This is a genomic window from uncultured Arthrobacter sp. (assembly GCF_964021775.1).
In the GTDB taxonomy this organism is placed as follows: Bacteria; Actinomycetota; Actinomycetes; order Actinomycetales; family Micrococcaceae; genus Arthrobacter.
On record NZ_CAXHZI010000004.1, the window covers coordinates 113887 to 226337 of the forward strand.

At 68.7% G+C, this 112451-nt stretch carries 109 protein-coding genes and 1 pseudogene; 69 read left to right on the top strand and 41 right to left on the bottom strand.

Features of this window, described 5'->3' with window-relative positions; translation table 11 throughout:
• Positions 1 to 125 precede the first annotated feature (125 nt).
• The 3 genes from ABIN76_RS05725 to ABIN76_RS05735 all read right to left on the bottom strand — a co-directional run bounded on the left by ABIN76_RS05725 (position 126) and on the right by ABIN76_RS05735 (position 4603).
• Positions 126 to 1694: an ABC transporter substrate-binding protein gene (locus ABIN76_RS05725; RefSeq protein WP_346958756.1), complete on the bottom strand. Its 1569-nt coding sequence runs from the start codon at positions 1692 to 1694 to the stop codon at positions 126 to 128.
• Positions 1695 to 1866: 172 nt separating this feature from the next.
• Complete coding sequence (gene murJ, locus ABIN76_RS05730; RefSeq protein WP_346958924.1) at positions 1867 to 3957, bottom strand: murein biosynthesis integral membrane protein MurJ; 2091 nt, start codon at positions 3955 to 3957, stop codon at positions 1867 to 1869.
• Between the two features lie 97 nt (positions 3958 to 4054).
• Positions 4055 to 4603 (bottom strand): NUDIX hydrolase, encoded by a 549-nt coding sequence (locus ABIN76_RS05735; protein ID WP_346958757.1) that lies wholly within the window; start codon positions 4601 to 4603, stop codon positions 4055 to 4057.
• Between the two features lie 170 nt (positions 4604 to 4773).
• Between ABIN76_RS05735 and ABIN76_RS05740 the strand changes: the two genes are divergently transcribed.
• From ABIN76_RS05740 to ABIN76_RS05760, 5 genes are all read left to right on the top strand, one after another.
• On the top strand, positions 4774 to 6246 hold the full coding sequence (locus tag ABIN76_RS05740) for a CCA tRNA nucleotidyltransferase (protein ID WP_346958758.1): 1473 nt from the start codon (positions 4774 to 4776) through the stop codon (positions 6244 to 6246).
• On the top strand, positions 6247 to 6831 hold the full coding sequence (locus ABIN76_RS05745; protein WP_346958759.1) for a histidine phosphatase family protein: 585 nt from the start codon (positions 6247 to 6249) through the stop codon (positions 6829 to 6831).
• Positions 6832 to 7503: 672 nt separating this feature from the next.
• A complete protein-coding gene (locus ABIN76_RS05750; RefSeq protein ID WP_346958760.1) occupies positions 7504 to 7644 on the top strand; it encodes a hypothetical protein in 141 nt (46 codons plus the stop codon).
• A 234-nt stretch (positions 7645 to 7878) separates the two neighbouring features.
• Entirely contained in the window at positions 7879 to 9360 is a 1482-nt protein-coding gene (locus ABIN76_RS05755) for a glycosyltransferase 87 family protein (RefSeq protein WP_346958761.1), read from the top strand.
• The gene (locus tag ABIN76_RS05760) at positions 9353 to 10792 is read left to right on the top strand and encodes an NAD(P)/FAD-dependent oxidoreductase (protein ID WP_346958762.1); all 1440 of its coding nucleotides are present in this window, start codon (positions 9353 to 9355) and stop codon (positions 10790 to 10792) included. The genes ABIN76_RS05755 and ABIN76_RS05760 overlap by 8 nt, the downstream gene beginning before the upstream one ends.
• Here ABIN76_RS05760 and ABIN76_RS05765 read toward each other — a convergent pair.
• Both ABIN76_RS05765 and ABIN76_RS05770 read right to left on the bottom strand, forming a co-directional pair.
• Positions 10789 to 11487 carry an ABC transporter ATP-binding protein gene (locus ABIN76_RS05765; protein WP_346958763.1) on the bottom strand — a complete coding sequence of 233 codons (699 nt, stop codon included), beginning with the start codon at positions 11485 to 11487 and terminating at the stop codon, positions 10789 to 10791. The genes ABIN76_RS05760 and ABIN76_RS05765 overlap by 4 nt on opposite strands.
• 49 nt (positions 11488 to 11536) lie before the next feature.
• On the bottom strand, positions 11537 to 12634 hold the full coding sequence (locus ABIN76_RS05770; protein ID WP_346958764.1) for an ABC transporter permease: 1098 nt from the start codon (positions 12632 to 12634) through the stop codon (positions 11537 to 11539).
• Positions 12635 to 12832: 198 nt separating this feature from the next.
• Here ABIN76_RS05770 and ABIN76_RS05775 point away from each other — a divergent pair, with 198 nt between their 5' ends.
• The 10 genes from ABIN76_RS05775 (at position 12833) to ABIN76_RS05820 (ending at position 26539) form a co-directional block, all read left to right on the top strand.
• Positions 12833 to 14107, top strand: a complete 1275-nt coding sequence (locus ABIN76_RS05775; RefSeq protein ID WP_346958765.1) for a sensor histidine kinase — start codon at positions 12833 to 12835, stop codon at positions 14105 to 14107.
• Complete coding sequence (locus ABIN76_RS05780) at positions 14104 to 14760, top strand: response regulator transcription factor (protein WP_346958766.1); 657 nt, start codon at positions 14104 to 14106, stop codon at positions 14758 to 14760. Before ABIN76_RS05775 ends, ABIN76_RS05780 begins: the two co-directional genes overlap by 4 nt.
• 56 nt (positions 14761 to 14816) lie before the next feature.
• Entirely contained in the window at positions 14817 to 16793 is a 1977-nt protein-coding gene (locus ABIN76_RS05785) for a penicillin-binding transpeptidase domain-containing protein (RefSeq protein ID WP_346958767.1), read from the top strand.
• Positions 16794 to 16813: 20 nt separating this feature from the next.
• Positions 16814 to 18496 carry an ATP-binding cassette domain-containing protein gene (locus ABIN76_RS05790; RefSeq protein WP_346958768.1) on the top strand — a complete coding sequence of 561 codons (1683 nt, stop codon included), beginning with the start codon at positions 16814 to 16816 and terminating at the stop codon, positions 18494 to 18496.
• A gap of 56 nt (positions 18497 to 18552) precedes the next feature.
• Positions 18553 to 19740 (top strand): MFS transporter, encoded by a 1188-nt coding sequence (locus ABIN76_RS05795; RefSeq protein WP_346958769.1) that lies wholly within the window; start codon positions 18553 to 18555, stop codon positions 19738 to 19740.
• Positions 19741 to 19756: 16 nt separating this feature from the next.
• Positions 19757 to 21259: a phosphatase PAP2 family protein gene (locus tag ABIN76_RS05800; RefSeq protein WP_346958770.1), complete on the top strand. Its 1503-nt coding sequence runs from the start codon at positions 19757 to 19759 to the stop codon at positions 21257 to 21259.
• A gap of 124 nt (positions 21260 to 21383) precedes the next feature.
• Entirely contained in the window at positions 21384 to 22328 is a 945-nt protein-coding gene (locus ABIN76_RS05805; protein ID WP_346958771.1) for an ABC transporter ATP-binding protein, read from the top strand.
• Positions 22329 to 22331: 3 nt separating this feature from the next.
• Positions 22332 to 23228: an ABC transporter permease gene (locus ABIN76_RS05810; RefSeq protein WP_346958772.1), complete on the top strand. Its 897-nt coding sequence runs from the start codon at positions 22332 to 22334 to the stop codon at positions 23226 to 23228.
• Positions 23229 to 23580: 352 nt separating this feature from the next.
• Complete coding sequence (locus ABIN76_RS05815) at positions 23581 to 25023, top strand: amino acid permease (protein ID WP_346958773.1); 1443 nt, start codon at positions 23581 to 23583, stop codon at positions 25021 to 25023.
• Between the two features lie 181 nt (positions 25024 to 25204).
• A complete protein-coding gene (locus tag ABIN76_RS05820; RefSeq protein ID WP_346958774.1) occupies positions 25205 to 26539 on the top strand; it encodes a M18 family aminopeptidase in 1335 nt (444 codons plus the stop codon).
• Between the two features lie 28 nt (positions 26540 to 26567).
• Here ABIN76_RS05820 and ABIN76_RS05825 read toward each other — a convergent pair whose 3' ends face one another.
• Positions 26568 to 27254 (bottom strand): DUF1345 domain-containing protein, encoded by a 687-nt coding sequence (locus tag ABIN76_RS05825; protein WP_346958775.1) that lies wholly within the window; start codon positions 27252 to 27254, stop codon positions 26568 to 26570.
• A gap of 248 nt (positions 27255 to 27502) precedes the next feature.
• On the opposite strand from ABIN76_RS05825, the gene rpsF reads away from it, so the two are divergent.
• From rpsF to rplI, 4 genes are all read left to right on the top strand, one after another.
• Positions 27503 to 27808: a 30S ribosomal protein S6 gene (gene rpsF / locus ABIN76_RS05830; protein WP_056428835.1), complete on the top strand. Its 306-nt coding sequence runs from the start codon at positions 27503 to 27505 to the stop codon at positions 27806 to 27808.
• Positions 27809 to 27862: 54 nt separating this feature from the next.
• Entirely contained in the window at positions 27863 to 28426 is a 564-nt protein-coding gene (locus tag ABIN76_RS05835) for a single-stranded DNA-binding protein (RefSeq protein ID WP_346958776.1), read from the top strand.
• Between the two features lie 126 nt (positions 28427 to 28552).
• The gene (rpsR, locus tag ABIN76_RS05840) at positions 28553 to 28792 is read left to right on the top strand and encodes a 30S ribosomal protein S18 (RefSeq protein WP_003800144.1); all 240 of its coding nucleotides are present in this window, start codon (positions 28553 to 28555) and stop codon (positions 28790 to 28792) included.
• 17 nt (positions 28793 to 28809) lie between these two features.
• Positions 28810 to 29262, top strand: coding sequence for a 50S ribosomal protein L9 (gene rplI, locus ABIN76_RS05845; protein ID WP_175323062.1), 453 nt, complete (start codon positions 28810 to 28812; stop codon positions 29260 to 29262).
• Between the two features lie 117 nt (positions 29263 to 29379).
• Here rplI and ABIN76_RS05850 read toward each other — a convergent pair whose 3' ends face one another.
• Positions 29380 to 29802 (bottom strand): DUF1801 domain-containing protein, encoded by a 423-nt coding sequence (locus ABIN76_RS05850; RefSeq protein WP_346958777.1) that lies wholly within the window; start codon positions 29800 to 29802, stop codon positions 29380 to 29382.
• A 92-nt stretch (positions 29803 to 29894) separates the two neighbouring features.
• Here ABIN76_RS05850 and ABIN76_RS05855 point away from each other — a divergent pair, with 92 nt between their 5' ends.
• The 3 genes from ABIN76_RS05855 (at position 29895) to ABIN76_RS05865 (ending at position 31952) form a co-directional block, all read left to right on the top strand.
• Positions 29895 to 30740 (top strand): PhzF family phenazine biosynthesis protein, encoded by an 846-nt coding sequence (locus ABIN76_RS05855; RefSeq protein ID WP_346958925.1) that lies wholly within the window; start codon positions 29895 to 29897, stop codon positions 30738 to 30740.
• Between the two features lie 120 nt (positions 30741 to 30860).
• Complete coding sequence (locus tag ABIN76_RS05860) at positions 30861 to 31487, top strand: FMN reductase (RefSeq protein WP_346958926.1); 627 nt, start codon at positions 30861 to 30863, stop codon at positions 31485 to 31487.
• Between the two features lie 75 nt (positions 31488 to 31562).
• On the top strand, positions 31563 to 31952 hold the full coding sequence (locus ABIN76_RS05865) for a zf-TFIIB domain-containing protein (RefSeq protein ID WP_346958778.1): 390 nt from the start codon (positions 31563 to 31565) through the stop codon (positions 31950 to 31952).
• Between the two features lie 25 nt (positions 31953 to 31977).
• Here the strand turns inward: ABIN76_RS05865 and ABIN76_RS05870 are convergent, their stop codons facing one another.
• On the bottom strand, positions 31978 to 32553 hold the full coding sequence (locus ABIN76_RS05870; protein WP_346958779.1) for a hypothetical protein: 576 nt from the start codon (positions 32551 to 32553) through the stop codon (positions 31978 to 31980).
• Positions 32554 to 33745: 1192 nt separating this feature from the next.
• On the opposite strand from ABIN76_RS05870, the gene dnaB reads away from it, so the two are divergent.
• Positions 33746 to 35128: a replicative DNA helicase gene (gene dnaB, locus ABIN76_RS05875; RefSeq protein WP_346958780.1), complete on the top strand. Its 1383-nt coding sequence runs from the start codon at positions 33746 to 33748 to the stop codon at positions 35126 to 35128.
• A 14-nt stretch (positions 35129 to 35142) separates the two neighbouring features.
• On the opposite strand, the gene ABIN76_RS05880 is transcribed toward dnaB, so the two are convergent.
• Complete coding sequence (locus tag ABIN76_RS05880; RefSeq protein ID WP_346958781.1) at positions 35143 to 36102, bottom strand: hotdog domain-containing protein; 960 nt, start codon at positions 36100 to 36102, stop codon at positions 35143 to 35145.
• Positions 36103 to 36319: 217 nt separating this feature from the next.
• On the opposite strand from ABIN76_RS05880, the gene ABIN76_RS05885 reads away from it, so the two are divergent.
• From ABIN76_RS05885 to ABIN76_RS05895, 3 genes are all read left to right on the top strand, one after another.
• Positions 36320 to 37675: an MATE family efflux transporter gene (locus tag ABIN76_RS05885; RefSeq protein WP_346958782.1), complete on the top strand. Its 1356-nt coding sequence runs from the start codon at positions 36320 to 36322 to the stop codon at positions 37673 to 37675.
• 35 nt (positions 37676 to 37710) lie between these two features.
• Positions 37711 to 38304 carry a hypothetical protein gene (locus ABIN76_RS05890; protein ID WP_346958783.1) on the top strand — a complete coding sequence of 198 codons (594 nt, stop codon included), beginning with the start codon at positions 37711 to 37713 and terminating at the stop codon, positions 38302 to 38304.
• An 85-nt stretch (positions 38305 to 38389) separates the two neighbouring features.
• Entirely contained in the window at positions 38390 to 38755 is a 366-nt protein-coding gene (locus tag ABIN76_RS05895) for a hypothetical protein (protein WP_346958784.1), read from the top strand.
• 8 nt (positions 38756 to 38763) lie between these two features.
• Here the strand turns inward: ABIN76_RS05895 and ABIN76_RS05900 are convergent, their stop codons facing one another.
• Positions 38764 to 39306, bottom strand: coding sequence for a CGNR zinc finger domain-containing protein (locus ABIN76_RS05900; RefSeq protein ID WP_346958785.1), 543 nt, complete (start codon positions 39304 to 39306; stop codon positions 38764 to 38766).
• Between the two features lie 177 nt (positions 39307 to 39483).
• On the opposite strand from ABIN76_RS05900, the gene ABIN76_RS05905 reads away from it, so the two are divergent.
• A complete protein-coding gene (locus ABIN76_RS05905; protein ID WP_346958927.1) occupies positions 39484 to 40416 on the top strand; it encodes an EamA family transporter in 933 nt (310 codons plus the stop codon).
• 85 nt (positions 40417 to 40501) lie between these two features.
• Here the strand turns inward: ABIN76_RS05905 and ABIN76_RS05910 are convergent, their stop codons facing one another.
• The 5 genes from ABIN76_RS05910 to ABIN76_RS05930 form a co-directional block, all read right to left on the bottom strand.
• Positions 40502 to 40768 (bottom strand): hypothetical protein, encoded by a 267-nt coding sequence (locus ABIN76_RS05910; protein ID WP_346958786.1) that lies wholly within the window; start codon positions 40766 to 40768, stop codon positions 40502 to 40504.
• Positions 40769 to 40903: 135 nt separating this feature from the next.
• Positions 40904 to 43174 (bottom strand): heavy metal translocating P-type ATPase, encoded by a 2271-nt coding sequence (locus ABIN76_RS05915; RefSeq protein ID WP_346958787.1) that lies wholly within the window; start codon positions 43172 to 43174, stop codon positions 40904 to 40906.
• A gap of 91 nt (positions 43175 to 43265) precedes the next feature.
• Positions 43266 to 43496: a heavy metal-associated domain-containing protein gene (locus ABIN76_RS05920; RefSeq protein ID WP_346958788.1), complete on the bottom strand. Its 231-nt coding sequence runs from the start codon at positions 43494 to 43496 to the stop codon at positions 43266 to 43268.
• Between the two features lie 67 nt (positions 43497 to 43563).
• Complete coding sequence (locus ABIN76_RS05925) at positions 43564 to 43911, bottom strand: metal-sensitive transcriptional regulator (protein ID WP_346958789.1); 348 nt, start codon at positions 43909 to 43911, stop codon at positions 43564 to 43566.
• Positions 43912 to 44145: 234 nt separating this feature from the next.
• Entirely contained in the window at positions 44146 to 44637 is a 492-nt protein-coding gene (locus ABIN76_RS05930) for a universal stress protein (protein WP_346958790.1), read from the bottom strand.
• Positions 44638 to 44746: 109 nt separating this feature from the next.
• Between ABIN76_RS05930 and ABIN76_RS05935 the strand changes: the two genes are divergently transcribed.
• The 9 genes and pseudogenes from ABIN76_RS05935 to ABIN76_RS05975 all read left to right on the top strand — a co-directional run bounded on the left by ABIN76_RS05935 (position 44747) and on the right by ABIN76_RS05975 (position 51258).
• Complete coding sequence (locus ABIN76_RS05935; protein WP_346958791.1) at positions 44747 to 44947, top strand: hypothetical protein; 201 nt, start codon at positions 44747 to 44749, stop codon at positions 44945 to 44947.
• A 50-nt stretch (positions 44948 to 44997) separates the two neighbouring features.
• On the top strand, positions 44998 to 46137 hold the full coding sequence (locus ABIN76_RS05940; protein WP_346958792.1) for an exo-alpha-sialidase: 1140 nt from the start codon (positions 44998 to 45000) through the stop codon (positions 46135 to 46137).
• 9 nt (positions 46138 to 46146) lie between these two features.
• Positions 46147 to 46434: a MoaD/ThiS family protein gene (locus tag ABIN76_RS05945; protein WP_346958793.1), complete on the top strand. Its 288-nt coding sequence runs from the start codon at positions 46147 to 46149 to the stop codon at positions 46432 to 46434.
• A 189-nt stretch (positions 46435 to 46623) separates the two neighbouring features.
• The gene (locus tag ABIN76_RS05950; RefSeq protein WP_346958794.1) at positions 46624 to 47430 is read left to right on the top strand and encodes an ABC transporter ATP-binding protein; all 807 of its coding nucleotides are present in this window, start codon (positions 46624 to 46626) and stop codon (positions 47428 to 47430) included.
• Complete coding sequence (locus tag ABIN76_RS05955) at positions 47417 to 48127, top strand: ABC transporter ATP-binding protein (protein WP_346958795.1); 711 nt, start codon at positions 47417 to 47419, stop codon at positions 48125 to 48127. Before ABIN76_RS05950 ends, ABIN76_RS05955 begins: the two co-directional genes overlap by 14 nt.
• Before the next feature lie 6 nt (positions 48128 to 48133).
• Positions 48134 to 49015, top strand: coding sequence for a branched-chain amino acid ABC transporter permease (locus ABIN76_RS05960; RefSeq protein ID WP_346958796.1), 882 nt, complete (start codon positions 48134 to 48136; stop codon positions 49013 to 49015).
• 167 nt (positions 49016 to 49182) lie between these two features.
• Positions 49183 to 49245: pseudogene (locus ABIN76_RS05965) on the top strand (hypothetical protein); the annotation flags it as partial.
• Between the two features lie 46 nt (positions 49246 to 49291).
• Complete coding sequence (locus ABIN76_RS05970) at positions 49292 to 50005, top strand: branched-chain amino acid ABC transporter permease (RefSeq protein WP_346958928.1); 714 nt, start codon at positions 49292 to 49294, stop codon at positions 50003 to 50005.
• Positions 50002 to 51258, top strand: a complete 1257-nt coding sequence (locus ABIN76_RS05975; RefSeq protein ID WP_346958929.1) for an ABC transporter substrate-binding protein — start codon at positions 50002 to 50004, stop codon at positions 51256 to 51258. Before ABIN76_RS05970 ends, ABIN76_RS05975 begins: the two co-directional genes overlap by 4 nt.
• Here ABIN76_RS05975 and ABIN76_RS05980 read toward each other — a convergent pair whose 3' ends face one another.
• The 9 genes from ABIN76_RS05980 to ABIN76_RS06020 all read right to left on the bottom strand — a co-directional run bounded on the left by ABIN76_RS05980 (position 51259) and on the right by ABIN76_RS06020 (position 60475).
• Positions 51259 to 51873 (bottom strand): PadR family transcriptional regulator, encoded by a 615-nt coding sequence (locus ABIN76_RS05980; protein WP_346958797.1) that lies wholly within the window; start codon positions 51871 to 51873, stop codon positions 51259 to 51261. It lies immediately after the preceding gene.
• A 70-nt stretch (positions 51874 to 51943) separates the two neighbouring features.
• Positions 51944 to 53356, bottom strand: a complete 1413-nt coding sequence (locus ABIN76_RS05985; protein ID WP_346958798.1) for an aminomethyl transferase family protein — start codon at positions 53354 to 53356, stop codon at positions 51944 to 51946.
• Positions 53357 to 53444: 88 nt separating this feature from the next.
• Positions 53445 to 54317: a formyltetrahydrofolate deformylase gene (purU, locus tag ABIN76_RS05990; protein WP_346958799.1), complete on the bottom strand. Its 873-nt coding sequence runs from the start codon at positions 54315 to 54317 to the stop codon at positions 53445 to 53447.
• Between the two features lie 10 nt (positions 54318 to 54327).
• Positions 54328 to 55224 carry a methylenetetrahydrofolate reductase gene (locus tag ABIN76_RS05995; protein ID WP_346958800.1) on the bottom strand — a complete coding sequence of 299 codons (897 nt, stop codon included), beginning with the start codon at positions 55222 to 55224 and terminating at the stop codon, positions 54328 to 54330.
• Between the two features lie 166 nt (positions 55225 to 55390).
• Positions 55391 to 56884 (bottom strand): aldehyde dehydrogenase family protein, encoded by a 1494-nt coding sequence (locus ABIN76_RS06000; RefSeq protein ID WP_346958801.1) that lies wholly within the window; start codon positions 56882 to 56884, stop codon positions 55391 to 55393.
• Positions 56884 to 57942: a VOC family protein gene (locus tag ABIN76_RS06005; RefSeq protein ID WP_346958802.1), complete on the bottom strand. Its 1059-nt coding sequence runs from the start codon at positions 57940 to 57942 to the stop codon at positions 56884 to 56886. Before ABIN76_RS06005 ends, ABIN76_RS06000 begins: the two co-directional genes overlap by 1 nt.
• A gap of 28 nt (positions 57943 to 57970) precedes the next feature.
• Entirely contained in the window at positions 57971 to 59050 is a 1080-nt protein-coding gene (locus ABIN76_RS06010) for a 4-oxalomesaconate tautomerase (protein WP_346958803.1), read from the bottom strand.
• Positions 59037 to 59747, bottom strand: coding sequence for a 4-carboxy-4-hydroxy-2-oxoadipate aldolase/oxaloacetate decarboxylase (locus tag ABIN76_RS06015; RefSeq protein WP_346958804.1), 711 nt, complete (start codon positions 59745 to 59747; stop codon positions 59037 to 59039). Before ABIN76_RS06015 ends, ABIN76_RS06010 begins: the two co-directional genes overlap by 14 nt.
• Entirely contained in the window at positions 59744 to 60475 is a 732-nt protein-coding gene (locus ABIN76_RS06020) for a PIG-L deacetylase family protein (protein WP_346958805.1), read from the bottom strand. Before ABIN76_RS06020 ends, ABIN76_RS06015 begins: the two co-directional genes overlap by 4 nt.
• 255 nt (positions 60476 to 60730) lie before the next feature.
• Here ABIN76_RS06020 and ABIN76_RS06025 point away from each other — a divergent pair, with 255 nt between their 5' ends.
• Positions 60731 to 62104 (top strand): aminomethyl transferase family protein, encoded by a 1374-nt coding sequence (locus tag ABIN76_RS06025; protein WP_346958806.1) that lies wholly within the window; start codon positions 60731 to 60733, stop codon positions 62102 to 62104.
• Positions 62105 to 62128: 24 nt separating this feature from the next.
• Positions 62129 to 63541, top strand: coding sequence for an aminomethyl transferase family protein (locus ABIN76_RS06030; RefSeq protein WP_346958807.1), 1413 nt, complete (start codon positions 62129 to 62131; stop codon positions 63539 to 63541).
• Between the two features lie 41 nt (positions 63542 to 63582).
• On the opposite strand, the gene ABIN76_RS06035 is transcribed toward ABIN76_RS06030, so the two are convergent.
• On the bottom strand, positions 63583 to 64284 hold the full coding sequence (locus ABIN76_RS06035; protein WP_346958808.1) for a GntR family transcriptional regulator: 702 nt from the start codon (positions 64282 to 64284) through the stop codon (positions 63583 to 63585).
• 58 nt (positions 64285 to 64342) lie between these two features.
• Here ABIN76_RS06035 and ABIN76_RS06040 point away from each other — a divergent pair, with 58 nt between their 5' ends.
• Complete coding sequence (locus ABIN76_RS06040) at positions 64343 to 65155, top strand: NAD(P)-binding domain-containing protein (protein WP_346958809.1); 813 nt, start codon at positions 64343 to 64345, stop codon at positions 65153 to 65155.
• A 53-nt stretch (positions 65156 to 65208) separates the two neighbouring features.
• Here the strand turns inward: ABIN76_RS06040 and ABIN76_RS06045 are convergent, their stop codons facing one another.
• From ABIN76_RS06045 to ABIN76_RS06055, 3 genes are all read right to left on the bottom strand, one after another.
• A complete protein-coding gene (locus tag ABIN76_RS06045; protein WP_346958810.1) occupies positions 65209 to 65445 on the bottom strand; it encodes a hypothetical protein in 237 nt (78 codons plus the stop codon).
• Positions 65446 to 65587: 142 nt separating this feature from the next.
• Positions 65588 to 67282 (bottom strand): alpha-amylase family protein, encoded by a 1695-nt coding sequence (locus ABIN76_RS06050; protein WP_346958811.1) that lies wholly within the window; start codon positions 67280 to 67282, stop codon positions 65588 to 65590.
• Positions 67279 to 68265 carry a TIGR03885 family FMN-dependent LLM class oxidoreductase gene (locus ABIN76_RS06055; protein ID WP_346958812.1) on the bottom strand — a complete coding sequence of 329 codons (987 nt, stop codon included), beginning with the start codon at positions 68263 to 68265 and terminating at the stop codon, positions 67279 to 67281. The genes ABIN76_RS06050 and ABIN76_RS06055 overlap by 4 nt, the downstream gene beginning before the upstream one ends.
• A 116-nt stretch (positions 68266 to 68381) precedes the next feature.
• On the opposite strand from ABIN76_RS06055, the gene ABIN76_RS06060 reads away from it, so the two are divergent.
• A complete protein-coding gene (locus ABIN76_RS06060) occupies positions 68382 to 69458 on the top strand; it encodes an ATP-dependent DNA ligase (protein WP_346958813.1) in 1077 nt (358 codons plus the stop codon).
• Between the two features lie 147 nt (positions 69459 to 69605).
• On the opposite strand, the gene ABIN76_RS06065 is transcribed toward ABIN76_RS06060, so the two are convergent.
• On the bottom strand, positions 69606 to 70925 hold the full coding sequence (locus ABIN76_RS06065) for an MFS transporter (protein WP_346958814.1): 1320 nt from the start codon (positions 70923 to 70925) through the stop codon (positions 69606 to 69608).
• A 385-nt stretch (positions 70926 to 71310) separates the two neighbouring features.
• Here ABIN76_RS06065 and ABIN76_RS06070 point away from each other — a divergent pair, with 385 nt between their 5' ends.
• From ABIN76_RS06070 to ABIN76_RS06125, 12 genes are all read left to right on the top strand, one after another.
• Positions 71311 to 72051 (top strand): IclR family transcriptional regulator, encoded by a 741-nt coding sequence (locus ABIN76_RS06070; protein WP_346958930.1) that lies wholly within the window; start codon positions 71311 to 71313, stop codon positions 72049 to 72051.
• A gap of 160 nt (positions 72052 to 72211) precedes the next feature.
• Positions 72212 to 73093 (top strand): shikimate dehydrogenase, encoded by an 882-nt coding sequence (locus tag ABIN76_RS06075; RefSeq protein WP_346958815.1) that lies wholly within the window; start codon positions 72212 to 72214, stop codon positions 73091 to 73093.
• Positions 73093 to 75021 carry a TIM barrel protein gene (locus tag ABIN76_RS06080; protein ID WP_346958816.1) on the top strand — a complete coding sequence of 643 codons (1929 nt, stop codon included), beginning with the start codon at positions 73093 to 73095 and terminating at the stop codon, positions 75019 to 75021. Before ABIN76_RS06075 ends, ABIN76_RS06080 begins: the two co-directional genes overlap by 1 nt.
• A gap of 99 nt (positions 75022 to 75120) precedes the next feature.
• Positions 75121 to 75972 carry a protocatechuate 3,4-dioxygenase subunit beta gene (gene pcaH / locus ABIN76_RS06085; protein WP_346958931.1) on the top strand — a complete coding sequence of 284 codons (852 nt, stop codon included), beginning with the start codon at positions 75121 to 75123 and terminating at the stop codon, positions 75970 to 75972.
• Positions 75965 to 76582 carry a protocatechuate 3,4-dioxygenase subunit alpha gene (gene pcaG, locus ABIN76_RS06090; RefSeq protein WP_346958817.1) on the top strand — a complete coding sequence of 206 codons (618 nt, stop codon included), beginning with the start codon at positions 75965 to 75967 and terminating at the stop codon, positions 76580 to 76582. Before pcaH ends, pcaG begins: the two co-directional genes overlap by 8 nt.
• A complete protein-coding gene (locus ABIN76_RS06095) occupies positions 76579 to 78090 on the top strand; it encodes a lyase family protein (protein WP_346958818.1) in 1512 nt (503 codons plus the stop codon). The genes pcaG and ABIN76_RS06095 overlap by 4 nt, the downstream gene beginning before the upstream one ends.
• A complete protein-coding gene (locus ABIN76_RS06100) occupies positions 78083 to 78901 on the top strand; it encodes an alpha/beta fold hydrolase (protein WP_346958819.1) in 819 nt (272 codons plus the stop codon). Before ABIN76_RS06095 ends, ABIN76_RS06100 begins: the two co-directional genes overlap by 8 nt.
• A complete protein-coding gene (pcaC, locus tag ABIN76_RS06105) occupies positions 78898 to 79341 on the top strand; it encodes a 4-carboxymuconolactone decarboxylase (RefSeq protein WP_346958820.1) in 444 nt (147 codons plus the stop codon). Before ABIN76_RS06100 ends, pcaC begins: the two co-directional genes overlap by 4 nt.
• An 8-nt stretch (positions 79342 to 79349) precedes the next feature.
• Positions 79350 to 80564, top strand: a complete 1215-nt coding sequence (locus tag ABIN76_RS06110) for a thiolase family protein (protein WP_346958932.1) — start codon at positions 79350 to 79352, stop codon at positions 80562 to 80564.
• Between the two features lie 2 nt (positions 80565 to 80566).
• On the top strand, positions 80567 to 81226 hold the full coding sequence (locus tag ABIN76_RS06115) for a 3-oxoacid CoA-transferase subunit A (RefSeq protein ID WP_346958821.1): 660 nt from the start codon (positions 80567 to 80569) through the stop codon (positions 81224 to 81226).
• Between the two features lies 1 nt (position 81227).
• Positions 81228 to 81899 (top strand): 3-oxoacid CoA-transferase subunit B, encoded by a 672-nt coding sequence (locus tag ABIN76_RS06120; RefSeq protein WP_346958822.1) that lies wholly within the window; start codon positions 81228 to 81230, stop codon positions 81897 to 81899.
• Positions 81900 to 82004: 105 nt separating this feature from the next.
• Positions 82005 to 82823, top strand: coding sequence for an IclR family transcriptional regulator C-terminal domain-containing protein (locus ABIN76_RS06125; protein WP_346958823.1), 819 nt, complete (start codon positions 82005 to 82007; stop codon positions 82821 to 82823).
• Here the strand turns inward: ABIN76_RS06125 and ABIN76_RS06130 are convergent.
• Together ABIN76_RS06130 and ABIN76_RS06135 are read right to left on the bottom strand one after the other, a co-directional pair.
• Positions 82792 to 83154 carry a hypothetical protein gene (locus tag ABIN76_RS06130; RefSeq protein WP_346958824.1) on the bottom strand — a complete coding sequence of 121 codons (363 nt, stop codon included), beginning with the start codon at positions 83152 to 83154 and terminating at the stop codon, positions 82792 to 82794. The two genes, ABIN76_RS06125 and ABIN76_RS06130, sit on opposite strands and share 32 nt — an antisense overlap.
• A 111-nt stretch (positions 83155 to 83265) precedes the next feature.
• Entirely contained in the window at positions 83266 to 83499 is a 234-nt protein-coding gene (locus ABIN76_RS06135; protein WP_346958825.1) for a hypothetical protein, read from the bottom strand.
• A 211-nt stretch (positions 83500 to 83710) separates the two neighbouring features.
• On the opposite strand from ABIN76_RS06135, the gene ABIN76_RS06140 reads away from it, so the two are divergent.
• A complete protein-coding gene (locus tag ABIN76_RS06140; protein ID WP_346958826.1) occupies positions 83711 to 84664 on the top strand; it encodes a diacylglycerol kinase family protein in 954 nt (317 codons plus the stop codon).
• Here ABIN76_RS06140 and mscL read toward each other — a convergent pair.
• A complete protein-coding gene (gene mscL, locus ABIN76_RS06145) occupies positions 84661 to 85176 on the bottom strand; it encodes a large conductance mechanosensitive channel protein MscL (protein ID WP_346958933.1) in 516 nt (171 codons plus the stop codon). The genes ABIN76_RS06140 and mscL overlap by 4 nt on opposite strands.
• Before the next feature lie 213 nt (positions 85177 to 85389).
• Here mscL and ABIN76_RS06150 point away from each other — a divergent pair, with 213 nt between their 5' ends.
• From ABIN76_RS06150 to ABIN76_RS06165, 4 genes are all read left to right on the top strand, one after another.
• Positions 85390 to 86442 carry an FUSC family protein gene (locus ABIN76_RS06150; protein ID WP_346958934.1) on the top strand — a complete coding sequence of 351 codons (1053 nt, stop codon included), beginning with the start codon at positions 85390 to 85392 and terminating at the stop codon, positions 86440 to 86442.
• A gap of 99 nt (positions 86443 to 86541) precedes the next feature.
• A complete protein-coding gene (locus ABIN76_RS06155; protein ID WP_346958827.1) occupies positions 86542 to 87321 on the top strand; it encodes an IclR family transcriptional regulator in 780 nt (259 codons plus the stop codon).
• Between the two features lie 110 nt (positions 87322 to 87431).
• A complete protein-coding gene (locus tag ABIN76_RS06160; RefSeq protein WP_346958828.1) occupies positions 87432 to 88622 on the top strand; it encodes a 4-hydroxybenzoate 3-monooxygenase in 1191 nt (396 codons plus the stop codon).
• A 116-nt stretch (positions 88623 to 88738) separates the two neighbouring features.
• Complete coding sequence (locus ABIN76_RS06165; protein WP_346958829.1) at positions 88739 to 89131, top strand: nuclear transport factor 2 family protein; 393 nt, start codon at positions 88739 to 88741, stop codon at positions 89129 to 89131.
• Positions 89132 to 89155: 24 nt separating this feature from the next.
• Here ABIN76_RS06165 and ABIN76_RS06170 read toward each other — a convergent pair whose 3' ends face one another.
• The 4 genes from ABIN76_RS06170 to purB all read right to left on the bottom strand — a co-directional run bounded on the left by ABIN76_RS06170 (position 89156) and on the right by purB (position 92914).
• Positions 89156 to 89659, bottom strand: coding sequence for a GNAT family N-acetyltransferase (locus ABIN76_RS06170; RefSeq protein WP_346958830.1), 504 nt, complete (start codon positions 89657 to 89659; stop codon positions 89156 to 89158).
• Between the two features lie 104 nt (positions 89660 to 89763).
• On the bottom strand, positions 89764 to 90435 hold the full coding sequence (locus ABIN76_RS06175; protein WP_346958831.1) for a histidine phosphatase family protein: 672 nt from the start codon (positions 90433 to 90435) through the stop codon (positions 89764 to 89766).
• Positions 90436 to 90487: 52 nt separating this feature from the next.
• Positions 90488 to 91363: an endonuclease/exonuclease/phosphatase family protein gene (locus ABIN76_RS06180; RefSeq protein ID WP_346958832.1), complete on the bottom strand. Its 876-nt coding sequence runs from the start codon at positions 91361 to 91363 to the stop codon at positions 90488 to 90490.
• A gap of 108 nt (positions 91364 to 91471) precedes the next feature.
• Positions 91472 to 92914 (bottom strand): adenylosuccinate lyase, encoded by a 1443-nt coding sequence (purB, locus tag ABIN76_RS06185; RefSeq protein WP_346958833.1) that lies wholly within the window; start codon positions 92912 to 92914, stop codon positions 91472 to 91474.
• 195 nt (positions 92915 to 93109) lie between these two features.
• On the opposite strand from purB, the gene ABIN76_RS06190 reads away from it, so the two are divergent.
• Together ABIN76_RS06190 and ABIN76_RS06195 are read left to right on the top strand one after the other, a co-directional pair.
• On the top strand, positions 93110 to 93406 hold the full coding sequence (locus tag ABIN76_RS06190; RefSeq protein WP_346958834.1) for a hypothetical protein: 297 nt from the start codon (positions 93110 to 93112) through the stop codon (positions 93404 to 93406).
• Positions 93406 to 94875 carry a hypothetical protein gene (locus tag ABIN76_RS06195; RefSeq protein WP_346958835.1) on the top strand — a complete coding sequence of 490 codons (1470 nt, stop codon included), beginning with the start codon at positions 93406 to 93408 and terminating at the stop codon, positions 94873 to 94875. Before ABIN76_RS06190 ends, ABIN76_RS06195 begins: the two co-directional genes overlap by 1 nt.
• On the opposite strand, the gene ABIN76_RS06200 is transcribed toward ABIN76_RS06195, so the two are convergent.
• Positions 94872 to 95300, bottom strand: coding sequence for a phage holin family protein (locus tag ABIN76_RS06200; RefSeq protein ID WP_346958836.1), 429 nt, complete (start codon positions 95298 to 95300; stop codon positions 94872 to 94874). The two genes, ABIN76_RS06195 and ABIN76_RS06200, sit on opposite strands and share 4 nt — an antisense overlap.
• Positions 95301 to 95359: 59 nt before the next feature.
• On the opposite strand from ABIN76_RS06200, the gene ABIN76_RS06205 reads away from it, so the two are divergent.
• The 4 genes from ABIN76_RS06205 to ABIN76_RS06220 all read left to right on the top strand — a co-directional run bounded on the left by ABIN76_RS06205 (position 95360) and on the right by ABIN76_RS06220 (position 100440).
• Entirely contained in the window at positions 95360 to 96478 is a 1119-nt protein-coding gene (locus ABIN76_RS06205) for a histidinol-phosphate transaminase (protein WP_346958837.1), read from the top strand.
• Between the two features lie 148 nt (positions 96479 to 96626).
• A complete protein-coding gene (gene pdhA, locus ABIN76_RS06210; protein WP_346958838.1) occupies positions 96627 to 97904 on the top strand; it encodes a pyruvate dehydrogenase (acetyl-transferring) E1 component subunit alpha in 1278 nt (425 codons plus the stop codon).
• Complete coding sequence (locus ABIN76_RS06215; RefSeq protein ID WP_346958839.1) at positions 97901 to 98881, top strand: alpha-ketoacid dehydrogenase subunit beta; 981 nt, start codon at positions 97901 to 97903, stop codon at positions 98879 to 98881. The genes pdhA and ABIN76_RS06215 overlap by 4 nt, the downstream gene beginning before the upstream one ends.
• Positions 98882 to 98892: 11 nt before the next feature.
• Positions 98893 to 100440: a dihydrolipoamide acetyltransferase family protein gene (locus tag ABIN76_RS06220; RefSeq protein ID WP_346958840.1), complete on the top strand. Its 1548-nt coding sequence runs from the start codon at positions 98893 to 98895 to the stop codon at positions 100438 to 100440.
• 182 nt (positions 100441 to 100622) lie between these two features.
• Here the strand turns inward: ABIN76_RS06220 and ABIN76_RS06225 are convergent, their stop codons facing one another.
• Entirely contained in the window at positions 100623 to 100961 is a 339-nt protein-coding gene (locus ABIN76_RS06225; RefSeq protein WP_346958841.1) for a hypothetical protein, read from the bottom strand.
• 225 nt (positions 100962 to 101186) lie between these two features.
• On the opposite strand from ABIN76_RS06225, the gene ABIN76_RS06230 reads away from it, so the two are divergent.
• Positions 101187 to 102788 carry an AMP-binding protein gene (locus ABIN76_RS06230; RefSeq protein ID WP_346958842.1) on the top strand — a complete coding sequence of 534 codons (1602 nt, stop codon included), beginning with the start codon at positions 101187 to 101189 and terminating at the stop codon, positions 102786 to 102788.
• Positions 102789 to 102845: 57 nt separating this feature from the next.
• On the opposite strand, the gene ABIN76_RS06235 is transcribed toward ABIN76_RS06230, so the two are convergent.
• The 3 genes from ABIN76_RS06235 to ABIN76_RS06245 all read right to left on the bottom strand — a co-directional run bounded on the left by ABIN76_RS06235 (position 102846) and on the right by ABIN76_RS06245 (position 105325).
• Positions 102846 to 103277 carry a universal stress protein gene (locus ABIN76_RS06235; protein ID WP_346958843.1) on the bottom strand — a complete coding sequence of 144 codons (432 nt, stop codon included), beginning with the start codon at positions 103275 to 103277 and terminating at the stop codon, positions 102846 to 102848.
• A 65-nt stretch (positions 103278 to 103342) separates the two neighbouring features.
• The gene (locus ABIN76_RS06240; protein ID WP_346958844.1) at positions 103343 to 104635 is read right to left on the bottom strand and encodes a PLP-dependent aminotransferase family protein; all 1293 of its coding nucleotides are present in this window, start codon (positions 104633 to 104635) and stop codon (positions 103343 to 103345) included.
• Positions 104636 to 104764: 129 nt separating this feature from the next.
• A complete protein-coding gene (locus tag ABIN76_RS06245; protein WP_346958845.1) occupies positions 104765 to 105325 on the bottom strand; it encodes an NADPH-dependent FMN reductase in 561 nt (186 codons plus the stop codon).
• A 230-nt stretch (positions 105326 to 105555) separates the two neighbouring features.
• Between ABIN76_RS06245 and ABIN76_RS06250 the strand changes: the two genes are divergently transcribed.
• The 5 genes from ABIN76_RS06250 to ABIN76_RS06270 all read left to right on the top strand — a co-directional run bounded on the left by ABIN76_RS06250 (position 105556) and on the right by ABIN76_RS06270 (position 112443).
• Positions 105556 to 106143 (top strand): helix-turn-helix domain-containing protein, encoded by a 588-nt coding sequence (locus ABIN76_RS06250; RefSeq protein WP_346958935.1) that lies wholly within the window; start codon positions 105556 to 105558, stop codon positions 106141 to 106143.
• Positions 106144 to 106507: 364 nt separating this feature from the next.
• Positions 106508 to 107494, top strand: coding sequence for an ABC transporter permease (locus ABIN76_RS06255; protein ID WP_346958846.1), 987 nt, complete (start codon positions 106508 to 106510; stop codon positions 107492 to 107494).
• Between the two features lie 2 nt (positions 107495 to 107496).
• Complete coding sequence (locus ABIN76_RS06260) at positions 107497 to 108462, top strand: ABC transporter permease (protein WP_346958847.1); 966 nt, start codon at positions 107497 to 107499, stop codon at positions 108460 to 108462.
• The gene (locus ABIN76_RS06265; protein WP_346958848.1) at positions 108459 to 110696 is read left to right on the top strand and encodes an ABC transporter ATP-binding protein; all 2238 of its coding nucleotides are present in this window, start codon (positions 108459 to 108461) and stop codon (positions 110694 to 110696) included. Before ABIN76_RS06260 ends, ABIN76_RS06265 begins: the two co-directional genes overlap by 4 nt.
• A gap of 52 nt (positions 110697 to 110748) precedes the next feature.
• The gene (locus ABIN76_RS06270; RefSeq protein WP_346958849.1) at positions 110749 to 112443 is read left to right on the top strand and encodes an ABC transporter family substrate-binding protein; all 1695 of its coding nucleotides are present in this window, start codon (positions 110749 to 110751) and stop codon (positions 112441 to 112443) included.
• Positions 112444 to 112451: the final 8 nt, after the last annotated feature.

Sequence of the window (112451 nt, forward strand, 5' to 3'; positions counted from 1 at the left end):
CGGTGAACCTCTTCCTTTATCGATGCGCCCGCCAGGGTGGCCGGCCACATGGCACAACTATGGTGGGTAGCTGAATATTCCGCCCGGCCCGGCGCTAGGGCAGGGATGCGCGGCCGCGGCAGCTCCTACTGGATCTTGATCTCAGCCAGGCGGAGACCGTAGCCGTACCGGGTCTTGGGGGCGGCCAGTTTCGGCAGGCTCTTGATGGAAACAATCACGTACTGCGCCGTGACCGGTTCCTGCAGCGGCATGGTGAGCTCCGGCGAGGTGAAGCTGTTACTGCCCACCTGTTTGGCGCCATCAAGCGAGGGCTGGTTGTTGGTGAAGACGCTGATATTGCCGCCTGAGGCGCCGAGCTGGCTCAGCGTCACCGAGGAGATTTGGGCCGGGGCCTTCAGTTTGACGACCAGCGGAACGCCGTCAGGGGCGAAACCGCCCCAGGCGTCGTTCGCAAATTCCATGTCGGACCAGTAGCTGGCGGCGTTGCCGTCGAAGGTCTTGACCAGGTCCCCGTCATAGGTTGCGGCGAAGTCGAAGTTACCGATCCGGCTGACCGATTCGATAGCCGGCGGCACGGCGGCCGGCGGTGCGCTTTCGCTGGCCGAGGGCGTTGCGGACTGCGCCTGCGTGCTCGCTGCGGGAGCCGTGGACTTGCCGGCCTCGGGTGTACTGCCCTTGAAAAGCCCGCCAAGGTTGGTTACGGCAAAGATGAGGCCGATGACCAGGACGGCCGCCAGCAAGGCGCCGACAAGCCAGCGCATGGAACGGGGCTCGCGACGGGGTGTCTCGTCGTCGTCCTCGTCGTCGTTGTAGCGGTCATCTGACGGAGTCTGCTTGGCGGAAGCCGGGAAGCTGCGCGCAGCCCGGTCGGCACCGGAGCCGGAGAGGGCTGCTGCTTCCAGCGCTGTTGTCCGTTCATCCGGCTCGGCATCGTCGTAGTCGTCGTCTTCCCAGCGGGAAACCTTTGGGGTCGTATCCGCCGGTGGTGTCTTCGGTGCAGGCGGGACAGGCTGTGCGGGCTGGACCGGCTGGGCTGCCGTTGGCTGCACCGCAGCTTCCTGCGGCGCGGTATTCGGGGATTTCGCAGCGTTCACCGCGGCGACCCCTGCCGCTCCCGCTGCTACCCCGGCTGCTGCTGCGCCGGTACCGCGGGCGCCCGCGGCCGGCGCGACCGGAGCCGGAGCCGGGGCGGCGCGCTGCGCGGGTGCCGACGGCGTCGGGGGCTGCTGCCCGGCCTGACGCTGGTGCTCTCCATAGTTGATGTAGCCTGCGTCGACTTCCTCGTCGTCGTAGAGTCCGTCATAGGTCTCAGGCTCATTCGACCGCGGTTGTCCGAAGATCTCACTGCCCAGTGTGTCGGTGAAGAACGGTTCGACGTAGGGCGGGTTGGAACTCACCACAAGGTCCAGCAGGTCTGCGGCTGAAGTGTGGTTGGTGATGAGGTAGGTGGCGGCGTCGCTGACCCCCAGGTCGAGGATCTGGACATGCCCGGGCCGCTCGCCGGTGGCCACCTCGCGGGCGCTCTGCGCCACCTGGTCGGCGTTGCCCGGACCGGCTACAAGGATGCTCACCGGCCGGTTCAGAACCTGGTCCACTCCGTCCAGCACCAGATCCTGGTCATGCGAGGTCAGTACAGTGGCTGTGACCTTGTACCGGCCGCCAAGTACTGATCCGACATCGATCGGGTGGGACACGGGCTCCTCCTAGGCTGTCCGGGAACTGCCGGCCTCGATGACTTCGTCAGTCACTCAAGGCCCCCGGTAAAGCCGGTTGACCCCTGGTCTGCAACTCCCCTTGTTAGTCTTCGATCCTAGCTGATGCAGTCTCTGCGCCACGTGACCTAAGGCATCGCGAACCGGACGCACGTCATTTTTTCCTGCGGCGGTCGAACGGGAAGTAAGGATTGTGGCCGGCCTGGCCCTGGTACGTCCGGCGCCCCGGCAACGGAATCTCGCCGCGGCCCTGGCTGCCCTGAGCGGTGCCGGGCAGCTCCTCTTCGGGGAGGTACCCGCCGTCGGCCGCCCAGCCCTGGGCGTCCTGCCGGCCCAGGTCCGGGCCCGCACGGAAGGAAGCGGCGTCGAACTCGCCAGAGATGCGGGGAATCAGGCCGGTGTCCACCGACGTGGTGGCGCGCTCCGGCGTCGGGCGGGCCGCTGCCTGAACCTCGGGAGCGGCAGCGTCAGCGCCGCCGGCTCCGGGAGCGGCTTCCGGCCCCGGGGCGGCGGGGGTGCGGCGCAGGCGTCCCAGCAGCGGCTGGAGCAGGTCCTGGAGTTCGGTAACCCGGAGGACCTTCAGCAGGACCAGGTAGATGGCGAGCATCACGGGCCCGACGACGACGACCGTCACCAGGGCGGCGGGACGGCTGCTCCAGGCGAAGCCGTCGGACTGGTAGCTGCCCATCAGCCATAGTGCGCCGGCGCCGGCCACGGCCGAACCGAGCGCCGCGTAACCCATCCGGATGTAGGAGCTGGCCACGCGCGGCCCGTCCAGGTGGCCGAGCAGGCGGCGGAGGAAGAACGCACTGACCATCACGGAGAGGATGTTGCCGCCGGTGTAAAGAATCGCGATCGCGAAGATGATCTGGTCAAAGGGAAGGAACTGGATGAAGAAGGCCGCCACCACGTTGACGAAAGCCAGCACCAGCTGGATGAAGAAGGGGGTCCGGGCATCCTCGTTGGCATAGAAAACCCTGGACATCATGAAATTCGCGCTCATGAACGGTGTGCTCAACGCCAGGATGGTCAGCGTCTGGGCGAGCATCACGCCGTCTTGCTTTTGCCCGCCCGAGAAGAACATGCCCAGCGGTCCCGCGAGGGCGAAGAGCGCCAGGGCACCGAATACCGTGGCGACGGCCATGGTGCGCAGGCCGTGCGACAGCGCCCTGCGCAGCTCGGCCCGGTTGCCGTCCTGGGAGGCACGGGTCATACGGTTAAACAGCACGGTGGCCAGCGACAGGGCAATGATGGAGTGCGGGAGCAGGTACAGCTGGCTGGCCACTTCCAGCACGGCGTTGCCGGGCAGGGTGGCCGCCGCGGCGTGCTCTCCTGCGCGTTCGAGCCGGAGGCGCTCGGCCCCAGGGATCGTGGCGATGCGCATGACGTAGAGGAATGCCAGCTGCCCCACGGCAGCGGTGGCCAGGGTCCACACGCTCAGCTTCGCCGCCTGCCCCAGGCCCACCCCGCGCCAGCCGAACCGCGGGCGCAGGCCCAGCCGCAGCCGGAAGACCGGAACCAGCAGGATGGCCGTCTGCGCCACCACCCCGATCGTAGAGAACCCCGCCACCAGGAAGGTCTGGAATGAGCCCCAGTTGTCGAGCGTGTGCGGGTTGCTGGCGTTGGCGCCCAGGATTCCGATGAACATGCCCAGGCCGGCAATCGCGACAATATTGTTCAGGATGGGTGCCCACATGGCCGGCCCGAAGGCGCCGTTCGCGTTCAGGACCTGGGTGAGCAGGGCGTACAGGCCGTAGAAGAAGATCTGCGGCAGGCACCAGAATGCAAAGGCCACGGCCAGCGATTTCTGCGCCGGCGAATAGCCCTGCGTGGTCAATTCGATCACCCAGGGCGCCAGCAGGGTCACCAGCAGGGTGAGTGAGAGCAGCACGACAACGGCCAGGGTCAGCAGCCGGCTGATGTAATCCGCGCCACGGTCCGGTGCCTTGCTGGCCTTGATGATCTGGGGCACCAGAACGGCATTGAACACGCCGCCGGCCACCAGCAGGAAGATCAGGTTCGGCAGGTTGTTGGCGTTGATGAAGGTGTCTGTCACCGTGGAGCCGAGGCCCAGGGCGGCTCCCAGCATCCAGGTTTTTCCGAAGCCCAGGAAGCGCGACACCAGGGTTCCGGCGGCCATGACGGCGCTGGAACGCGCCTCTCCGGAATGGGCGTCCTGGGGGTCGTCGTTCCCGGAGGGGGCGGGCTTTGCTGATCGGGGCTTGGCGGCAGACATTATCTTCATCGTCTCACCCGGGCGCGACTTTGTGCGCCATCCGGGCAGCGGGACGGCGCGGAGTCCGACGGCGCGGACCGCCTGCCGGGCACCGCCGGCGGCGGCCTCAGCGGTGTTCGGGCAGGACTTCCCGGGCAAGGTCCGCGATGCGGCGCTCATTCGGGAAGGAGAGCTTGCGGGCGAGTTCGTGGATGGGCACCCAGGCGACGTCCACCGCTTCCTGGTCCGGGTCATTCTCGATGGTCAGTTCCCCGCCGGTGGACTGCAGAAGATAGTGGTGGACGGTCTTATGGACGCGGTGTCCGCTGACGGTGAACCAGTAATCGATGCTGCCAAGCGGCGCGAGGATCTTGCCTTCGATCCCGGTTTCCTCCGCGATTTCACGGACGGCGGCTTCCTCGTTGCTTTCCTTGCCTTCCGGGTGGCCTTTGGGCAGGCACCACTCAAGGCGTCCGCCCCGGTTGAGGCGGGCAATGATGGCGACCCGCAGTTCGGCGTCGGAGGTATCCACCACCACGCCGCCGGCGGAGACTTCCTCGACGGTCGGCAGCGACGCCTGTCCCGGGTGCTGCGCGGGCGCGACGTTGGCACCGATTGCCGAGGGCAACGGTGCGTTTGTCCTCCTGCCGGGAGCGCTCGGTACGGGATGGGCCATGAAGTCCACTCTAACGACTCTTGCCCGGACTTGATGACCTAAACATGACAGGAAAGTGGCCGGGCGGAAAACTGGATCGGCGGCCCTTCCCCTCCGCGCCGCGGGCACCGGCGGTCCGTGCACCGCCATGGTGTGGTGCTGGCCGGGATTTCTGACAAGCTTAAGAGACTATGGCGCACGCACATCACCAGACTGACTCCCACACCGTCGACTTCCAGGTAGACCCGGTGGTCCTCGAGCTTGGGCAGCGCTTCGTCGACGCCGGTCATGAACTCTCGCTCGTCGGCGGACCGGTGCGTGACCTCTTCCTCGGCCGGGTATCGCCGGACCTGGACTTCACCACCGACGCGACGCCGGACCAGACGGTGGCACTGATCAAAAAATGGGCCGACAACTACTGGGAGATCGGGCGCGCCTTCGGAACGATCGGCATGCGCAAGGCCGGGTTCCAGATCGAGATCACCACCTACCGGGCCGAGGCCTACGATCCGGAATCACGCAAGCCCGTCGTGGCGTTCGGAACCTCGCTCACCGATGATCTGCTACGCCGGGACTTCACGATTAACGCCATGGCCCTGCGGCTGCCGGCGTTGGAACTGGTGGACCCGTTCGGCGGCGTCCGGGACCTGCACTCGTCCACGCTCGCCACCCCCGGCTCCCCGGAGGACTCTTTCTCCGACGATCCGCTGCGGATGATGCGCGCAGCGCGCTTCGCTTCCCAGCTGGGCGTGTCGGTGCACCCGGACGTGCGCCAGGCCATGACGAAAATGGCCGAGCGGATCAAGATCATCTCCGCCGAGCGTGTGCGCGACGAACTGGTCAAGCTGATCTGCGCCGTCCGGCCCCGGACCGGTGTGGACCTCCTGGTCGAGACGGGGCTTGCCGAGTTCGTGCTGCCCGAAGTGTCCGCCCTGCGCCTTGAGTCCGACGAGCACCACCGCCACAAGGACGTCTACCAGCACTCGCTGCAGGTCCTGGAACAGGCCGCCGCGCTGGAAACCGACGCGGACGGCCCGGTGCCCGGGCCGGACTTTGTGCTGCGGTTCGCTGCCCTGATGCACGACGTCGGCAAGCCCGCCACGCGCCGCTTCGAGCCCGGCGGCGCGGTGAGCTTCCGCCACCACGACATGGTGGGCTCCAAGCTCACATCGAAGCGGATGAAGGCGCTCCGCTTCGACAATGACACGATCAAGGCCGTGGCCAAGCTGGTGGAGCTGCACATGCGCTTTTACGGCTACGGCGACGCGGGCTGGAGCGACTCGGCGGTCCGCCGCTACGTCACCGACGCCGGGCCGCTGCTGGAGCGCCTGCACCGGCTGACCCGCTCGGACGTGACCACCCGCAACCAGCGCAAGGCTGAGCGCCTCGCCTTTGCCTATGACGACCTCGAGGCGCGGATCGCTGCGCTGCGCGAGCAGGAGTCGCTCGACGCCGTCCGCCCCGACCTCGACGGCGGCCGGATCATGGCGTTGCTGGGGCTCAAACCCGGTCCGGTGGTGGGGCGGGCCTACAAGTTCCTGCTGGAAGAGCGGATGGAACACGGACCGCTGGAGCCAGCCGTGGCCGAGGCCAAGCTGCACGAATGGTGGGCGGCGCAGCCGGAAGCCGCCGCCGTTGACGTTTCCCCAACTGAGGAGTCCTAAGTGATTGCACCTTCCAACGGTCCCCGTCCCCAGCTCTGGATCCTGCGCCACGGTGAAACGGAATGGTCCAAGAGCGGCCAGTACACCGGCCTGACCGACCTGCCGCTCACGGTGGAAGGCGAGCAGCAGGCTGTGGAGGCACGGAAGGTACTCGACGCCGTCGACTTCGACCTCGTGCTGACCTCCCCGCTGCGCCGGGCACGCCGGACCGCGGAGTTGGCCGGCTTCCCCGACGCGCAACAGGAACCCCTGGCGGTGGAATGGGATTACGGCGAGTACGAGGGCATCAGTTCGGACCTGATCCGCAAGGACAACCCCGACTACCTGATCTGGACCCACGGCGTGCCCAACGGGGAAGCCCTCGACGACGTTGCCGCCCGCGCCGATAAAATCGTGGCCCGGGTCCTCGAGTCAGGCCTGGACAACGTCCTGATCGTGGCGCACGGCCATTTCTCCCGCATCCTCACCGCCCGGTGGCTTGGGCTCGACGCCCACGAAGGCCGCCACTTCGTGCTCGGCACCGCGAAAGTATGCACGCTCGGCTGGGACAAGAAGACCCCCGCCGTCGTGCGTTGGGGCCTATAAACACCGCCTAAATACCGCTGCGGAAAGTTTTTCGGCAAAAGTTTATGAATTCGGTGGCCAGCCGCCGCATTCATGGTGTATTTTTATTTCTGACCCCAGAGCGACCTGCCGGGGTCACGGCGCGCGTCACCCGGCCAGTCAGCCGGAGCCACGGCAGAACAGAAAAGGAGGTTGGGAAAAATGATTACTTTGACTAGCGGATGGATGTACACCCTCACCGCAAACCCGGCCTCCGTCGCTGCCGCGCGCCCGAACGTCGGACTGTCCGCCTGATAGCTCCTCCGCTCCCGGCCTGACGCCGGAACCGGAAGATTGCCAGGTTGTCCCGCAGGGCAACCATCACGGAACGTCTGACCCAGCGGAACCACGCGGTTGCGCAGTACCCCCATAGTTCGGAACCCAGCTTCTTGTTGGGGTTGCGGCGCGACGCGTCCGGGGCCATTTTTTGCCTTTTCATCACCACCCGATTAGCACCGGGCATTTCCATGCCTAATTAGGGCTTTATTCATTCATTTTCAGGGGCCCTAATTGTCGTACCCAATTACTTTTCATTTCCACAACTACGAAAGGTCCCTTGTGACTCTTGCTCCGAGCCCCATTAGCCGCACCGCCACCCGGCGGGGCCTCCGAAACCACCGTTCCTTCCAGCACCCCCGAGGGGAGGTGACCACCATGATCCGGAAACTACAGGACGTGCTGATCTTCAACTCACAGCCCGTGCGCAAGGACAAGACGCGCTTCAACGCCCAGCTGCTTGAGCAGCGGCGCGAAGACATCTTCCTTGCCATGCACCAGATGGGACTCCTCCGCTGACGCGGCGGCGCCTCGGTCCAGGCCACGGCGGAATTCATGCCCAGCGAAGGAGGAACTGATGAGGACCATTGGAACCGATCCCCAAGCAGCCCACGCGGCAACGCGTGGGCTGCTTGTTTTAACCGCCCCTCACCACCGCGCCTTCCGCCGGTCCCCGCCCTCTGTCCCCGTCCCCTGTCACCTTCCCCTGGGGCCCGCCACCGCGGAGCGCTGCGGCCCCGGTAAGCTCAAGGCATGCAGGAGACAATGCCGCCGGAGAACCGCAAGCGGACCCGACTGGTAGTGCCAAGCCGCAGCGACCTGCTGCTGCGGAATTTCACCGAACTCGTCGGGGGCCCGCTGGGCCGCCGCACCGCCCCCGGCATCGTCTCCCCCGGATTCTTCACGGTGGAACGGGTCCTGGTCCTGCTTACTGTCCTGGCTGCCCTGATGGGGATCCTGCTGAAGAACTACTGCCGCAGCAAGGGCTGGGAGTCCCCCGGTCAGTTCTATGCCACCTGCTACTCGGACTTTCCTGAACTGTTCAGGAACCGCGGCCTGGGCGACGGCGCCTTCCCGTTCCTCACCGCGGGCAGCTTCTTCGAGTACCCCGTCCTGATGGGTCTCATCGCCGGTGCCACGGCGCTGCTGGTCCCCGGGCACGGCGTGAGCAACGCCCGCGTCCTGGCCTATTTCGACGTCAACGCCACCCTGGTCGCCGCGGTCTGGATCGTCACCGTGCTGGCCACCGCGCGGACCGCGCGCCGCCGGTCCTGGGACGCCGCCATGGTGGCCCTCGCCCCGGGCATCGTCCTCGCCGGCTTCATCAACTGGGACATGTGGGCCGTCGCGCTGCTGGCCCTGGGGATGTATTTCTTCTCGAGGAACAAGCTGCTCCTCGCGGGCCTGTTCATCGGCCTCGGCACCGCGACCAAGCTCTACCCGCTGCTTATCCTCGGCGCAGTCCTGGTCCTGGCCCTCCGGACCGGCAAGATCCGCACCTTCCTGGTCACCGCCGGCGCCGCCGCCGCGACCTGGCTGGCCGTGAACCTCCCGGCAGCCACCGGCGACCCGGCCGGCTGGAAGTACTTCTACCAGTTCACCGAGTCACGCCCGGCGGGCTACAGCTCCCCTTGGTTCGCGTACAACCTCGTTGCCGGCCGGCTGGGCTGGAAGCCGCTGGAAGCCGAGGTGATCAACGGCCTGGCCCTGAACCTTTTCCTGCTGGCCTGCGTGCTGATCGCCGCCCTCACCCTCGCGGCACCGCGGAGGCCGCGGCTCGCCCAGCTGGCGTTCCTGATCGTGGCCGCCTTTATCCTCACCAACAAGGTGTATTCGCCGCAGTTCGTGATCTGGCTGATCCCGCTGCTGGCCCTGGCCCGGCCCAGGTGGCGGGACTTCCTTCTCTGGCAGGCCATTGAGGGCCTGCACTGGGCGGCCATCTGGATGTACCTCGGCCAGGTGACCAGCGGAGGTCCCACCCAGCACAACATCGACATGCCCTACTACGTCCTCGCCGTCGTGGCCCACATGCTCGCCACCGGCTATCTGATGGCGCGTGTGGTGTGGGACATCTGCGCCCCGGGCTACGACGTTGTACGCCGGGGCGGTGTGGACGACCCGCACGGTGGCCCGTTCGACGGCGCCGCGGACTGGTTGCGGCTGAACCTGCGGCGGCCGGCAGCTTCTGTGCTGCCATGGCGGCGCGTCCACACGGGGATCGATTCCCGTGCCTGATGTAGCCGTCGTCGGGTCCGGTCCGAACGGGCTGGCGGCTGCGGTGACCATGGCCAGGGCCGGGCTGGCGGTGCACGTTTACGAGGCGGCCGGGTCCGCGGGCGGGGGCCTGCGGACCACGGAGCTGATCGAGCCGGGATACCTCCACGACGTGTGCTCAGCGGTGCACCCGATGGTCCTGGCGTCACCCTTTTTCCGGGAGTTCGGGCTGTCCCGGCGGATCCGGCTGGAGGTCCCCGAACTCTCCCACGGTGCCCCGCTGGATGGCGGCCGGGCGGCGCTGGGCTACCGCTCGCTGGAGCGCACAGCCGCGGCCCTGGGGCGCGACGGCGACGCCTACCGCCGGCTCATGTCGCCCCTGGTGGACCGGATGGAGGGCGTTGCCGACCTGACCTTGAACCAGCTGCTCCGGGTGCCGCGGCGGCCGCTGGCGGCCGCCATCTTCGGGCTGCGGACCTTGGAGCAGGGCACCCGGTTGTGGGGCGCGAGGTTCCGGGAGGAACTGGCCCCGGCCCTGCTGACCGGGGTGGCCGCGCACGCCGTGGCCCCGCTGCCGACGCTGCCCGCCGCAGGGGCGGGCCTGATGCTGGGGGCCCTCGGGCACGCCGGCGGCTGGCCCATCCCGGTGGGCGGCTCCGCCGCGATCGCCAGGGCGATGGTGGCGGACATCGAAGCCCACGGCGGCGTGGTGCAGACCGGGGTGCGGATTGACTCGTTGGCCGACCTTCCGCCGGTCCGGGCCACCCTGCTGGACGTGGCGCCGCCCGGACTGCTGCGGATCGCCGGCGGCCGCCTTCCGGCCGGCTACACCCGCGCACTCGAGTCGTTCCGCTTCGGCAACGGCGCCTGCAAGGTTGATTTCATTCTGTCCGGCCCGGTGCCGTGGACGGCTCCGGAACTCGCCGGGGCCGGGACCGTGCACGTGGGCGGAACGCGTGCCGAGACCGCCGAGGCGGAGCGCCTCGTCGCCGCCGGCCGGCACCCGGAGCGGCCCTACGTCCTGGTTTCCCAGCCGTCCCGGTTCGATCCCTCCCGCGCGCCGGCGGGCCGGCAGATCCTCTGGACCTACTGCCACGTGCCGGCCGGGTCCACGGTGGACATGGGCGGGGCCGTTATGGCCCAGCTGGAACGCTTCGCACCGGGGTTCCGGGAGCTGGTGGTCGATTACCGGGTGACGACGGCGGCGGAACTTGGGGAGTACAACGCGAACTACGTCGGCGGAGACTTCAGCGCCGGAGTGATGGACCTGCGCGGCCTGCTCCGGCGGCCGGTGCTGAGTCCCGTGCCGTGGCGGACCCCGCTTTCGGGCGTGTATCTGTGCTCGTCTTCGACCCCGCCCGGGCCGGGGGTTACCGGTATGCCAGGCTTCCATGCCGCAAGATATGCCTTAAAAGACATGTTCGGGCTCCCGGTCCCCAGCCTCGGCCCCTAGGTCGCCGGCACGAGGGTTTCCGCCGCCGAAAGACGGCCGTCGCGCATCCTTGCCACCGCATCGGTAAAGGACACCAACCCGGTGTCGTGCGTGACCATCAGGGTGGCCACACCGAACTCGTCTGTCACCTGGCGGAGCAGCCGGACGATCTCCTCGCTCCGCGTGTAGTCCAGCGCCGCCGTCGGCTCGTCGACCAGGAGGACCGCCGGGCTGGCCATCAGCGCCCTTGCAATGTTCACCCGCTGGCGCTGCCCGCCGGAGAGCTGGTGCGGTCGCTTGTCCAGCATGGACCCGAGGCCAACGCGTCCCAGCAGCGCTGCGGCTTTGCCTCGCGCCTCGCGAAGCGGCTCGGACCGCAGATGGGCGGCGATGACGAGTTGCTCGACCGCCGTCAGGGACGGCAGCAGGTTCGGTTGCTGAAAGATGATCCCGATGCTGTCCCGGCGCAGCGCCGTCCGCCGGGCCTCCGGGAGGGAACCGGTCTCTTTGCCTGTGACCAGGACCGAGCCGGAGGTGGGCCGGACCAGGGTGGCGGCAACGGCCAGCAGGGAGGACTTTCCGGACCCGGACGGCCCCACCAGGGAGACGAATTCGCCCCGGCGGAGTTCCAGGCTCACGTCGTCCAGGGCGCGGAGCGTTCCGTCGCCATCGGGATATTCGAGCGTCACGTTACTGAGTTGTAGGGCGGATTCCATGTATATGCCTTTCAGGGAATGTTCAGTGTTGATAGTTCAAGCGGCCTGGTCAGTTGCCGCCGAGCGCCAGCAGCGGATCGACGCGCGTAATGCCCCGCACGGCCAGGGCAGCCCCGGCCAGGCCCAGGGCAACAATCCCGGCTACCGGCAACAGGGTGGTCTGCGGGGTGGTGAGGAACGGAGCGGCCCGGGCGGCAAGCAGGCCGCCGAGAACGCCCGCCGTGCCTCCGGCGGCCGCCCCGGCGACGAGGACGACCGCAGCCTGCACCATGGCGTCCTTGAGTACGTAGTCAGAGGAGCCGCCCATCGCCTTGAGTACGGCAATGTCCCGTGTGCGCTGCACGGTCCAGACGGTCAGGAACGCCACAATCACCAGCGCGGAGATGCCGTAGAGGAAGGCCTGCATCAGCAGGAGCGAACCGTTCTCGCTGCGGTAGGAGCCGAGAGCCTGGAAGGAGCCCTCCCGGCTGGCGCTGACGGTTCCGGCCGCCCGGTCGGCCGCCGCGACGTCGACTCCGGCGCCGTCTTCGAAACTCACCGCGGCCACCGTCGCGACCGCGTCACTTCCGGCAAGATGGGCCAGCTTCCGCCAGTCGCCCAGGGTGGTCCACACGACGCCGGTGTGCGAGTACCACTGCTCCGGAACCACGGCGGAGACGGCCAGTTCGGTGCCGCCCACCGCCACCCGGCTGCCGACAGCGAGGTCGAGGTCCTGGGCGGTCGCGTCCCCGACCACCACGGTGCCCTCAGCCACCGGCGCCGGTGCCAGGCGGCTCCCTGACCCGGCGCCGAAGACGGCTACGTTGGCGGTGCCGGCAGGGACTCCCCCGTCGCCCAGGGCCTGCAGCCGGCCCTGGCTGACGCCCAGTGCCTCCGCTGTTCCGACGCCCTCACGGACCGACCACGCGGCCACCTGCGCGCCGGTGACCTCGGATTCGGTGAAGGAGGCCTCGGGACTGCTGCCGGCGGGGGCGCCGAAGACCAGCCGGTCCGCGGGCAGCGCCGCGATGGCGGAGGTCGACTGGTTGCCGAGGCCAGCGGTGAGTCCGGAGAGCATCACCAGCAGCAGGGTGATGAGGGCGACGACGCCGCCCATCAGGGCGAACCGGCCCTTGGCGAAGCGGATATCGCGGATGGCGAGAAACATGGGTGTCCTTTGTCGGTGGTGGTTGGGCTCCCTTCCACTCTCGCGCCGCGGGCCTGCCGTGCCATCGGGGCTTCGGATGGTCCGCCGCGCCCGTCGGGTTGAGCCGCCGGTCAACCAAACGGTTGATCCTCAACGCCGGGGCCGCGCTGCCGGGGTATTTCTCGGTTTTTGGGCGCACGCCGGCGCTAGGCTGAAGCCATGGACGGCAGAAGCGGCGCGGCGGCGGAGGACTCCACCGGCGCCGCAGTGGTCCTGCGGGTCCTGCGGGTCAGCCTGCACGTGGGATTCGCCGTGCTGCTGCTCGTGGCGCTGGTGCGGCTGCTGGCCGCCGGGGTCCACGGCGCGGGCTGGCTGCAGCTGGTCCTGGCCCTGTGCCTCGCCGCCGTCTACCTGGCCGGCACGGTGCTCGAGAAGCGTCACTCCGCCCGGCCCGGACGCTTCGATCCACGCCGCTTTTCGGTGTCGTGGCTAGGCGTGGTCTGTCTGCTCTGGCTGCTGCTGGTCTGGGGCAGCGCGGACTTCGTCTGGCTGGCCTTCCCGCTGTTTTTCCTGCAGCTGCACCTGCTGCCCCGGGGTCCGGCACTGGCGGCGATCGGGGCCAGCACGCTGCTGGTGATCACGGCGTTGTGGTTCCACAACGGTGGCCCGGCCGGGAGCGCGCCGCAGCTGCCGATGGTGCTTGGCCCCGCCTTCGGGGCGGCGTTCGCGGTCGTCACCGGCCTGGCCTACCGTGCGCTGTACCTTGAGGCGGAGAACCAGCGGCGGGCGGCCGACGAGCTCCGCCGCACCCGCGCCGAACTGGCGCGCAGCCAGCACGAGGCCGGGACCCTGGCGGAACGGACCCGGCTGGCCCGGGAAATCCACGACACCCTGGCCCAGGGATTCTCCAGCATCGTGCTGATGGGCCGGTCGGCCGAACGGGCGCTGGACGCCGGGGACACGGAACTGGCCCGGACGCGGCTCCGGACCGTCCAGGACACGGCGGCGGCCAATCTGGCCGAAGCCCGCAACTTTGTCCGCGGCCTGCAGCCGCCCGAACTGGAACAAAGCCCGCTGGTAAACAGCCTGCGCCGGCTCTGCGAAACCACCGAAAGGGAGGCGGCCGCGCGCGGCACCGTCCTGCGCTGCCGCCTCGAAGTCGATGGGACCCCGGCGGAGCTCCCCGCCCCGTACCGGACCACCCTGCTCCGGGCGGCGCAGGCCAGCCTCGCCAACGTGTGGACCCACGCGAACGCCGGCACCGCCGTCGTGACACTGTCCTTTCTGGGCACCGAGGTGGCCATGGACGTTTTCGACGACGGCGCCGGGTTCGACCTGGCGGCGGTGCGGGTCCGGGCCGACGGCTCCGGCTACGGGCTGAAGTCGCTGCGGGAGCGGGTCGCCGCGCTGGCCGGGACGCTCGAAGTGGAGTCCGCCCCCGGTGACGGGACGGTGGTGGCCATCCGGCTGCCGCTTGGGAAGGAAGAACTGTGAACGGAATCCGTGTGCTTCTGGTCGATGACCACCCGGTTGTCCGGGCCGGCCTGCGGGCCATGCTGGGCGATTTCGACGGCATCACCGTCGCAGCGGAAGCCGCCGACGGCGCCGCGGCCCTGGCCGCTCTGAAGCGGCTGCACACCCTCGGCGAACCGGTCGACGTCGTGCTCATGGATCTGCAGATGGGCGCCGGCATGGATGGGGTCACCGCGACCGGCAGGATCAAGGCCGGTGAGGCCGGGACACCGGCGCCGCCCGTGCTGGTGCTCACCACGTTCGATTCCGACGCCGACATCCTCGCCGCGGTCGAGGCGGGCGCGAGCGGCTACATGCTCAAGGACGCGCCGCCGGAGCAGATCCGCCAGGCGGTCATCGCTGCCGCCGCCGGCCAGACGGCCTTGGCACCGGAGGTCGCCGCGCGGCTGCTGGGCCGGATCCGCAACCCCGAGCCGGCCCTGTCCGCCCGGGAGATCCAGCTGCTCGAACTGCTGGCCACCGGCCTGGGAAACCGGGCCATCGCCAGGCAGCTGTTCATTTCCGAGGCGACGGTCAAGACGCACCTGGTGCACATTTACGCGAAGCTGGGCGTGGACAACCGCACGGCGGCGATCGCCGTGGCCGCACAGCGGCGGATCATCCGCCGCGGCTAGCCAGGGGGCAGCTTCGTGACACCGCCGCCGTCCGGGCCCCGGGGCATAATGGCGCAATGGGGAAAATTCACAAACTGTCCGTAGTTCTTGTCGGTCTGGTGCTGGGCACCTCGCTCGTAGCCTGCGATGACGGCCGGTCCGGGGCGCAGGATGCTGCAAAGCAGCTGGCCGCGGCGGTCGCCGCGCTGGACGTCGGCGCCGTGGCCTTCGAGGGCACGGACTCCGGTGCGGCAAATGATCGGCTCAAGGCCGTTTTCAAAGCGCTCGACCCGGCAAAACCGGCGGTGACCGCCGGGGAGCTGACCTTGGAAAAGGACACCGCCACAGTCCCGCTGGACTACAGCTGGAAAGTCGGTGCCGGCGAGTGGAAATACACCGTGTCCGCGCAGCTGAAGAAGGCGGACGGGAAGTGGCAGGCTCTCTGGAGCCCGGAACTGCTGGTCCCCGGCCTCGCCGACACCGAAGTCCTCGGCACCTCGACCGAGTCCCCGCAGCGGGCCGAGATCCTGGGCGCCGGCGGCGCAAAGCTCGTCACCTACCGGCCGGTGGTCCATGTCGGCATCGACAAGCAGCAACTGGGTTCGGCGGATCCGTCCGCGTCGGCGGACAAGCTGGCCCGGCTGGTGGGCGTCGACCCGGCCGCCTACACCAAGCAGGTCACGGCCTCCGGGCCCGAAGCCTTCGTCTCCGCCATTACCCTGCGCCAGGCCGGGCGGACCATCACCGACGCCCAGCTTGCCGCGGTCCCCGGGGCGCGGGCCATTGCCGACTCGCTTCCACTGGCGCCCACCCGCAGCTTCGCCCGCGCCCTGCTCGGAACCGTCGCCGAGGCCAGCGCCGAACAAATCGAAAAATCCGGCGGCGCCCTCCGGGCCGGTGACACCACCGGCACCGGCGGCCTGCAGCAGCAGTACGACGCGCAGCTCCGCGGCACCAGCGGCATCCAGGTCTTCGCCCAGACCGAGGGCCTGACCGCGGAGCAACGCCGGGCCCAGCCCAACGAAGGCCGCCGCGTCCTGTTCCAGGAGCCGATGAAGCCCGGAACCGCACTTAAAACCACCCTGGACCCGCGGCTGCAGCAGCTGGCCGAGGACGTGCTGGGCGACGTGGGACCCGCATCGGCCATCGTCGCGCTCCGCCCCTCCAGCGGCGCGGTCCTGGCCGCCGCCTCCGGGCCGGGAAGCAACGGCTACGACACCGCCATGCTGGGGCAGTACGCCCCGGGTTCCATCTTCAAAATCGTCGACTCGCTGGCCATGTTCCGCAACGGAATGACCCCGGACTCCAAAGTGGACTGCCCGCCCACCCTCGCCGTGGACGGCCGGACCTTCAAGAACGCCGAAGGCTACCCCGCCTCCTCGCTGGGGTCCGTGACCCTGCGCGACGCCTTCGCGCACTCTTGCAACACCGCCTTCATCAACGCCCGTGAAAAGGTCAGCCAGGCCCAGCTGGAGTCGGCGGCTACCTCCCTCGGCGTCGCCGTGGAGGCCCCGTCCCTGGGGGCTGCGGCCTTCCTTGGCTCCGTCCCGGGTGAGGCGGAGGGAACGGAACACGCCGCCTCCATGATCGGCCAGGGCAAGGTGTTGATGTCCCCCCTGGCCGCCGCCGTGATGGCCGGGTCGGTGGCCAAGGGCGCGCCGGTGTCGGCGCAGCTCGTGCTCAACCCGAACGCCGCGGCGACGGGCAGCCCGACGCCGTCGGCGGGTCCGACGGCGTCGCCGTCGCAGTCCGCGCCCGAGCCGGCGAAGTCCGCCGGCAAACCGGTGACCGCCGCGGAGGCGGCGTCCCTGGCGGACATGATGCGCGCCGTCGTGACCTCCGGGCACGCCGGTTTCCTCGCCTCGGTGCCCGGCGCGCCGGTGGGCGCCAAGACCGGCACCGCCGAATTCGGCAAGGAGAACCCGCCGAAGACCCACGCCTGGATCGTGGCCGTGCACGGTGACCTCGCCGTTGCCGTGTTCGTGGAGGACGGCGGCCTCGGCGCCACCACCTCCGGGCCGCTGCTCAAGGAGTTCCTCACCGCCGCCGGCTAAGGCCGTGGGAAGATTGCCGGGTGGCTCATATTGACGTTTCCGGCATCGACTACTTCCTCTCCGACGGCACCCAGCTGCTCAACGGGGTGACCTTCAAGGTCCCGGACGGCACCAAGACAGCCCTGATCGGACCCAACGGGACGGGCAAGACGACGCTGTTCCGGATTATCTCCGGCGACCTCGTCCCGGACGAAGGCGTCATTGGCCGCTCGGGGAACATGGGCATCATGCGCCAGTTCGTCGGCCAGGTGCGCGACGACTCAACCGTCCGCGACCTGCTGGTTTCCGCCGCGCCGCCCGCGCTGGCCGCCGCTGCCCGCGCCGTCGACGAGGCGGAGCTGGCGATGGTGGAGCACGACGACGAACCCACCCAGATGAAGTATGCGCAGGCAATCGTGGACTGGGGCGACGCCGGCGGCTACGACGTCGAAACCGTCTGGGACGAGGTCTGCATGGCCGCCCTCGGGCTGCCCTTCGACCGCGCGCAGCACCGGCCCGCCTCGAGCCTCTCCGGCGGCGAACAGAAGCGGCTGGTCCTGGAGGCGCTGTTCGCCGGCCCGGACGAGCTGCTGCTGCTCGACGAACCGGACAACTACCTCGACGTCCCGGGCAAGCGCTGGCTCGAAGCCAAGCTCAACGAGTCCAAGAAGACCGTGTTCTTCATCAGCCACGACCGCGAACTGCTCAACAACGCCGCGGGCCGCATCGTGACCCTGGAGCCGGGCATCAACGGCGCCGGCGCCTGGATCCACGGCGGCGGCTTCGGCTCCTACGTCGAAGCGCGCGCGGACCGGAACGCCCGCTTCGAGGAGCTGCGCAAACGCTGGGACGAGGAGCACGTGAAGCTCAAGGAACTCGTCAACATGTACAAGAACAAGGCTGCGTTCCGCTCCGACATGGCCAACCGCTACCACGCAGCACAGACCCGGCTGGCGAAATTCCTCGAGGCCGGCCCGCCCGAGGCCCTCCCGATCGAGCAGAACGTGCAGATGCGGCTCAAGGGCGGCCGCACGGCCAAACGCGCCATCGTGGCCGAGAAGCTGGAGCTGACCGGGCTGATGAAGCCGTTCTCCACCGAGGTCTGGTTCGGCGACCGGGTGGGCGTACTCGGCTCCAACGGTTCCGGCAAGAGCCACTTCCTCCGCCTGCTCGCCACCGGCGGCACCGACCCGGAACGCGAGCACCTGCCCGTCTCCGACGTGGAAATCGCCGAAGTCCCGCACGAGGGCACCGTGAAGCTCGGCGCCCGGATTCGGCCCGGATTCTTCGCCCAGACCCACGTCCGGCCCGACCTGCTCGGCAAGACCCTGCTGGAAATCCTGCACCGCGGCGACGAACACCGCTCCGGCCTGGGCCGCGAGGCGGCGGCCGGGGCGCTGGACGGCTACGGCCTGGCGTCCCAGTCCGAGCAGAAGTACGAATCCCTCTCCGGCGGCCAGCAGGCCCGGTTCCAGATCCTGCTGCTCCAGCTCTCCGGCGCCACTCTGCTCCTGCTCGACGAGCCCACGGACAACCTGGACCTGCACTCGGCCGAGGCGCTGGAGCGGGCCATCGACCACTTTGAGGGCACGGTCCTCGCCGTCACGCATGACCGCTGGTTCGCCCGCACCTTCGACCGTTTCCTGGTCTTCGGTTCCGACGGCAAGGTTTACGAATCCGCCGAGCCGGTCTGGGACGAAAAACGCGTCGAGCGGGCCCGCTGATTGGTCTGGCAAGACCCTGACCCGCCCGCACAACACTCCGTGGAGGCAGTGACCCTATGACCAGAACCGCAACCGCTCCGGCCCTGAAGGCCGCCGCTGCGGCGACTTTCCTGATATTCGGGATCAACGGCCTCGTGTTCGCCAGCTGGGCCGCGCGCATCCCCGCCGTGACCGAGACCCTGCACATCACCTCCGGGCAGATGGGAAGCCTGCTGCTGTGCGTCGCCGTCGGCTCGCTGATCGCGCTGCCGACCGCGGGCTGGGTGGTGGGCCGGCTGGGGACAGGCAACACGGTCCGGGCGGCCGGCCTGCTGGCGGCGGCGGCCGGTGTCGGGATCGCGCTGTCCCTCAACGCCGGTTCGATCCTCGGCACCGCCGTGTCGCTCTTCTTCTTCGGCATCGGCATCGGCCTCTGGGACGTGTCCCAGAACATTGAGGGGGCCGACGTCGAACACCGGCTGGGCCGCACCATCATGCCGCAGTTCCACGCCGCGTTCAGCGGCGGCGCCTTTGTGGGTGCGCTTCTCGGTGCGGGGCTGTCCACGCTCGGCGTCGGGCTCCCGGCGCACCTGCTGGCCATCGCCGCGGTGGTGGTCGTGGCCGCTTTGGTGGCGCCGCGCTACTTCCTGCCGCACATCCCGGCGCCGGTTCCTGCCGACGGCGAAGCAAGGCCGGCGCGGGCCGCGTCCGCCTGGCGGGACGGCCGCACCCTGCTGATCGGTGTGGTCGTCCTGGGCGCCACCCTGACCGAAGGCGCGGGCAATGACTGGATCGCCAAGGCCGCCGTGGACGGCCTCGGTGCCGAACAGTCCACCGGAGCCCTGCTGTTCGCGGTCTTTGTGCTGGCAATGACGGCCATGCGCTTCTTCGGCGGGCGGGCGATCGACGTGTACGGCCGGGTGGCGGTGCTGCGCGGCAGCATGGCAGCCGCCGCGGCCGGGCTGGGATTCTTCGTCTTCGCCGGCAACATCTGGCTCGCCACGGCCGGCGCCGCCCTGTGGGGCGTGGGGGCAGCCCTGGCCTTTCCGATGGGCATGTCCGCCGCGGCCGACGACCCCAAGCACGCCGCGGCCCGCGTCTCGGTCGTGTCCACCCTCGGCTACCTCGCCTTCCTGGCCGGGCCGCCGCTGCTGGGTTACCTTGGCGACCTGACCGGAATCCGCGTGGCGCTGCTGGCCATCGGGGTGCCGATTCTGGGGGCGCTGCTGCTCGCCGGCGCCGCGAGGCCCCTGCGCGCCAGCTGAGCAGTAGGGTGGGGAAATGCGAAGCATGCTGGGAAAAACGCCGCACCGGCTGGAGAAGCTGGACCGCAGACTCGTTCAATCCGTGTCCGGGCTGCCAGGCGGGGGCCACGACGACTTCTTCCGGCGGCTCTCCGCAGCCGCCAACAAGGGCAAGCTCTGGTTCGGCATTGCCGGCGTAATGGCCTTCTTTCCCGGCAGGACCCGGCGTGCGGCGCTGCACGGTGTCCTGGCGCAGGGCGTGGCCTCCGCCGTGACCAACGTGGTCTTCAAGACCCTGCTGCCGCGGGCCCGGCCGCTGCCGGAGCACCTCCCGGTCTTCCGCTTTGTGCACCCGCAGCCCACCAGTTCCTCCATGCCCTCGGGGCACTCCGCCTCGGCCGCGGCCTTCGCCCTGGGGGTAGGGCTGGTCCGCCCGGCGCTCGGTGCGGCCCTGGCCCCCGTCGCCGCCGGAGTCGCCTACTCCAGGGTCCACACGGGCGCTCACTGGCCCTCGGACGTCTTCTTCGGCTCCGCGATCGGGGCCGGGTCGGCCCTCGTTACCCGGAAGTGGTGGCCGGTCCGTCCCCCGTTCCCCGCGGTCCGGCGCACCCCCGTGCCGGCGGCCGCGCTGCCCGACGGCGAGGGACTCGGCATTGCCGTCAATACGCTCGGCGGCTCCTATGCCGAAGAGACCGCCGCCGCCCTCCAGAAAGTATTCCCTAAGGCGTATATACAGGAGATCGGTCCGGACGAGGACGTGGCGGCCGCGATCGAGGCGGTGGCGACCCGCCCCGGCGTCGCCGCGCTCGGCGTCTGGGGCGGCGACGGGACCGTGGGCACCGCCGCCGCGTCCGCCGTCGAGCATTCCATCCCGCTCCTGGTCCTGCCGGGCGGGACCCTGAACCACTTCGCCCGCGACGCCGGCACCCCCACCCTGCAGGCCGCCGTCGAGGCCGCCGCCAAGGGGGAGGCGGCGCGGGCCGACCTTGGCCACGTCGCGGTGGAGCGGGGGCTGCCGGACAGCCCCAAAAAGCTGGAACTGACCATGCTGAACACCGCCAGCATCGGCCTCTACCCCAACCTGGTGCGCCGCCGCGAGCAGCTTCAGCCGGCCCTGGGGAAACCGCTCGCCGGGGTCGTCGCCATGTTCCGCACCTTCGCCGCCGGCACCCCCAGCACCCTGGTGGTGGATGGCGTCCGGCACAAGGCCTGGATCCTTTACGTCGGCCGGGGCCGCTACTACCCCCGCGACCACGCGCCGCTGGTCCGGCCGGTGCTGGACGACGGCGTGCTGGACCTGCGGATGATCACCGCAGACGAATCCTTTGCCCGCCTGCGTTTGCTCTGGGCCGTCTTGACCGGCACCGTGGCCACATCCCGGATCACCCACCTGCGTGAAACCAGCCGGATCAGGGTGGAGCCGGGGGGCACCACGATGGTGCTGGCGGTGGACGGCGAAGTCATGCCCGGAGTCCGCGCCGTGGAGTTCTCGGTCAAGCACGGCGGCCTGGTCTACTACTCGCCGACGCCGCAGGACTGACCCAAGGTCCCCCGCGGGACGACCCTGATTGACCCCTGAATCAACCCTGAGAGCGGCGAATCCGGGGAGCCGCATCGGTAGCGTGGTGGGTACACAACCACACGCAACGCAAAGGAACGCTTCCATGATCGAAGCACGAGGCCTGACCAAGGTGTACGGCGAAAAAACCGCCGTCGCGGGAGTCAATTTCACTGTCGAAGCGGGCCGGGTCACCGGCTTCCTCGGCCCCAACGGCGCCGGCAAGTCCACCACCATGCGCATGATCATGGGACTGGACCGGCCGACGTCGGGCTCCGTCACCGTCAACGGGGTGCCGTTCGACCGGCACCACGCGCCGCTGCGCGACGTCGGCGCCCTGCTGGACGCCAAAGCCGTGCACACCAGCCGCTCGGCCTACAACCACCTGCTCGCCATGGCTGCGACGCACAGCATCCCGAAGAAGCGGGTGCACGAGGTCATTGAAATGACCGGGCTGGCCGAGGTGGCCAGGAAAAAGGTCGGCGGCTTCTCGCTCGGCATGGGCCAGCGCCTCGGCATCGCGGCGGCGCTGCTCGGCGACCCGCAGACCGTCATCCTGGACGAACCCGTCAACGGCCTCGACCCGGAAGGCGTGGTCTGGGTCCGCAACCTGGTCAAGTACCTGGCCTCCGAGGGCCGCACCGTCTTCCTGTCCAGCCACCTGATGAGCGAAATGGCTGTCACCGCGGACCACCTGATTGTGATCGGACGCGGCCGGATCATCGCGGACGCACCGATCCAGGAGATCATCACCGGCAAGGGCCAGGGCCGTACCCGGGTCCGCACCGACCAGCCGGAGACGCTGATGCGCCTGCTGGCCGGAGCCGGCGGTGCTGTGGACGTCCAGGACAGCGAACTCCTCGAAGTCACGGGGCTTCAGCCGCGGGACATCGCCCGCACCGCCCTCGACAACCACGTCATGATCTACGAACTCACCCCGCTCCAGGCCAGCCTCGAGGAGGCCTACATGGAGCTGACCAAGGATGAGGTCGAATACCACTCGCTGATCACCACGGGCGTTCCCGCCCCCGCCCAGTCCGGAGGCAACTAAGCCATGAGCTCGACCACTCTCGAACCCACCCCCTCAGGCCGCGGGGCGCACGCCGGCACCGCACCCGGCCGGCCCGGCGACGGTCTCAGCAAGGGCCCGGGCCCGAGCTTTGCGCGCGTCCTCAATGCCGAATTCATCAAGTTCCGCACCCTGCTGTCCACCCTGATCCTGCTCGGCGCGACCGCGGCGGTGCTCGTGGGTTTCGGCGCGCTTTCCGCGTGGGGAACGGGCCAGTTCTCGCGGGCTGCCGCAACGGATCCGGGCGCCGCCGCAGCGTTCGCCGCGCAGGGAAGTGAACTCGCGCTCGGCGCGCCCACCTCCGGCATCCCCTTCGCGCAGCTGATCCTCGGCTCGCTGGGGGTGCTGCTGATGAGCTCCGAGTTCACCACCGGCATGGCCCGCTCCACCTTCGCGGCGGTGCCGAGGCGGACGCCGGCCTTCGTGGCCAAGCTGCTGGTGGTGGTGGTGACGGCGTTTGTCCTCACCGCGGTGTCCGTGTACCTCGCCGGGCTGGTGTCCCTGCCGATCCTGGACAGTTATGACCTCCCGCTGGACCTCGCCAGCTCCCAGTCGGTCAAGCTCCTGTTAGTCAACAGCATCTATGTGGCGGCGGTTGCAGCGATCGGCATGGCCCTGGGCGCGCTGCTGCGCAACTCAGCCGGCGGCATCATGAGCCTGGTGGGGCTGTTCTTCGTGCTTCCGATCGTGTTCCAGCTGATCCCCGGCGATTTCTTCGAGGAGGCGCGGAAGTACCTGCCGGGCAACACCGTGCAGGCGATGACCGCCGCCGAACACCTCCCCGACACCCTGGAGGCCTGGCAGGCGGCCCTGGTGCTGGGAGCGTGGGTTCTCATCCCGGTGGTGCTGGCCGGTGTCCTGCTCAAGAAGCGGGACATCTAGCCCTCAGTGGCTGTCGTTATGAGCCGGCATAACGACAACCACTGCCAGCCAGTAGGACGGGCCCCAGGGAACGACGGCGGGGCCGACGGCGGGCACCTGGCGCCGGCATCGGCCTGAAACAGTGGTTTCAGGCACATTTCGGAATTGACCGTGAAGCAACAGCCTTTGCCTACCAGGCCTCCTCGCTGGAGTTCCGCCCGAACGGCGGCAGCGTAATCTGTGGGACTGCACAGACCGGGGCCTCCCCGGGCCGGTCTAGGGTGAAACGACACTGTGGTCCGCCGCACATCCTCGCCAGGCATCGCCGGGCAGGGTGCCCGGGCCGACACCACCCCACGAAGGACGGCGCTTCATGCAGGCTGACCAGCAACTCTCCAAATCCCTGAAACCCCGGCATTTGTCCATGATCGCCATCGCCGGCGTCATCGGCGCCGGGCTGTTCGTCGGCTCCGGCGCCGCCATCCAGCAGGCCGGCCCCGGCATCCTGGTGGCCTACCTGGCAGCAGGGCTCGTGGTCATCCTGGTCATGCGCATGCTCGGCGAAATGGCCGCCGCCAACCCCGAGACCGGATCGTTCTCCACCTACGCGGACAAGGCACTTGGCCGCTGGGCCGGTTTCAGCATCGGCTGGCTCTACGCCTGGTTCTGGATCATCGTGCTCGGCATCGAGGCCACGGCGGGAGCGGCCATCATGCACCGCTGGGTGCCAGGCATCGACCAGTGGGTGTGGGCGCTGGTGCTGATGGTGCTCCTGACCCTGACAAACCTCGGCTCGGTGAAGTCCTACGGCGAGTTCGAGTTCTGGTTCGCCTCCATCAAGGTCGCCGCGATCGTGCTGTTCCTGCTTTTCGGCGCCGCAGCCATCCTCGGCCTCATCCCCGGTGTACCGGCCCCCGGATTGGACAACCTGACCGGCAAGGGCGGCTTTATGCCCAACGGCCCGGGCGCCGTGCTGGCCGGCATCCTGGTGGTCGTCTTCTCCTTCTTCGGCGCTGAAATCGCAACCATTGCCGCCGGCGAATCCGAGAATCCGGTCGACGCCGTGAAGAAGGCCGTCAAGTCCACGGTCTGGCGCATCCTGGTCTTTTACATCGGCTCGATCGCCATCGTCGTGACCCTGCTGCCCTGGAACGACGCCTCCGTGGCCAAGAGCCCGTACGTCGCCGTGATCGAACTCTTCGGCATCCCCGGCGCCGGCACCATCATGGACGTCGTGGTGCTGACCTCCGTGCTGTCCTGCCTCAACTCGGGCCTGTACACCGCCAGCCGCATGCTCTTCTCGCTCTCCCGCCGCGGCGACGCACCCCGCTCCTGGATGCGGATCTCCAAGCGCGGCGTCCCGGCCGCCGCCGTGCTGGCCTCGACCGTGGTCGGCTTCATCACCGTGGGCCTGAACTACATCGCCCCGGACACCGTGTTCCTTTTCCTGGTCAACACCTCAGGCGCCATCGCGCTGTTCGTCTGGCTGGTCATCTCCGTCTCGCAGCTGATCCTGCGCCGCCGGATGGGCACTGCCGCGCGGGAGCTGCAGCTGAAAATGTGGCTGTTCCCGTACCTGACCTGGCTGGCGATCATCAGCATCGTCGCGCTGCTGGTGGGCATGGTGGTGCTGGACACCACCCGGGAATCGCTGCTGCTCTCCCTGGCCCTCGCCGCCGTCGTGGTGGGAATCGGACTCTGGCGCTACCGCAGGCACGGCGCCGCGGCGCCCGCTGTACAGCCCGCCGGCCAGCAGCCCGCCGACGCCGAGCTCCGCCGCGAGGATGCCGACGCCGGCGTCGGCCCGGCCAAGTAAGCCCGCAGCAGCTCCGCCCCCGACGCCCCCCGACGCCGCCCGCCCGGGCCCGGGCCACCGGACATGCCCGACGCTGGCGACCAGCAATGGACATAAGTGCCACTATGCCCAAGCGCCGTCGCCAGCGGAGGGCATGTCCGGTGGGGCGCCTGGGTGCAACCGCGGCGCTAGACTCGGAGCCATGCCTTCCTCCGCCACTGCCGCAGACCACATCCGGGACCTTGGCGCGTATGTCAGCGCGTCGCCGTCGAGCTTCCACGCCGTCCACGAGGCCGCCCGGAGGCTGGACGAAGCGGGGTTCACCGGGCTCGACGAGCTGCAGCCCTGGCGCGGCGCCGCAACCTCCACCGCAGCCGAGGGTTCCGCCGGCAAGTTCTACGTGATCCGTGACGGCGCCCTCATCGCCTGGGTGACGCCGCGCGGGGCCGGCCCCACCACCGGCTTCAACATCCTCGGCGCGCACACCGACTCGCCGTCGTTCAAGCTCAAACCCAAGCCCACCACCGGCAAGTTCGGCTGGCTGCAGGCAGGCGTCGAGGTTTACGGCGGGCCGCTGCTCAACTCCTGGCTGGACCGTGAACTGCAACTCGCCGGGCGCCTCGTGATGCTGGACGGCACCGAGCACCTGACGGCCACCGGTCCGCTGCTGCGCTTCCCGCAGCTGGCGATCCACCTGGACCGCGCCGTGAACGACGGCCTGGCCCTGGACAAGCAGCAGCACATGAACCCGGTCTTTGGCCTCGGCGACCCGGCCGGCGCGGACCTCTTGGGCCTGCTCGCGGAGCGGGTGCCCGGCGCCGCGGTGGATCCGGCGCAGATCGGCGGCTACGACGTTGTGATCGCGGATACGCAGGCGCCGGCCGTCTTCGGTGCCGAGGGTGAATTCTTCGCCTCCGGACGCCTGGACAACCTCTCCGCCACGCACGCCGGCCTCGCCGCGCTGATCGCGCACGCCGCCGGAGAGGTACCGGCGGAGGGGCCGATCGCCGTGCTGGCGGCCTTCGACCACGAGGAAATCGGATCCGCCTCGCGCTCGGGTGCCTGCGGCCCGGTCCTTGAGGACATTCTGGTCCGCGTCTCCGACGGGCTCGGCGCGACGGCGAGCCAGCGGCGGCAGGCGTTTGCGGCGTCGTTCTGTGTTTCCGCCGACGCCGGCCACGCCGTGCACCCCAACTATGCCGAGCGCCACGACCCGGCCAACCGGCCGGCCCTGAACGGCGGGCCGCTGCTGAAGATCAACGCCAACCAGCGCTACGCCACTGACGCCGCCGGGGCGGCACTCTGGGCCAGGCTCTGCACCGACGCGGGGATTCCGTACCAGGAATTTGTCTCCAACAACGTGATGCCCTGCGGCTCCACGATCGGCCCGCTGACCGCCACCCGGCTGGGGATCAGGACGGTCGACGTCGGCGTCCCTCTGCTGTCGATGCACTCGGCCCGCGAGCTCTGCGGCGTCGAGGACCCGCACCGGCTGGCGGTGGTCACCGAACTGTTCTTCCGCACCGCCGCCCAGTAACCTGCCCGGCACTTCCCCCGGAAGGTTCCTAGGACCCGGCCAGCCCGATCACAAGGTTGATCGTGGCGGCCAGGATCACGGTGCCGAACAGGTAGGACAGCAGGCTGTGCTTGAGCGCCTCGGCCCGGATCGCGTGGTTTTTCAGTGCGGTGTCCGACACCTGGTAGGTCATCCCCAGGCTGGTGCTGAGGTAGGCGAAGTCGGTGTACTGCGGTGGTTCATCCTGATTGAAGTCGATGCCGCCCACCGCCGCGCCGGCCCTGGGCGCCGTGCTGTAGTAAAGCCCGGCGTAGCGCACGGTGAAGAGCGTCTGCACCAGCATCCAGGACAGCGCGACGGACGTCAGCGCCAGTAGCCCGCCGCCGAGGCGGGAGCCGCCGTTGTTGCTGTGCGAGTCCAGTACGACGGCGGCCACGGCAGCCAGGCTGGCGATGTTGGCGGCGAGGATCATCAGATCCGTGACGCTGCGGGACGGATCCTCGGACGTGGCGTGCGCCCGCGTTTGTGCAGCGTTCAGGGGGCCGATCACGATCCACACCCACAGTACGTACGTCAGGGCTGCGCTGCTCCAGCCCACGGCCGGAGCTTCCACCCAGTGTCCGGTGAACCCTGATGCCCCGGCTGCAAACAGGCCCGCCAGCAGCATCACCGCGAACCGCAGCCGGCTGCGGTGGACGGGGGACGCCGCGGAACGTGACGGGGAACCGGTGCTCATTCCCCGATCATGGCACAGGCGGCTGTCCGGTTATCCACAGTCCGGCCGGAACGCTTCCGCAGACGGTGCCCGGGGCCTAGGGTGGCGGTGGAAGAAGTCGCTGAAACCGGCCCGGATGCACTAAGCTATTGAAGTCTGTGCTGCGCCCTGCCTCCGTTCCGGGGGTGATGCACCGCACAAGCACCGCAAATGAACCTCCTGTTACGGAAATGCCGTAACCGCTTAGCCCAAAGGAGGTGGGTTCACATATGCGTCCTTACGAATTGATGGTAATCATCGACCCCGAGGTCGAAGAGCGTACCGTTGAGCCAACGCTTCAGAAGTTCCTGAACGTCATCACGACCGATGGTGGAACCATCGAAAAGGTTGACATCTGGGGCCGTCGTCGCCTGGCTTACGAAATCCAGAAGAAGTCCGAAGGTATCTACGCCGTGGTGAACTTCACCGCTGAGCCGGCTACCGCCAAGGAACTTGACCGCCAGCTGAGTCTCAACGAGACCATCATGCGCACCAAGATCACCCGCCCCGAAGAGCAGAAGGTCGTTGCTGAGTAATTCAGCCCCACCCTTCAATCTTTAACCCCGCAGGAACGAACCAGGAGGCAGTAGATGGCAGGCGAAACCACTATTACGGTCATCGGTAATCTCACCAATGACCCCGAACTGAGGTTCACACCGTCAGGTTCGGCAGTAGCGAACTTCACCATCGCTTCTACGCCCCGCACTTTCGACCGCCAGTCCAATGAGTGGAAGGACGGGGAAACCCTGTTCCTCCGCGCATCGGTGTGGCGCGAAGCAGCCGAGAACGTCGCCGAGTCCCTCACCAAGGGCATGCGCGTGATCGTTTCCGGCCGCCTGAAGAGCCGTTCCTACGAAACCAAGGAAGGCGAGAAGCGCACCGTTATCGAGCTTGAGGTCGACGAGATCGGCCCCAGCCTGCGCTACGCCAACGCCAAGGTCAACCGCACCCAGCGCTCCGGCGGACAGGGTGGCTTCGGCGGCGGCAACAGCGGCGGTTTCGGTGGCAACTCTGGTGGAAACCAGGGCGGCGGAAACTCCGGCGGAAACTGGGGCGGCAACCAGCCGGCAGCGCAGGACGATCCCTGGGCAACGCCCGGGGTCAGCAATGCAGGCGGCTGGGGCAACGGCCCGGATTCCGAACCTCCCTTCTAAACAACATCTAAGGTCCGACATCGGGACCCGCTGGGCCGCCCTCGGGCAGCCGCGCGGCGACCGCCGGCGGATCACCACCATCCCGTGGATCAATATCCACGGGCTCCATCGAATAGGAGCTCCACGATGGCTAAGGCTGAACTCCGTAAGCCCAAACCAAAGTCCAACCCCTTGAAGGCCGCTGACATCACTGTCATCGACTACAAGGACGTAGCATTGCTGCGCAAGTTCATCTCCGACCGCGGAAAGATCCGCGCCCGTCGCGTCACCGGCGTCACGGTGCAGGAACAGCGCAAGATCGCACAGGCAATCAAGAACGCCCGCGAAGTTGCTCTGCTGCCTTACTCCGGCGCTGGCCGCGGCTAAGGAAGGGATTAACTAACATGGCAAAGCTCATTCTGACCCACGAAGTAACCGGTCTCGGTGCTGCTGGCGACGTTGTCGAGGTCAAGGACGGTTACGCACGTAACTACCTGCTGCCCCGCAACTTCGCCCTGACCTGGTCCAAGGGTGGCGAGAAGCAGGTTGAGTCCATCAAGGCCGCCCGCGCCGCCCGCGAGCACGCTTCCCTGGAAGATGCTCAGAAGCAGGCCGCAGCACTGCAGGCCAAGCCGGTCAAGCTCGTTGTCAAGGCTGGCGAGACCGGACGCCTGTTCGGCACCGTCAAGCAGGCCGACGTGGCGGACGCTGTTGAAGCCGCCGGCCTCGGCCGCATCGACAAGCGCAAGGTTGAACTGCCGGCTCACATCAAGTCGACCGGTTCCTACCAGGCCAACGTCCGTCTGCACGACGACGTTTCCGCTGTGATCGAGCTCGACGTAGTTGCAGGCAAGTAGTCTTTACGACTGACTGAACTGCATGGGAGGCCCCTGCCTCCGGATTCCCTCGGGAGCCCGGACGCGGGGGCCTTCCGCGTTAACTTCAATACCTTGCGTTGCCCTCCCCAGCTGTCCTCAGTCCTGGTGCAGCACGGTGGTGACGTGGGCATAGCTCCGCCGGATGAGCTCCGACAGCACGGATTCGTCGATGTCAGCGAGCTTGTTGATGTACAGGCACCCGGCGCCCGTCTTGTGTTTCCCGAGACGGCCGAGCAGTTCGGCGGCGCCCGGCCCGTAGGTAAGGTTGTAGAGCGAGAGGCTGGACTTCCGGGGCGAAAACCCGACGGCGGGGGCGTCGCCCTCGCGGCCGCTGGCGTACCGGTAGTGGTAGCGGCCGAAGCCCACAATGGTCGGCCCCCACATTTCCGCGGGCTGGCCGGTGATCCGGGACATCAGCGCCAAAAGGCGTAACCCGTCCCCGCGCCGCACGGGGTGCCCGACGGAATCGAGAAACTCGTCCACGGAGGCGCCCGTTGCCTGGGTCTTGTTTTCAGCCATAGGGGCATTCTGACAGTTTCCGGTCGCGCCGTCAGCCGCGCCGGGAGCCCGACGCGGGCCGGTGCCGGTGATAGCCTGCGGCAGTGACCCCAATGACTGCACCCCGTCTTCGCCCCTTCGCCCAGGTGGACGTCTTTTCCGCCGAGGCCTACCGCGGGAATCCGCTGGCCGTTGTCCTCGACGCCGAGGGGCTCGACGCCGCCGTCATGCAGCAGTTCGCCAACTGGACCAACCTCGCGGAAACGACATTCCTGCTGCCGCCCACCGACCCCGGCGCCGACTACCGGGTCAGGATCTTCACCGGCAGCGAGGAGTTCCCCTTCGCCGGCCACCCCACCCTCGGCTCGGCCCACGCCTGGCTTGAGGCCGGCGGCATCCCGGCCCGGGACGGGATTGTGGTCCAGGAATGCGCCGCCGGTCTGGTCCGGGTGAAGCGCGACGGCGGCCGCCTGGCCTTTGCCGCCCCGCCGCTGACCCGCTCCGGACCGGTTGCCGCGCCGGATCTGGCCCGCATCGCAGCCGGCCTGGGCCTGCCGCAGGAGGCGCTTCTGGACGCGTCCTGGCTGGTCAACGGGCCGGAATGGATCGGAGTGCTGCTGGAGTCCGCAGCCCAGGTGCTCGCCATCCGGCCCGACTATGCGGCCCTGGCCGGACTGAAGGTGGGCGTGATCGGCCCCCACCCGGCCGGTTCCGACGTAGGTTTCGAGGTGCGCACGTTCATCCCCGGGGACGCCGCCGCGGAAGACCCCGTCACCGGAAGCTTCAACGCCGGGGCAGCCCAGTGGCTGATCGGCACCGGCCGCGCCCCCGGGTCCTACCTCGCGGCCCAGGGCACGGTCCTGGGCCGGGCCGGCCGGGTCAACATCGAGGCGTCGGACGGGGACATCTGGGTCGGCGGGCAGTCGGTGAGCTGCATTGAGGGATTCGTCCTGCTCTGAGTGGCCCGGCCGCCGCCGAATCCGGCGCGGCGGGGAATAAAGACGGGCGGCCGCTGCTTCTACAGGTAGATGCAAATGCATACAGTTACCCGAACCGTGGAACAGCTACAGGAGCACACCGTGGAAAGCCGCCGCATTACCGTTCTCTCCGCCGGACTCGGCGTCCCGTCGTCGAGCCGCCTGCTCGCGGACCAGCTGGCGGCATCCGCCGAACGCCAGCTCGCCGCGGCCGGCTACGCCGTGAGCGTCGACGTCGTCGAGCTGCGCGATCTGGCCGTTGAGATCGCCAACAACTTCGTCACCGGCTACGCCGCCGCGCGGTTGGCCGAGGTGATCGCCGGGGTCGAGGCCTCGGACGGCATCATCGCCGTCAGCCCGGTCTTCAGTGCGTCCTACAGCGGCTTGTTCAAGTCATTCATCGACGTGCTGGACCCCAAGTCGCTGGACGGCAAGGCGGTCCTGCTCGGCGCCACGGGCGGGACCGACCGGCACCAGATGGTGCTTGACTATGCGATGCGGCCGCTCTTTAGCTACCTCCGCACCCGGACCGCGGCAACCGGCGTCTTTGCTGGCCCGCAGGACTGGGGAACCACCGGCGACGGCGGCTCGCCGCTCTCGTCCCGAATTGAACGGGCGGCGGAGGAGTTCGCCCGGCTGCTCGACGGCGCACAGCCGCGGCCGCAGCAGGCCGCGCTGGAGTCGCTGCCGTTCGAGCAGCTGCTGGCCGGAATCTCCGGAGGCAACTAGCCCGGGCCGGCGGGGTATCCGGGGCCGGCTCCGCAGCGGCTGAACTATTCCGGCCCCTGGTTCGTTGTTCGGGACATGAAATGTCCTGTGGATTCCGTAGACCTGGTAATGAGCGAACGAAGCGGCGTGGAGATTGACTATTGCCCGCAGTGCCGCGGCGTGTGGCTGGACCGCGGCGAGCTTGACAAGATCATCGACCGAGCCGCGGACGGCTTCGGCGGCGCCGCCCCGGCGGCCCCCGCGGCGTCCGGCGCCGCCGCCGCGCCGACCGCGCCGGGACACATCCCGCCGCCGCTCTACAATCCGGACCCGCGGCGTGATGACCGCCGTCCGGACGACCGGCGCTTCGATGACCGCCGCTACGACGAGCGCCGCGACCGGCCGCGCTACGACCAGCCCCGCTACGACGACCGCCGGAGGCCCAAGAAGAAGGAAGGCTGGCTGGGGGAGCTGTTCGACTTCTAGGGCAGCCGGTTCCGGACTCCGGGCGTCAGTCCTCGAGCAGGGCGATGAACTCCTGCGCCTGCTTCAGGGAGATGTCCGAGTGCCTTGTCAGCGCGGCCGCGGCCGCCTCGGTGTCGCCACTTCTGGCCAGGGTGCGGATCCGGCCGTAAATTTCGTCGTTGAGCATATTGCTGCTGACCTCGCGCGTGACCTCGCCCTTGCTGGCGATCGCCCGGTAGCGGTACGGAAAGCGCTGCGGGGTGTCGTCATCGTCGTCGTGGGCGGGCTGCTCGGGCGCCGGTTTGGGCCGGTAGGGCTGCGGGTGGGCCGCCAAGGCCCCCACCGCGTCCCGGGAGGCGCGGAGGCCCTCGCCGGTGGCTTCCAGGTACAGCTTGATGGCGGCCATCGCCTGGCCCTGCGCGATCAGGGCGTAGAGACGGCGGTGCTGCTCCTGGTCCAGCTTCGCAGCCGCGGCACGCGCCAGCTCCGCGGAACTGCGGGCGGGCTGCGCGGGTTCCTCCTGCGGGCTCCGCGGCCGGCGCCGCCCCAGGGCGCGCGCGGCCAGGACGACGACGACACCAACGAGCACGAGGATCAGGACGGGGACTAGCAGGGCTTCCATGGACTACAGCCGATCTACGTAATTCTTGGCGGTCAAAAGGTCTGTTCGGGTGGCTTGGCGCAGCAGTCTGACGGCCTGGATCCTTATGGCCGGAACGGGCCAGGGCCTGGAGCTGCAGCGTGAACCCGGGGCTCAACTGGCCGCCGGGAAGCACCGCGGCCGGATAGCCTGGCTGGCCGCTAAAGGAGCCATCCCCGCGGCGCCCGGCCTGCCGGGCATGCTCCGCCTGCTGCGACTGCTGCTGCTCGTTCTGGCTCGGGCGGGTCGCGGCGTCCACGCGGGCGCGGGCGGCCGTTGCGGCCTTCACCTGGGCCTCGTAGTGCGCCCGGGAGCGCAGGGCCAGATCCATCTGGTAACGCTCCGCGTCGGAGATGCCAAAATTGCGGGGTTTCAGGGCCGCAGAGACTGCCCACAGCACTCCCGCGAGGATGAGGGCAGGCAGTATGACTATCAGTACATCGCCCATGGCCAAAGCTTATGCCAGATAGGCAGTTATCCACACCATATTCTGGGCCCTGCATACAAGCCACGGCCGGGGCGGTCAATTTCGCGGCACTCCGGTGATGCACATCACAAAATTCGCATATTTGGCCCGGGCTGTGCCCCGGCAACCCGGGCGCTATCCCCAGTCGCCGGATGCAAGCTGTGGATGAAGCTTGCCTAAAAAAGTTTTCCGTCCACAGGTAAATATCAATGTTTCCGCACGTCAGAGCGGGATTCCGTGCAGAAGAATTTTACTATCCACAGGCGTTCCCACAGGCTGTGCACAAGCAGGGGTAACTAGTCCACAAGTTATCCACAGGACCGTCGGCTAGCCGGGTTGGTGCCTGCCGAATCGGGGGATAACGTAGCGGGAGACCAGGTTGACGGCACCAAATCCACGCCATCGACCACGGTGCCGCGAGGCGGGTTCCAGGGTCGTCCGCGGCCGGGTAAGCGACCCGGCGCCGCGGTGCACAGGGCCGGAGACGCAACCCCGACGGGCGGACGGAAACGGCTGCTGGGGACGCGCCGCTTTCGGGCAGCCGGAAAAACTGTCGGAGCCGGGTGATAGGAACTAACCGTGGCTGCCTGCCCGGCCGACGGGACGGTACTCGGAGAGGCGGGGCACGCCCGCACGCGGGGCAACACAACACATGGCTTAAGCGCCGGCGGCGACTGTTGCGCCGGCACACTATGAAGGACGGCAGTTTTGTCAGTTACTCATCTGGACTCGATCGAGGGCACCCGGGGATCCGAAGGCAGCCGCAAACCGCCGCAGGACATTCCTGCCGAGCAGTCCGTGCTGGGCGGCATGATGCTGTCCAAGGATGCCATTGCCGACGTCGTGGAGATTCTCCGCGGCCAGGACTTCTACCGCCCGGCGCACGAGACCATCTATGAAGCCATCATTGACCTCTACGGGCGGGGCGAGCCCGCCGACGCCGTCACCGTCTCGGACGAGCTGACCAAGCGCGGCGAAATTAACCGGATCGGCGGCCCGGCCTACCTTCACGAGCTGATCCAGACCGTACCCACCGCCGCAAACGCCGGCTACTACGCCGAAATCGTGGCCGAACGGGCCGTCCTGCGCCGGCTGGTCAACGCCGGAACCAAGATCGTCCAGCTCGGCTACGGGCAGGACGGCGAGGTGGAGGACCTGGTCAACCAGGCGCAGGCCGAGGTTTACGCCGTGGCCGAGCGCCGCACCGCCGAGGACTACGTCGTCCTCAAGGACGTGATGGAATCCACCGTGGACGAGATCGAGGCGTCCGGGCACCGCGGCGAGGGCATGGTGGGCGTTCCCACCGGATTCTACGAACTCGACGAACTGACCCACGGGCTGCACCCCGGCCAGATGATCGTCATTGCGGCCCGCCCCGCCGTCGGCAAGTCCACCTTTGCGCTGGACTTCGCCCGGTCGGCCGCGATCAAGAACAACCTCGCCACGGTCATGTTCTCGCTGGAAATGGGCCGCAACGAGATAGCGATGCGCCTGCTGTCAGCGGAGGCCACCATCGGACTGCAGGATCTTCGCAAGGGCACCATCAAGGACGAGCAGTGGTCCAAAATCGCCACCACCATGGGCCGGATGAACGATGCCCCGCTGTTCATCGATGACAGCCCGAATATGTCGCTGATGGAAATCCGTGCCAAGTGCCGGCGGCTGAAGCAACAGCACGACCTCAAACTGGTCATCCTCGACTACCTGCAGCTCATGAGCTCGGGCAAGAAGGTCGAATCGCGGCAGCAGGAGGTCTCCGAATTCTCCCGCGCGCTGAAGCTGCTGGCCAAGGAACTCCAGGTCCCGGTGATTGCGCTCTCGCAGCTGAACCGTGGCTCCGAGCAGCGCCAGGACAAGCGCCCCATGGTCTCGGACCTCCGCGAGTCCGGCTCCATCGAGCAGGACGCCGACATGGTCATCCTGCTGCACCGCGAGGACGTCTATGACAAGGAGTCCCCGCGTGCCGGCGAGGCGGACATCCTCATCGCGAAGCACCGTAACGGCCCCACCAAGGACATTGTGGTCGCGTTCCAAGGCCACTACTCCCGCTTCGCCAACATGGCCGGCGATGCGGGCGGCGGCGGCTTCTAGCGCGCCCCCGGCTCCTAGAGCAGGTGGTTGGGCAAGCGGTTTCCTGGTGCCCGGCCGCGGATTTCGAGCAGCTCACGAGCATGGGCGTGCAGCCGCTTGTCCTCCTCGGACACCGGGACCCACTCCGGGACCGGAACCGAGGTGCCACTTTCGTCGCGGGCCACCATGACGGTGAGGCAATACGTGGTGAGGTTCAGTTCGTGGCCCTTGGGGTCGCCGGAGCGAACGTGGACGGCAATGTGCATGCCTTTCGTCCCGGTATAGACCAGCCTGGCCTCCACCTCCACCAGGTGGCCGATCAGCAACGGCCGGTAGAACCGCACGCCGCCGGAGAAGACCGCCACCGTGTCCATGCCGCAGCAGCGCGAAGCGCAGACGTAGGCGGCCTCGTCGATCCACTTCATGACGATTCCGCCGTGCACCTTGCCGCCCCAGTTCACGTCCGTGGGGGCGGCCATGAACCGCAGCGTGACGCGCTCGGCGGTCCCGGCGTCGGTGTATTCCTGGCCGCTCATGGCCTGGACGATGTCTTCGCGGACCTTGATCCGCGCCAGCGCGTGCTCGCGCTGCTCGATTTCCTCCGGCGTTGCCGGGACCCACTGCGGCACCGGAATCGGTTTTCCGTCCTCGCCGACCGCCACGAAAATCACCATGCACTGGCTGCGCATGGTGGCCGGGCCTCCCTTCGGATCGCCGGAGGACACCACGGTGCGGATGTGCATCGAGGACCTGCCGGTGTAAACAATGGTGGCCGTGACTTCCACCATGTCGCCGCTGTTGACCGGATCCGCGAAGTGGATGTTCCCCACATAGGCGGTCACACAATACGACTTCGCCCAGCCCACGGCGGCGGCATAGGCCGCCTTGTCCACCCATTCCAGCACCGTTCCGGCGTCCACCGAGCCGCTGTGGCCGACGTCCATGGGGGCGGCCAGGAAACGCAGGGTGACGGCATTGGCGGAAGTCTCAGTCATGGATGTGAGTGTACTGAGGGGCTGCCGAAGCGTCGCGGGCGGACGACACATTCCCGGCAGCCGCCGCCACAGAGACCACGGCGGGCGGCCCGCCGACCACAGCGGGCGGCCACCCGAAGGTGACCGCCCGCCGTCGCGCGCTGCTGGGAGCCGACGAAGTGGTTGAGAAGTCAACCAATGCGAAGCTGTGCGTCAGAACTGCCGCTAGGGTGGTGCCGTGCCAGCCTCCACCCCGACCCCCGCAGCACCCCCGTCCCCGGCACACCGGCGTCGGGAAATCCTCCGCCTCGCGGTGCCCGCTTTCGGTGCGTTGATCGCGGAGCCGCTCTTCCTGCTGGCGGACTCCGCGATTGTGGGGCATCTCGGGGTGGCCCAGCTCGCCGGCGTCGGACTGGCCTCAGCGGTGCTGCACACCGCGGTGGGCCTGATGGTGTTCCTGGCCTACTCCACAACCCCCGCCGTGGCACGCGCGATCGGTAACGGCCAGCTGCCCAGGGCGCTGGCGGCCGGCCGCGACGGTGTCTGGCTCGCGCTGCTGCTGGGCGTTGTCCTGGCAGTGGCCGGATTCCTGGCCGCCGAGCCGCTGCTGGGCCTGATGGGCGCCCGCGGCGAGGTGCGTGACTTCGCCGTGGAATACCTGCGCTGGTCCATGCCCGGCCTGGTGGCCATGCTGCTGATCTTCGCCGGCACCGGGGTGCTCCGGGGGCTGCAGGACACCCGGACCCCGCTGGCCGTGGCCGCCGCCGGATTCACCGTCAATATCGTGCTCAACCTCTTCCTCGTCTACGGACTCCGGCTCTCCGTCACGGGATCCGCCCTGGGCACCAGCATCGCCCAGTGGGCCATGGCACTGGTCTACGTGGTGATGGTGCAGCGCAATGCGCGCAACCAGGGGGTGTCGCTGCTCCCGGACTGGCGCGGTATCCGGTCCCTGGCCGGGGTCGGTTCGTGGCTGATGCTGCGCACGCTCAGCCTGCGCATCGCGATCCTCGCCACGGTGCTGGTGGCCACCGCCCAGGGCCCGGTCAACCTGGCCGCCCACCAGCTGGCGATGACCGTCTTCACCTTCCTGGCCTTCGCCCTCGACGCCCTCGCGATCGCCGCCCAGGCCCTGATCGGCAAGGAACTTGGCGCCTCGAACCCGGCGGCGGCGCGGGGGCTCACCAGGACCATGATCCGCTGGGGCCTCGGCTTCGGAGTGCTGACCGGGATCCTGCTCGCCGCCGTCGCGCCGTGGGCCGGGCTGCTGTTCACCTCCGACGCCGGGGTCCGGTCCGCGCTCACGCTCGCCCTGTGGATGCTGGCCGCCGGGCAGCCCATCGCGGGCTACGTCTTCGTTCTCGACGGGGTGCTGATCGGCGCCGGCGACGCGCGCTACCTCGCGATTGCCGGCGTCGTCAATCTCGCCGCCTACCTTCCGCTGCTGCTGGTGGTAGGGCTGGCCGGGGCCGACGGCGGCGCGGCGCTGCTCTGGCTCTGGGCGGCCTTTTCGCTGGGCTACATGAGCGCGCGGGCCATCACGCTGGGCCTGCGGGCACGCACGGACCGGTGGATGCTGCTCGGCGACCGCTGACGCCGCCCGGAACCGGCACGCACTAAACTGGGCGGGTGACTCACCCCGCGGACCCCCACGCCCCTACTGCCCTGCCCGCTGCCACGGACCTCTGGAAGCCGGTGCTGCTCCGCGCCGTCATCGCGCTGGCGTTCGGCGCCCTGACGGTCTTCTGGGCGGCGCCGCCCGTCGCCGGTATGGGCTGGGCTGGCGGAATCTACCTGCTGGCCACCGGCCTGGTGCTGATCTGGAGCGTCAAAAAGACCGGCCTGCGGCACGGGGACCGGACCGCCAAAGCCCTCTCGGCCGCGGGGGCAGTCCTGGTGGGAACCGGCGCGGCCCTCGGCCTGCTCGCCGGCAATCTAGTGTTTGGGATCATCGGAGCCCTCGGCCTGGGCCTCGCAGGCGCAGCGGAGCTCTACCTGGGCCTGGCCACCCGGCGCCGCTCCGTCCTGGCGCGGGACTGGATCGCCTCCGGCGTGATCGGCCTCGGTACCGCGGCGGCGCTGCCATTTTTCATTGACCTCGGCCCGCATGCGCTGCTCGGCGTCGCGGGCGGCGGCGCGATCCTCGGCGGTGTGCTCTGGGCCCTGGCCGGGCTGACCCTGCGGCACGATGCGCGGGACGTTTCCGCCGAGGCCGTAAACTAGTAGCGACAGGTTCTACCCGGCGTAGAACAACCGCGGTATCACGACTGCCACGCCTGCCCGGCGCTGGCGGCAGGAGGAAAGCACCTTGGCAGAGCAGAAATCAGGAGAACGCCGCAGCCTGCGGACCTCGGTCAAGGGGCCGCTCATGTTCTCCGCGTTCTGGGCAGTGCTGGCCTTCGTCGCCGTCCTGATCTTCGCGTCCGGCGGCAGCGCCAAAACGCCGCGCTTCGATCTGGCCTTTACCGGCGCAGGCATCGCCTTCATCGTCACGCTGGTCATCGCGGCCATGCTCTCGATGAGCTACAAGGACAACGCCGAGCACCTCGGCAAAGGCTCCGGCATCAACCTGAGCTCCAAGTCGCCGTCGTCCCATGGCGGCCACGCGGCGCCGCCGGTCCCCGGCTCTGAGTCCCGCGGTGAGGGCCGCGAAGAGCGCGGCGACGTCCTCTAGTCCGTCCGTTAAGACGCCGCTTTCCGGGCCCGGTACGCCGCCACGTGCGCGCGGTTGGCGCAGTTACCGGTGTCGCAGTAGCGCTTGGACCGGTTCCGGCTGAGGTCCAGCACGACGGCGTCGCAGTCGTCCGCGGCGCAGACCAGCATCCGGTCCATTTCCTTGCTGCGGATGACGTCCACCAGGGCCATGGCGGCCTCGGTGCTCATCCGGTCGGCCAGCGGCGCCTCGGGGGTGGTGGCGTGCAGGTGCCAGTCCCAGCCGTCATGTTTGGTCAGCTGCGGGAGGGCCTTCGCCTCGCGCAGCAGGCGGTTGACCGTGTCCACCGCGGTGGCCTCGTCAGCCAGCCACAGGGCCGCGAGCTCGGCGCGCAGCCGGTGCACGCTGGCCAGTTCGTCGGCGTCCCGCCGCCGGGATCCGCTGAAGCCCTCGGCGTCGAGGAAGCGGTCCAGCTCAGCGACAGTCGATAGCTGCTCCGCCCCGTTGGCCGCCGTGTTGATCAGGCCGACCACCGAGCGCAGCGCAACTTCCGTGTCAGGGGCAAATACCATCTTGACTCCTTACGTTGGCCGGGCGTACTGTCATGACCATAACCCAACTTTACTCCTGACAGGAGGCAGCCCGTGTCTGCCGCACGCCACCCCGCCGGGGCCCCGGCCCAGAACCGCAGCCCGGTCCGCGGTGCCGGGACGCCGGACGCCTCTGGCTTCCTGGCCTCCGGGCTGGGCATGGCCTTGTTTTCCTCGGCCGTGTTCGGACTCTCCGGCTCCTTCGCCAAGGCGCTGCTGGAAACGGGCTGGACGCCGGGCGCCGCGGTTACCGCCCGGCTCACCGGAGCCGCGCTGGTGCTGGCCGTCCCGGCCCTGCTCGCCCTGCGCGGCCGCTGGCATCAGCTCCGCGACAACTGGCTCACCGTCCTGCTGTTCGGGCTGATCGGTGTGGCCGCCTGCCAGCTGTTCTACTTCAATGCCGTTGCCCGGCTTTCGGTCGGCGTCGCGCTGCTGCTCGAGTATCTCGCCCCGGTCATCATTGTGCTGTGGCTCTGGACGGCGAGCCGGACAAGGCCGCGGCCCCTGACGATCGCCGGCACCCTGCTCTCCCTGGCGGGCCTGGTCCTGGTGCTGGACCTCACCGGAGCCGTGAAGATCGACCTGATCGGCGTGCTGTGGGGCATCGCGGCGGCCGTCTGCCTGGCCATCTATTTCTTCATTACCGCCAAAGAGAATGACACGCTGCCGCCGATCGTGCTGGCCTCCGGCGGGCTGATGGTCGGCGCACTCGTTATGTGGCTGGCTGCCGCCACCGGGCTGCTGCCGATGGCCGCGAGTACGGCGGACACCAGGCTGGGCCCCTGGATCACGCCGTGGTGGGTGGCGCTGGGCGGGCTGGTGATCCTCGCGACCGTGCTCGCTTACGTCTCCGGCGTGGTGGCCGCGCGGGCGCTGGGCTCCAAGGTGGCGTCCTTTGTTTCGCTGACCGAGGTGCTGTTCGCCGTCATCTGGGCCTGGCTGCTCCTGGGTGAGCTTCCCGGCCCGGTGCAGCTGCTGGGCGGACTGCTGATCGTCGGCGGGGTGGTGCTGGTCCGGCTCGACGAACTGCGCCGCGCGGCGCCGCTGCCCGCCGAACTCGACCACGCCAACGACGTCGAGCCCGTCCCCTAGGCGGCTGGCCTGCCCGGTCGCCCGGGACTTAAACGGGAGGGCCCGGACGCGGGTGCGTCCGGGCCCTCCCTGACCATGTTCGGCCTTAGTTGGAGGAAGCGCTTTCCTGGTCGGCGGCATTGCGGCTGGCCTGCTGGCTGGCCTGCTGCAGGGCCTGGGCCGCCCGGGTGAGGTTGGCCGAGTGCTCGCCGTTCCACTCGTTGCGGAACTTCGTCGCGTCCGGTCCCATCCAATCGGTCGACCCCAGCGCCTTCGTCAGGAGCGACCTCTGGTTGTCGATCTCCTGCGAACCCGCCAGCAGCTTCGAACCCAGCGCCTTGAGCTGAGTAACATCCGCACCCCACATAGCCATTGAAAAAACTCCTTAGTTCATCGGACCCGAACACTCTCGGCATCCCCAGCGGCCCCCGGCTGTTCCGGAAGATCCAATGCCTCGAACCTACCCTGCCCCGCAAAAACCTGTCGATGGGCAGCACTCCCCATCGGGCTACTTGCCGAAGCTGCGCAGCCGCAGCGAGTTGGCCACCACCAGCACGGAGCTGGCCGCCATTGCCGCGCCGGCGATCATCGGATTCAGCAGCCCCAGCGCGGCCACCGGAATGCCGACCGCGTTGTAGAAGAACGCCCAGAAGAGGTTGGTCTTGATCGTGGCCAGGGTCCGGCGGGACAGCTCGATTGCCTGGGCGACCTGTCCCAGCTCGTTGCCCATCACGGTCAGGTCCGCGGCCTCGATGGCGACGTCGGTGCCGGAGCCCATCGCGATGCCCAGGTCCGCCTGGGCGAGGGCCGCGGCGTCGTTCACGCCGTCGCCGGCCATGGCCACGGTGGCCCCGGCGGCCTGCAGCGTCCGCACGGCCTCCACCTTGCCCTCCGGCAGGACACCGGCGAAGACGTCCTCCGGCGGAATGCCGACGGCGGCGGCCACCTGGCCTGCCACCGCGGCGTTGTCGCCGGTCAGCAGGATGGGCCGCAGCCCCAGTTCGCGCAACCGCGCGATGGCGGGCGCGGAGCCGGGCTTCAGGGTGTCGCGCAGGCTGACGATGCCGGCCGGTTCCCCATCCACGGCCACCCAGATGGCGGTCGCTCCGGCGGCCTCGGCCGCTGCAAGAGCTTCCTGCTGCGGGCCGGAGACCGTGACGCCGTTCTCCTGCAGCCAGCCGGAGCGTCCCACCGTGACGACGCGCCCTTCCACGGTGCCACGGACGCCGCCGCCGGGGGCGGAGTGGAAGCCGACGACGTCGGGCAGCCGGGCGGCGTCGCCGGTTTTCCGCTCCGCGGTCAGCGCCGCTGCCGCGATGGCCCGGGCGATGGGGTGCTCGGACGCGGCCTCCGCCGCTCCGGCGAGCCGCAGCACCTCGCTGTCCCCGAACGGGGCGAACGCGCGGGTCCCCGTGACGGCAAGGTGTCCGGTGGTGACGGTGCCGGTCTTGTCCAGCAGGATCGTGTCCACGGTCCGGGTGTCCTCCAGCACCTGCGGGCCCTTGATCAGGATGCCCAGCTGGGCGCCGCGGCCGGTGCCGGTCAGCAGCCCCACCGGGGTGGCGAGGCCCAGGGCGCAGGGGCAGGCGATGACCAGCACCGCGACGGCGGCGGTGAAGGCAGCGCGGAGCTCGGCGTCGCTGATTTCGGGGCCGGCCGAGAGCAGCCACGCGCCGAAGGTGAGCGCGGCGATGGCAAGGACCACCGGGACGAAGACGGCGCTGATGCGGTCTGCGAGCCGGGCGATCGGGGCCTTCGCCGACTGTGCCTGGGAGACCAGCCGGCCCATCTGGGCCAGGGTGGTGTCGGCGCCGACCCGCGTGGCGCGGACCAGGATCCGCCCGGAGGTGTTGATGGTCGCGCCGGTGACCGGGCTGTCCGGACCAACTTCGACCGGTACCGATTCGCCGGTCACGAGGGAGGCGTCGACAGCGGAGGTCCCTTCGGTGACCACACCGTCGGTGGCGATCTTCTCGCCAGGGCGGACGACGACGACGTCCCCGACCTGGAGCCGGTCCGCGGGAATCTTCACTTCCGTGCCGTCGCGCAGCACGGTGGCATCCTTGGCGCCCAGGTCCAGCAGGGCCTTGAGCGCGTCGCCGGCCTTGCGCTTGGCGTTGGCCTCCAGGTAGCGGCCGAGCAGCAGGAAGGTGGTGACGACGGCGGCGACCTCGAAGTACAGGCCGGCGGACCCCATCCCCTCCATGCCCGGATGTTCGGTGAGGCGGGGATCGGCCAAGAGCTGCCAGGCGGAGAAGACGTAGGCGGCCGTCACACCGATCGACACCAGCGTGTCCATGGTGGATGACAGATGCCGGGCATTGACCGCCGCGGCCCGGTGGAACGGCCACGCCGCCCAGGTGACCACGGGCAAGGCGAGGGCGCCGGCAACCCAGCCCCAGTTCGGAAACTGGACTGCCGGGACCATGGAGAGCACAAAGACCGGCACGGTGAGGGCGGCCGCGGCGATCAGCCTGGGCCGCAGCTTCGCCGCCGTGCCAAGTGCGGGGTCCTCGGCCGCGGCGGCCGGCGCCTGCGGAGTCCTGACGGTGGCCTTGTAGCCGGCGGCGTTCACGGTGGCGGCGATTTGTTCGTCCGTGATGTTGGCCGGGACGGTGACCCGGGCGGACTCCAGCGGGAGGTTGACCGAAGCCTGCACGCCGTCGAGCTTGCCGAGCTTGCGTTCGACCCGGCCGACGCAGGAGGCGCACGTCATGCCCTCGATGTCGAGCTCAATCACCCGGCTCCCGGGCTGGTCCAGCAGTTTCGCGTTGCTCACGGTATGTTCCTCTCGTCCTGCTCGGTCAAATCCTGCCCGGTGAAGTCCTGCCCGGCTCCGGCCGGGGTACCGCCGAATCCCGCGGCGGGGTTCAGGCCTCGTTCGCGACCACCAGGTAGCCCGCTTCGGCGACTGCCTCGCCGATTTCGGCAGGGGAGAGCTCCTTGTTCGAGGTGATCGTGACGGTGGAGATCCCGCCGGCGTTGAGGTCGACGTCGACGCTTTCGACGCCTGCCAGCGACTCAAGTTCTTCCGAGACGGAGGACACGCAGTGCCCGCAGGTCATGCCGGATACCTCGACGGTGGTGGAAACGGTGCTCATGGCTTGCTCCTTGGTGGGGGACTGGTCATGGTTGATCAGTCCTATGGTGTGGTGGGTGGTGGTGCCGCTACCGCAGCAGGCGCCCGATGGCATCGGTGGCCTCCTTGACTTTGAAGTCGATGGCTTCGGCCCGGAGGTCCGGATCCGGCTCCGCGGCTGCCCCGACGACGCAGTGCCCGATGTGTTCCTCCACCAGCCCGAGGCTGACGGCATGCAGGGCCTTGGTGACGGCGGCAACCTGGGTCAGGATGTCGATGCAGTACTTGTCTTCATCGACCATCCGGGCGATCCCGCGCACCTGGCCCTCGATCCTTTTGAGCCGCTTGAGGTAAGCGTCCTTGTTGGCGGAGTAGCCGTGCTGCTGGGCCGGTGCGCCGTCCAGCGTGCCGGCAGGGGAGGCTTCGGACTCGTTCATGCCACCCAACATATACCCCCTAGGGGTATATGGCAAGTACCCTCCGGGGGTACCGCGGCGTTATGGGAACGGTCCGGAAATTAAAGAGCTCCGGAGTGCGTTATTGGGGGATACGCACTCCGGAGCAGCTATGGGGTAGGGGGGTTTCCCGCCTACGGATACAACCTTACGGGGCGGTAGAGACGATGCGCCAGCACCTCGAATAACTACTTTCGCTTTATTTTCCCGGGCCCGTTAGGGGCCGCGGGGTGCCCGTGCCGGGACCATCAGGACCGGACGGTCCTGATGCTGGCTCAGCCAGGCCGCTACCGACCCGTTGAGGGCGGCGCTGAGCCGGTGTCCCAGTCCCGGCTCCGGAGTGCCCACGATGATCATGGCTGCGCCGGCCTCCGCAGCCAGCCGCCCGAGCGCCCGCGCCGGATCCCCGGCCAGCGTCCGCAGGCTCCACGGCACCCCGGCGCCGTCGCAGGCGGCCGCGATGCCGGACCGCAGCGCTTCGGCGGTCGCCTGGATCTCGGCGCTGTCCGCTTCGGGGTGGAGCGAGAGCCGGTGGGCGGAACGTGCCGGATCCCATTCCACGAGGAAGCTGGCCTCGTCCACGTAGGCGCAGAGCAGCGGTGCGGCCAGGCTATTCGCCAGGGCCGCCGCCGTTTCCAGCACCTCGCGCGGCTGGCCCGGCAGGACGCCGACCACCAGGGGTGCGGGGCTCGTGCGCTCGGCAGGCATACTCGATTGTTGGCCCGGCCTTCCTCCCCGGCTAGGGCCTTCCTCCCCGGTCCCTTGCCCGCCTCCCGCCCCGGACCTACCGTGGAAGGACACGGAAAGGCGGGCAGCGGTGGAAATCTTCATGTGGTGGCTGGACCTGGATCTCGCCAGCAAGGAATGGCTGCGCGCGAACCTGCGGGCCGACGAGTTGCCCTTGCCGGTGCTGCAGGGCATCGCGGAGGCCGGCGGCCCGCACCCGGACAAGGCGTCCGGCGTGCTGAGCGCCGCCGATTGGGACTTCGTCGAAACCCAGTCCGAATTCGTCGATTGACTGGCGAAAAACCATTGCGGCCTCCGGGCCGCAGTGGTTGCATGTAGGGCATGGCTACCGCAGAGAGTTATGTCCTGGCGATTGGAACCAAAAAAGGCCTGTGGCTGGCAACCAGCCCGGACCGTCGGGAGTGGTCCCTCTCCGGCCCGCACTTCCTGATGAGCGAGATCCCCAGCATCGGCATTGACACCCGTGAAGGCAGGACCCGGATCCTGGTCGGGGTCCGCTCGGAACACTGGGGACCTACCGTCTTCCACTCCGACGACCTCGGCGAAACCTGGGACGAGCCCGAAAACGGTGCCATCCGCTTCCCCGAGGGCACCGACGCCGCGCTGGAGCGCGTCTGGCAGATCTATCCCGACGCGGAGTCCCGCCCCGGCGTCGTCTGGGCCGGTTGCGAGCCGATTTCGGTCTGGAAATCCACCGACGGCGGCCAGCACTTCGAGCTTAACCGCGGTCTGTGGGACCACCCGCACCGCAGCGAATGGGGCGCCGGGTACGGCGGGGCCGCGGCGCATTCGATCGTCGTCCACCCGGACGGCGAAAAGGTGCACGTCGCCATGAGCACCGGAGGCGTGTACCGCTCGCTCGACGGCGGGACCTCCTGGGAGCCGCGGAACAAGGGGATCTCCGCGTACTTCATGCCCGATCCCAACCCCGAATTCGGCCAGTGTGTCCACAAGATCGCCGCGGACGCGGCCGTGGACGGGCGGCTGTACGCGCAAAACCACCACGGCGTCTACCGCAGCGACGACGACGCCGAGAGCTGGGAGTCGATCGCCGAGGGGCTGCCGGCCGATTTCGGCTTCGTTATGCTGACGCATCCGCGCCGCGCCGGCACGGCCTGGGTCATTCCGCTGAAGGCCGACGGCGAACGGATCCCGCCGGGCGGAAAGCTGGCCGTGCACCGGACCGACGACGCCGGCGCGAGCTGGAAGCGGCTCGACGCCGGGCTGCCGGAGTCCGAATTCAATGCCGTGCTCCGCGACGCCGCCTGCGTCGACGCGGCCGAACCCGCCGGCGTCTACTTCGGCACCCGCGGCGGCAGTGTCTACGCCAGCGCGGACGAGGGCGAACACTTCACCGAGGTGGCCTCCCACCTGCCCGACGTCCTCTGCGTCCGGGCCGCGCAGGTGGCCGGAGCCCGGGTTCCCGGGGCGCAGCCCGCCGCCGCGGCGGCCTCCGCCTGAGGCTGCGCCGTGCCGGAGATCAGCGTGTTGCTCCCCAGCGTCCTGGCGCCGCTGGCCGGCGGGCAGTCCGTCCTGACGGCGCCCGCGGACGCGGCCGTGACCATCGAAGGGCTACTGGATTCCGTGACCGGGAAGTTCCCGGCCCTGTCCAGGAGGTTGCGGGACGAGACCGGGGCCGTCCGCCGCTACGTGAACATCTACGTCAACGGGAATGAGATCCGGCGGCTGCAGGGCCTGGGCACGGAAGTGTCGCCGGGCCAGGAGGTCCTGATCATCCAGTCCGTCGCCGGCGGCTGACCGCGCCGACCGGCCACCGGCCAGCCGCCTGCGGGCAACCCGCCCGGCACCCTGAGCGGGTGCGCGCGGGCCGGTCGTTCAGCGTCCCGAGCACCCGGCGCCAGGCCTTGCTGAAATCGTTGACAATTGTGTCTGCGATCCGTACCGTCGGTCTCGGGCGGTCGTGACTGATCGCGTCGATTCCTAGCAATGGTGCGACAGGAAGGTGCTCCGGTGGCCGCGAGCCTGAGCCTCAAGGACGTGAACCTGCATTTCGGCGGGGTCAAGGTGCTGCAGGACGTGAGCTTCGACGTCGAGCCCGGTGCGATCTTCGGCCTGGTCGGTCCCAACGGGGCCGGCAAGACCTCGCTGTTCAACTGCATCAGCGGCCATTACAAGCCCAGCTCCGGATCAATCACCATCAGCGGCACCGAGGTGTCCGGAAGTGCCCCGTCCCGCCTGGCCCGGCTGGGCCTGGCGCGCACGTTCCAGCACCCCGCCCTGCAGCTGAACGCCACCGTGCTGCAGAATGTGCTCCTCGGCGGGCATATCCGGCTTCCCGGCGGACCGGTGTCCTGGGCGCTCCGGCTGCCGTACACCGCCCGCGCCGAGCGCGGCATCCGTGCCGAAGCGCTCGAACTCCTCGCCCGCGCCGGGCTCGGCTGGGCCGCGGACCTGCCAGCCGATGAGCTCTCGCACGGGCTGCACAAGGGGGTGGAGCTGTGGCGGGCCCTGCTCTCCAAACCCGCTTTGCTGCTGCTCGATGAGCCCGCGGCCGGACTCTCGCACGGCGAAGTGGAACAGTTCATCGCGACGGTGAAACGGATCCGCGCCGAGCAGGACATCACCATCATCATCGTTGAGCACCACATGGGACTCATCTCGGCGCTCACCGACCAGGTCGTGGTGCTCGACCACGGACGCAAGCTGATGGCAGGCACCGCGGCAGAGGCGCAGTCCGATCCGCGCGTCATTGAGGCCTACATCGGGAAGGACGCCGCGGATGACGCTGCTTGAACTCACCGACGTGACCGCGTCCTACGGTCCCGTGCAGGTGATCGACGGGGTCTCGCTCAGCGTGCCGGAGGGCGGCTCCGTCGGCATCCTCGGCGCGAACGGCGCCGGCAAGACCACCACGCTGCGCGCGATCAGCGGCACGGTGCGCACCGGCGGCCGGATCACCTTCGACGGACGTGACATCCGGGGCCTGCGCCCCGACCAGGTCGCCGCCCTGGGGATCGCCCACGTCCCGGAGGGCCGCGGGACGCTCGGCCAGCTGAGCGTCCGGGAGAACCTGATGGTCGGCGCGTACCTCCGCAGGGGCCGGCAGGCCATCGCCGCGGACATCGACTACTGCCTGGACCTGTTCCCGCAGCTGCAGGACCGGGTTGGCTCCCGCGCGGCCGCACTCTCCGGCGGTGAGCAGCAGATGCTCGCCGTGGGCCGGGCCTTTATGGCCAAGCCGCGGCTGTTGCTGCTCGACGAAGCGTCGCTGGGCCTGGCGCCCAGCACGGCCAGGACCGTGTACGACGCGATCCGCCGGCTCCGGCGCGAGTCGGGGATCGCCATGCTCGTCGTCGAGCAGAACGCCAACCTGGCCTTCTCGCTGGTCGACACGGCGACCGTGCTCGAAACGGGCCGCAACGTGCTGACCGGGTCCTCCGCCGAACTCAAGGGCATGGACGAGATCCGCCGCGCCTACCTGGGGGGTTGAACGGAGATGGGAACCTTTATCCAGCTCGTCGTCGACGGCCTCTCGACCGGCTCAATCTACGCCGCCCTCGCCCTCGCGATCGTGCTCGTGAACCAGGCGACCGGCCTGATCAACTTCGCCCAGGGCGGCATGGCCGTGCTGTCCAGCTACATCGCCTACGCCTTCGTCAAGACCGGCCTGCCGCTGATCCTCGCGATCCTCATCGCCGTGGTGCTCTCCTTCTTCATCGGCGCGCTGGTGGAGCGGTTCCTGGTCCGCCGGTTCGAACGCGGCGATCCGGACACGGCCGTGGTGGTGACAATCGGGTTGCTCACCCTTGTCACCGGCATCGCCGCAGTGCTCTGGGGCTACAACAACCTCGGATTCCCGTCGCTGTTCCCGCTCACCAGCGTGGAAATCCTCGGCGCGGTGGTGAGTGTCCGGTCGCTGGCCACCACGGTGACCATCGTGGTGATCATGGTGGTGCTGCAGCTGTTGTTCCTCCGCACCAAGCTCGGGCTCGCGCTCCGCGCCGTAGCGGACAACCCGGCGTCGGCAGCCTTTTCCGGCCTCCCGGTGGGCCGGCTGCTGATGGTCGGCTGGGGACTGGCCGCGACCCTCGGGGCGATCGCGGGCGTCCTGGTCGCCCCGCAGCTGACACTGACGCCGGGCATGCTAGATACCGCCCTGGTGTACGCGCTCGCCGCCGTTATCCTCGGCGGCCTGAGCAGCCCGATCGGCTGCGTCGTGGCCGCCTCGGCGATCGGCGTGCTGGAGAACCTGGTGGCCGTCTACGTGCCCCTGATCGGCCATGACCTGAAGATCGCCGTCCCGTTCGTCCTGATCTTCGTCATCCTCATCCTCCGTCCCCAGGGCCTATTCGGCAGAAAGGTCGTGGTGAGGGTCTGATGGCTACCGTAGCGTCCGCTTTCCGCAACCGGCCGGCACGGATTGCCCTGGGCCTCGTGGCCGCGGTGGTGCTGATCGTTGCCCCGCTCGTCCTCCCCGCGTTTGCGAACCAGACCCTGGTGCGCATCGGCGTTTACGCCGTCGCGGTGCTGGGGCTGAACATCGTCATGGGCTACACCGGACAGGTCAACCTCGGGCAGATCTTCTTCGTCGGGCTCGGCGCCTACGTCACCGCCTACGGCGTCAACCAGGGCTGGAACATTTTGGTGGTGTTCCTTGCGGCCTGCGCTGCCGATTGTCGGCGTCCCCTTGGCCAAGCGCCTCTCGGAGTTCACCGGCGGTTCGCAGGGCATCTCGGCCCGCTTCTCGGATGCCCCCGACTGGTCTGGCCTGTACAGCGACCAGTGGCAGTTCTACATCGTGCTGCTGGTGACCGCTGTGGCGTTCCTGCTGGCCCGGAGCCTGGTGCAGGGCAAGTACGGCAGGGCCTTCGCGGTGGTGCGCGAAAACGAAGCCGTCGCCGCCTCGATGGGCGTCTCGCCCTACCGCACCAAGGTGCTAGCGTTCACCATCGCCTCGATCTTCGGCGGCGCCAGCGGGTTCCTCTACCTCGCGGCCGTGCAGTACACCTCACCGGAGACCCTCAGCTTCGGCCACTCGATCAGCCTCGTTGCGGCGATGGTCATCGGCGGCGCCGGCAGCATCGCGGGCGCGCTCCTGGGCGGCGCCTACTACGTGTTCGTGCCGCAGCTGACGAACGCGATCGATCCGAACTTCACAACCCTCAGCCAGGGCGTGATCCTCCTCGCGGTGCTGTTCCTGTTGCCCGGAGGACTGGTCAGCCTTCCGCGGGTGGTCCGCCGGCTCAGCCGGCGGCGGACCGGCCGCCACCAATCCGGGAATCCCCCGCAGCCCGCTCCTGCGCATCATCCGGTTCCGGACGCCGCGCCGGAGGGAGTCGAAAACACAGAGAGGCAAGACCGACCATGAAGATTAGAACAAAGCCAGGCGGGGTCCTTGGCATCGTTGCGATGGCATCGGTCCTCGCGCTCTCCCTCTCAGGGTGTACCCGCGACGGCGCCGGCCAGGGCGGCGGCTCGGGGGCGTCCCCCGGCATCACGGACACGTCCATCACGCTCGGCATCACCACCCCGCTCAGCGGCGCGACGGCCGGCCCGGGCAAGTGCACCGTCGCTGGCGTCTCCGCCTACTTCGGCGCGGTGAACGCGGCCGGCGGCGTGAAGTTCGGCGACGGCAAGACGCGCACCGTCAACATCAAGTCCTACGACGATGCGTATGATCCGCAGAAGTCGCTGGCCAACTTCCAGCAGATGGTGTCGGACAACGTCTTCGCTGCCACCGCGGGCCTCGGCACGCCGACCAACCGGGCCTTCCGCGACGCCGCGATCAGCCAGAAGGTCCCGCAGGTGCTCGTGATGACCGGCGATCCCTTGTTCAGCGACCGGAAGCAAAGCCCCTGGCAGCTGGGGTTCGTGCCGGTCTACCAGAACGAGGGAGCGGCGTTCGGCAAGCTGCTTGCGGCCTCCAAGGACCAGCACAAGGTCGCCATCTTGTCGCAGAACGACGACTACGGCAAGGGCTACGTCCAGGGCTTCAAGGACGCCATCAAGGGCGCCTCCAACATCTCGGTGGTGGGCGAACAGACCTATGAGGCCACCGACACCTCGGTGGACGCGCAGCTCACCCAGCTGGCGTCGTCGAAGGCCGATGTCTTCTTCAACGCCATGTCGATCACGCCGCTGACCATCGCCGCGCTGCAGAAGGCGCAGCAGATTGGCTGGAAGCCCAGCTGGTTCCTCCCGTCCAACACGTCGAGCCCGACGGCGATCCTCGAACCGGGCGGCGGGTCCGCCTACCCCGGCGTCTACTCGGTGTCCTTCGCCAAGGCGCCGCAGAGCCCGGCGTTCGCCAAGGATCCCGACGTCGTGAAATTCCTCGCCGAACTCAAGCAGTACGGCAACTACCCGGATATGCCGGCGTTCCCGCACTGTATGTGGAGCTACATGGTGGGAGCCACGCTCGAGCAGGCGTTCAAGTCCATGACCGAGCCGACGCGTGACAGCTTTATGACGGCGCTGCGGAACATCAAGGACCTGAAGGCGCCCCTGATGCTCTCGGGCACCGCGGTCGACACGACGGTCGACGGCCAGCCGGCCGTGTCGTCCGTCATCGTGCAGAAATACAACGGCAAGGGCTACGCGACGGCCGAGAACTTCGGTTAGCTAGACCAGCCCGGGGCCGGACCACACCCCGCCCGAGGCCTCCAGCTCATCGATGAGCTGGAGGCCTCGCCGGGCCCAGGCGATCTCGATCCGGGCCCGCTCGACCAAGCCCTCGTAGGTAAAGCGTTTGAACGCTATGGTCCGTTCGCGGTCCTCCGGCTCGGTGACGGCGAGGCGCCGCACCAGCATCGGGTTGGCAGTCTGCGCGATCCGGACCAGTTCACCCTCCCACTGGGCCAGTTCAGCCTCCCACTGGGCGATGTGTCCGCGGAAGAACTCGCGCGCCGCCGCGGGTGACGCCGCCTCCAGATAGGCGGCCCGCAGGTGGGCGGGGTCGCGGACGCGGGCGTACTCCAGCGGCGTCTGCATCCAGTCGAGGAACGCGCGGTTCCCGGCGTCGGTCACGTGGTAGACGCGCCGGGTGGCGCGCTGGCCCCTGGGCTGCTCTTCGCCCTCGATGAGGCCCTCGGCCTCCATCTTGCGCAGCTCGGGATAGATCTGGGAGTCCGGCGCGTGCCACACGTGGCCGACCGACATGGCGAACTGCTTCTGCAGTTCGTAGCCCGAGAGCGGCCCCACCCGCAGCAGCGCCAGCAGCGCGTATCGCAGGCTCATGCGGCACTCCTTCAGTGGGCGGGGGAGGTACAAGGGGGCGCCGCCGCCCCCTTGTACCGGGGTCCCCAGCCTAGGCCGACTGGTAGTTCGTGCGCCAGCCGCCCTGGTAGGTGGCGCGGGCGACGGTGGAGTAGGGCACCGGGCTGACGACGGCGCGCACCTCGGTCTGCACGTGCGGTTCGACGGCGGCCTTGGCGGTTCCGCCGTTCGGCTCCCCCCAAACGACCTTCAGTTCGGTGCCTTCGGGGACGTTGGGGTCGATCGTCGCCAGCGAGAGGGCCCGCCGTTCGTTCGCGCTGTACCCGGTGAATGTCGAGTACCCGACCACCGTTCCGTCGGCGTCCACGACCGAGTCATAGTTGGCCGAGCCGTAGTTCGCCAGCGGCAGGTCGAAGAACTTGTAGCTCGGCCCCTCAACGTTGAACAGCGAGGCGTAGATCGACGTGACATCCTCGGCGTCCCAGGCCAGTGTGACCTTCTTGCGCTGGGCGGCCGGGTCCAGCCGCTGCAGGGCGTCGCGGCCGATGAAGTCGTGGTCGAACTTCACGAACGAGCCGTAGCCGAGCTCCCAGGGGGTCAGGTAGTAGTCCTCGATGTTCTCGGACACGAACGAGCCGGCCAGGGTCCCGGTCGCTTCGTAGCCGTCCGCGGGGAGCCACTCGCGGTAGCCGCGCTCGGCCTCGCCGGTGTAGATGGCCGGCAACGGCGAGGGGATCCAGCCTGATTCGAGCGTGTTGGACGGGTAGGCGCGCGACCCGACCGGGACGAGCCCAAACTCGGCGCCGGCCTCGACGATCGCGTCGCGGATGCGGCCGTGGTCGGCGTACGGGCCCCAGATCTCGAGCCCCGGCGCGCCGGCCATGCCGTGGCGGAGGGTGCGGACGGTTGTGCCGTCGATCGTCATGGTCGACATGTTGAAGAACTTGAGCTGCTCGAGCGGGCCCCCGTTGAGCTTTTCGATCACCTGCCAGGCGTTCGGGCCCTGGATCTGGAAGCGGTAGTACTGGCGGGTCACCTGGCTGCCGTAGGGCCGTGACGGCGAACGGCGGTCCACCGTGATGTCAAGATTCCCGTAGCCGCCGGTCTCGCCGTGGTAGAGCAGCCAGTTCGCGGCCGGGGCGCGCCCGACGTAGACATACTCGTCCTCCGCCTCGCGGAAGAGGATGCCGTCGCCGATGACGTGCCCGGACTCGGTGGTCGGCACATACTGCTTCGCCTTGTTGACCGGGAACACGGCGGTCGAATTGATCGCCGTGGACGTGATCAGCTTGATCGCGTCCGAGCCTTTCATGAACAGGTTGTCCATGTGGTGGGACTGGTCGTAGAGCACGGCGGTCTGGCGCCAGGCGGTCTGCTCCTTGATCCAGTTCTGGAAGTCGGCCGGAACCACCGGGTAGATGTACGAGCCGATCTGGGAGTTGCGGAGGAGGTCGACTGCGCCGCGGGACGCGTCGAGGACTTCCTGCAGATTCTTAGGTGCCACGGTGAACCTCTTGTTCTGTGTCGGTTGGTGCTGTCGGACTGTTGGGTCGGGGCTGCGGGAAGGAAGCCCGCGGCGCCGGGTTGATGGGTCAGAAAACGATGGTCTGGTTGCCGTGCCGGATGACGCGGTCCTCGGCGTGCCATTGGACGGCGCGCGAGAGCACGGCCCGCTCCACGTACGCGCCGCGGGCCTGGAGGTCGAGCGCCGAATGGGCATGCGTCACCCGGGCGACGTCCTGCTCGATGATCGGGCCCTCATCAAGGTCCTTCGTGACGTAGTGCGACGTCGCGCCGATCAGTTTGACGCCCCGCTCCTTGGCCTTGCGGTACGGGGCCGCGCCGATGAACGCGGGCAGGAAGGAATGGTGGATGTTGATCAGCGGCACCCCCACCCGGTCCAGGAAGTCCGGTGACAGGATCTGCATGTAGCGCGCCAGCACCACAAATTCGACGTTCCCGTCCAGCAGTTTCAGGATCTCGGCTTCCGCCTGGGACTTGTCCTCGCCCAGGGAGGGCACGTGAAAGAACGGCACCCCGAAGGAACGGACGTCCTCCGCCGTGTTCGTGTGGTTCGAGATCACCATCGGGATGGTCACCGGCAGCTCACCGCGCCGGTGCCGCCACAGCAGTTCGAGCAGGCAGTGATCCGACGTCGACACCAGGATGGCCATCCGCTTGGGAACGGACCGGTCGGTGAGCGTCCAGGAGAGCCCCAGCGGGGCCAGGGTCTTGTCCAGGTCCGCCTCGATCGCCGGCATCGCGGCGGCAAGGTCGGGCCGGTTGAACACCACCCGCTGGAAGAAATCGCCCGACGTCGGGTCGGACGAGTACTGGTCCAGGGAGACGATGTTCCCGTTGTTGCGGGTGACCAGGGCCGCGACCGCTGCCACAATCCCGGGCTGGTCGGGGCCGTGGACGATCAGGCACGACTGATCCTTCAGCGATTCGGTATGAAGGGCCACCGCCGCCTCCTCAGCCCTGCTCGGCGGTGAAGTGCCGGGCCCACTCCGCCGTCGCCAGCAGGCCTCCGAAGGTGTAGAAATGCAAGCCCACCCGGCCGCCGATCTGCGGCTGCGCCCCCGGCGTATGGGCCGCGAGGACGGCCGCAAGATCGTTGACGAACCGGTCCGGTCCCGCATCCCCCATCAGGTTCGTCAGCGAGAAACCGTATTTCTTCACGATCATGGCGTTGGCGCCGACGCCGAAGCGGCGCGCGAAGCCAAGGAGCCGTTTGATGCCCGCCGGCCCGGGCGTACCGACGCGGATCGGGGCCTTGATGCCCTTGGCCCGCACGGCATCGATCCAGTCGGCGACCGGGTCGGTGTCGAACGCGAACTGGGTCAGGATGACGGCGCCGAGCTCCTGCTCGGCAAGGGCGGCGGCCTTGTCCTCCAGGGCGCCCCAGAGGCGGTCCTTCGGGATGTCCGGGTGTCCTTCCGGATATCCGCCGATGCCCACCTCGCGGACGCCGAACCGCTGCAGGATGCCGCTGCGGATGACAGCGAGCGAATCCTCGTACGGGCCCTCCGGCGTCGCCGGGTCACCGCCGACGGCGAACACATGTTCGGCGGCGCCGACCTCCTGCAGCCGGCCGAGGAACTCCTCCAGCTGCCCCTGGCTCTTCAGGCGGCGGGCGGAGATGTGCGGAACGGGCACGAAGCCGAGGTCGCGGACTGCCTTGGCGGCGGCCACCCGCATCTCGAGGTCCTCGTTGCCGAGGAAGGTGACGTTGATCCGCGTGCCGGGTGGGATCTGGTTTTTCGCCTCATTCAGGGCGGGGATGTCCTTGCCGGTCATCTCTAGTGAAAAATCCTGGATGAGTTCCAGCGATGCTGCCCGGTTGGTCGCGGGCGTGATTCGAGTCGCCATCGGGGAGTCCTTTCGGTGGGTGCAACGGTGCGCCCACTCCCGACTTTAGCTATGTCGATAGGGACTGTCCATAGGTATTTGCAAGGAAGCGGCGGCCCGCCCCCCGCTGCGCCGGTCAAGACGCAGCGGGGGCGTTCCCGTTCCCTGGCTTAGCCCGTGGCGCCGGTCAGACTCCTGACGGGTCAGCAGGCTCCAGGTGGGCGATCGCCCGGGTGTCCTGGAAGGCCCGGACCCCTTCGATCCCCTGCTCCCGGCCCATGCCGGACTGCTTCATGCCGCCGAACGGAGCGCGCAGGTCCAGCCGGGTGGCGCCGTGGTCATTGACCCAGACGTAGCCGCAGACCAGCTTCCCGCCCACGCGGTCCGCCGTGGCGGGGTCAGCGGTCCAGACCGAGCCGCAGAGCCCTGCCCAGGTAGCGTTCGCGGCCTCGATCCCTTCCTCCTCGGTGTCGAACGGGATGAGCGGGATGACCGGTCCGAACTGCTCCTGGGTGACGACGCGCAGCGCGGGGTCCGGGTCGATCACCAGGGCCGGGCGCATGAAGTTCCCGCCCTGCAGGGCCGGGTCCGTCGGCAGCGACCCGTACTCCCTCACGTCGGCCCCGGCCGCCTTCGCCTCCTCGATGAGCTCGGTGACGAAGGCCTTCTGGGCCGGGGAGTGCAGGGGCCCCATGGTGGTCCCCTCCTGGAGCCCGTAGCCGATCACGGCCTGCTCGAGCCGGCCCGCCAGCCCCGCGACAACCTCGTCCAGGCGCGAACGGTGGACGTAGATCCGCTTCGCGTTCATGCAGATCTGCCCGGTGGTGTCGAAGATCGCGGCGTAGAGCCGGTCCAGATGGGTGTCATCGAGAATGGCATCCGCCAGGATGACGGCGGCGTCGTTTCCGCCGAGTTCCAGCGTCACCCGGGTTAGCGATTTCGCGGCCATCTCCATGATGCGCTGTCCGCCGCCGACGCTGCCGGTGAAGCAAACCTTCGCGACGTCGGGGCTGGTGATGAGGGCGGCCATGTCGGCATCCTTGCCCGTCACGACGTTCAGCACGCCCGGCGGCAGTTTCTCGGCGATCCTCTGGACCACCCGGGTAGTCGCCAGCGGGGCCGTGGGCGGCGGCTTCACGATGGCGGTGTTGCCGGCGAGCAGCGCGTGCGGCAGCGAGGCCGCAAGGATCGCGATCGGCCAGTTGAACGGCACGATGACCGTCACCACGCCCAGCGGCTGGAACGCGACCGTTGTGGTGACCGGGATGCCGGGTGCGGGCGGGAGCACCTTGGTGGCCTCCACCTCGTCGGCCAGCGCCAGGGCAAGGTTCCAGCGGATCTCGAACACCAGCGAGTCGACCCATGCCTCCATCCGGATCTTCCCGTTCTCCTGGGAAAGGATGGCGGCGTCCTCGTCGCGGAAGTCGGCGATGCCTTCAAGGGCCGCCCGCATCTGCCCGGCGCGTTCCTGGGCGCTCAGCGCGGACCATCCGGGGTAGGCCGCCTTCGCCGCGGCGATCGCCTCGTCGACGTCGCCGGGGCCCGCCGCGGCCGCGTGCCCGACCGTGACGCCGGGCTTTCCCGGGTCGGCGATCTCCAGGGTCGAGGCCGCCTGGCGCTCGGACCCTCCGATGTACAGTCCGGTTGTCACCGGCGTCGACGTGTTCGTTGCGTTGGTCATCACTTCGCACCTCTCTGTGCAGTATTGCTCTGTGCGGTATTGCCGGGTCCGTTCATTGCGTCGTTCACTGGGCCGCCGGCCACGTTCGGCGTTCCGTGGGTGTGGAAGGTCTCGATCGTTTTCATGCCCCACGCCTGGCCCTTCTTGCGTTCCTCCTGGGTCCATTCCACCACCGGCGAGTCGGGATCCAACAGCAGGCGGGCGCCGGCGTTGGCAAATTCGATCCGGTTGCCGCCGGGCTCCCAGACGTAGAGGAAAAAGGTCTGGTTGATGGCGTGCTTGTGCGGGCCGGACTCGATGTGGATGCCGTTCTCCAGGAAAATGTCGGCGGCCTTGAGGATGTCTTCGCGGGTGTCGGGGGCGAAGGCGACGTGGTGCAGCCGGTTGCCGTGCTTGAGCCAGTCGTCGGAGTACACAATGTCGTAGGACTTGTTGTTGAAGTGGAACCACCAGGCGGCGTAGCGGCCGTCGTCGAGCTTGATCCGCTCGCTCTCCCGTCCCCCCAGCGCCTTCGCCACGAACTCGCCGTTGGCCACCACGTCCCTGGCCAGGTAGTTGATGTGGTCTAGCCGCCTGGCGTTGACGCCGCGGCCGGGGAACGCCGAGGCCTGGTTTTTCAGCGCGGGCTTGTCGTCGGTGGCCACATACCGCTCGGTCTCGTAGTAGATGGCCATGTCGTGCCCGTCCGGGTCGCGGAAGGCATACGCGGGGCCCGTCCCCATCTCGCCGTCCACCCAGCCGACGCCGAGGCCGGTGGCCTCGATCGCCGCCACCCGGCGCTCCAGCGCCGCCTGGCTGCTGGTCCGGAAGGACGTCCGGCCGACGCCGGCGTCGGCCGATTCGGTGAGTTTCAGCGTGTAGACCTGGTACTCGTCCCACGTCCGCAGGTAGGCGGACCGCTTCGACCCGGCTCCATCAGCTCCATCAGCTCCGCCGGTTTCCGCGACGACCCGCATGGCCAGCAGGTCGCGGAAGAACCACAGGCTCTTCTCAAAGGTGGGAGTCAGTAGCTCCACGTTTCCCAGGTGGGCGACGTCGAACGAGGTGAACTCGGTCATGGAACTGTCCTCTCTCAGGGGGTGGGTGTCACAGGCGGGGGCGGGGATAGACGCGGCCCTCGAAGATTTTTCGCGCCGTGCGCAGGGCGGCCGAGCCGGTGACGGTGAAGCCGCCGGCGGAGGGCTCGACCCCGACCTCGACGTCGAAGTGGCCGGTGGGATGCTCCACCCGGAACGGGGCGTCCGGCGGCGGCAGCGCGGCGATTCCGTGGCCCACCGATCCGTCCGCCAGCACTCCGGCGGCGACCGTGAGCGCCCCGAGGACGCCGATCGAGGTGTGGACGCGGACGGGCAGGAAACTGCGGGTGGCGATACTGCCGCCGGCCCGGGGCGGCGCCAGCAGGACCAGCTTCGGCACGGTCGCGCCGGTGACGTCGCCCATGCCCATCAGGCCGGCCGCGGCGAGGCGGAGTTCGGCCAGGCGGGCGGCCAGGCCGGTATCAGCCTCCAGTTCGTCCGGCGGTTCCTCTCCGGTGACGCCGAGGTCGGCGGCACGCAGCAGCACGCTCGGCATGCCGTTGTCGACGCAGGTCAGTTCCACCTCCCCGACGCGGTCCAGGACCCGGCCCGTGGGGAACAGTGCCCCGGTTGACGAGCCCGCGGTGCCTTCGAAGTTGAGCCGAATCGCGCCCGCCGTCCCGGGGACGCCGTCGATCGCGAGGCCTCCGTCGTAGTCCACCGCGCCGCCGGGGGTGGCGAAGCGGGCGGTGGCGATGCTGTTGGTGTTGACCATCCGGATGCGCACTTCGGTCTGCTCCCCGCCGGCCGGCACCAGGCCGCGCTCAAGCGCGAACGGGCCCACCCCGGCCAGGATGTTGCCGCAGTTCTGGCGGCTAGTGACAAACGCCGTGTCGACCCCCAGCTGCAGGAACAGGTAGTCCACGTCGGCGCCGTCGTCCGGGGATGGCGCGATGACGGCGACCTTGCTGGTGAGCGGGTGCGCGCCGCCAAGCCCGTCGATCTGCCGGGGGTCGGGGGTGCCCATGATCCGCAGCAGCAGCCCGTCGCGTTCACCGGGGTCCGCAGGCAGGTCCGAGGCGAGGAAATATGCGCCCTTGGAGGTGCCGCCGCGCATCAGGAGGCACGGGATGCCCTCAGCCGCGGCCATCGTCCGCCTCGTACTCCGCCGCGCTCACGTACCGGACGCCTAGCCCGTCCAGCAGGCCGCGGAGCCGGTTCCGGTCCAGGCTCAGCTCTCCGGCGCGGTAGGCCGCGCGCGCTTCGGCCTCGGTCGCTACCCGCGCGTCGGCGGCCTCGAGGGCGGCCCGCACGCCGCCGCGCGGCACACACAGCACCCCGTCGTCGTCGGCCACGATCACGTCCCCCGGGCAGACGAGGGCGCCGCCGACCGTGACCGGCACGTTCACCGAGCCGGCCGTGGCCTTGACCGTCCCCTGCGCGTTGACCGCGGCGGACCAGACCGGAAAACCCATCTCGCGCAGCTCGGTGACGTCGCGGACGCCGCCGGTGGTCACGAGCCCGCGCACCCCGCGGTACCGCAGCGCCGTCGCGAACAGTTCGCCGAACGAGCCGTCCAGGCACGGCGAGGTGGTGGTCACCACCAGCACGTCCCCCTCCTGGCATTGTTCGACGGCCGCGTGGATCATAAGGTTGTCCCCCGGCCAGCAGAGCACCGTAACGGCCGAGCCGGCAATCCGGACCCCGTCCTGGATCGGCCGGAGCGCGGCGCCCACCAGCCCGCTGCGGCCCATGGCCTCGTGCACCGTCGCCACCCCGTGCGCGGCGAGGGCCTCGATCGACGGCGCGTCCGCCCGCTGCACGCCGGTGACCACAACGGGTCTCACTCGAGCACCTCGGTGACCTGCGGGTAGTAGCGCATGTAGGCCTCGCCCCGGGTATCGACGGGCAGGCCCAGGTTCGGTCCGGCATTGCGTTTGACCTGCACGCCCCGGCGCACGGCGAGCGAGCTGTAGTAGTCCCACATGTGCTGCTGGGCGGGCAGGCACTTCATTGCCCGCTCCTTGGCGGGAAAGGCGGCGGTGATGTCGAGCAGGACGTCGGGCTTGAAGTCGCACTGTTCGGGCTGGTGCGGTTCGAAGAAGAATACCGGCGGCGCGCCGAGCACCTCGCCGGGCGCGTCGTACCCGATCGCCTGGGCCAGGATCCTGGCCTCGATCGCCAGCTTCGCGGCCGTCGGGTGGTCGCCGTTGTACGGGTCCAGCAGCGGATGGGTCAGCACGACGGTGGGCTGCACCCGGCGGTAGACGCGGACGAGGGCATCGAGCAGTTCCCGGCTCGGCAGGAGCGGGTAGTCGCCGGCGTCGAGGAATTCGATGTCCGCCCCGAGGGCCGCCGCGGCAGCCTCGGCCTCACTGCGCCGCAGCGCCTTGATCTCGTCCAGCGACTTCCCGGCCAGCCACTGGCTGGCGGACTCGCCGCGCTCGCCGTAAGAGAGGCAGACGACGACGGCGCGCTCGCCGCGGGCGGTGGCGGCGGCGATCGCCCCGCCGGCCCGCCAGACGAAGTCGCCCGCGTGTGCGCTGACCACCAGCACAGTGCCTCCGTTGCCCATGATGAGGTCCTTCCCGGATTGCTTGCCCATCCTCGACGTGCGTTCACGACGTGCGTTCCCGATCTAGCCCCCCGGCAGCCGCGGACAATGCCAGAGAACCACGCTCTGGCACTGCGGTCAAGGCATCGGATACAATTTTGTTAGCAATCGCGGGTTGAGGGCTTCTGCGGCGATTTTCGCCCGCTGGCATTCGTCCTGCGGACCGAAGAGTCCGGTGGTCCGAACAAAGGAGTTCACAGTGACGGAGGCCTTGCGGTGACGGAATCCCTGCAGGAAGCGCTGGACCGGGCCGGTTCGCCGGTCGAGCTGCTGCGGAACTCGCCGGCCCGCCCCCATGTGTTCCCGGTGGCGGCGGAGTTCAGCAACTGGCGCTCCGAGCAGCATTCCTGGCGGACCAGCTGCGCACTGCTGGACCAGTCCCACCACATGACCGACCTTTTCCTCAGCGGTTCCGGCGCGGAGCGCCTGCTCAGCGGGCTCGCGGTGAACTCCTTCGCCAGGTTCCCGGTGGACCGCGCCAAGCAGTTCATCGCGGTGAACCACCGCGGGCAGCTCATCGGCGATGCCATCCTCGCCCACCTTGAGGACGACTCCTTCAACCTGGTCGGACATCCGATGGTGATCGACTGGGTGCAGTTCCATGCGGAGACGGGGGACCACGCCGTCGACGTCGTCCGCGACGGCAATTCGATCGTGCGCCCCGGCGACCCCCGGCTGTTCCGCTACGAGCTCCAGGGACCCACCGCCGTCGCGATCATCGAGAAGCTGATCGGCGGTCCGGTGCCGCAGATCGGCTTCTTCCACATGGGGCGCTTCCCGATCGCGGGACTGGAAGTCCGCGGGATCCGCCACGGCATGGCCGGCCAGCCCGGCTACGAGCTTTTCGGACCGTGGGCCGACGGCGCGCGCGTCCGCGACGCGCTGCTGCAGGCCGGAGCCGAGTTCGGCCTGACCCCGGTGGGGGCGAAGGGCTATTCGACGGCGAACCTTGAGTCGGGATGGGTGCCCTCGCCGGTGCCGGCGATCTTTTCCGACGAGCGGCTGCGGGCGTACCGCGAGTGGCTTCCGGCCCCGGCGGCGGGGTCGCTGGGCGGCAGCTTCGACTCGCCGGACATCGAGGACTACTACCTGACCCCGTATGACCTGGACTATGGACGGTCGGTCGCGTTCGACCACGACTTCGTCGGACGCGAGGCGCTGGAGGCGCTGGCCGCCGGCCCGCAGCGGCGCAAGGTGACGCTGGTCTGGAACCCCGACGACGTCCAGGCGGCGATCGGCTCGCTGCTGCGCCCGGGCACCCCGGCGAAGTACATCGACCTGCCAAAGGCACGGTATGCCCTGTACCAGGTGGACCGGGTGCTCCAGGACGGGGTGACCGTCGGCCAGTCCTTCGACTGCGGCTATATCGCCAATGAGCAGTCGTTCGTTTCGCTCGCCACCCTGGACCCCGGCCGCGCCGAGCCCGGTGCCGAGGTCACAGTGCTCTGGGGCGAGCAACCCAACTCGGCCAAGCTCCAGGTCGAGCCGCACCGGCAGATCGCCGTGCGCGCCACCGTCGCCCCGGCCCCGTTCGTCCGCTATGCCCGTGAAAGCTACCGCGCCGCCACGCTGCGCGGCCCAGGCACCTGATCGACTACCGAAGGAGAAAAATCGATGGCCCAGAACTCCCTGCAGGATGTGCTCGATGCGGCAGGCAACACCGTAGAACACCTGCGCAATTCACAGCTCGGCACCTACATCTACCCGGTGGTCCCCGCGGAATTCACCAACTGGCGTCGGGAACAGCGCGCCTGGCGTGAGACCGCCGTGCTCTACGACCAGTCCCACCACATGGTGAACTTCTTTATGAGGGGCCCCGATGCGCTCAAGCTCCTTTCCGATACCGGCATCAACAGCTTCGCGAACTTCCCCGTGAACACGGCCAAGCAGTTTGTGCCGACGGCGTCCAACGGAGGCGTGATCGGCGACGGCATCCTCTTCCACCAGGCCGAGCACGACTTCGTCTACGTCGGACGCGCCCCCGCCGCGAACTGGCTCCAGTTCCACGCCGAGACCGGCGGGTACGACGTCGAGTGCCGCTACGACGACCGGTCGCCGTCGCGCCCCTACGGCCAGGCCGTCCAGCGGGACTACTACCGCTTCCAGATCCAGGGTCCGAACGCCTGGCAGATCATCGAGAAGCTCAACGGCGGGACCCTCGAACAGGTGAAGTTTTTCCACATGGGGCACCTGGACATTGCCGGCGAGCAGGTGCGCACCCTGCGCCACGGGATGGCCGGGGCCCCGGGGCTGGAGATCTGGGGACCCTACGAGCAGCACGGCAAGATCCGGGACGCGGTGCTTGAAGCCGGCGTCGAATTCGGCATCGAACCCTGCGGCTCCCGGGCGTACTCGTCGAACACGCTCGAGTCGGGCTGGATTCCGTCGCCGCTGCCGGCCATCTACAGCAGCGACGCCGAGCGGGGCTATCGGGAATGGCTGCCCGCCACGAGCTATGAGGCGATCAACGCGCTCGCCGGCTCCTTCGTGTCGGCGGACATTGAGGACTATTACCTCACGCCGTGGGAACTCGGCTATGGCTCGTTCGTGAAGTTCGACCACGACTTCATCGGCCGCGACGCCCTCGAGCAGATCGACCCGGCCGCCCAGCGCAAAAAGGTCACGCTCGCCTGGAACGACGAGGACCTGGCGAAAATCTGGGCGTCCTTCCTGGACCGCGACACCCCCGGCTACCAGTTCTTCGACGTCCCCAACGCGAACTACGGCTCGTCGAACTACGACTCCGTGGTGGACGCCGACGGTGCGGCGGTGGGTCTCTCGCTCTTCACCGGTGTGACGGCCAACGAGCGCCGCGGATTGTCCCTGGCGACGGTGGACCCCACCGTGGAAATCGGCACCGAGGTGCGCGTGGTCTGGGGCGAACCCGACGGCGGATCGCGCAAGACCACCGTGGAACCGCACGAGCAGCTCAGCGTGCGCGCCGTCGTGAGCCCGGTGCCCTACGCCGTCACCGCCCGCACCGAGTACCACGGCGGCTGGCGTACCGCGGGCACCGCTGCCGGGTGAGGACCGCCCCCGCCAGGCTCCGGCCAGGCCGGGGGCGCACCTCAGCCCGCGGAAGCCGGACCGGCTTCCGCGGCTGAGACCTCGCGCAGGGCGTCGATGACGCTCAGCAGGTGGCGGCGCACGGCGAGTTCGGCGGCGTCGGGGTTACGGGCGACGACGGCGTCGATGATCGCCGCGTGCTCCAGCACCGAGACTTTCGCCCGCTGGGGCCGTGAGGAGAGCTTGAACTGGTGCCGGACGCTTTGGGCGTGCAGCCGGGCCAACACCTCGGAGGCGGTGGCATGATGGCTCAGTTCGCGGAGCCGGACGTCGAGGGACAGATGCAGACGGGAGTATTCGACCAGGTCGCCCTCGGCGACCGACTCGATCATCCGGGTCCGCAGGTCCGCCAGGGCCGCGGCATCCTCGTCGGAAAGGCGGGCTGCGGTCTTGGCGGCACACAGGCCCTCGACGCCGATCCGCACCTCGAGGATTTCGATGGCCTCGTCCACGGAGATCGCCCGTACCCGGGACCCGCGGTTCGGCAGCCGTTCCACCAGGCCTTCGCCCGCGAGCTCGAGCAGCGCGGTCCGTACGGTGGCCCGGCTCGCCGAGAACGCGGCACTGAGGTCCGCCTCGATCAGCCGCTGGTTGGGCGCGTACTCGCCGCGGATGATCGCCTCCCGGATGACGTCGGTGACGCTCGGGTCAACGGTGGCGGCGGCTTCGGCCCCCAGCGGTGGACCGCCAGTGACTGACGACATGTGCATTCAACTCCCAGAAAGGCCGGACAAGGAAGGGGCCCCGATGCGAGACACCATATTGTCTACAATCCTAGGAGCAACGGAGGGCAGTGTCCGCAGGCGCGTCGCCGTTCTGGGTCTCGGCGAGGCAGGAAGCATCTACGCCGGGGACCTGGCCCGGGCCGGAGCGGCCGTCACGGCGGCCGATCCGGCCGTCACCGCCGTCCCCGCCGGTGTAACGCCCGCCGCCGGCGCCGGCGACGCCGTCCGCGGTGCCGACCTGGTGCTGAGCCTGGTGGGCGGAGCCGCCGCGGGCGCCGTCCTCGAGGAGGCACTGCCGGCCATGGCACCGGGAGCCCTCTTCGCCGATATGAACACCGCCGGCCCCGGGGAAAAGCGGCGGCTCGCGGCGCGCGCGGACCGGCATGGCATCCTCTTTGTCGACGTCGCCATCATGGCTCCGGTTCCCCGCGCACGGATCCTGACGCCCCTCGTGCTGAGCGGGGCGGGGGCCGATGAGCTGCTCGCCGTCCTCGCCGGATGGGGGATCCCGGGGACCAGTGTGGGCGGCGACGCCGGGCGGGCCGCGGAATTGAAGCTGCTGCGCAGTGTTTTCATGAAGGGCCTGGCCGCGACCGTCCTCGAGTCGGTGGCGGCGGCCCGGGCAGTGGAAGCCGGGGACTGGATCGTCGACCAGATCGCCGCGGAACTGGGCCCCTCCGGCCACGCGGTCGTGGCGCGGCTGCTGGAGGGCAGCCGGATGCATGCCGTGCGGCGGGAGGAGGAGATGTGCCAGGCGCGCTTGTTCCTCGAATCGCTCGGGGCCGCCCATCCGATCACGGACGGCACGATCGAGTGGCTGCATTCGCTGGCCGCGGGCAGTCCTGACTGACTACGCCCGCCGGCCCGGTCGGCTGACTGTGCCGCGCAGCGCCCCCAGCTGCCTCAGGCGACCCGCCAGAGGCTGCATTCGTCCGCGTTGACGGCCTTGCGCGTCCCGGACTGCCGGTCCAGGATCCAGACGACGCCGATCCCCGGCGCCGTTTCCTGCACGCTGCCGCGGCGGATCACGACGTCGTCGTAATTCGGGCCGACGCGCAGCCGGGCCTCGATCTCGTCGCCGCGGTGCAGCTGGTCGAGGGCGCGGATGCGGGTTGTCTGGGCTTTGGCTTCCTTCAACATGGCGGGCCTCCTGGACTGGAGCTGGTGCCTGCTCTTGCCGGCATCTCCAGTGTCCTGCGCCATTGTTGCCGCCGCGTTTCGGCCCGGTAAGCGGTGGGTTAGTTTTGCGGAGCCGCCGCGTTTCCGCGCCATTGCGCCGGCGTCAGGGGCTGAGCCGGTCCTCCGGGTGGTGGATCCGGAACCAGCGGTAGCCGTAGCGGTCCAGCTCCAGGTCGAAGCCGCCGTCGTCCTGAAGCGGGATGTCCTCACCGTCCAGCAGGTCCTGCAGCACCGCGCCGGCGTAGGAGCGCCCCGGTTCCTGCGCGGAGGCCGCATTGGCGCTCACCGAGGCCGGTTCGGCGCCGAAGTTGTGGGCCAGCAGCAGGGCGGAGCCATCCCGGCTGCAGCGGTGCAGCAGCACCCTTGCCACCGGCTGCTTGACGAGTTCGAACCGGCCCCAGCCCAGCTCGGGACTTTCGCGGTAGCGCTGGATGAGCGAGGCAATGAAATGCCACAAAGATTCCGGGTCCCGCTTGCCCGCAGCCGCGTTGATGTTCTTGGGACCGAAGTAGCCGTCCACCACCTGGGCCACCAGCTCCTGCTCCCGGGCGGTGGAGAAGCCGGCGTTGGCCGTGTCATTCCACTGCATGGGGGACCGGACTGCGGAGCGGCCTTTCGCCCGCAGGTCCTCGCCCATCCCGATCTCCTCGCCGTAGAACAGCACGGGGGTGCCCGGAAGCGAGAACATCAGCGAATAGACCATGCGGATCCGGGCCGGGTCGCCGTTAAGCATGCCGGGCAGCCGGCGGCGCAGGCCCCGGCCGTACATCTGCATGTCCGGGTCGGGCCCGAACGCGGCGAAGACTTCCTCCCGCTCCGCGTCGCTGAGCTTGTCCAGCGTCAGTTCGTCGTGGTTGCGGACAAACATGGCCCACTGGTTGTCGGGATGGATCGCCGGCCGGGAGCCCAGCGTTTTAGCCAGCGGCCGGGCATCCTCGCGGGCCAGGGACAGGTACATGTTCTGCATGGAGAGGAAATCGAACTGCATATTCAGCTCATTTCCCGCCGCGCCGCCGAAGTACTTCAGCTGCTCCTTGTAGGGCAGGTTGACCTCGCCGAGCAGGACGGCGCTGCCGTGCCGCCGGTTCAGGAAGCTGCGCAGCGCGCTCAGGTAATCGTGCGGATCAATTCTGGCCGCCTTGTCCTTGGGCTCTCCCCGGAGCTCGAGGAAAAACGGCACCGCGTCGAGGCGGAAGCCGTCCAGGCCCAGCTGCAGCCAGAAGCCCATGGATTTTGCGATCTCGTCCCGGACCCGCGGATTCATCACGTTCAGGTCCGGCTGGTGCTTGGCGAACATGTGCAGGTACCACTCGCCGGTGGCCTTATCCTGGGTCCAGATGGCGGTTTCCTCGCCCGGGAACACCACCTGGTCCGAGGTGTCCGGCGGGGTGTCCTTCCGCCACACGTAGTAGTCCCGGTACGGGTTGTCCACCGACTTGCGGGCTTCGACAAACCACGGGTGCTTGTCCGAGGTGTGGTTGATGACGAAGTCGGCGATCACCCGGATGCCCCGATCGTGGGCGGTGCGGATGAATTCCACCACATCGCCGAGGGTACCCAGGCGCCGGTCCACCCCGTACATGTCCGTGACGTCGTAGCCGTCGTCACGGTCCGGGGACGGGTAGAACGGCATCAGCCAGATGCACGTGATCCCCAGGGCGGCCAGGTAGTCCACGCGCTGGGTGAGGCCGGAGAAATCCCCCGTGCCGTCGCCGTCGTTGTCGAAGAAAGTCTCCGGATCCAGGCAGTAAATCACGGCGTTCTTCCACCACAGGTCCGAGGTCTCGGCGATCCTCACGCGGTCACCTCCTGCGGCCGGCTGCCGGAGCGCAGCTGGGGAAGCACCCGTTCGGCGAAAGCGTCGATGAACGGCGCCTGCTCCTGGCCGACGAAGTGCAGGTAGAGCTCGTCGAAGCCGAGGTCCAGGTATTCGGCCAGCCACTGGGCATGCTCCCCGGTGTCGGCCGAGATGTTGACGACCTTGCGCACCTGGTCCGGGCCGACGTCGGCGCTGACGCCGTCGAAGTGCGCGGCGCCGGGGAGGTCCCACGGGATGGGCGGGCTAAAGACGTTGCTGCGCCACTGGTCCATCGCGGTCGCCAGGGCCGCCTGCTCCGTCGGGGCCCAGGACAGGTGGACCTGCAGGACGGCCTTGCCCCGCCCGCCGGCGTCCCGGTAGGCGGACAGCACCTCCCGGAGCTTGCCGGGCGGCTGGTTCACGGTCACCAGGCCGTCGGCCCACGCCGCGCCGCGGCGGGCCGTTTCCAGGCTGACGGCCGGCGCGATCAGCGGGGGCTTGATCTCCGGCACGTCCCACAGCCGGGCCTGTTCCACCGTGACCAGCCCGTGGTGCGTCACCTCTTCGCCGTTATGGAGCCGGCGGATGATGTCCACACACTCCTCCAGCCGGCGCTGGCGGGTTTCCTTGGCCGGCCAGGGGTCGCCGGTCACGTGTTCGTTCATGTTCTCGCCGCTGCCCGGAGCCATCCAGAACCGTCCGGGAAACATGTCCGCCAGGGTGGCCGAGGCGTGCGCGATGATGGCCGGGTGGTAGCGCTGCCCCGGGGCCGTGACCACGCCGAACCGCAGTCCTGTGGTGGCCAGGGCGGCGCCGAGCCAGGACCAGGCGAATCCGGAGTGGCCCTGCCGTGCCGACCACGGCTCAATGTGGTCCGAGCACATGGCGGCGTCGAATCCCGCCTGTTCCGCCAGCTGGACGTCCTTGAGCAGCCGGCCCGGGCTGATCTGTTCGTGCGAGGCGTGGAATCCGAGGGTAGCCATCGTTAATGTCTACCGCCGGGCCGCGGGTCTGTCGAGGGCGCCGGCCGGCGGCGGCCCGGCGCGCCGGACGGCCCGGGGGATCGACGCCGGCGTCCGGCCGCGCCAGAATGGGCCTTATGCGACTGCCGTTGATGCCCCCGATCGCGCCGATGCTGGCGAAGGCCGTCAGCGCCCTGCCGGAGGGCGACATGAGCTTCGAGCCCAAGTGGGACGGGTTCCGTTCCATCATCTTCCGCGACGGCGACGAGGTGGAGATCGGCAGCCGCAACGGCAAGCCGCTGACCCGGTACTTCCCGGAGCTCGTGGAGGCGTTGAGGGCAAACCTGCCGCCGCGCTGCGTGCTCGACGGCGAGATCATCCTGGTTGGTCCGCCGGGGAACCGCCTCGATTTCGACGCGCTCCAGCAGCGGGTCCACCCCGCGGCGAGCCGGGTCCGGCTGCTCGCCGAGCAGACCCCCGCGAGTTTTGTCGCCTTCGACCTGCTGGCCCTCGGCGACGAGGATTTCACCGGCCGGCCGTTCCAGGAGCGCCGGGTGGCCCTCGAGGAAGCGCTCGCGGACGCCTCGGCGCCGGTGCACCTGACCGCCGCGACCCGGGACCGGGATACCGCGGCACTGTGGTTCCGGCAGTTCGAAGGCGCCGGCTTGGATGGGATCGTGGCCAAGGCAATCGACGCCAGCTACCAGCCGGACAAGCGCACCATGTTCAAGGTCAAGCACGAACGCACCGCTGACTGTGTCCTTGCCGGGTACCGGGTGCACACTTCCGGCCCGGACCGGATCGGTTCGCTGCTGCTCGGACTGTACGACGACGACGGCGTGCTGGCTAACGTGGGCGTGGTGGGCGCCTTTCCGATGCAGCGACGCAAGGAGCTGTTCGAGGAACTGCAGCCGCTCGTCACCGACTTCGCGGACCACCCGTGGGCCTGGGCCCGGCAGGAGGAGGGATCCCGGACGCCGCGCAACGCCGAGGGAAGCCGCTGGAGCGGGGGCAAGGACCTGAGTTTCACGCCGCTGCGGCCCGAGCGCGTGGTGGAAGTGAAGTATGACCACATGGAGGGCGAGCGTTTCCGGCACACCACGCAGTTTGTGCGCTGGCGGCCGGACCGCGAGCCGACCTCCTGCACGTACGCCCAGCTGGAGGAACCGGTCAGCTACGACCTGGCCGCCGTGCTGGGCGCCGGCCGCTCTTAGGGGCCCGGGGTTCGGCGTCGGGCGTTCCCCGCGACGCTCCAGCCCGGTTCTTCCGCCGTCCGCAGCCCCGACACGCGGAAAAGCCCGGCGTGTTGCGGTAACACGCCGGGCTTTTCCGGGCAGAACCGGGCAGGAGCGTCGGGGACCTTAGCGCAGGCCGAGCTCCTTGGTGGGAACCTTGAAGGTTTCCTTGGCGGTCAGGGCCGAGACGGCGGCAATGACGCAGATGATGCCGGTGAAGATGGTGATCTGGACCCAGCCGCCGGGCTTGATGCCGCCCATGGCCGCCACGATGGCCGGGGCAAAGCCCGCCATCAGGAAGCCGAGCTGGGTGCCGATCGCCAGTCCGGAGAAGCGGACCTTGGTGCTGAACATTTCGGCGTAGAAGGAAGGCCAGACGGCGTTGGAGGCCGCGTAGCCGAAGGAGAAGAAGCCGATGGCGGCGAGGAACATCAGCGGGACGCTGCCGGATTCGAGGCTGAGCAGGAACACCGGGGTCAGGACTGCACTGGACAGCGCGCCGTAGATGAAGACGGGCTTGCGGCCGATCCGGTCGGCCAGCTTGCCGAAGAGCGGCTGGGTGCCGAGGGCGACCAGGTTGGCGCCGACGACGAGCCACAGGGTGATCGTGCCGTCCACGTTGGCGACGTTCTTGGCATAGGCGATCGCCAGGGTCCCGAACACGGTGGAGACGGCGGCGATGAAGGCGCAGGCAACCACGCGCAGGACGTCGCGCCAGTGGTGCTTGAGCAGGTCCGCGACGGGGAGTTTGGAGATCTGGGCGCTCTTTTGGGCTTCCTCGAAGGCGGGCGGCTCGTGCAGGGTGCGGCGGATAAAGAACGCAACCACCACGACGACGGCGCTGAGCCAGAACGGAATGCGCCAGCCGATGCCGTACTTGATCTCGTCCGGCAGGGCCAGGACGGGGATGAAGACGAGCGCGGCAAGGATCTGGCCGCCCTGGGTGCCGGTCAGGGTCCAGGAGGTGAAGAACGAGCGGCGGTTGTCCGGTGCGTGCTCCAGGGTCATGGACGACGCGCCGGCCTGCTCGCCGGCAGCGGAAAGACCCTGGCAGAGCCGGGCCACGACGAGCAGCGCGGGAGCCCACCAGCCGACGGTCTTGAAGTCCGGCAGGCAGCCGATCAGGAAGGTGGAGGCGCCCATCAGCAGCAGGGTGAACATCAGGACCTTGCGGCGGCCCACCCGGTCACCGAAGTGGCCCAGGATGACGGCGCCGACCGGCCGCGCCACGTAGGCGAAGCCGAAGGTCGCGAAGGACATGATGGCGGCGTTGGCGTCCGCGTCCGGGAAGAAGACCTTTGGGAAGATCAGCGCGGCGGCGGAACCGAAAATGAAGAAGTCGTAGTACTCGACGGCGCTGCCGAGGAAGCTGGCGAGGGCCGCCTTCTTTGGTGTCCCGGCCGGTGCGGCAGTGCCCGGCGTCGTAGACGGGAGTGTCTGGCTCATGGTGTTCCTTTGGTGTGACGACGTTGTCGCGGATGGATCGGGAAGGTCTCGCCGGCCGCTGGCTTCAAGTGTGCGGCAGCCGGTGGACCGAGGAAAGACCCGGACTAGTAGCCACATGGTGGGAGCTACTTGTGCGATGTAGCAAGCATGGCTGTGAGCGCCATCACTTGTCAAGAAAAATAATCACGATCTAGCAATAGCTCTCATCATGTGAGAACATCGATCCATGAGTGTGAACCAAGACACAGAGGCGGCCCCTGCCGCCGACACCCCCGCGGAAGCCCCCGGCGACGGTCCGGACGAAGCCCTGAAGCCGGCCACGGCCCTCCAGGTGGACGAGTCCCTCAAGCCGGCTAAACCCGCCAAGGAAGACTCGCGCACCGACATGGTCGGCAAGGCCCTGGGGCTGTTGGTCCTGCTGGGTGACGAGCCCCGCGGGGCCAGCGCCGCCGAGCTGTCGCGCCGCGCGGAGCTGCCATTCAGCACCACTTACCGGCTGCTCGGCTCGCTGACCAGGGACGGTTTTGTCGACTACGAGGCCGACGGCCGCCGCTACCACCTGGGCCTGCGCGTCTTCCAGCTCGGCCAGCGGGTCTCCAACCACCATGGTTTTGCCGGCACCGCGCTCCCCATCCTGCGGCGCGTCACCGAGGAGACCGGCGAGGCCACCATCCTGTCGGTCCGCGACGGGCAGCACCACCTCACCGTGAACAAGGTGGACGGTCCGCAGACTTTCCGCGTCACGTCCGATCCGGGCCACCTCGGTGCCCTGCACACCACGTCCGTGGGCAAGGCGCTCGTCGCGTTTGCCGACGACGCCACGCGGCAGCAGCTGGTGGAGGACCTTGAGCTGGAGCCGCTGACCGACCTGTCCATCACGGACCGGGACGCCTTCCGGGCCGAGATCGAGCTGGTCCGCAAGCGCGGTTACGCCACCATGGACGAGGAGAACGAGCTGGGTATGCGTGCCGTAGCCGTCCCGGTCTTCAATTCGCAGGGCCACGCCTTCGCCTCGCTGGCCACCGCGGTACCCGTCTTCCGGATGAGCATGGAAGCCCTGGTGGCCCTCGTGCCGCTGCTCCAGGCCGCCGCGGCCGAGCTCTCGGCCCGCCTTCCCCAGGGCTGAAACCGGCGGATCTCCCGGGTCCACCCCAAAAGTCATCAATGAGTGTTCGGCATAAGAACATCCGTGCAATATGTGAACACTTGCGCTAATGTAATCCCTATCACCCGGCCCGCCGCCTACTTCGCGGCCGCCGAGTGCCGTTGTCAAAGGAGCTAGACGGATGAGCAACCGAGCAGAGTCCTTCCTCGTGGGCCTGGTAGGCGATGGCGTCACGCCGTCCCTCACGCCCCCCATGCACGAACGCGAAGGCGACGTACAGGGCCTCCGGTACCTTTACCGCCCCATCGACCTCACCGAACTGGGCCTTTCCGGCCAGGCCGTCGGAGAACTCCTGACCGGCGCCCACCGGCTCGGCTTCAACGGACTGAACATCACCCACCCCTGCAAGCAGCTGGTCCTCGAACACCTCCACGAGATCTCGCCGGACGCCCGGCGCCTCGGTGCCGTCAACACCGTGACCATCCAGGACGGCCGCTTCATCGGCCACAACACCGACTTCTCCGGCTTCGCCTCGGCCCTGGCTACCGGCCTGCCCGGCGCGAAGCTGGACCGTGTTGTGCAGCTCGGCGCCGGCGGCGCCGGATCCGCCGTCGCCTATGCCCTGCTGACCGCCGGAGTCCGGCAGCTGGACCTCGTGGACACCGACGCGGCCCGTTGCGCCGCCCGCGCGGCCGAACTGGCCGGCTTCTTCCCGGACAGCCAGGTCACGGCCCGTACGACGGCGGAGCTGCCGGAGCTGATGCCGCTCGCCGACGGGCTGGTGCATTGCACGCCGGTGGGCATGGCCGCCCACCCCGGCGTCCCGCTGGACATGTCCCTGGTGGAGTCCCGGCACTGGGTCGCGGACATCGTTTACCGGCCGATCGAGACCGAGCTGGTCCGCGAAGCCCGGTCCAGGGGCTGCGAGGTGCTCGACGGCGGGCGGATGGCGGTGGGGCAGGCCGCCGACGCGTTCCGGATCTTCACCGGTCTCGAGGCCGACGCGGACCGGATGCGGGCCCACTTCCTGGAGCTCGTCGCCGCCGAAGAGGTGGCCGCCTGATGCGCACCGGAATCGCCACCGTCTGCCTCTCCGGCACCCTGAAGGAGAAGATGCAGGCCTGCGCCGTCGCCGGCTTCGACGGGATTGAAATCTTCGAGCAGGACCTCGTGACGTCGTCGCTGAGCCCGGAGGAGATCCGGGCGATGGCCGCGGACCTGGGCCTCAGCCTTGACCTCTACCAGCCGTTCCGCGACTTCGACAGCGTTCCGGAGGAGGTGCTCGCGGCGAACCTGCGCCGGGCGGAGGCCAAGTTCCGGCTGATGTCCCGGCTGGGCATGGACACCATCCTGGTCTGCTCCAATGTGGCCACCGCCAGCATCGACGACGACGAGCTCCGCGCCGCGCAACTGTCCCGGCTCGCCGCCCTCGCCGGTGAGCACGGTGTGAAGGTCGCCTACGAGGCCCTGGCCTGGGGCAAGTACGTCAACGACTATGAACACGCACACCGCCTGGTGGAACTGGTGGACCACCCGAACCTGGGCACCTGCCTGGACTCCTTCCACATCCTGTCCCGGGACTGGGACACCGCCCCGATCGAACAGTTCAACCCGGAGAAGATCTTCTTCGTCCAGGTCGCGGACGCGCCGAAGCTGTCCATGGACGTGCTGTCCTGGAGCCGGCACTACCGGGTCTTCCCGGGCGAGGGGCAGTTCGAGCTCGCCAAGTTCATGGGCCACGTGGTCCGCGCCGGCTACACCGGCCCCGTCTCGCTGGAGGTCTTCAACGACGTCTTCCGGCAGTCCGACGTCGAGCGCACCGCCGTGGATGCCATGCGCTCGCTGATCTGGCTGGAGGAGCAAAGCGCCCAATGGCTGGAGACGCACCCCTCGTCGGCACAGCCTGCCGAGGCCGCCGGCGGCGCCGGCCGCCGCCGCTACCCGATGGAACTGGCCACGCTGCCGCGGGTGGCCGAACCGGCCGGGTTCAACTTTGCCGAGGTGCGGGCCGCGGACACCGCCGCCCTGGAGACCCTGCTGGGCCAGCTGGGGTTCGCGTTCAACGGCCGGCACCGGACCAAGAATGTGCAATTGTGGAGCATGGGCCACGCACGCGTGATCATCAACGAGGAAGCGCCCGCCGCGGCGGAGACCGCCATTGCCGCGGTCGGCTTCGACGTCGACTCTCCGGTGATCGCCGCCGCGCGGGCGCAGCAGCTCAAAGCCCCGGCCGTGCCGCGCAAGAGCCAGGCGAACGAGGAAATTTTCCAGGGCTTCGCCGCCCCGGATTCCACCGAGGTCTTCCTGTGCCAGGGCAGCCCGGACGGCACCGCCGCCTGGGTCAACGAATTCGGCACCTCCGGCGACGCAGCCGGCCCGGGCGCGGGCCCGCAGGCCGTGATCGACCACGTCAACCTCGCGCAGCCCTGGCAACACTTCGATGAGGCGGTGCTTTTCTACACCAGCGCCCTGGCCCTGGAGCCCCAGCCGTACGCCGAGGTGGCGAGCCCCACCGGCCTGGTCCGGTCCCAGGTGATGACCACGCGGGACCGCGGCGTGCGGCTGGTGCTGAACCTGGCCCCGCTGCTCCAGCAGGAGGCCGGCCCGGACGCCGGCGCCGCTTCCCCGGGAACGCAGCGCCGGACCTACCAGGAACACATCGCGTTCGCCGTCGACGACCTCGTGGCGACGGCCCGCGCCGCCCGCGGCCGTGGCCTGGAATTCCTGCAGATCCCGGCCAACTACTACGAGGATCTGGACGCGCGCTTCGACCTGGACCCCGCATTCCTGGCCACCCTGCGCGAACTGAATCTGCTCTATGACCGTGACGCCGACGGCGAGTTCCTGCACTTTTACACCGCCACCGTTGGCAGCGTGTTCTTCGAAATGGTGGAACGCCGCGGCTCCTACGACGGCTACGGGGCCCCCAACGCCCCGGTCCGGCACGCCGTCCAGTACGACCACCTGCACCAGCTGAAACTCACCGCCTGACCGCACCCGGCCAGGACCGACCCACCCCAACGAAAGGAGGCTGCTGTGCCTGAAGAAATCAACCTCGAAATTTTCAACGCGGACCCGCTCACCGAAGACGTGTCCGACGCAGCGCCCGCGGCACCGGCTCAGGCCGCAAAGGCTGTCCCGGCCCTGGACACCGCGGCGGAATCGCAACAGATCCTCAGCGACGAGATGAAAGCACTGGGGGAGGCTTACGCACAGGCCCGCCGCAACGGCGCCCCGGCGGAAACCCAGCCCCGGCTGGACTACCCGCCGTACCGCAGCAGCATCCTGCGGCACCCGACGAAGAGCCTGCAGCACGCGGATCCGGAAACCATTGAGCTGTACTCGCCCGCGTTCGGACACATGGACGTGCACGCGCTGGAATCCGACCTTACGATCCAGCACAACGGCGAACCGCTGGGCGAGCGGATCATCGTCTCCGGCCGCGTGCTCGACGGCGACGGCCGGCCCGTCGCGGGCCAGCTGGTGGAAATCTGGCAGGCCAACTCCTCCGGCCGCTACATCCACAAGCGCGACCAGCACCCGGCGCCGCTCGACCCGAACTTCACCGGCGTCGGCCGCTGCATCACCGGCGCGGACGGGTCCTACAGCTTCATCACGATCAAGCCCGGCGCCTACCCGTGGAAGAACCACCTGAACGCCTGGCGCCCCGCCCACATCCACTTCTCCCTGTTCGGCCAGGAGTTCACGCAGCGGATCGTCACGCAGATGTATTTCCCCGGCGACCCGCTCTTCGCGCTGGACCCGATCTACCAGTCGATCGTGGACCAGGACGCCCGGGACCGCCTGGTTGCCAGCTACAACCACGACCAGACCAAACCGGAGTGGGCGCTGGCCTACAACTGGGACATTGTCCTGACCGGTTCAAAGCGGACCTGGACCGAAAACGAGGCATTGGGTGCAGAAGGAGACGACCATGAGTAAATTGACCCCCACACCCGGCCAGACGGTGGGCCCGTTCTACGGCTACGCCCTGCCCTACGCCAAGGACCGGGAGCTGCTGGCGCCCGGTTCCGCCGGCTCAATCCGCCTGCAGGGCACCGTGTACGACGGCGCGGGACACCCCGTGCCGGACGCCATCCTGGAGATCTGGCAGGCGGACGCCGAGGGACAGGTCCCGCAGCGCACCGGCTCGCTGGTCCGCGACGGCTACACCTTCACCGGCTTCGGCCGCAGCGCGGTGGGCAACACCGGCGTCTTCACCTTCACCACGGTCAACCCCGGCCCCACCGCGCCCGGTGCAGCGCCGTTCATCTCCGTGGTCGTGTTCGCCCGCGGCCTGATGAACCGGCTCTTTACCCGCGTCTACCTGCCGGAGAACGAGGAAGCCCTCGCCGCGGACCCGCTGCTGTCCTCCCTCGATCCGGAGCGCCGCCGGACCCTGATTGCCCGGCGCGACCCGGACGGCGGCCTGAGCTGGGACATCCGGCTGCAGGGCGAGGGCGAGACGGTGTTCCTCGACTTCGAAGGCGATGGCCAAAGCGCCGCGGGCACCGGCGCTGAGGAAAACAGCGCCCCGGACGCCTCGCAGTGACGGCGGGCAACGGCGGCGACTTCGGGCAGGACGGCGACGTCGGCCTGCTGAGCCCGGTGTCGGCGTCGCCCGCGGTGGCGGCCCTGACCGGGGACCGGGCGGTCCTCGCCGCCCTGCTCCGGGTCGAAGCCGGCTGGGCGGAGGTGCTGGAAGAGGCGTCCCTCGCTCCGGCCGGTTCCGCGGCCCTCGTGGCGGAAGCCGCCGGCGTTGACCGCTATGACGTCGCTTCCATCGCCGTCCGCGCCCAGGGCGGCGGCAACCCGGTGATCCCGCTGCTCGGCGACCTCCGGGCACAGGTCACGGCCCTCGACACCGCCGGGATCGGCGCCGCACGGGCCGTGCACACCTCGCTGACCAGCCAGGATGTGCTCGACTCCGCCCTGATGCTGCTGGCTTCCGGCGCCGTCCGGGAACTGCTCGGCGAGATCAAGTGCACGACGGCGGCCCTCGCCGCCCTCGCGCACCAGCACCAGCAGACCCTGTGCGTAGGCCGGAGCCTGACCCAGCACTCGCTGCCGTTCAGCTTCGGCCTGAAAGCCGCGCAGTGGTTTCACGGCCTCGCCGCGGCCGCGCACCGGCTTGAGGGCCTGCAGTTTCCGGTGCAGACCGGGGGTGCGGCCGGAACCCTGGCGGCCGGCACCGTGCTGACCGAAGGCTCGTCCCTGGCGCCGCTCGACCTCGCCGACCGCCTCGCCGGCCGGCTGGGGCTGGCCGCGGTCCCGGCACCGTGGCACACCAACCGCCTCGCGGTTACCGCGCTCGGCGACGCCCTGGCCGCCGTGACGGACGCCGCAGGCAAGATCGCCGCCGACGTGCTGTTCCTGAGCCGCCCCGAGGTGGCCGAACTCGCCGAGCCGCGCGCCGCCGGGCGCGGCGGCTCCTCGGCCATGCCGCAGAAGCAGAACCCGGTGCTGTCCGTGCTGGTCCGCAGCGCCGCGCTGCAGGCACCGGCGCTGGCCGCCCAGCTGCACCTCGCGGCGGCCAACTTCAACGACGAACGGCCCGACGGCGCCTGGCACTCCGAGTGGTCCGCGCTGCGCTCCCTGCTCCGGCTGGCCCTGGGCGCCGCCGGCCAGCTCCGCGAGCTGACCGAAGGCCTGCAGGTCTTCCCGTCGGCGATGCGGCGCAACCTGGACCTCTCCGGCCCGCTGCTGCTTTCCGAGGCGGTGACCGCCGCCGTCGGGCCGCTGCTGGGGGCGGACGGCCGGCGCCGGCTCCAGGACGTGGTGGACCAGACCCTGCAGGTGCCCGCGGCCGAACAGCCCGGCGCCTACCGGAAACACCTCCGCGCCGCAGTCCCGGCCAGCCTGCTCTCCGATGAGCGGCTTGAAGAACTGCTGGACCCGGCCAACTACCTTGGCGAGGCCGCGGAAATCTGCCGCCGCATCCTCGCGGCGTGGCCCGACTTCGCGCAGCCTGACCCCGCGCAGCCTGACGCCGTGCAGGCCCGCCCCGAACCGACTGAACCGAATCAACCGACTGAAGTGAAAGGCGCCAACCGTGGCTAGACCAACCGTCAAGGCCGTACTGCTCTCGCCCGTGCGCGAGCTCGGCGACAAGCCCCTCCTCGTCGTGGGCCCGTCCCTGGGCACGTCCACACTGCTCTGGAGCCAGGCCGGCGCCCTGCTGGGCGACGACGTCGACGTCGTCGCCTGGGACCTGCCCGGCCACGGCATCTCGCCGGCCGCGGCGGAAACCTTTTCCATCGCCGAGCTGGCCGACGCCGTCGTCGAACTGGTCGATTCGATCGCTCCCGGCGCGCAGTTCCACTACGCCGGCGTCTCGATTGGCGGGGCCACCGGCCTGCAGTTGGGCATCAAGCACGGGGAGCGGCTCAAGAGCCTCTCCGTGCAGTGCACCGGCGCGAAGATCGGCACCCCGGAAGGCTGGCTGGAGCGGGCTGAGACCGTCCGCACCCAGGGCACCCCGGTGATGATCGAGGGCTCCGCCCAGCGCTGGTTCGCGCCGGGCTTTATGGAGCGCGAGCCCGACCGCAGCAGCCGGCTGCTGCACACCCTGCGCGACGCGGACCGCTTTAGCTACGCCTTCTGCTGCGAGGCCCTGGCCGGCTTTGACGTGCGGAGCGAATTGGGCAGCATCCGGGTCCCCACCCAGGCGGTGGCCGGCGCGGAGGACGCTGTCGCGCCGCCGTCGCTCGCAAAGGAAATGGTGGATGGGATCACGGCCGGAGGCGGGACGGCCAACGCGGTCACCCTCGAAGGCGTGGCGCACCTGGCCCCCTTCGAGGCGCCGGGCCACGTGGCCGACCTGCTGCGCAGCCTGATCAACTGGACCGAATCGCGCGGAGCGGGCCAGTGACCGGGCCCGAACTCGGCGGGCCGGAGCGGAACGGTGTGGTTCAGCCGGACGCCACCAGCCAGGAGATCTACGACGGCGGTATGCGGGTCCGCCGCGAGGTGCTTGGCGCCGCGCACGTGGACCGGGCCAACGCCAACAAGGATTCCTTTACCGAGGACTTCCAGGACATGATCACCCGGATCGCGTGGGGCGGGATCTGGACCCGGCCCGGGATCAGCCGCCAGATGCGCTCCGCCGTCACGATTACCGCGATGGTGGCGCACGGCCACTGGGAGGAACTGGCGATGCATATCCGCGCCGCCATCACCAACGGCCTGAGCAGGGACGAGATCAAGGAAATCCTGCTGCAGACCGCCATCTACTGCGGAGTCCCCTCCGCCAACACCGCCTTCAAAACCGCGCAGCAGGTCTTCCATTCCATGGACGCGGAGAGAATTTAGAGGAAATGATGAAACAGGCTTTTGTGTACGACGCCGTGCGGACGCCGTTTGGGAAGTTCGGCGGCGGTCTTGCCGGGGTGCGCCCGGATGATCTGGCCGCACACGTGATTGGCGAGGCGGTCCGGCGTGCGCCGGGGCTCGACGCCGGGCGGATCGATGAGGTGGTGTTCGGCAACGCGAACGGCGCGGGCGAGGAGAACCGCAATGTCGCCCGGATGGGCACGCTGCTGGCCGGGTTGCCGGTGTCGGTTCCGGGCACCACGGTGAACCGGCTGTGCGGGTCCTCGCTGGACGCGGCGATGATCGCGTCCAGGCAGATCAACACCGGGGACGCGGACCTGGTGCTGGTCGGCGGGGTCGAATCGATGTCGCGGGCGCCGTGGGTGCTGCCCAAGACCGAGAAGCCCTACCCGGCCGGGGACCTGTCGCTGGTCTCCACCACGCTGGGCTGGCGGCTGGTCAACAAGAACATGGCCCCGGAGTGGACCGTGTCCCTGGGCGAGGCGACCGAGCGGCTGGCCGACAAGTACGGGGTGGGCCGGGCGGCGCAGGATGAGTTCGCCGCGAACTCGCACAACCTGGCCGCCGCGGCCTGGGACGAGGGGTTCTACGACACCCTCGTCACCCCGGTCCCGGGCACCGACCTGGTCCGGGACGAGGGCATCCGTCCCGGGTCCTCGGCAGAGAAGCTCGCCGGGCTCAAGACTGTGTTCCGCGCCGAGAACGGCACGGTCACGGCCGGGAACGCGTCGCCGCTCTCGGACGGGGCCTCCGCGGCGTGGCTCGGGTCCGAGGATGCGGCCGGCATCCTCGGGCTGGAGCCGCTGGCCCGGATCGCGGGCCGCGGCGCGCACGCGAACGACCCGCAGTTCTTCGGCTACGCCCCGGTGGAGGCGGCGAACAAGGCCCTCGCGAAGGCCGGCATCGGCTGGGATCAGGTCGGCGCCGTCGAACTGAACGAGGCGTTCGCCGCGCAGTCCCTGGCCTGCATCAACGCCTGGGGCATCGACCCAACAATCGTGAACCGGCACGGCGGCGCGATCGCGATGGGCCACCCGCTGGGCGCCTCCGGCGGCCGGATCCTGGGCACCCTGGCCCGGTCGCTGCAGGCCTCCGGGGAACGCTGGGGCGTCGCCGCGATCTGCATCGGCGTCGGCCAGGGCCTCGCCATCGTCCTCGAAAACGTTTCTGCCGCACCGTCGGCACCGGCTGCAAAGGGTTAGGCATGCTGAACTTCATTGACACCGTCGGCGAGGCCGTCGCCGGGATCCAGGACGGTTCCACCGTGATGATCGGCGGCTTCGGCAACGCCGGGCAGCCGTTCGAACTCATCGACGCCCTGATGGACTGCGGCGCCACGGACCTCACCGTGGTCAACAACAACGCCGGCCAGGGCGACCAGGGCCTCGCGCTGCTGATCAAGGAGGGCCGGGTCAAGAAGATGATCTGCTCCTTCCCGCGGCAGTCCGACTCCTGGCACTTCGACGCGAAGTTCCGTGCCGGCGAGATCGAGCTGGAGCTGGTGCCGCAGGGGAACCTGGCTGAGCGGATCCGCGCCGCCGGCGCCGGCATCGGCGGCTTCTTCACCCCCACCGGCTACGGCACCATGCTGGCCGAAGGCAAGGAGACCCGCTTTTTGGACGGCAAGTGGCAGGTGTTCGAGACCCCGCTGCACGCCGACGTCGCGCTGATCAAGGCGCTCAAGGCCGACGGCAAGGGCAACCTTGTCTACCGCAAGACGGCCCGCAACTTCGGGCCCATCATGGCGGCGGCGGCCAAACACACGATCGTCCAGGTCTCCGAACTCGTCCCCACCGGCGCCCTGGACCCCGAGAACGTCGTGACCCCCGGAATCTACGTCAACACCATTGTGAAGGTGGCCTGAGATGAGCCTCAAGACGAGTATCCAGACTTCGGACGCGCCGCTGGGCCGCGATGACCTGGCCCGCCTGGTGGCCCGGGATATCAGGCCCGGCTCGTTCGTGAACTTGGGCATCGGCCAGCCCACCCTGGTCTCCAACTACCTCGAAGCGGAGCAGAACATCACGCTCCATACCGAGAACGGCATGCTGGGGATGGGCCCTGAAGCCACCGGTGACCAGATCGACGACGACCTCATCAATGCGGGCAAAATTCCCGTGACCGAACTGCCCGGCGCCTCCTACTTCCACCACGCCGACTCATTCGCGATCATGCGCGGCGGTCACCTCGACATCTGCGTCCTGGGCGCGTTCCAGGTCTCCGCGACCGGCGACCTCGCGAACTGGCACACCGGCGCTCCGGACGCGATCCCGGCCGTCGGCGGTGCGATGGATCTGGCCACCGGCGCCAAGGACGTCTTCGTGATGATGACCCTGCTGACCCGCGAAGGCGCATCCAAGATCGTCGAAGCGTGCAGCTACCCGCTGACCGGGATCGGCTGCGTCACGCGGGTCTACACGGACAAGGCGGTGTTCCTGACCGGCCCCGGCGGCGTCCAGGTGCGGGAGACCTTCGGCTGCACCCTCGAGGAGCTGCAGGCCCTGGTGCCGGTGCCGCTCACGGCCGCCGCCGCCTGACCCCCCATAGCGCGAACGTACACTTCGGGCCCCGCCGGAGCGCCCCTGCCGGCCCTGATGTGTACGTTCGCGCCGATAGAGTGATGCGTGATCGAGAGGCGTGAAATGACTGAGGCAGCACAGGGCACCCGGACCGGCGGGGCGCCGTCGGCCAGCGACCAGTACGTGCAGTCGCTGGCGAGGGGACTGGCGGTGATCCGCTCCTTCGATTCCGAGCATCCGCTAATGACGCTGACCGAGGTGGCGGCCCGGACCGGCCTCACCCGCGCCACGGCACGTCGTTTCCTGCACACCTTGGTGGAGCTCGGCTACGTCCGTACCGACGGCAAGACCTTCGCCCTGACCGCCAAGGTGCTGCAGCTCGGTTACGCCTACCTGTCCGGCCTGTCCCTGCCGCAGATTGCCCAGCCGCACCTGGAGGAGCTTTCGCTCAAGCTCGGGGAGTCGACGTCGGCCGCCGTCCTCGACGGGACGGACATCGTCTACATCGCGCGGGTCGCGACTCGGCGGATCATGACCGTCGGCATTACCGTGGGCACCCGGTTCCCTGCCTACGCCACGTCCATGGGCCGGGTCCTGCTTGCCGGCCTGCCGCCCGCGAAACTCCAGGAGTACCTGGCCGCGGCTGAGATCCGTCCGCTGACGCCGCGTGCCATCGGCACCCGCGAAGGGCTGCTGGCGGAGCTGGACACCGTCCGGGCGCAGGGCTGGTGCCTGCTGAACCAGGAACTGGAGCTGGGCCTGATGTCCCTGGCCGCGCCGATCCATGACGGGCCGGACAAAGTGGTCGCGGCCATCAACGTCTCGCTGCAGGCCCAAGCCGTGGCCGCCGAGCCGGATCCGGAGGCTTACGTTGCCGCGGTGCGCGAGGCCGCCGTCGCCACCGCCGAACTCATTTCCGCGGACCTCTCCGCCGGACGGTAGCGACGCCGGCCAGGACCAGCCAGGCGGACCCGGCAGCCGTCAGGAACCCGGCGATCGACGCCGGCCAGCCCAGCTTCCACAGGATCAGCCAGAGCGCGAGGGCCGCCACGACTGCGGCCATGGCAAGGGCAAGGACGGTTCCCCGGCTCCTGCGGTCGCGGGATTGGGGCCGGGCCTTGGGGAGGGGCAGCGCCGGCAGCTGCGCGTGCCGGTGCTCCGAGGAATCCGGCCAGGGCGCGCCGTCGGGCCAGAGTTGGCCATAGCCCGGCTCGGCCCTGAGATAAGAATCGGATGGTTTTCCGGCGTCAAAATTTGCGCGCTCTGTCATCATTCCCCCAAATGAGATCAGTGTCCCGGTCCGCAGCGGGCCGGTAAATCCCGCCCAGTCTGGCACAACAAGGCCGGGAAATGACGAATTCCGCGGCATTATTTCAGCCGGGAGTCACCGCTCGGAACCCGACGGCGTCGATACGGTGATGGTGACCCCGGCCGCTTCGTCACGGATGAGCAGGTTCAGCGGCCGGTCCACGAGGCTGGCGTGCATGTCTTCGCTGTCATCCGGGGCCAGCTGCTCTGCCAGCCGGGTCAGGGCCAGCGCCATCGCCCGGCCCCAGTCGTGCGGATCCCTGCTTGATGCCTCAGCCTCGGCTGAATAGTTTTCTTCTGGTCCGGTCATGTGCCCCCGCCTTCCGCGCCTGGAACGCGGCCGCCCCGGCGAATCCGGAGAGGCAGCCGGCCGAGCCGGCACGCTTCAGTTCCTGAACATGGCCAGTGTAGTGACCGGCCACACAGCGCGTCCATGATTCCGCGCCCCGCTGCAAGAGTTGGCCGCCGGCACCGATAGGATTTCCCTGCGGGCACCTCCCGCCTACTTGCCAAAGGACGCCATGACTCAGACCAATGCCGCGCAGGACAACCCCGTACAGCCCAAGCGTGCCGCCGTGATCGTCAATCCCATGAAATCCTCCGGCGAGGACTTCAAGGCCGCGTTTTACCGGCTCTGCGAAACGCAGGGCTGGACTGAGCCGCTTTGGCTGGAGACCACGGCCGAGGACACCGGCCTGGGCCAGGCGCGGGAAGCACTCGAGGCGGGGGTCGACGTCGTGATTGCTGCCGGCGGCGACGGAACCGTCCGCTGCGTGGCCGAGGTCCTTGCGGGCACCGGGACGCCGATGGGCCTGGTCCCCATGGGCACCGGCAACCTGCTGGCCCGCAACATGAACGTCGACATCACCGACCCGGTAGCGGCCAGCTACGACATCCTCAACGGCGCAGACGTCAAAGTGGACGTGGTCAAGGCGACGCTGGACCACAGCCAGGACGAACAGCTCTTCCTGGTCATGGCCGGCCTTGGCTACGACGCAGCGATCATGGCCAACACCGTGGACGAACTCAAGGACCGGGTGGGCTGGCTCGCCTACGTGGAGGCCGGCATCCGGCACCTGCCCGGCAAGCCCGTGAAGGCGAAAATCAGCGTCGACGGCCAGCACCCGGTCCGCCGCCGGATCCGCAGCGTGATGGTAGGCAACTGCGGCAAAATCACCGGCGGGGTGGAGGTTTTTCCGGACGCCAGGCTGGATGACAACATCCTCGACGTCCTGCTCCTGGCCCCGAAGGGCAAACTGGGCTGGTTCAGCGTGCTGGCGGGCATGTTCGGCCGGAAGAACGGCAAGAACAAGTCGGTGGAGTATTTCGCCGGCAAGACCGCGGAAATCAGCCTCGAGCACGAACTGGAGTTCCAGCTTGACGGCGACCACATCGGCAAGGCCAAGCACCTCAGGGTCGAAGTGGAGCACGAGGCGCTGACCATCCGGATGACGCTGCCTCCGGAGCTGTCCTAGCTCGTCGCCGAAGCCTGCTGTTTCGGGGCCGTTGCGGACAGGTGAAGATTGTCGCCCGGGCGCGGCCCGGGACGGGCGCCGTCGTCCGCGTGCTCAGCGGTTCCTCCGCTTCCGGCCAGGCCGGCCAGCAGGTCGCGGATCTCCGCGAGCAGCGCGGTGTCCGCCGGGAGTGGCTCTTCCTCGGGTTCCTGGGTGGCCAGCCGGTGCTTGACCATCCTGTTAAGCCGGTTCATTGGCGCCACGAAAATGAAATACACCACCGCCGCGGTGATCATAAAGGTCACGAACGACGTGATTACAGCGCCGATGTTCACGAACGTCTTGGAGTTTCCGGGCCAGATGGCAAAGCCGAGCCCGTCGGCGTGGACGCCGCCCGTCGCGGCGACGATCGGGTTCACGATGTTCGTGGTGAAGGCCGTGACCAGTGCGGTGAAAGCCGTGCCGACGACGACGGCGATGGACAGTTCGATCACGTTGCCGCGCAGGATGAAGTCCTTGAAACCTTTGAACATGGGGTCCTCTGAAATGGTGCCGGGCGGGTGGTTCAACCGATAGACGCTACCACCTCACCCGCCTACCACGCCTTCCGTTGAACGGAAAATGAGACCGGTTTGGCAGCGGATCCGGCGTACGCTTCAGGAGGATGCCAGTGCCGCCGTCGTTCCCCGTTCGACTGCAAAGGAAAGCCCATTCCACCTGTGAAGCCTGCGAAACTGCTCGCCGAGATGTTCACCATGGCTCCAGCCAACAAAGACCACCAGGCCGCGATCCGTTGCGCCGTGGGCGTCTTTGTCCCGCTGATCACGCTGCTGTTGCTGGGCCGGTTGGATCTGGCGATTTTCGCCTCTTTCGGCGCCTTCGCCGGGATCTACGGACGGAACGAGCCCCACGGCCGGCGGTTCGTGCTGCAGCTGCGCGCCGGCTCGCTCATGCTCGCCGTGATCCTGCTCGGCGCCCTGACCGCCCGCGCCGGGTCAGCTTTCGCGCTGACGCCGTCGGCCACCACCTGGCTGCAGGTCCTCGCAACCACGCTGGTGGCCGGCGGCTGCTCCCTGATCGTGGCCTGGTGGCGGCTCCGCCCGGCCGGATCGCTGTTCCACATCTTCGCCTTCGCGGCCATCGCCTCGATCCCCAGCCAGCCGCCGCTCTGGCAGGGAATGCTGGTGGCTGTCCTGACGGTGGCGTTCTCGCTGCTGGTTGGCCTGTCCTCCCGGGTCGCGCCGGGCCGCCGCCAGCCGTGGGCATGGCCCCGGCGCGTCCGGCTGACCGCCGAGGAGCGCCGCGTGGCCCGGCTCGAAGCGGTGGGCTACCTCGTCGCGGCCGGGCTGGCCGGCACCCTCGCCACCCTGGCCGGCGAATGGCTCGGTTTTGGCCACAACTACTGGGCCATGGTGGCCGCCGTCGTGCCGCTGGTGGGGCACAGCACGCGTCACCGCATCAGCCGCGGCGTGCAGCGCATCATCGGCACCGCGCTGGGGCTGGTGCTGCTGGCGGCGATCCTGCTGCTGGAGCCCGCCCCTTGGCAGACCGTGCTGGTCATTGCGGCCTGCCAGTTCGGCGCCGAGATGTTCATCGCCCGCCAGTACATGCTGGCCCAGATCTTCGTCACCCCGCTGGCGCTGATCTCGACCCTGCTGGTGGCCCCGGTGCCCGCGGGAATCCTGCTGCGGGACCGGTTCCTGGAGACCATCATCGGAGCCGTCGTCGGCGTCGGCGTCGTGCTGGCCCCGGCCCTCTGGCGCCGGCTGGCCCCGCGCGCGGCCCCGCAGCCCAACTAACTCAACAACGGCGGGTTACCTAGGGGCGAGGCGGGCGGCGGTCGCCGTTCAATGGAAGACTGGTCCCAGGCAGACAACAGTTCGCAGGAAGCGGGACGCGTGGCTAATTCCGGGTCGGGTGACTCCGTGGTGGACCGTGTGGTGCGCCTGCTCGAGGCCTTCCCCGAGGGCTCCGCGGCCCTGCAGCTCTCCGACCTCGCGGAGCGGGCCGGCCTGCCGCTGACCACCGCGCACCGGCTGGTCCGGCAGTTGGCCGGGCACGGCCTGCTTGAGCTGGGCGACGCCGGGTCGGTCCGGCTGGGTCTGCGGCTGTGGGAGCTGGTCAACCGGAACTCGCCGACGCTGGCCCTCCGGCAGGCGGCGATGCCCTTTATGGAGGACATCCAGCAGGTGCTCAACCAAAACGTGAACCTGGCCGTGCTGGACGGCTGGGACGCCCTGTTTGTGGAGCGGCTGTCCCGCCGCGGCTCGGTGGCTAACCGCGCCAAGATCGCCGGACGGATGCCGGTGCACCTTTCCTCCGCCGGGGTGGTCCTGATGGCCCACCAGCCGGCCGCCGTGCAGTCCGCGTACCTGCGCCAGTTCAGCGATCCGGCGGGCCAGCTCCGGCCCGGTGACCTCCGGGCACTCCTGGCCGAAGCGGCCGGCCAGGGCTATGCCCAGCTGGCCGGGGTGGTGGATCCCGACACCTGGGGAATCGCCGTCCCGGTGCGGGACACCAGGAAGCGGACCGTGGCGGCGCTCGGCGTCGTGGTCCCGCTGCGCGAGATGCGGCTGCAGGCGCTGGTGCCGGCGCTGCAGACCGCGGCGCGGGGCATCGGACGTCGGCTGGGGGACTCCCGCGCCGCCCTCGATTTCCGTTCAATGGAAGACATGTAACGCGGATCACTGCTCCGGGGGCACACTGTTAGCCAGAACACCGATCCGGTCCGGAACCCGGGCGTGCACCCGCCACGCGGTTCCGGACCCCGCAACGAAGCGAGGACACAATGGCAGCCCGAAAAGTCATCACCACCCAGGTGGCCATCGTTGGCGGCGGCCCCGCGGGGCTCATGCTCTCCCACCTGCTGGCCAAAGAAGGCATCGAGTCCACCGTGGTCGAACTGCGGAGCCGGCAGGAAATCTCCGAAACCGTCCGGGCGGGCATCCTCGAACACGGCACGGTCAACCTGCTCGTGGACAGCGACGTCTCCGACCGGGTGCTGCGCGACGGCGACCGCCACGACGGCATCGAACTGCGGTTCAACGGCGAAAGCCACCGCATCGACTTCCAGGACCTGGTGGGCGAGTCGGTCTGGCTCTACCCGCAGACCGACGTCTTCAGGGACCTCGCCGCGCGCCGGGAAGCCGACGGCGGCGACGTCCGGTACAGCGTGACGGACACCAGCATCCATGACATCGAAGGCTCACCCAGGGTCTGGTTCACGGATGCCGACGGCACCGAGTTCGAGCTGCAGGCCGACTTTATCGCCGGCGCGGACGGCTCGCGGAGCCACTGCCGGGTCCAGATCCCCGAGGCGGACCGAAAGTGGTACTTCCACGAGTACCCCTTCGCCTGGTTCGGCATCCTGGCCGAGGCGCCGCGCAGCTCCGATGAGCTGATCTACGCCAACTCGGACAACGGTTTCGCGCTGATCAGCCAGCGCACCGAGACCGTGCAGCGGATGTACTTCCAGTGCGACCCGCACGAGGACGTCAACAACTGGGACGACGAGCGCATCTGGGAAGCGTTCCGCAGCCGCGTCAACGGCAACGGCTTCGAACTCAAGGAGGGCCCGGTCATCGACAAGACGGTCCTCAAGTTCCGCAGCTTTGTGCACGCCCCGATGCGGCACGGCAAGCTGTTCCTGGCCGGCGATGCCGCCCACACCGTCCCGCCGACCGGCGCCAAGGGCCTCAACCTGGCCATCCACGACATCCGGGTGCTGTTCGAAGGCCTGGACAGCTTCTACAAGACCGGGTCCACCATGCTCCTTGACCTGTACAGTGACCGCGCCCTGGACCGGGTCTGGAAGGCGCAGCACTTCTCCTACTGGATGACCTCCATGCTGCACACCCCGGCCGACGCCGACGACTTCGCCCGCGCCCGCCAGCTCGGCGAACTCAACTCCGTGGTGTCATCGCGGCACGGCCGCGCCTACCTGGCCGAGGCCTACACCGGCTGGCCCGCAGGCCGCTAGGGGCTCGGCGGTGGCTCCGGGCCCTCCGCAGATTTCCGTCGACAGTACCCCGGGCCGGGACTAGCCTTAAACCGTCCCAGCATGACCCGACAAGGACGACGGAGAGGTGTCCGATCATGGGAACCGCAGAGAATGTTGAATTGGTCCGGCGGGGGTACGAGGCCTTCAACGCAGGGGATATGGCGACCCTCAGCGAGCTGTTCGCGGAGGACGCAGTCTGGCATGTGGCCGGAAGCGGCGTGCTATCGGGAACGAAGCAGGGCCGCGACGCGATCCTGGCGTACTTCGGCGAACTGGGAGCGCGCACCCAGGGTAATTTCCAGGCCAACGTCCAGGACGTCGTTGGCGGAGAAAACTACACGGTCGCAATCCAGCAAACCCAGGGGGAAAGCAACGGCAAGACCCTGGACATGGGCACCGTGATCACGTTCGTGGTCCGCGATGGAAAGATCGCCGAGGGCCGGGAGTACTTCGAGGACACGGCCACGGCAGACGATTTCTGGACCTGACCGCTCGCCAGCCGGGCCCTGCGCCTAGGCCATCGCGGTGTGCGCGGCGCTGTGCGAATCGATCCGCTTCGCGTAGCAGTACGAGTGCTCCACGCCGATGTACGGGCCGAAGTTCGGCACGGCCACAAATCCCGAGTTCTGGTAAAACTGCCGCCCGTCGGTCTGCACCGACCCCGCCTCCGCGGTCAGGGTGGTGACGCCGAGGGCGTGGGCGTGCCCTTCCAGCGCCGCCAGGATGGAACTGGCCACGCCCGAACCGCGCGTGTACGGCAGCACGTAGAGCCGCTTGATCTCTGCGGTGTGCTCGTCCAGCAACCGCAGCCCTCCGCAGCCCACGGGCTGTCCGGAGCCCTTCTCGTAGGCGAGCAGGAACACAGCGGTGTCAGCTTCCGACGGCGGTGGCCCCGCTTCGTGCGCGCTGTGGCCGAAGCGGGCATCCAGTTCCGCCTGCTGGGCTGCCCGCAGGTCGGCGCCCACGGGGTTGGTCCAGGGGACCTGCCGGATGTTGAGCCGCGGATTGGTCTGCATCGCTGCCTCGCTTCGCCGAAGGGTTATGCAGACCAAGGCTATGGAGCGGCGGTTTCGGTGGTGTTTCCTGCAGGTTAGGGTTCTGCGAAATCGCCGCCGGCGCCTCAGGCGGGGCGGCCGGTGGGGTCCTCCGCCGTCGGGTCCGCCAGGGCGAGTCCGCCCACCGGGCTGTCATCCCAGTGGATCAGGCGCCAGCCGGCGTCGGGGTCGCCCTCCAGCGCCACGATGCCGGTATTCGCCAGCACATGCCGCGCGGCGAACTCCGCCTCGACGTTGGACGCGCGCAACCCCGTCCAAACCCGTATCGCGGCCCCGTGGCTGACGACGGCGACGGCAGCGCCGTCGTCGCCGGCCGAGGCAGCGGCGGCGATCCGGGCGATTGAGTCGTCGTAGCGTTCGAAGAAGTCGTGGCCGCTGGGGCCGGAGGGCATCCGCCGGTCCAGTTCGCCCGCGGTCCAGGCGAAGACGGTGCCGAGGTAGCGCAGGTGGGATTCGCGGTCGGTGAGCTTCTCCAGCGCCCCGGCCTCGATTTCGCGCAGACCCTCCAGCACCTCGATGTCCAGCCCGCGGGTGGTGGCGAGCGGGGTAGCCGTGAGCTGGGTGCGGATCAGGGTGGACGCGTAGAGCAGGCCGATCCGCTCGTTCGCCAGGGAGCGGGCCAGCGCGTGCGCCTGGCGTTCACCGAGTTCGGTCAGGCCCGGTCCCGGATGGGCGGTGTCCAGCTGCCCGAGGACATTGCCCGGGGTCTGGCCGTGGCGGATCAGCAGAAGCCTCATGGCAGCGATTTTACCGGCTGTGCCCGGCCCTCCCGGCGGCGCTGTCCCGCGCTCAGGGGATCCTGACCGTGGCCTGGATCGGGGCGTGGTCGCTGGGGTACCGGTCATCCAGCCGGAAGGTGTTGACCGCGGCCTCGGCAACCTGGATGTCCGGCGTGACGGCGATCCAGTCGATCCGGCTTTCGCCGATAACCGGGTCCTTGTAGTTCGGGAACGTCCCGTACTCCGGGGTCAGCCGCTGCTTCGCCACAGCCCAGGAGTCCCGGAAGGTGCCGCTGCCCACCAGGGTGCTGTACGCGCCGGAGGCGCCGGCGTCGGCGTTGAAATCGCCCATCAGGACGGTCGGCAGGCCGGAGCCGACCTTGGCGGTGTGCTCCACGATGGCGTCCGCGCTGCGCAGCTGGGCGTATTCGGACTCGTGGTCGAAGTGGGTGTTGACCACCATCAGCTCGCGTCCGGTGCAGTTGTCTTCGAACCGGCCCCAGGTGGCGATCCGGGTGACGTCGTTGCCCCACGTCGCCGATCCGGGGATATGGGGCGTGTCGGAGAGCCAGAACTGGTCCCAGGTCTGCAGTTTCAGGCGGCGGGAGTCGTAGAAAATGCAGGAATGCTCGCCCCGGCTGCCGCCTTCGCGGCCGTGGCCGATCATCCGGTAGTGCTCCGGGAGGGCCTCGCCGATCACCGCCAGCTGGTGCTCCAGGCCTTCCTGGATGCCCAGCACCTCCGGCAGTTCCTCCGCCAGGACTGCCTGCAGTGCCGGAACGCGCTCGGGCCAGTAGTCGGCCTGCCCCGGCAGGGTCGCCGCGATGTCACAGCGGATGTTGAAGCTCATCAGGCTCAACGCCGCCGCGTCGGCGGCAGCGTCCGCGTCGGCTGGGCCGGGGTCGGTCAGAACAGTCCGTGCTGTCGACGGAGAGTCGCTCGGCAAGGGGTCTCCTCGGGTCGGTAACAGTCCCAGCTTCCTGGCGAAAGCTGGCCAGTCTTCGACGGCTGCGTAAACGGCGGCCTGCCGGAAGGTGAATTCAGGACCTCCCGGCTACGCCAGGTGATCGACCAGCTTGTCCGCAATGCCCGTGTACTTGCCCGGGGTCAGGGCCAGGAGCCGTGCCTCGGCGTCCGCGGACAGGCCCAGGCTCTGGACGAATTCCTGCATCCGCGCGGCGTCTACCCGCTGCCCGCGGGTCAGGTCCTTGAGCCGTTCGTACGGGTTTTCCATACCGGCGACGCCGGCGATGGCCTCCGCGCGCATGACCATCTGGATCGCCTCGCCGAGGACTTCCCAGTTGGTGTCCAGGTCCCTGGCGAGGACGTCTTCCGCGACGTCCAGGCGGTCCAGGCCCTTGGCCACGTTGGAGATGGCCAGCAACGAGTGGCCAAAGGCCACGCCGATGTTGCGCTGCGAGGAGGAGTCCGTGAGGTCCCGCTGCCAGCGGGAGGTGACCAAGGTGGAGCCCAGCACGTCCAGCAGGCCGGAGGAGATCTCCAGGTTGGCTTCCGCGTTTTCGAAGCGGATCGGGTTGACCTTGTGCGGCATCGTGGAGGAGCCCGTGGCGCCGGCCACCGGGACCTGGGCGAAGTAGCCGATCGAGATGTAGCTCCAGATGTCGGTGCAGACGTTGTGCAGGATCCGGTTGAAGCGCGCGACGTCGGCGTACAGCTCCGCCTGCCAGTCGTGGCTTTCGATCTGGGTCGTGAGCGGGTTCCAGGCCAGGCCCAGGCCCTCCACGAAGCTCTTGGCGACCTGCTCCCAGTCGGCGCCCGGGACGGAGGCGACGTGGGCGGCGTAGGTGCCGGTGGCGCCGTTGATCTTGCCGAGGTATTCGGTCCGGGCGATGCGGTCCAGCTGGCGGGTCAGCCGGTGCGCGATCACGGCCAGTTCCTTGCCGAGCGTGGTGGGCGTGGCGGGCTGGCCGTGCGTGCGCGAGAGCATCGGCACCGCACGGTTGGCCTCGGCCATGGCGCTGATCTGCGCGACGAGTTTCCGGGCCGCCGGCAGCCACACGTCCTCCACGGCGCCCTTGATACCCAGCGCGTAGGAGAGGTTGTTGATGTCCTCGGAGGTGCAGCCGAAGTGCACCAGCGCGGTCAGGTGCTCGATCCCGATGCCGGGGAGCCGGCGGCCGATGTAGTACTCCACGGCCTTGACGTCGTGCACCGTGACGGCCTCGATTTCGGCCAGTTCGGCAACGGATGCGGCGTCGAACTCGGTGACGACGGCGCGCAGCTTCTCCTGCTGCTCGGCGCTCAACGGCCCGGCGCCCGGCAGCACGCTGTTGCTGGTCAGGTGGATCAGCCACTCAACCTCGACGCCGACCCGGTCCCGGTTGAGGGCGGCCTCGGAGAGGTAGTCCACCAGCGGCGCGACCGCCGACTGGTAGCGGCCGTCGAGCGGGCCGAGCGCGATCTGGTGGTCGGACGCGGCGAGGGCCAGGCGTCCGGACGGCGTGCGGGTCTCAGCTGTGGCGGCAGTTTCAGGCATGGTCCGATTCTTTCACGAAGTGCCGCCGGGCCTTAAGTAGGCCATCCCCGTATGACATTGCGTCCCGGCGGTGCGGGTGCGCCGCCGGCGCGGACCCGCCGGTTTTCCACATAACCGCCCCGGCCGCTTCCGGCGCCGGCGGCCGGTGCCTAGCGTCGAACCGGGACAGAACCACGAACGAAGGGAGCCCCGTCCATGAGAGGCACGGTGACGGCGGCGGAGGCGGCGGCTTGCGCCTCACGCAGCTACGAGGTCCAGCAGTTGGCTGCCAGGGTTGCGGCGTGCGCCGAGCAGGCAGGCGCCGTGCTCGCCACGCTGAGCCAGCTGGAACTCCAGACCTGGCAGTCCCCGGCCGGCCGCGCCTACCGGACCACGCTGTCGCTGCAGGCCGTCTCGTTGCGGCGGGGCCGGGACGGGCTGCAGGACGCGACGGCGGTGGTGCTGCGGCACGCCCAGAGTGTGGCGCTGTCGTCCGGCCGCCCGGGGTACTGATGGCGGAGGCCACCCCGGCGGGCTCCGGAGAAGTCCCCCGCCCGTCCGCGCCGCCCCCCGATGGGATGCTGCGGATCCGCGGCGGGATCGGCGGCCTCAGCTTCCAGTTCGAGGAACTGCTCGCCGGCGCGGCGGCGCTGGACGGTGTGGTGCGCGAGCTGTACGCCCTGGAGGCAGAGGCCGACGGCGTCCGCCGGGCGCTGTTCGACTACCAGTCCGACTCCTACAGCAGCGGCAGCAACGCCATCATCGCGGTCGGGGAGGCCGGCCGGGACGTCGGCCGTGTCCGGGCCGAGTTGGAACACATCGCGGCCCAGGTCCGTGCCTGCCACCGGGAGTACGAGTTCACCGAAGCCCGTAACGCCCTGCTGCTCCGGATAGGGGTCTCCGGCCCGGAGTACGGCTCCGCCCTGCGGCCCTTCGAACTCCCCGGCGTCCGCGACCAGGTCGAACACGGGATGGCCATGGCTCCAGCTGGCCTGGCCCTGTTGCTGGGGCTGCCTGCTCCGCTGGCCGGGGCCGTCGGCATGCTCAGCGGCCCTGCCGACGTCCGCCACGCGATCCGGGGGCTCTCGACAACGCCCGGGCTGGAGTTCCTGAGGCCGCGGCCGGTCACCGTCGTCGGCAGCGAAACGGCCGTTGCGAACGTAGACCTGTCCCCGGCGGGCCTGCTGCGGCGCGCGGAAGCGGTTGGCCGGACCAGCGGCGACATTGAAGTCATTCGGGTCGACGGCGGCAACCGGCGCGCCTGGACGGTCATCCTGCCGGGAACGCAGCTCGGCGGCCTGCCCGAGGGAACGAACCCGTTCGACGCGGCGGGCATCGCCGAAGGACTCGGCTACGACTCGCAGGCGACGGCCGGTGCCATCCGGCAGGCCCTGCGGCAGGCCGGTGCGGAGTCGGGCGAACAGCTCGCCGTGGTCGGCTACAGCCAGGGAGGCATCCATGCCATGAACCTCAGCAGGGACAAAGCCTTTCTGGCCGAGTTCGACCTCAAGTTCGTGCTGACCGCCGGTTCCCCGGTCGGCGGCATCACCCCGGAGTCGGGGATCGGGAGCCTGCACCTGGAGCACCAGAACGACTGGGTGCCCGGAGCCGACGGGCTGGCCAACGCGGACACCAAGGACCGGGTGACCGTCACCTTGACCAATGAGCTGGTCATGCCGCCGCCGCAGGACTTTGGCCTCGGTCCCGGCCACCGGCTGGAAAACTACGCGGACGGGGCGGAGGCCGTCTCGGCGAGCCGGGATCCCTCGCTGCAGGCGTCCACCGCGGCGCTGGCGGCGGTAGCCGGCGCGGGCGGCACCGCGACGGTGACCAGATTTTCCTTGCGCCGCGAGGCGCTGCCCGCGCAGGGCGTGGTCACGGCTCCGGGGCCGGACCGCCGGGCCGGCCAGCCGCCCACGGCCCGGTCCGCGCCACGGACAGGACCGGCCGTGAAACCGGTGCCGCTGGGCGTGGCCGGTTAGCGCCGGCGGCCGCCCGGCAGCCTGCCGGCAACCAGGGACACCACGGTAATGATGATGGCGGCGAAGACCGCGGTCCAGAAGAACGAATCGATGGTGAAGTGCACCGGCGTGTAAGCGCTCAGCCAAGAGGTGAGGTAGAGCATCGCAGCGTTGATGATGATGGTGAACAGCCCCAGCGTGAGGATGGTGAGCGGCAGCGACAGCAGGCTCACCAACGGCTTGACGAGGGCGTTGACGATTCCGAAGATGAGCCCGATGAATAGGTAGGCCAGGATGATCCCGATCGCATCCGTGCCCTGCGTAACGCCGCTGTTGGCCACGGCCCCGGTGGTGACGGAAGTGGAGATATCCAGCCCGGGAAGGATCCAGCTGGCAATCCATAGGGCCAGTGCATTGACGATGACCCGCACGAAGAGTGAGCGCATGGCCTCATGCTGTCACATCGGCCGACCTTCCGGCAGGAGGGCGAAGTAGGCTATGGGGCATGACTTCATCAGACAACCCGGCCGGCGGGATCCGCCCGCGGCCGGTGGTAGACCTGCTTCCCCGTTACGCCGCCGGCAAACCGCCGGTGCCCGTCGACGGACTCGTAAGCTACAAGCTGTCCTCCAACGAGAACCCCCTGCCTCCGATTCCTGCAGTGCAGCAGGCCATCGCCGCGCAGACCGACTTCAACCGCTACCCGGACCCGCTGAGCACCAAACTGCGCGGGGCGCTCGCCGGCTTCCTGGACGTTCCGGCGGAGGACATCGTTACCGGCGCCGGCAGCCTCGGCGCCCTCAACCAGCTGCTGGCCACCTTCGCCGGCCAGAACGACGACGGCAAGGCCGACGAAGTCATCTACGCGTGGCGCTCCTTCGAGGCGTACCCCATCAGCGTCGGCCTCGCCGGCGCGGAGAGCGTGCAGGTCCCGCTGACTTCGGACGGCCGGCACGACCTGGATGCGATGGCGGCTGCCGTGACGGCCAGGACCCGGATGATCCTGCTGTGCACCCCGAACAACCCGACCGGGCCCATCCTCACCACCGAGGAGACCGAGCGGTTCCTCAAGACGGTCCCGTCGGACATCGTGGTGGTCATCGACGAGGCCTACCAGGAATTCGTCCGGGCCGAGGACGCCGTCGACGGCATCGAGATGTACCGCAAGTACCCCAACGTCGTCGTGCTGAGGACCTTCTCCAAGGCGCACGGGCTGGCCGGACTGCGCGTGGGCTACAGCGTGTCCCAGCCGGACCTCACGCAGCACCTGCGTGTCACCGCCACGCCGTTCGCGGTTTCCCAGATCGCCGAGGGAGCGGCCGTCACCTCGCTCGAGCATTTCGGCGAGGTTGTAGAAAGGGTACAAAGCCTGGTCGACGAACGGGACCGCGTGACCGCCGGGCTGCGCGACTTGGGCTGGTTTGTGCCGGACGCCCAGGGCAACTTCGTCTGGCTCAACCTGGGCGCCAACAGTGCCGAATTCGCGGCACTGGCGGGGGAGCGGGCACTGTCCGTCCGCGCCTTCGGCAACGAGGGGGTACGGGTCAGCATCGGCGAAGTCGAAGCCAACACCCGGTTCCTCGACTTGTGTGCGATCTATACAAAACCCCCGCAGCGTTCCTAGCGCTTAACACGAAACCCGCGGGCAGCGGCCTGCGGATAAAGTAGGGGACGAGTAAGCCAATATATATGCCGGGCCAGGAATGCATGCCCGGTCCGGCATATATCCCAGCGATTGCGGCGCATTCGGGTGCAGCAGGCAAGGAGACGGTATGGGCGCCACACATCTGCCCGCTACCGAGTTCGACGGAACCGAAGTGGATGACCAGCTTGAGGCGCAGGCCGAGGCTGTGCTGGGCGATCCGGATGTCCCGATGGTCCAGCTGCTAAGCCCGGACGGCAGCATGGGCACCGATCCGGTGTTCTCCGAGTACGCCGCCAGGCTTGACGCCGAAAAACTCCGCGGCTTCTACGCCGACATGGCCAAGATCCGCCGCTTTGACGTCGAGGCAACCGCACTCCAGCGCCAAGGCCAGCTGGCCCTGTGGGTTCCGCTCACCGGCCAGGAGGCGGCGCAGATCGGGTCCGGCCGGGCGAGCCAGCCGCAGGACTACATCTTCCCCACCTACCGGGAGCACGGCGTCGCACTGACCCGCAACGTCGACCTCGCCGAGCTGCTGCGCCAGTTCCGCGGTGTCTCCAATGGCGGCTGGAACCCCAAGGACACCAACTTCCACCTCTACACCCTGGTCCTCGCCGCCCAGACGCCGCATGCCGTCGGCTATGCCATGGGCATCCAGCGGGACCAGAAGCTCGCCGCGGCCAATGCGGCCCCCGCCCCCGACGGGGACGCGGCCGGCACGCAGGAGCCCAAGGCCGCCGTTATGGTTTACTTCGGTGACGGCGCCAGCTCCGAGGGCGATGTCCACGAGTCCATGGTGTTCGCCTCCTCGTACAACGCGCCCGTGGTGTTCTTCTGCCAGAACAACCACTGGGCCATCTCCGTGCCCACCGCCGTCCAGACCCGCATTCCGCTCTCCAACCGCGCCAAGGGCTACGGCTTCCCCGGCATCCGGGTGGACGGCAACGACGTGATCGCGGTGCACGCCGTCACCGAATGGGCCCTCGAGCGCGCCCGCGAAGGCAAGAGCCCGGTGCTGATCGAGGCCTTCACCTACCGCGTTGGCGCGCACACCACCGCCGACGATCCGACGAAGTACCGCGGTTCGGAGGAGGAGGCGCAGTGGCGGGCGAAGGATCCGCTGGATCGGCTGGAGAAGTACCTCCGTGCCGAAGGCTTCGCCGACGACGCCTTCTTCGAGCAGGTCAAGGCGGACGGGGACGAACTCGCGGCCTACGTCCGCAGGACTATCCATGACCTGGGCAGCCCGGATATCCGGACGGCCTTCGCCAACACCTACGCCGAGGCGCACCCCCTGGTGGCCGAAGAACTGGCATGGTTCGAGCAATACAGCGCAGGCTTCGCCGATGAGACGGAAGCGCCCGGGCCGGCCAACGCGGTAGATACAGACGGGGCGGTGCGCCGATGACCACCATGACCATTGCCAAGGCCATCAACGAAGGCCTCCGCGCCACCCTGGCCAACAACCCGCGCACCCTGCTGATGGGCGAGGATATTGGGCCCCTCGGCGGCGTCTACCGTGTCACCGACGGCCTGATCGGCGAGTTCGGTGCGGACCGGGTGGTGGACACCCCGCTGGCGGAGTCCGGCATCATCGGTACCGCAATCGGCCTGGCGCTCAGCGGCTACCTGCCGGTCTGCGAGATCCAGTTCGACGGGTTCGTATTTCCGGGCTTCAACCAGATCACCACGCAGCTGGCGAAGATGCATTCGCGCAGCAACGGCAACCTCACCGTCCCGGTCGTCATCCGCATCCCCTACGGCGGCGGCATCGGCTCGATCGAACACCACTCGGAATCCCCCGAAGCGCTGTTCGCCCACACCGCCGGACTGCGCATCATCACCCCCTCCAACCCGCACGACGCCTACTGGATGATCCAGCAGGCCGTCGACTGCCTGGACCCGGTGATCGTCTTCGAGCCGAAGCGGCGCTACTGGCTCAAGGGCGACGTCGACACCGACTCCCCGGGCCAGTCCGCGGACCCGTTCAAAGCCCACGTGCTGCGCGCCGGGACCGACGCCACCGTGGTGGCCTACGGCCCGCTGGTCCCCGTGGCCCTCGCCGCCGCCTCGGCTGCGGCCGAGGACGGCCACAGCATCGAAGTGATCGACCTGCGCTCCATCTCGCCGATCGACTTCGACACCGTCACCGCCTCGGTCCGGAAAACGGGCCGGCTGGTCGTGGCGCACGAGGCACCGACGTTCGGCGGCATCGGCGGCGAAATCGCCGCCCGCGTCAGCGAGCGGGCCTTCCACTCCCTCGAAGCCCCGGTCATCCGCGTCGGCGGCTTCCACATGCCCTACCCGGTGGCCAAGGTGGAAGAAGACTACCTGCCGGACATCGACCGCATCCTTGAGGCGCTGGAACGCGCCCTCGCCTACTGACGGGGATCTCCATGACCGTAAACAAGTTCAACCTTCCCGACGTGGGCGAGGGCCTGACCGAGGCCGAAATCGTGTCCTGGAAGGTCAAGGCCGGCGACACCGTCGCCGTCAACGACGTGCTGTGCGAAATCGAGACCGCCAAGTCCCTCGTGGAGCTTCCCTCGCCCTACGCCGGCACCGTCACCGAGCTGCTCGTCCCGGAAGGCGTGACCGTCGACGTCGGGACGCCGATCATCAGCGTCTCCGACGCCGACGCGCCGGCCGCCCCGGCCGCCATCCCGGTGGCGCCCGACGTGGCGGCCCCCGCCCCGGCCGCCACCTCTGCTGCGCCGGCTCCCGCGGCGCCGATGTACGGAAAGCTGGACGCGTCCGACGCCGCGGAGCCGGCGGGCCCCCCGGCCGGCGGCCCGCTGGTTGGTTCCGGCCCCAAGGCCGACGCCGTCAAGCGCCGCCGCCGGATCGCCGCACCGTCGGCCGCCGCCCCCGCAGTCCCGGCTGTCCCCAACGCGGCCCACACCCCGGCGGCCACCCCCGCTCCCGCCGTCGAGGCGCACGACATCTGGATCAGCCCGGACGCCGTCTCCCACGCGGAACGCAATGCCCCCGCAGCCGGCATTGACCCGCGCCCGACGCTGGGCGGGGCCATCACCGGCCTGGTCAACCGGGTCCTGGCCAAGCCCCCGGTCCGGAAAATCGCCCGGGACCTCGGCATCGACCTGGCCGACGTCGTGCCCACCGGCGCGCGCGGCGAGGTGACCCGGGAGGACCTGGTCAGCTACCAGGCCCAGCGCGACGCCGAGCTGGACCAGGCGGACTCGTTCTGGGGCAAGACCGGCCGTCCCCAGGAACAGCGGATCGAGCGCATCCCGGTGAAGGGCGTCCGCAAGGCCACCGCCCGGGCCATGGTCGAGTCGGCCTTCGCGGCCCCGCATGTGAGCATCTTCGTGGACGTCGACGCCAGCCGCACCATGGAGTTCGTCAAGCGGCTCAAGGCCTCCCGCGACTTCGAGGGCATCAAGGTCTCGCCGCTGCTGATCCTCGCCAAGGCCGTAATCTGGGCCGCGGCACGCAACCCCAGCGTCAACGCGAGCTGGGTGGACGCCGAAGACGGCAGCGACACGGCGGAGATCCACGTCAAGCACTTCATGAACCTCGGCATCGCCGCCGCGACCCCCCGCGGCCTGATGGTGCCGAACATCAAGAACGCCCAGGACCTCTCGCTCAAGGAACTTGCGCTGGCGCTCAACGAGCTGGCCACCACCGCCCGGGCGGGCAAGACGCAGCCGGCGCAGATGCAGGGCGGAACGCTTACGGTCACCAACATCGGTGCCCTGGGCATCGACACCGGCACGCCGATCATCAACCCGGGCGAGGTGGCGATCGTGGCTTTCGGCACCATCAAGCAGAAGCCCTGGGTGCTCGACGGCGAAGTGATCCCGCGCTGGATCACCACACTGGGCGGCTCCTTCGACCACCGGGTGGTGGACGGGGACCTCTCGGCCCGCTTTATGGCCGACGTCGCTTCCATCCTGGAAGAGCCGGCCCTGCTGCTGGACTAAGCCGGGCGCTGGCTGCGCGCCCCAGGTTTTCGGCCGGTTGCCTGCGTTCCCGCCCGGTTGTTCCCGGCCGGGGCCACCCGCGGAGGCGGGAACCCGCGGTTCTCCGGGCCGGCGCGGACCCAGAAGCCGACGAGCCGCCGAAGAACCGGGTGGGAACGTCGCAGATCGACGCGCGGTCCGGCCTAGCTGCCGGAGAAAGAGGCGAGCAGCTGGCTCATGGCCGGGTCGCTGCCCCCGGCGGCCACGGCAACCGCGGCGGCAAACACCACGCCGGCGAAACCGAAACTGGCGGCCGTGACCGCCCCCAGGAATTTCCAGTCCTCGCGCAGCACGCTCCGGACGGTGGCGGGCATCCGCAGGGCCGGGGAGATCAGGTTCGGGGCACTGTCCACGGAGCCGTCGTCGAGGTAGGCAACCACCCGGCCGGCGGCGCGGTCGACGCGCATGGTGCTGATGTGGTTGCCGTGCCGGGCCAGCAGGATGTCGTGGCCGACGAGCTGGCGGCGCTGAAGGGCGGGCATGGTGCCTCCGGAAGAAGTGGGCGGATAGGACTGTCCGCACCATCGGGGGCACCCTCAATTTTACCGCCGCGCAGGGCGCCGATGCCGACAAAGGCGGGTGAGACTGCCCACGAGGGGTGGTGACGGGGGACAAGTCGGCGGAAACCTGTCCGGAAGCTGCGCGGCGGGCTTAGAGTGGCACCAGCCGCCGCCGAGCCGGCGAACGCCGATCAAAGGAGATTTTGCGTGTTCTCGAGCCCGTTCCCCGCTGTAGATATTCCCGACGTCAGCCTCTACGAGTACCTTTTTGGCGGTCTGCAGGAGGCGGACCTGGACCGGGTCGCCGTCGTCGACGGCACCAGCGGCGCGGAGACCAGCTACCGCGAGCTGCGCGACCGGGTCAACGCCCTCGCCGGTGCCGTCGCCGCCCAGGGGCTGGGCCTCCACGGCGTCGCCGCCATCCTGTGCCCGAACATCCCGGCGTTCACCGTCGTATTCCACGGGCTGCTCCGGGCCGGTGCCACGGTCACGCCCGTCAATTCGTTGTACACGGCCGACGAGATCGCCAAGCAGCTCACCGACGCCGGAGCCAGCTGGCTCTTTACGGTCTCCGCGCTGCTGCCCGCCGCCCGGGAAGCGGCCGGCCAGGCGGGCATCCCGGCGGAGCGGCTGGTGGTGCTCGACGGCGCCGAGGGCCACCCCTCGTTGGCGGATCTGCTCAGCAGCGGTGCTCCGGCCCCGGACGTGAGCTTCGACGCTGCGTGCCACGTAGCTGTGCTGCCGTATTCTTCGGGGACCACCGGGCGGCCCAAGGGCGTGATGCTCAGCCACCGCAACCTGGTCGCGAACGTGGAACAGTCCCGCGGGCTGCTCAAGGTGCGGCCGGAGGACCGGCTGCTGGCACTGCTACCGTTTTTCCACATCTATGGACTGACAGTGCTGCTGAACCTGGCCCTCCGGGAGCGCGCCCGCCTGGTCACCATCCCGAAGTTCGACCTCGCGGAATTCCTGCGCATGGTCCAGGACCACAAGTGCAGCTATCTCTTTATCGCCCCGCCGGTGGCGGTGGCCCTGTCCAAGCACCCGCTGGTGGCGGACTATGACCTCAGCTCGGTGCACACGACGCTCTCCGGCGCGGCGCCGCTGGACGGGGAACTGGGGGCGCGGCTAGGCGAGCGGCTGGGCTGCCGGGTGCTCCAGGGCTACGGCATGACGGAGATGAGCCCGGTTTCCCACCTGATCCCGGTCGATGCGACGGACGTTCCGGTCAGTTCGGTGGGCTACACGGTCCCGAATATGGACTGCCGGCTGGTGGACCCGGCCACGGGGGAAGAAATTGAGGTCCCCGCGGAGGGAACCAGCGCACCGGGCCACCTGCTGTGCCGGGGGCCGAACGTGATGCTGGGGTACCTGAACCGGCCGGAGGAAACGGCGGACACCCTCGACGCGGACGGCTTCCTGCACACCGGGGACGTCGCCACGGTGCGGGCGGACGGGGTGGTCTCGATCGTGGACCGGCTCAAGGAACTGATCAAGTACAAGGGCTACCAGATCGCACCGGCCGAGCTTGAGGCCCTGCTGCTCACCCACCCCGGCATCGCCGACGCTGCCGTGATCGGAACCGCCGACGCCGACGGCCAGGAAGTGCCGATGGCCTTTGTCGTGCGGCAGCCCGGCGCAGCCGGCGATCAGTTGGACGCGGCCGCCGTGGAGGAATTCGTCGCCGCGAGGGTGGCCCCGTTCAAGAAGATCCGGCGGGTGGAGTTCATCGAGGCCGTGCCGAAGTCCTCCTCCGGCAAGATCCTGCGCCGGATGCTTAAAACGGCGGAGCCGGCGCCGCAGCCCTAGGCGTACTGCCCTGGCACTGCGCGCCGGCTCCGCCGGTTTACTCCAGTGGAGTGCTTGCTAGTCGGGGGTGTCGGTCTTGGCGATGTAGACGTCGCAGGGGGCGTTGTGGGCCACGCTGTTCGCAACGCTCCCCAGGACGCGCCCCAGGCCCCGCATCCTGCGGTTCCCCACCACGATCATCTGCGCGCCGGCACGCTCCGCTTCCTGGATCAGCGCCTCCGCGGGCTTGCCCCGGGCGGCGGAGTAGGTGACATTGATCTCCGCCGTGCGCAGGCTCTCGGCGACGCCCTTGGCGACCTTCTCGGCGTCGTCGGCGTCGGAGACAATCCACCGGTCGCTGCCGCTGCCGAACACCTCGGTCCGGTCACTGTCGAAAGCACTGACCACGTGCAGGGTGGCGCCGAGGGAAACGGCCAGGTCCCGGGCCGTGTGGGCGGCCTTCAGGGCTGTTTCACTGCCATCGACGCCGACAACGATGATTCCGGTCATATGAGACTCCTCTGGTCAGGCATGAATATGGTCAGGCGCGGTTCAGTCCACGGCAATGATTCAGGCTACAACGCCGCGATGGCTTCCCGCAGTACCGGTGCCAAGCGGCGCACGCCTTCCTCGATGGCGTCCGGCGGCACCGCGCTGAAGGCGAGCCGCAGCTTGTTGGAGGGCTCGTCCGAGTGCGTAAATGCTGCGCCGGGAATGAAGACGACGCCCGCGTCGATGGCCTTCTGCAACAGCGGGTAGGTATCCACGCCCTCGGGCAGGGTGACCCAGACGAAGAAGCCTCCCTCCGGCCGGGTCCAGCTCAGCCCCTCGGGCATGTACTTCTGCAGGGCGGCCAGCATGGCCTCGCAGCGTTCCTGGTACAGCCCGCGGTAGGTGGCGATCTGGCCCTGCCAGTCGTAGTCGCGCAGGTAGGCGGAGACCAGCATCTGGTTGAGCGTGGGCGGGCAGAGGGTGACGGCTTCGGAGGCAAGGTAGTAGCGGCGCTGCAGGTGCGCCGGGACCAGGGCCCAGCCGACCCGCAGGCCGGGGGCGAAGATTTTGGAGAACGACCCCATATAGATGACATCGTCCGGGTTGCCGGCCCGTAGCGGCGTCAGCGGCTGGCCGTCGAAGCGCAGCAGCCCGTAGGGGTTGTCCTCCAGAACCAGAATATTCGCATTGCGGCATATGTCCACGACCTGCTGCCGGCGCTCGGCGGCGAGGGTGATGCCGGAGGGGTTGTTGAAGCTCGGGATCGTGTACAGGAACTTGATGCTCTTGCCCGCCGTCTGCAGGGCGGCGATCTTAGCCTCGAGGAGGTCCGGGATGATTCCGTTCTCGTCCATCGGGACGGTGCCCACCTCCACCTGGTAGGCCTCGAAGGTGTTGAGTGCGCCGACGTAGGTGGGATCCTCGACGAGGACAACGTCGCCCGGGTTGCAGAAGACCTTGGTCGCGACGTCCTGCGCCGATTGTGAGCCCGCCGTGATGACGACGTTCTCGGGCTTCGCGTCGAGGATCCCTTCGGCCGCCATGACCTCGCAGATCTGCGTGCGGAGCTCCTCGGTGCCCTGCCCGCCGCCGTACTGCAGCGCTGTCATGCCCTGTTCGGCGATGATCTTGGCGGCGGACTGGCCGAGGCGCTCCAGCGGGAGGGACTGGAGGTACGGGCTGCCGCCGGCCAGGGAGACGAGGCCCGGGCGCAGGGAGATGTCGAAGACGTCCCGGACGGCGGATTGCTTGATATTGGCTGCGCGCTCCGAGAAAAGCCTCTCGTGGCGGTGGGCGGACGTAGCCGCACGTTCGATTGCGTCAATTGCCTCGGCCGGAAGGAACTCTGCGGCGGCATCAAGTGTTTCGTGGGTCACAGTCCTAGGATACAGGCCGACGTTGCCACGGGGAAAACTTTTGTTCACAAATCAACGGGATGCCGGGACGCAGGACACCCCCGGCAGCGGAGGTCGCTGACGGGGGTGTCGGTCCTGCCGGGGCGTGGCTCAGGCCGCGGCGGTGCGGCCTTCGGCCAGGGCGTCGAAGACACCCTTGATCTGCTCCACGATCTCGGCGTCGTCCTTCGGGTGGACCTCAGCAAAGCGGACCATCGAGCCTGGGACGGCGAGCTTGACGTCCTCCAGCACCTGGGCGCCGGCGATGCCCACGGCCTTGCGGGCCTCGTCCTGGGCCCAGACGCCGCCGTACTGGCCGAACGCGGTACCGACGACGGCGGTCGGCTTGCCGTTCAGGGCGCCGGCGCCAAAGGGGCGGGACAGCCAGTCGATGGCGTTCTTCAGCGGCGCGGGAACGGTGCCGTTGTATTCCGGGGTGACCAGCAGCAGGGTGTCGGCCTCGTTGGCGGCGGCGCGCAGCGCGGCCGCGGCGGCGGGAACCTGGCCCTCGACGTCGATGTCCTCGTTGTAGAACGGGATGTTGCCGAGGCTTTCGTGGATGACGACCTCGACCTGCTCCGGAGCGTTGAGCTGGATGGCTTCGGCGAGCTGGGCGTTGGTCGAGCCGGCGCGCAGGCTGCCGACCAGGGTGAGAACGGTGTTGGTAGTCATGGGACTCCTCGTATCGCGCCGCGGAGGCTCCGGCGGCTGGATGGTCTTGGAGGCTCTTCGGCCTTCATCCATCTAAACGGACTGCGGTCCGCTTATTATTCCCCGGTACTAGAATGGGCGGTGTGAGCCTCATCCCAATCCGCCCCGTAGGGACGGTGCCCGGTACCGCGGGTACCTCTGACGGTCCCCAGGGCCCTCCCGCGGGCCCTTCGGCCGGCGGGGCCGCCGGCCTGGCTGCCGGGCGGACCATCGACTCCGAGCGCCGTGACGCGGCCCGCAACCGCGAGCTGCTGCTCCGGGCCGCGCGGGAGCTGGTCGAGGAGTGCGGCGCCGACGGCCTCACTATGGCGAACCTCGCCGGGCGGGCGGGGGTGGGCAAGGGGACCGTGTTCCGGCGGTTCGGCAGCCGCGCGGGCCTGATGATGACCCTGCTCAGCGACGCCGAGGCCCAGTTCCAGGGCCGTTTTATGTTCGGGCCGCCACCGCTGGGACCGGGCGCCCCGCCGCTTGACCGGCTCATTGTCTTCGGTGCGGAGCGGATCGCCTGGGTGCTGGAATACGGTGAGCTTGCCCGGGCGGCGGATGTGTCCGCCTACAACCGGTTCGATGTTCCCGCCGCGGTGCTCTGGCACAGGCATCTGGAGCTGCTGCTGGGCGAAGCCGGGGTGACCGCGGATCCCTGGCTGATGGCAGGCGCCCTGAGTGTGACCCTCGAGCCGGAGCGCATCCTGCATTCGGTCCGGGTCCATGGCGTCTCCCCGGAACGGCTGGTCGAGTCGTGGCGGGAGCTGGTGACGCGCGTGGTCCGCGGCGCGTAGGCTAACCGACCGGCGCGGAGACAGCCAAGTCAAATCCATTCAACTGAGTTATTCATAACGATCTGGTAGTGGACATATCGTTTCGCCGCCTTTGGCGCGCTTCCCCGCGATACCTATGTGGTAGTTTCCTCTGGAATGTGACCCGCAACATAGCCCGACTGGGCTAGCCGCAAGGCCTGCGGGCGGCCAGGCACCCGCTGGCCGAGATCCCGGATCGGCAGCGGACACCCCGCTGCCTTATGGGGGGACGACGGAAGGATCCACGCTGTGAATGTTGTAATGACCCCGGCCTGCGGACAGGCTGGTCCAGCCGGCCCGGCGGCGTCCGGAACCGCGCAGGCCACGGCGATCCTGACCTAGCCGCATGCTCCGATACCTTGCCAAACGTGCCGTCACGTATGCGTTTATGATCTTCCTGACCACCAGCGCCGGGTACTTCCTGGCGGTCACCAGCCTCCAGCCGGCGCTGCTGGAGCAGGAAAAAATCCCGCGTCCCACGCCCGAACAGATCGCCAACTCCTTCCGGCTCAAGGGCCTGGACCCGGCGCTGAGCCCCTGGGAGCGCTACGTGGACTGGCTCACCGGGATCGTCACCCGCTGGGACTGGGGGCGGAGCCCCAACGGCGCGTTCGTCAACGCTGAGTTCGGCGACCGGGTCTGGATCTCCACCCGGCTGTTCCTGGCATCGATCATCCTGACGCTGATCATCGGCGTCGCCCTGGGCGTCTACACCGCGGCCCGGCAGTACAAGTTTTCCGACCGCGCGATCACCTCCTACAGCTACCTCGTGTACATCGTGCCGGCCCCGATCGCCTACTTCCTGGTCCAGCTCGGCGCCATCAACATCAATGAGACCGTGGGCGAACGCGTCCTGTTCGTCACCGGGATCTCGACGCCCGGGCTGGACGGTGACGGCTGGGTCCAATTCCTCGACATGCTGGCGCACTATGCGGTGCCCACCTTCGCGATCACCATTGTGGGCTGGGGCGCGTACCAGATCGCCCAGCGGCAGTACCTGCTGGACAACGTGAACGCGGACTTCGTCCGCACCGCCCGGGCCAAGGGACTCACCCGCAACCAGGCCATCACCCGGCACGCCCTGCGTGTGTCGTTCATCCCGGTGGCGCAGAGCATTGCCTTCACCATCCCGGCCATCTTCGCCGGCGGGTTCTTCGCCGAGAAGATCTTCGCCTGGCACGGCGTCGGCTCCTGGAGCATCGACGCGATCGCGCTCCAGGACGTCAACGCGGCCACGGCGACGCTCGCCTACGGCTCGGTGATCTTCGCGATCGGGGCGATCCTCGCCGACTTCGCCACCACCCTTGTCGACCCGAGAGTGCGGGTGCAGTAGTCATGACGAACCTGAACGCCATCGATCCGGCCGCCGTGGCGGAGGAAGCCAAGATCGAGAACAACGACGTCGTCATCGCGAAGTCGAGGATCATCGTGCGGCGCTTCCTGCGCAACAAAACCGCGGTGACCGGCCTGGTGATCTTTGTGCTGCTCACCGTGCTGTCCCTGATCGGCGGGATCTTCTCCAGCTGGGACAAGGAGACCATCGACCCGTTCAACATCGGCATGGGGCCCTCCTCCGAGCACCTGCTCGGCACCTCCCAGGCCGGCATCGACCTGTACGCCCTGACCGTGGAAGGCACCCGGGTCTCCATCCTGATCGGCCTCGTCGTGGGCCTCGTGTCCGTGTTGATCGCGGCGGTGTACGGCTGCACCATGGCCTACTTCGGCGGCAAGGTCGACAAGGTGATGCTCTTCATCCTGGAAGCCCTGATCATGATGCCCGCGCTCCTGGTCGTCGCCGTGGCCACCAGCGGCGGCGGCAACGGGCTGCAGCAGAACCTGCCCAGCTGGATGCTGCTGATCATCGTCCTGCTGATCTTCAACTGGATGGGAACCGCCCGCCTGATCCGCTCGCTCTCGATGTCGCTTATGCAGCGCGACTTCGTGAAAGCCGCGCAGTACATGGGCGTTCCCCCGCGGCGCATCGTCTGGCGCCACTTGGTTCCGAACATCGGCTCGCTGCTGGTCCTGGACATCACCCGGGGCGTGACCGGCGCCATCCTGGCCGAGGTCGCGTTCTCCTTCATCGGCATCGGCATCAAGGTTCCCGACGTGAGCCTGGGCGTGCTGATCGGCCAGGCCACCTCCCAGGTCTCCACCTTCCCGTGGATGTTCTGGGTGCCGCTGACCGTGATGTTCCTGCTGACCGGATCGCTCGCCATGATGAATGACGGCCTGCGTGACGCGTTCGATCCCAGCTCCAGCTCTATTGGCAGCGCAAAAAAGAAGAAGAAGAACCCATGAGCAGCGACACCACGGCCACCGACCTGAGCACCGCCGAACGGCTGCACGTCGCCGGGCTGCACGCCCCAGATGATGCCCCGGCAGGTGCGGTGCTCTCCGTCCGCGACCTCAACGTCCGCTTCAACACCGAGAACGGCGTGGTGCACGCGGTCCGCGGCATCGACTTCGACCTGATGCCCGGCAAGACCCTCGGAATCGTCGGCGAATCCGGTTCCGGCAAGTCCGTCACCTCGATGGCCATCATGGGCCTGCTGCCGGAAACGGCCCAGGTCACCGGCTCGGTCCGGCTCAAGAGCCAGGAACTGCTGGGGCTCAGCGACAAGGCCATGTGCCGCTTCCGCGGCAACGAGATGGCGATGGTCTTCCAGGACCCGCTGTCCTCGCTGACCCCGGTCTACACGGTGGGCAACCAGATCATCGAGGCGCTCACGGTGCACAACCCCACCATGAGCAAGCAGGCCAAGGAAGCGCGCGCCGTCGAACTCCTGGGCATGGTGGGCATTCCCAGCCCCAAGGACCGGCTCAAAGCCTTCCCGCACGAATTCTCCGGCGGCATGCGGCAGCGCGTGATGATCGCCATTGCGATCGCCAACAACCCGCGGGTGCTGATCGCGGATGAGCCGACGACGGCGCTCGACGTCACCATCCAGGCGCAGGTCCTCGAGGTGCTGCACACCGCGCAGGAGGAAACCGGCGCCGCCGTCGTCATGATCACGCACGACCTGGGTGTGGTGGCCGGCATGGCCGACGACATCATGGTGATGTACGCCGGCAAGCCGGTGGAAACCGGCAGCGTCGACGACATCTACTACAACGCCCGGATGCCGTACACCATGGGCCTGCTGGGCGCCGTGCCCCGCGTGGACGTGGCCGAAAAGACCTCGCTGGTGCCGATCGAGGGCATTCCGCCGAACCTCATCCACGCGCCCACGGGATGCTCGTTCGCGCCGCGCTGCCCGCTGGTCAGCGAGGCGTGCCTACAGGGCGAGCCCGGGCTCTTGCCGGTCAGCGGAAGCGGCGACGGCACCCTGGAGCACAAGGCCGCCTGCATCAAGGCGGAGTCCCTCGGCGCCGACGTGGACGTGCACGAGATCTTCCACGCCCCCGAGGTCCCCGTATCCCGGTTCGACGCGGTCCCGCGCGCCGAACGCAAGGCGGTCCTGGAGCTCAGGGACGTCAAGAAACACTTCCCGCTGATGAAGGGGGCGCTGATCAAGCGCCGGATCGGCACGGTCAAGGCCGTGGACGGCCTGAGCTTCGACATCCGTGAAGGCGAGTGCTTCTCGATCGTGGGCGAGTCCGGCTGCGGCAAGACCACCACGCTGTTGGAAATCATGGAATTCCACCGCGACCAGGACGGCGAGGTGAAAATCGGCGGGCTGAGCAACAAGGCAGCCTCCGATGCCAGGACCAAGTCCGCCATGCGCAAGGAACTCCAGATGGTCTTCCAGGACCCCACCGGTGCGCTGGACCCGCGCTTCACCGTCTACGAGGTGCTGGCCGAGCCGCTGGAGAACTCCGGGATGGCCAAGCCGGCCATCCGGAAGCGGATCATGGAACTGATGGAGCTCGTGGGCCTGCAGCCGGACCACGTCAACCGCTTCCCGAACCAGTTCTCCGGCGGCCAGCGCCAGCGCATCGGCATCGCCCGCGCCCTGGCCGTGAACCCCAAACTCGTGGTCCTGGACGAGCCGGTGTCCGCGCTGGACGTCTCCGTCCAGGCCGGCGTCATCAACCTCCTGGATAAGCTGCGCGCCGAGCTGGGCCTGAGCTACCTGATGGTGGCCCATGACCTGTCCGTGGTGCGCCACATCTCCAACCGCGTGGCCGTCATGTACCTGGGGAAGATCGTGGAAATCGGGGAAGTCGACAGCGTCTTCGACAACCCCCGCCACCCCTACACCAAGGCCCTGCTCTCCGCGATCCCGGTACCGGACCCACAGCTGGAGCGCAGCCGCGAACGCATCATCCTGCAGGGGGACCTGCCGTCGCCGCTGGATGCGCCCAAGGGCTGCAACTTCGCCACGCGCTGCCCTGTCTTCGCCGCACTCCCTGCCGCCAGGCAGGAAAAGTGCCTGACCCTGGAACCGCCGCTGGAAACCGCGGCACCCGCCCAGGCCACCGGCCCCCGGAGCGCCGGGACGCCGTCGGCCCCCACAGACCAGCAATTCGCCTGTTTCTACCCGGACGGCGAACTGGACGCGGACATGTTGGTTGTCCACGAGTCCCTCTGACGCACCAAACCGCACCTGAACCACAACTCGCACCAAAATGAAGGGGATCATTATGAAGAATCTGACCAAGATCGGCGGGGTGGCCGCCGTCGCGGCAGCCCTCGCGCTGACCGGCTGCGGCGGAGGCGGCGCCACCACGACCGCCGAAAGCGCCAAGGCCCAGGATGCGTCCGGCGACATCAACAAGCTCATCAGCGTCAACGCCAAGAAGGCGGACGAGCTGAAGCAGGGCGGCACCGTGACGCTGCCCGTCGGCAACATCAGTCCGGACTTCAACGGCTACTCCAACGCCGGCAACTCCGCGGACAACACCGAACTGCACTACCCGATTGACGAGGCCGGGTACGTGGGCTGCTGGAAGCTCGACTTCGACGGCACCGCCAACCTGAACAAGAACTTCTGCGAAGACTTCAAGAGTGAGGTCAAGGACGGCAAGCAGACGATCACCGTCAAGATCAACCCGAAGGCCGTGTACAACGATGGCACCCCCATCAACGCCGCGACTTTCGTCAACACCTGGAAGATGCTCAACGGCAAGAACAAGGACATCGACATCGTCTCGTCCGGCGCCTACGAGTTCATCGACTCCGTCAAGGCCGGCAGCAGCGACAAGGAAGTCATTGCCACCACCACCCAGCCGGTCTATCCGCTTAGCGACATCTTCGGCGGCTTCGTCCCGCAGGCCGTCAACACCCCGGAGATCTTCAACACCGGGTTCTCCGGCGAACTGCACCCGGAATGGATGGCCGGCCCGTTCAAGGTGGACAAGTTCGACTCGGCTGCGAAGACCGTCACCATGGTCCCGAACGACAAGTGGTGGGGTGAGAAGCCGGTCCTGGAAAAGGTGGTCTTCCGCCAGCTCGAGGCCAGCGCCGAGATTGCCGCGTTCAAGAACGGCGAGGTCGATATGGCCGACGGCCGTACGCTGACCAAGTACAAGCAGCTTGAAGGCACCAAGAACTCCGAGGTCCGCCGCGGCCAGCGCCTGTTCGCGGGCGGCCTGAACCTGAACGCCCAGAAGGCCCCGCTGACCGACGTTGCGGTCCGCCAGGCCATCTTCACGGCGGTCGACCGCCCCGCAGTCCGCGCCGTGCGCTTCGGCGGCCTGAACTGGGAAGAGGAAAGCTCGGGATCGATGATGCTGATGCCGTTCTCCAAGTACTACCAGGACAACTACCCGGTCAAGGAAGCCGGCGCTGACGCGGCCAAGAAGGTCCTGACCGACGCCGGCTACAAGGCCAACGCCAAGGGCACCATGGAAAAGGACGGCAAGCCCGTTTCCTTCAAGATCACCAACTTCGGTGATGACCCGACGTCGCTCGCCACCGTGCAGACCCTGCAGAAGCAGCTCCAGGCCGCCGGCATGGAGGTCGGCATCGACCAGCGCGGCGACGCCGACTTCGGCAAGGTCCTGGGCAGCCGCGACTTCCAGCTGACCATCAGCGGCTACACCGTCGGCGCCGACGCAACCTCCGGCGTAAAGCAGTTCTACGATTCCAAGACCAACGAAAACGGCCTGGGCGATGCCGAGCTGGACAAGGCCATCAAGGACCTCGCGTCCATCCAGGACGACGCCGAGCGCAACAAGGCGGCCATGGAGGTCGAGAAGAAGCACATGGCGAAGTACTACTCCATGGGCGTCATCATGAACGGCCCGCAGATCTACTTCGCCCGCACGGGCCTCGCCAACTACGGCGCGTCCCTGTTCCAGACCCCGGACTGGAGCCTGGTGGGCTGGCAGAAGTAACGCTCCCT

Bases quoted from the DNA above. Each gene is read 5' to 3' on its own strand.
- murJ (WP_346958924.1), bottom strand. From the start codon at position 3,957: ATGAAGATAATGTCTGCCGCCAAGCCCCGATCAGCAAAGCCCGCCCCC.
- ABIN76_RS05735 (WP_346958757.1), bottom strand. From the start codon at position 4,603: ATGGCCCATCCCGTACCGAGCGCTCCCGGCAGGAGGACAAACGCACCG.
- ABIN76_RS05740 (WP_346958758.1), top strand. From the start codon at position 4,774: ATGGCGCACGCACATCACCAGACTGACTCCCACACCGTCGACTTCCAG.
- ABIN76_RS05750 (WP_346958760.1), top strand. From the start codon at position 7,504: ATGATCCGGAAACTACAGGACGTGCTGATCTTCAACTCACAGCCCGTG.
- ABIN76_RS05755 (WP_346958761.1), top strand. From the start codon at position 7,879: ATGCAGGAGACAATGCCGCCGGAGAACCGCAAGCGGACCCGACTGGTA.
- ABIN76_RS05765 (WP_346958763.1), bottom strand. From the start codon at position 11,487: ATGGAATCCGCCCTACAACTCAGTAACGTGACGCTCGAATATCCCGAT.
- ABIN76_RS05770 (WP_346958764.1), bottom strand. From the start codon at position 12,634: ATGTTTCTCGCCATCCGCGATATCCGCTTCGCCAAGGGCCGGTTCGCC.
- ABIN76_RS05775 (WP_346958765.1), top strand. From the start codon at position 12,833: ATGGACGGCAGAAGCGGCGCGGCGGCGGAGGACTCCACCGGCGCCGCA.
- ABIN76_RS05785 (WP_346958767.1), top strand. From the start codon at position 14,817: ATGGGGAAAATTCACAAACTGTCCGTAGTTCTTGTCGGTCTGGTGCTG.
- ABIN76_RS05795 (WP_346958769.1), top strand. From the start codon at position 18,553: ATGACCAGAACCGCAACCGCTCCGGCCCTGAAGGCCGCCGCTGCGGCG.
- ABIN76_RS05800 (WP_346958770.1), top strand. From the start codon at position 19,757: ATGCGAAGCATGCTGGGAAAAACGCCGCACCGGCTGGAGAAGCTGGAC.
- ABIN76_RS05805 (WP_346958771.1), top strand. From the start codon at position 21,384: ATGATCGAAGCACGAGGCCTGACCAAGGTGTACGGCGAAAAAACCGCC.
- ABIN76_RS05810 (WP_346958772.1), top strand. From the start codon at position 22,332: ATGAGCTCGACCACTCTCGAACCCACCCCCTCAGGCCGCGGGGCGCAC.
- ABIN76_RS05815 (WP_346958773.1), top strand. From the start codon at position 23,581: ATGCAGGCTGACCAGCAACTCTCCAAATCCCTGAAACCCCGGCATTTG.
- ABIN76_RS05820 (WP_346958774.1), top strand. From the start codon at position 25,205: ATGCCTTCCTCCGCCACTGCCGCAGACCACATCCGGGACCTTGGCGCG.
- ABIN76_RS05825 (WP_346958775.1), bottom strand. From the start codon at position 27,254: ATGAGCACCGGTTCCCCGTCACGTTCCGCGGCGTCCCCCGTCCACCGC.
- rpsF (WP_056428835.1), top strand. From the start codon at position 27,503: ATGCGTCCTTACGAATTGATGGTAATCATCGACCCCGAGGTCGAAGAG.
- ABIN76_RS05835 (WP_346958776.1), top strand. From the start codon at position 27,863: ATGGCAGGCGAAACCACTATTACGGTCATCGGTAATCTCACCAATGAC.
- rpsR (WP_003800144.1), top strand. From the start codon at position 28,553: ATGGCTAAGGCTGAACTCCGTAAGCCCAAACCAAAGTCCAACCCCTTG.
- rplI (WP_175323062.1), top strand. From the start codon at position 28,810: ATGGCAAAGCTCATTCTGACCCACGAAGTAACCGGTCTCGGTGCTGCT.
- ABIN76_RS05850 (WP_346958777.1), bottom strand. From the start codon at position 29,802: ATGGCTGAAAACAAGACCCAGGCAACGGGCGCCTCCGTGGACGAGTTT.
- ABIN76_RS05855 (WP_346958925.1), top strand. From the start codon at position 29,895: ATGACTGCACCCCGTCTTCGCCCCTTCGCCCAGGTGGACGTCTTTTCC.
- ABIN76_RS05865 (WP_346958778.1), top strand. From the start codon at position 31,563: ATGAAATGTCCTGTGGATTCCGTAGACCTGGTAATGAGCGAACGAAGC.
- ABIN76_RS05870 (WP_346958779.1), bottom strand. From the start codon at position 32,553: ATGGAAGCCCTGCTAGTCCCCGTCCTGATCCTCGTGCTCGTTGGTGTC.
- ABIN76_RS05880 (WP_346958781.1), bottom strand. From the start codon at position 36,102: ATGACTGAGACTTCCGCCAATGCCGTCACCCTGCGTTTCCTGGCCGCC.
- ABIN76_RS05900 (WP_346958785.1), bottom strand. From the start codon at position 39,306: ATGGTATTTGCCCCTGACACGGAAGTTGCGCTGCGCTCGGTGGTCGGC.
- ABIN76_RS05905 (WP_346958927.1), top strand. From the start codon at position 39,484: ATGGCCTTGTTTTCCTCGGCCGTGTTCGGACTCTCCGGCTCCTTCGCC.
- ABIN76_RS05910 (WP_346958786.1), bottom strand. From the start codon at position 40,768: ATGGCTATGTGGGGTGCGGATGTTACTCAGCTCAAGGCGCTGGGTTCG.
- ABIN76_RS05920 (WP_346958788.1), bottom strand. From the start codon at position 43,496: ATGAGCACCGTTTCCACCACCGTCGAGGTATCCGGCATGACCTGCGGG.
- ABIN76_RS05925 (WP_346958789.1), bottom strand. From the start codon at position 43,911: ATGAACGAGTCCGAAGCCTCCCCTGCCGGCACGCTGGACGGCGCACCG.
- ABIN76_RS05930 (WP_346958790.1), bottom strand. From the start codon at position 44,637: ATGCCTGCCGAGCGCACGAGCCCCGCACCCCTGGTGGTCGGCGTCCTG.
- ABIN76_RS05940 (WP_346958792.1), top strand. From the start codon at position 44,998: ATGGCTACCGCAGAGAGTTATGTCCTGGCGATTGGAACCAAAAAAGGC.
- ABIN76_RS05950 (WP_346958794.1), top strand. From the start codon at position 46,624: ATGGTGCGACAGGAAGGTGCTCCGGTGGCCGCGAGCCTGAGCCTCAAG.
- ABIN76_RS05955 (WP_346958795.1), top strand. From the start codon at position 47,417: ATGACGCTGCTTGAACTCACCGACGTGACCGCGTCCTACGGTCCCGTG.
- ABIN76_RS05960 (WP_346958796.1), top strand. From the start codon at position 48,134: ATGGGAACCTTTATCCAGCTCGTCGTCGACGGCCTCTCGACCGGCTCA.
- ABIN76_RS05975 (WP_346958929.1), top strand. From the start codon at position 50,002: ATGAAGATTAGAACAAAGCCAGGCGGGGTCCTTGGCATCGTTGCGATG.
- ABIN76_RS05980 (WP_346958797.1), bottom strand. From the start codon at position 51,873: ATGAGCCTGCGATACGCGCTGCTGGCGCTGCTGCGGGTGGGGCCGCTC.
- ABIN76_RS05995 (WP_346958800.1), bottom strand. From the start codon at position 55,224: ATGGCGACTCGAATCACGCCCGCGACCAACCGGGCAGCATCGCTGGAA.
- ABIN76_RS06000 (WP_346958801.1), bottom strand. From the start codon at position 56,884: ATGACCAACGCAACGAACACGTCGACGCCGGTGACAACCGGACTGTAC.
- ABIN76_RS06005 (WP_346958802.1), bottom strand. From the start codon at position 57,942: ATGACCGAGTTCACCTCGTTCGACGTCGCCCACCTGGGAAACGTGGAG.
- ABIN76_RS06010 (WP_346958803.1), bottom strand. From the start codon at position 59,050: ATGGCCGCGGCTGAGGGCATCCCGTGCCTCCTGATGCGCGGCGGCACC.
- ABIN76_RS06020 (WP_346958805.1), bottom strand. From the start codon at position 60,475: ATGGGCAACGGAGGCACTGTGCTGGTGGTCAGCGCACACGCGGGCGAC.
- ABIN76_RS06030 (WP_346958807.1), top strand. From the start codon at position 62,129: ATGGCCCAGAACTCCCTGCAGGATGTGCTCGATGCGGCAGGCAACACC.
- ABIN76_RS06035 (WP_346958808.1), bottom strand. From the start codon at position 64,284: ATGTCGTCAGTCACTGGCGGTCCACCGCTGGGGGCCGAAGCCGCCGCC.
- ABIN76_RS06045 (WP_346958810.1), bottom strand. From the start codon at position 65,445: ATGTTGAAGGAAGCCAAAGCCCAGACAACCCGCATCCGCGCCCTCGAC.
- ABIN76_RS06055 (WP_346958812.1), bottom strand. From the start codon at position 68,265: ATGGCTACCCTCGGATTCCACGCCTCGCACGAACAGATCAGCCCGGGC.
- ABIN76_RS06060 (WP_346958813.1), top strand. From the start codon at position 68,382: ATGCGACTGCCGTTGATGCCCCCGATCGCGCCGATGCTGGCGAAGGCC.
- ABIN76_RS06065 (WP_346958814.1), bottom strand. From the start codon at position 70,925: ATGAGCCAGACACTCCCGTCTACGACGCCGGGCACTGCCGCACCGGCC.
- ABIN76_RS06070 (WP_346958930.1), top strand. From the start codon at position 71,311: ATGGTCGGCAAGGCCCTGGGGCTGTTGGTCCTGCTGGGTGACGAGCCC.
- ABIN76_RS06075 (WP_346958815.1), top strand. From the start codon at position 72,212: ATGAGCAACCGAGCAGAGTCCTTCCTCGTGGGCCTGGTAGGCGATGGC.
- ABIN76_RS06080 (WP_346958816.1), top strand. From the start codon at position 73,093: ATGCGCACCGGAATCGCCACCGTCTGCCTCTCCGGCACCCTGAAGGAG.
- pcaG (WP_346958817.1), top strand. From the start codon at position 75,965: ATGAGTAAATTGACCCCCACACCCGGCCAGACGGTGGGCCCGTTCTAC.
- ABIN76_RS06110 (WP_346958932.1), top strand. From the start codon at position 79,350: ATGAAACAGGCTTTTGTGTACGACGCCGTGCGGACGCCGTTTGGGAAG.
- ABIN76_RS06115 (WP_346958821.1), top strand. From the start codon at position 80,567: ATGCTGAACTTCATTGACACCGTCGGCGAGGCCGTCGCCGGGATCCAG.
- ABIN76_RS06120 (WP_346958822.1), top strand. From the start codon at position 81,228: ATGAGCCTCAAGACGAGTATCCAGACTTCGGACGCGCCGCTGGGCCGC.
- ABIN76_RS06125 (WP_346958823.1), top strand. From the start codon at position 82,005: ATGACTGAGGCAGCACAGGGCACCCGGACCGGCGGGGCGCCGTCGGCC.
- ABIN76_RS06130 (WP_346958824.1), bottom strand. From the start codon at position 83,154: ATGATGACAGAGCGCGCAAATTTTGACGCCGGAAAACCATCCGATTCT.
- ABIN76_RS06135 (WP_346958825.1), bottom strand. From the start codon at position 83,499: ATGACCGGACCAGAAGAAAACTATTCAGCCGAGGCTGAGGCATCAAGC.
- ABIN76_RS06140 (WP_346958826.1), top strand. From the start codon at position 83,711: ATGACTCAGACCAATGCCGCGCAGGACAACCCCGTACAGCCCAAGCGT.
- mscL (WP_346958933.1), bottom strand. From the start codon at position 85,176: ATGTTCAAAGGTTTCAAGGACTTCATCCTGCGCGGCAACGTGATCGAA.
- ABIN76_RS06150 (WP_346958934.1), top strand. From the start codon at position 85,390: ATGTTCACCATGGCTCCAGCCAACAAAGACCACCAGGCCGCGATCCGT.
- ABIN76_RS06160 (WP_346958828.1), top strand. From the start codon at position 87,432: ATGGCAGCCCGAAAAGTCATCACCACCCAGGTGGCCATCGTTGGCGGC.
- ABIN76_RS06165 (WP_346958829.1), top strand. From the start codon at position 88,739: ATGGGAACCGCAGAGAATGTTGAATTGGTCCGGCGGGGGTACGAGGCC.
- ABIN76_RS06170 (WP_346958830.1), bottom strand. From the start codon at position 89,659: ATGCAGACCAATCCGCGGCTCAACATCCGGCAGGTCCCCTGGACCAAC.
- ABIN76_RS06175 (WP_346958831.1), bottom strand. From the start codon at position 90,435: ATGAGGCTTCTGCTGATCCGCCACGGCCAGACCCCGGGCAATGTCCTC.
- purB (WP_346958833.1), bottom strand. From the start codon at position 92,914: ATGCCTGAAACTGCCGCCACAGCTGAGACCCGCACGCCGTCCGGACGC.
- ABIN76_RS06190 (WP_346958834.1), top strand. From the start codon at position 93,110: ATGAGAGGCACGGTGACGGCGGCGGAGGCGGCGGCTTGCGCCTCACGC.
- ABIN76_RS06195 (WP_346958835.1), top strand. From the start codon at position 93,406: ATGGCGGAGGCCACCCCGGCGGGCTCCGGAGAAGTCCCCCGCCCGTCC.
- ABIN76_RS06200 (WP_346958836.1), bottom strand. From the start codon at position 95,300: ATGCGCTCACTCTTCGTGCGGGTCATCGTCAATGCACTGGCCCTATGG.
- ABIN76_RS06205 (WP_346958837.1), top strand. From the start codon at position 95,360: ATGACTTCATCAGACAACCCGGCCGGCGGGATCCGCCCGCGGCCGGTG.
- pdhA (WP_346958838.1), top strand. From the start codon at position 96,627: ATGGGCGCCACACATCTGCCCGCTACCGAGTTCGACGGAACCGAAGTG.
- ABIN76_RS06215 (WP_346958839.1), top strand. From the start codon at position 97,901: ATGACCACCATGACCATTGCCAAGGCCATCAACGAAGGCCTCCGCGCC.
- ABIN76_RS06220 (WP_346958840.1), top strand. From the start codon at position 98,893: ATGACCGTAAACAAGTTCAACCTTCCCGACGTGGGCGAGGGCCTGACC.
- ABIN76_RS06225 (WP_346958841.1), bottom strand. From the start codon at position 100,961: ATGCCCGCCCTTCAGCGCCGCCAGCTCGTCGGCCACGACATCCTGCTG.
- ABIN76_RS06235 (WP_346958843.1), bottom strand. From the start codon at position 103,277: ATGACCGGAATCATCGTTGTCGGCGTCGATGGCAGTGAAACAGCCCTG.
- ABIN76_RS06245 (WP_346958845.1), bottom strand. From the start codon at position 105,325: ATGACTACCAACACCGTTCTCACCCTGGTCGGCAGCCTGCGCGCCGGC.
- ABIN76_RS06255 (WP_346958846.1), top strand. From the start codon at position 106,508: ATGCTCCGATACCTTGCCAAACGTGCCGTCACGTATGCGTTTATGATC.
- ABIN76_RS06260 (WP_346958847.1), top strand. From the start codon at position 107,497: ATGACGAACCTGAACGCCATCGATCCGGCCGCCGTGGCGGAGGAAGCC.
- ABIN76_RS06265 (WP_346958848.1), top strand. From the start codon at position 108,459: ATGAGCAGCGACACCACGGCCACCGACCTGAGCACCGCCGAACGGCTG.
- ABIN76_RS06270 (WP_346958849.1), top strand. From the start codon at position 110,749: ATGAAGAATCTGACCAAGATCGGCGGGGTGGCCGCCGTCGCGGCAGCC.